The sequence below is a fragment of the Akkermansiaceae bacterium genome (assembly GCA_024233115.1).
Taxonomy (GTDB): Bacteria; Verrucomicrobiota; Verrucomicrobiia; order Verrucomicrobiales; family Akkermansiaceae; genus Oceaniferula.
The window spans coordinates 115344-230686 of sequence record JACKQB010000007.1; the positions used below are offsets into that span (position 1 = coordinate 115344).

92 protein-coding genes and 1 tRNA gene (2 of these 93 cut by a window edge) are annotated in these 115343 nt (G+C 56.2%); 45 read left to right on the forward strand and 48 right to left on the reverse strand.

Features of this window, described 5'->3' with window-relative positions:
* On the reverse strand, nt 1–719 hold the 5' portion of the coding sequence (locus tag H7A51_18115) for a hypothetical protein (protein MCP5538133.1). 490 nt of this gene lie to the left of the window's left edge; the window shows 719 of its 1209 coding nt (coding positions 1–719); it begins with the start codon at nt 717–719; the stop codon falls past the left edge of the window.
* Nucleotides 720–1031: 312 nt separating this feature from the next.
* Between H7A51_18115 and asnS the strand changes: the two genes are divergently transcribed.
* The 5 genes from asnS to H7A51_18140 all read left to right on the forward strand — a co-directional run bounded on the left by asnS (nt 1032) and on the right by H7A51_18140 (nt 5795).
* Complete coding sequence (asnS, locus tag H7A51_18120) at nt 1032–2411, forward strand: asparagine--tRNA ligase (protein ID MCP5538134.1); 1380 nt, start codon at nt 1032–1034, stop codon at nt 2409–2411.
* Between the two features lie 135 nt (nt 2412–2546).
* The gene (locus H7A51_18125; protein ID MCP5538135.1) at nt 2547–2762 is read left to right on the forward strand and encodes a hypothetical protein; all 216 of its coding nucleotides are present in this window, start codon (nt 2547–2549) and stop codon (nt 2760–2762) included.
* Nucleotides 2759–3325 (forward strand): hypothetical protein, encoded by a 567-nt coding sequence (locus H7A51_18130; protein MCP5538136.1) that lies wholly within the window; start codon nt 2759–2761, stop codon nt 3323–3325. The genes H7A51_18125 and H7A51_18130 overlap by 4 nt, the downstream gene beginning before the upstream one ends.
* Nucleotides 3326–3704: 379 nt before the next feature.
* Nucleotides 3705–4901 carry a trans-2-enoyl-CoA reductase family protein gene (locus tag H7A51_18135; protein MCP5538137.1) on the forward strand — a complete coding sequence of 399 codons (1197 nt, stop codon included), beginning with the start codon at nt 3705–3707 and terminating at the stop codon, nt 4899–4901.
* 147 nt (nt 4902–5048) lie between these two features.
* On the forward strand, nt 5049–5795 hold the full coding sequence (locus H7A51_18140) for a TlyA family RNA methyltransferase (protein ID MCP5538138.1): 747 nt from the start codon (nt 5049–5051) through the stop codon (nt 5793–5795).
* A gap of 12 nt (nt 5796–5807) precedes the next feature.
* Here the strand turns inward: H7A51_18140 and maf are convergent, their stop codons facing one another.
* A complete protein-coding gene (gene maf, locus H7A51_18145; GenBank protein ID MCP5538139.1) occupies nt 5808–6374 on the reverse strand; it encodes a septum formation protein Maf in 567 nt (188 codons plus the stop codon).
* Between the two features lie 183 nt (nt 6375–6557).
* Entirely contained in the window at nt 6558–7175 is a 618-nt protein-coding gene (gene lexA, locus H7A51_18150; protein MCP5538140.1) for a repressor LexA, read from the reverse strand.
* Nucleotides 7176–7365: 190 nt separating this feature from the next.
* Here lexA and H7A51_18155 point away from each other — a divergent pair, with 190 nt between their 5' ends.
* Nucleotides 7366–7848 carry a cyclic nucleotide-binding domain-containing protein gene (locus H7A51_18155; GenBank protein ID MCP5538141.1) on the forward strand — a complete coding sequence of 161 codons (483 nt, stop codon included), beginning with the start codon at nt 7366–7368 and terminating at the stop codon, nt 7846–7848.
* Nucleotides 7849–7899: 51 nt separating this feature from the next.
* Nucleotides 7900–8298, forward strand: coding sequence for a DUF3307 domain-containing protein (locus H7A51_18160; protein ID MCP5538142.1), 399 nt, complete (start codon nt 7900–7902; stop codon nt 8296–8298).
* Between the two features lie 70 nt (nt 8299–8368).
* Here the strand turns inward: H7A51_18160 and H7A51_18165 are convergent, their stop codons facing one another.
* From H7A51_18165 to gap, 3 genes are all read right to left on the reverse strand, one after another.
* A complete protein-coding gene (locus H7A51_18165) occupies nt 8369–9148 on the reverse strand; it encodes a triose-phosphate isomerase (GenBank protein ID MCP5538143.1) in 780 nt (259 codons plus the stop codon).
* A 68-nt stretch (nt 9149–9216) separates the two neighbouring features.
* Nucleotides 9217–10410 carry a phosphoglycerate kinase gene (locus H7A51_18170; protein MCP5538144.1) on the reverse strand — a complete coding sequence of 398 codons (1194 nt, stop codon included), beginning with the start codon at nt 10408–10410 and terminating at the stop codon, nt 9217–9219.
* A 78-nt stretch (nt 10411–10488) separates the two neighbouring features.
* Nucleotides 10489–11493, reverse strand: a complete 1005-nt coding sequence (gene gap / locus H7A51_18175; GenBank protein ID MCP5538145.1) for a type I glyceraldehyde-3-phosphate dehydrogenase — start codon at nt 11491–11493, stop codon at nt 10489–10491.
* Between the two features lie 287 nt (nt 11494–11780).
* Between gap and H7A51_18180 the strand changes: the two genes are divergently transcribed.
* The 3 genes from H7A51_18180 to H7A51_18190 all read left to right on the forward strand — a co-directional run bounded on the left by H7A51_18180 (nt 11781) and on the right by H7A51_18190 (nt 15528).
* Nucleotides 11781–13493, forward strand: coding sequence for a DEAD/DEAH box helicase (locus H7A51_18180; GenBank protein ID MCP5538146.1), 1713 nt, complete (start codon nt 11781–11783; stop codon nt 13491–13493).
* Nucleotides 13494–13520: 27 nt separating this feature from the next.
* The gene (locus H7A51_18185) at nt 13521–13856 is read left to right on the forward strand and encodes a DUF2288 domain-containing protein (protein ID MCP5538147.1); all 336 of its coding nucleotides are present in this window, start codon (nt 13521–13523) and stop codon (nt 13854–13856) included.
* Nucleotides 13857–14040: 184 nt separating this feature from the next.
* Nucleotides 14041–15528, forward strand: a complete 1488-nt coding sequence (locus H7A51_18190) for a pyruvate carboxylase subunit B (GenBank protein MCP5538148.1) — start codon at nt 14041–14043, stop codon at nt 15526–15528.
* Nucleotides 15529–15556: 28 nt separating this feature from the next.
* Here H7A51_18190 and H7A51_18195 read toward each other — a convergent pair whose 3' ends face one another.
* The 6 genes from H7A51_18195 to H7A51_18220 form a co-directional block, all read right to left on the reverse strand.
* Complete coding sequence (locus H7A51_18195; GenBank protein ID MCP5538149.1) at nt 15557–15775, reverse strand: hypothetical protein; 219 nt, start codon at nt 15773–15775, stop codon at nt 15557–15559.
* A gap of 105 nt (nt 15776–15880) precedes the next feature.
* The gene (purH, locus tag H7A51_18200; protein ID MCP5538150.1) at nt 15881–17425 is read right to left on the reverse strand and encodes a bifunctional phosphoribosylaminoimidazolecarboxamide formyltransferase/IMP cyclohydrolase; all 1545 of its coding nucleotides are present in this window, start codon (nt 17423–17425) and stop codon (nt 15881–15883) included.
* A gap of 183 nt (nt 17426–17608) precedes the next feature.
* Complete coding sequence (locus H7A51_18205; GenBank protein ID MCP5538151.1) at nt 17609–18529, reverse strand: metal ABC transporter permease; 921 nt, start codon at nt 18527–18529, stop codon at nt 17609–17611.
* Nucleotides 18526–19821, reverse strand: coding sequence for a metal ABC transporter permease (locus H7A51_18210; protein MCP5538152.1), 1296 nt, complete (start codon nt 19819–19821; stop codon nt 18526–18528). The genes H7A51_18205 and H7A51_18210 overlap by 4 nt, the downstream gene beginning before the upstream one ends.
* 48 nt (nt 19822–19869) lie before the next feature.
* Nucleotides 19870–20634 (reverse strand): metal ABC transporter ATP-binding protein, encoded by a 765-nt coding sequence (locus H7A51_18215; protein MCP5538153.1) that lies wholly within the window; start codon nt 20632–20634, stop codon nt 19870–19872.
* A 13-nt stretch (nt 20635–20647) separates the two neighbouring features.
* Complete coding sequence (locus tag H7A51_18220) at nt 20648–21616, reverse strand: zinc ABC transporter substrate-binding protein (protein MCP5538154.1); 969 nt, start codon at nt 21614–21616, stop codon at nt 20648–20650.
* 136 nt (nt 21617–21752) lie between these two features.
* Here H7A51_18220 and H7A51_18225 point away from each other — a divergent pair, with 136 nt between their 5' ends.
* On the forward strand, nt 21753–23456 hold the full coding sequence (locus tag H7A51_18225) for an arylsulfatase (protein MCP5538155.1): 1704 nt from the start codon (nt 21753–21755) through the stop codon (nt 23454–23456).
* Between the two features lie 108 nt (nt 23457–23564).
* Nucleotides 23565–25526 (forward strand): FHA domain-containing protein, encoded by a 1962-nt coding sequence (locus H7A51_18230; GenBank protein MCP5538156.1) that lies wholly within the window; start codon nt 23565–23567, stop codon nt 25524–25526.
* A gap of 24 nt (nt 25527–25550) precedes the next feature.
* On the opposite strand, the gene H7A51_18235 is transcribed toward H7A51_18230, so the two are convergent.
* The 8 genes from H7A51_18235 to H7A51_18270 form a co-directional block, all read right to left on the reverse strand.
* Complete coding sequence (locus H7A51_18235; GenBank protein MCP5538157.1) at nt 25551–26294, reverse strand: SGNH/GDSL hydrolase family protein; 744 nt, start codon at nt 26292–26294, stop codon at nt 25551–25553.
* Between the two features lie 36 nt (nt 26295–26330).
* On the reverse strand, nt 26331–28805 hold the full coding sequence (locus H7A51_18240) for a glycoside hydrolase family 95 protein (protein MCP5538158.1): 2475 nt from the start codon (nt 28803–28805) through the stop codon (nt 26331–26333).
* 59 nt (nt 28806–28864) lie between these two features.
* Nucleotides 28865–29920 carry a family 43 glycosylhydrolase gene (locus tag H7A51_18245; GenBank protein ID MCP5538159.1) on the reverse strand — a complete coding sequence of 352 codons (1056 nt, stop codon included), beginning with the start codon at nt 29918–29920 and terminating at the stop codon, nt 28865–28867.
* Nucleotides 29917–31530, reverse strand: coding sequence for an arylsulfatase (locus tag H7A51_18250; GenBank protein ID MCP5538160.1), 1614 nt, complete (start codon nt 31528–31530; stop codon nt 29917–29919). The genes H7A51_18245 and H7A51_18250 overlap by 4 nt, the downstream gene beginning before the upstream one ends.
* A gap of 21 nt (nt 31531–31551) precedes the next feature.
* The gene (locus tag H7A51_18255; GenBank protein ID MCP5538161.1) at nt 31552–33420 is read right to left on the reverse strand and encodes a glycoside hydrolase family 97 catalytic domain-containing protein; all 1869 of its coding nucleotides are present in this window, start codon (nt 33418–33420) and stop codon (nt 31552–31554) included.
* A gap of 226 nt (nt 33421–33646) precedes the next feature.
* Nucleotides 33647–37069 (reverse strand): hypothetical protein, encoded by a 3423-nt coding sequence (locus H7A51_18260; GenBank protein ID MCP5538162.1) that lies wholly within the window; start codon nt 37067–37069, stop codon nt 33647–33649.
* Nucleotides 37070–37175: 106 nt separating this feature from the next.
* Nucleotides 37176–37928: a hypothetical protein gene (locus tag H7A51_18265; GenBank protein ID MCP5538163.1), complete on the reverse strand. Its 753-nt coding sequence runs from the start codon at nt 37926–37928 to the stop codon at nt 37176–37178.
* Nucleotides 37929–37998: 70 nt separating this feature from the next.
* Nucleotides 37999–41340 carry a hypothetical protein gene (locus tag H7A51_18270; GenBank protein ID MCP5538164.1) on the reverse strand — a complete coding sequence of 1114 codons (3342 nt, stop codon included), beginning with the start codon at nt 41338–41340 and terminating at the stop codon, nt 37999–38001.
* A 426-nt stretch (nt 41341–41766) separates the two neighbouring features.
* Here H7A51_18270 and H7A51_18275 point away from each other — a divergent pair, with 426 nt between their 5' ends.
* The 4 genes from H7A51_18275 (at nt 41767) to H7A51_18290 (ending at nt 47130) form a co-directional block, all read left to right on the forward strand.
* On the forward strand, nt 41767–42477 hold the full coding sequence (locus H7A51_18275; protein MCP5538165.1) for a PEP-CTERM sorting domain-containing protein: 711 nt from the start codon (nt 41767–41769) through the stop codon (nt 42475–42477).
* A gap of 248 nt (nt 42478–42725) precedes the next feature.
* Complete coding sequence (locus tag H7A51_18280; GenBank protein ID MCP5538166.1) at nt 42726–44936, forward strand: hypothetical protein; 2211 nt, start codon at nt 42726–42728, stop codon at nt 44934–44936.
* Nucleotides 44914–46392, forward strand: coding sequence for a hypothetical protein (locus H7A51_18285; protein ID MCP5538167.1), 1479 nt, complete (start codon nt 44914–44916; stop codon nt 46390–46392). Before H7A51_18280 ends, H7A51_18285 begins: the two co-directional genes overlap by 23 nt.
* A gap of 3 nt (nt 46393–46395) precedes the next feature.
* On the forward strand, nt 46396–47130 hold the full coding sequence (locus H7A51_18290) for a hypothetical protein (GenBank protein ID MCP5538168.1): 735 nt from the start codon (nt 46396–46398) through the stop codon (nt 47128–47130).
* Between the two features lie 24 nt (nt 47131–47154).
* On the opposite strand, the gene H7A51_18295 is transcribed toward H7A51_18290, so the two are convergent.
* From H7A51_18295 to H7A51_18305, 3 genes are read right to left on the reverse strand one after another with little or no spacing between them, the layout of a single operon-like run.
* Nucleotides 47155–48405: a hypothetical protein gene (locus tag H7A51_18295; protein ID MCP5538169.1), complete on the reverse strand. Its 1251-nt coding sequence runs from the start codon at nt 48403–48405 to the stop codon at nt 47155–47157.
* 32 nt (nt 48406–48437) lie between these two features.
* On the reverse strand, nt 48438–49418 hold the full coding sequence (locus H7A51_18300) for a family 43 glycosylhydrolase (protein ID MCP5538170.1): 981 nt from the start codon (nt 49416–49418) through the stop codon (nt 48438–48440).
* A gap of 35 nt (nt 49419–49453) precedes the next feature.
* Entirely contained in the window at nt 49454–52102 is a 2649-nt protein-coding gene (locus H7A51_18305; GenBank protein MCP5538171.1) for a hypothetical protein, read from the reverse strand.
* A gap of 187 nt (nt 52103–52289) precedes the next feature.
* On the opposite strand from H7A51_18305, the gene H7A51_18310 reads away from it, so the two are divergent.
* Both H7A51_18310 and H7A51_18315 read left to right on the forward strand, forming a co-directional pair.
* Nucleotides 52290–52952: a response regulator transcription factor gene (locus H7A51_18310; GenBank protein MCP5538172.1), complete on the forward strand. Its 663-nt coding sequence runs from the start codon at nt 52290–52292 to the stop codon at nt 52950–52952.
* A 4-nt stretch (nt 52953–52956) separates the two neighbouring features.
* Nucleotides 52957–54960, forward strand: a complete 2004-nt coding sequence (locus H7A51_18315; GenBank protein MCP5538173.1) for an ATP-binding protein — start codon at nt 52957–52959, stop codon at nt 54958–54960.
* A gap of 211 nt (nt 54961–55171) precedes the next feature.
* On the opposite strand, the gene H7A51_18320 is transcribed toward H7A51_18315, so the two are convergent.
* Nucleotides 55172–55257: transfer RNA gene (locus tag H7A51_18320), tRNA-Leu, on the reverse strand.
* Nucleotides 55258–55309: 52 nt separating this feature from the next.
* Complete coding sequence (locus tag H7A51_18325) at nt 55310–56863, reverse strand: hypothetical protein (protein ID MCP5538174.1); 1554 nt, start codon at nt 56861–56863, stop codon at nt 55310–55312.
* A gap of 140 nt (nt 56864–57003) precedes the next feature.
* Here H7A51_18325 and H7A51_18330 point away from each other — a divergent pair, with 140 nt between their 5' ends.
* Together H7A51_18330 and H7A51_18335 are read left to right on the forward strand one after the other, a co-directional pair.
* Nucleotides 57004–57702 (forward strand): hypothetical protein, encoded by a 699-nt coding sequence (locus tag H7A51_18330; protein ID MCP5538175.1) that lies wholly within the window; start codon nt 57004–57006, stop codon nt 57700–57702.
* A gap of 157 nt (nt 57703–57859) precedes the next feature.
* On the forward strand, nt 57860–58909 hold the full coding sequence (locus tag H7A51_18335) for an Mrp/NBP35 family ATP-binding protein (GenBank protein ID MCP5538176.1): 1050 nt from the start codon (nt 57860–57862) through the stop codon (nt 58907–58909).
* A 597-nt stretch (nt 58910–59506) separates the two neighbouring features.
* On the opposite strand, the gene H7A51_18340 is transcribed toward H7A51_18335, so the two are convergent.
* From H7A51_18340 to H7A51_18350, 3 genes are all read right to left on the reverse strand, one after another.
* On the reverse strand, nt 59507–60199 hold the full coding sequence (locus tag H7A51_18340) for a PEP-CTERM sorting domain-containing protein (GenBank protein ID MCP5538177.1): 693 nt from the start codon (nt 60197–60199) through the stop codon (nt 59507–59509).
* An 82-nt stretch (nt 60200–60281) separates the two neighbouring features.
* Nucleotides 60282–60995, reverse strand: coding sequence for a PEP-CTERM sorting domain-containing protein (locus H7A51_18345; GenBank protein MCP5538178.1), 714 nt, complete (start codon nt 60993–60995; stop codon nt 60282–60284).
* Between the two features lie 466 nt (nt 60996–61461).
* Nucleotides 61462–63321 (reverse strand): carbon starvation protein A, encoded by a 1860-nt coding sequence (locus H7A51_18350; protein ID MCP5538179.1) that lies wholly within the window; start codon nt 63319–63321, stop codon nt 61462–61464.
* Between the two features lie 89 nt (nt 63322–63410).
* On the opposite strand from H7A51_18350, the gene H7A51_18355 reads away from it, so the two are divergent.
* Nucleotides 63411–63944: a DUF4190 domain-containing protein gene (locus tag H7A51_18355; GenBank protein MCP5538180.1), complete on the forward strand. Its 534-nt coding sequence runs from the start codon at nt 63411–63413 to the stop codon at nt 63942–63944.
* Nucleotides 63941–64360: a DUF2752 domain-containing protein gene (locus H7A51_18360; protein MCP5538181.1), complete on the forward strand. Its 420-nt coding sequence runs from the start codon at nt 63941–63943 to the stop codon at nt 64358–64360. Before H7A51_18355 ends, H7A51_18360 begins: the two co-directional genes overlap by 4 nt.
* A gap of 109 nt (nt 64361–64469) precedes the next feature.
* Here H7A51_18360 and H7A51_18365 read toward each other — a convergent pair whose 3' ends face one another.
* Nucleotides 64470–65642, reverse strand: a complete 1173-nt coding sequence (locus H7A51_18365) for a class I SAM-dependent rRNA methyltransferase (GenBank protein ID MCP5538182.1) — start codon at nt 65640–65642, stop codon at nt 64470–64472.
* An 80-nt stretch (nt 65643–65722) separates the two neighbouring features.
* Nucleotides 65723–66454 (reverse strand): hypothetical protein, encoded by a 732-nt coding sequence (locus H7A51_18370; protein ID MCP5538183.1) that lies wholly within the window; start codon nt 66452–66454, stop codon nt 65723–65725.
* 291 nt (nt 66455–66745) lie between these two features.
* Here H7A51_18370 and H7A51_18375 point away from each other — a divergent pair, with 291 nt between their 5' ends.
* Both H7A51_18375 and polA read left to right on the forward strand, forming a co-directional pair.
* Complete coding sequence (locus H7A51_18375) at nt 66746–67177, forward strand: hypothetical protein (protein ID MCP5538184.1); 432 nt, start codon at nt 66746–66748, stop codon at nt 67175–67177.
* 124 nt (nt 67178–67301) lie between these two features.
* Nucleotides 67302–70145, forward strand: coding sequence for a DNA polymerase I (gene polA, locus H7A51_18380; protein ID MCP5538185.1), 2844 nt, complete (start codon nt 67302–67304; stop codon nt 70143–70145).
* An 83-nt stretch (nt 70146–70228) separates the two neighbouring features.
* Here polA and H7A51_18385 read toward each other — a convergent pair whose 3' ends face one another.
* From H7A51_18385 to H7A51_18410, 6 genes are all read right to left on the reverse strand, one after another.
* Complete coding sequence (locus tag H7A51_18385; protein ID MCP5538186.1) at nt 70229–70966, reverse strand: segregation/condensation protein A; 738 nt, start codon at nt 70964–70966, stop codon at nt 70229–70231.
* An 84-nt stretch (nt 70967–71050) separates the two neighbouring features.
* Nucleotides 71051–71311 (reverse strand): hypothetical protein, encoded by a 261-nt coding sequence (locus tag H7A51_18390; protein MCP5538187.1) that lies wholly within the window; start codon nt 71309–71311, stop codon nt 71051–71053.
* Between the two features lie 28 nt (nt 71312–71339).
* Nucleotides 71340–71492, reverse strand: coding sequence for a hypothetical protein (locus H7A51_18395; protein MCP5538188.1), 153 nt, complete (start codon nt 71490–71492; stop codon nt 71340–71342).
* Complete coding sequence (locus tag H7A51_18400; GenBank protein ID MCP5538189.1) at nt 71479–72297, reverse strand: hypothetical protein; 819 nt, start codon at nt 72295–72297, stop codon at nt 71479–71481. Before H7A51_18400 ends, H7A51_18395 begins: the two co-directional genes overlap by 14 nt.
* A gap of 18 nt (nt 72298–72315) precedes the next feature.
* A complete protein-coding gene (locus H7A51_18405) occupies nt 72316–73002 on the reverse strand; it encodes a hypothetical protein (protein MCP5538190.1) in 687 nt (228 codons plus the stop codon).
* Nucleotides 73003–73082: 80 nt separating this feature from the next.
* Nucleotides 73083–75557 (reverse strand): U32 family peptidase, encoded by a 2475-nt coding sequence (locus H7A51_18410; GenBank protein ID MCP5538191.1) that lies wholly within the window; start codon nt 75555–75557, stop codon nt 73083–73085.
* A gap of 137 nt (nt 75558–75694) precedes the next feature.
* Here H7A51_18410 and H7A51_18415 point away from each other — a divergent pair, with 137 nt between their 5' ends.
* Nucleotides 75695–76816 carry a DNA alkylation repair protein gene (locus tag H7A51_18415; protein MCP5538192.1) on the forward strand — a complete coding sequence of 374 codons (1122 nt, stop codon included), beginning with the start codon at nt 75695–75697 and terminating at the stop codon, nt 76814–76816.
* A gap of 72 nt (nt 76817–76888) precedes the next feature.
* Complete coding sequence (lipA, locus tag H7A51_18420; protein MCP5538193.1) at nt 76889–77833, forward strand: lipoyl synthase; 945 nt, start codon at nt 76889–76891, stop codon at nt 77831–77833.
* An 81-nt stretch (nt 77834–77914) separates the two neighbouring features.
* On the opposite strand, the gene H7A51_18425 is transcribed toward lipA, so the two are convergent.
* Complete coding sequence (locus H7A51_18425; GenBank protein ID MCP5538194.1) at nt 77915–79312, reverse strand: hypothetical protein; 1398 nt, start codon at nt 79310–79312, stop codon at nt 77915–77917.
* Nucleotides 79313–79469: 157 nt separating this feature from the next.
* Here H7A51_18425 and H7A51_18430 point away from each other — a divergent pair, with 157 nt between their 5' ends.
* Nucleotides 79470–80369, forward strand: a complete 900-nt coding sequence (locus tag H7A51_18430; GenBank protein MCP5538195.1) for a TIM barrel protein — start codon at nt 79470–79472, stop codon at nt 80367–80369.
* Between the two features lie 86 nt (nt 80370–80455).
* Here the strand turns inward: H7A51_18430 and H7A51_18435 are convergent, their stop codons facing one another.
* The 3 genes from H7A51_18435 to H7A51_18445 form a co-directional block, all read right to left on the reverse strand.
* Nucleotides 80456–80944 carry a hypothetical protein gene (locus H7A51_18435; GenBank protein MCP5538196.1) on the reverse strand — a complete coding sequence of 163 codons (489 nt, stop codon included), beginning with the start codon at nt 80942–80944 and terminating at the stop codon, nt 80456–80458.
* Nucleotides 80923–82254 carry a hypothetical protein gene (locus H7A51_18440; protein MCP5538197.1) on the reverse strand — a complete coding sequence of 444 codons (1332 nt, stop codon included), beginning with the start codon at nt 82252–82254 and terminating at the stop codon, nt 80923–80925. Before H7A51_18440 ends, H7A51_18435 begins: the two co-directional genes overlap by 22 nt.
* A gap of 152 nt (nt 82255–82406) precedes the next feature.
* Entirely contained in the window at nt 82407–83000 is a 594-nt protein-coding gene (locus tag H7A51_18445; GenBank protein ID MCP5538198.1) for a redoxin family protein, read from the reverse strand.
* A gap of 198 nt (nt 83001–83198) precedes the next feature.
* On the opposite strand from H7A51_18445, the gene H7A51_18450 reads away from it, so the two are divergent.
* From H7A51_18450 to H7A51_18485, 8 genes are all read left to right on the forward strand, one after another.
* Nucleotides 83199–84194 carry a cytochrome-c peroxidase gene (locus H7A51_18450; GenBank protein MCP5538199.1) on the forward strand — a complete coding sequence of 332 codons (996 nt, stop codon included), beginning with the start codon at nt 83199–83201 and terminating at the stop codon, nt 84192–84194.
* Between the two features lie 72 nt (nt 84195–84266).
* Nucleotides 84267–85781 carry a lysine--tRNA ligase gene (gene lysS / locus H7A51_18455; GenBank protein ID MCP5538200.1) on the forward strand — a complete coding sequence of 505 codons (1515 nt, stop codon included), beginning with the start codon at nt 84267–84269 and terminating at the stop codon, nt 85779–85781.
* Nucleotides 85782–85838: 57 nt separating this feature from the next.
* Nucleotides 85839–86060, forward strand: coding sequence for a hypothetical protein (locus tag H7A51_18460; protein ID MCP5538201.1), 222 nt, complete (start codon nt 85839–85841; stop codon nt 86058–86060).
* On the forward strand, nt 86014–86457 hold the full coding sequence (locus tag H7A51_18465) for a hypothetical protein (protein ID MCP5538202.1): 444 nt from the start codon (nt 86014–86016) through the stop codon (nt 86455–86457). The genes H7A51_18460 and H7A51_18465 overlap by 47 nt, the downstream gene beginning before the upstream one ends.
* A gap of 134 nt (nt 86458–86591) precedes the next feature.
* The gene (locus H7A51_18470; GenBank protein ID MCP5538203.1) at nt 86592–87218 is read left to right on the forward strand and encodes a peroxiredoxin; all 627 of its coding nucleotides are present in this window, start codon (nt 86592–86594) and stop codon (nt 87216–87218) included.
* Between the two features lie 242 nt (nt 87219–87460).
* The gene (locus tag H7A51_18475; GenBank protein ID MCP5538204.1) at nt 87461–88669 is read left to right on the forward strand and encodes a hypothetical protein; all 1209 of its coding nucleotides are present in this window, start codon (nt 87461–87463) and stop codon (nt 88667–88669) included.
* Nucleotides 88670–88705: 36 nt separating this feature from the next.
* On the forward strand, nt 88706–89482 hold the full coding sequence (locus H7A51_18480; GenBank protein MCP5538205.1) for a DUF1080 domain-containing protein: 777 nt from the start codon (nt 88706–88708) through the stop codon (nt 89480–89482).
* A 180-nt stretch (nt 89483–89662) separates the two neighbouring features.
* Entirely contained in the window at nt 89663–92560 is a 2898-nt protein-coding gene (locus H7A51_18485; protein MCP5538206.1) for a DUF2339 domain-containing protein, read from the forward strand.
* Here H7A51_18485 and H7A51_18490 read toward each other — a convergent pair.
* Nucleotides 92557–93054 carry a DcrB-related protein gene (locus H7A51_18490; protein ID MCP5538207.1) on the reverse strand — a complete coding sequence of 166 codons (498 nt, stop codon included), beginning with the start codon at nt 93052–93054 and terminating at the stop codon, nt 92557–92559. The two genes, H7A51_18485 and H7A51_18490, sit on opposite strands and share 4 nt — an antisense overlap.
* Nucleotides 93055–93399: 345 nt before the next feature.
* On the opposite strand from H7A51_18490, the gene deoC reads away from it, so the two are divergent.
* From deoC to H7A51_18515, 5 genes are all read left to right on the forward strand, one after another.
* Nucleotides 93400–94326: a deoxyribose-phosphate aldolase gene (deoC, locus tag H7A51_18495; GenBank protein MCP5538208.1), complete on the forward strand. Its 927-nt coding sequence runs from the start codon at nt 93400–93402 to the stop codon at nt 94324–94326.
* A 47-nt stretch (nt 94327–94373) separates the two neighbouring features.
* On the forward strand, nt 94374–95849 hold the full coding sequence (locus H7A51_18500) for an aldehyde dehydrogenase family protein (GenBank protein ID MCP5538209.1): 1476 nt from the start codon (nt 94374–94376) through the stop codon (nt 95847–95849).
* 122 nt (nt 95850–95971) lie between these two features.
* Nucleotides 95972–96847 (forward strand): aldehyde dehydrogenase family protein, encoded by an 876-nt coding sequence (locus tag H7A51_18505; GenBank protein MCP5538210.1) that lies wholly within the window; start codon nt 95972–95974, stop codon nt 96845–96847.
* A 101-nt stretch (nt 96848–96948) separates the two neighbouring features.
* The gene (locus tag H7A51_18510; protein ID MCP5538211.1) at nt 96949–97653 is read left to right on the forward strand and encodes a PEP-CTERM sorting domain-containing protein; all 705 of its coding nucleotides are present in this window, start codon (nt 96949–96951) and stop codon (nt 97651–97653) included.
* A 79-nt stretch (nt 97654–97732) separates the two neighbouring features.
* Nucleotides 97733–98668, forward strand: a complete 936-nt coding sequence (locus H7A51_18515; protein ID MCP5538212.1) for a dihydrodipicolinate synthase family protein — start codon at nt 97733–97735, stop codon at nt 98666–98668.
* A gap of 61 nt (nt 98669–98729) precedes the next feature.
* Here H7A51_18515 and H7A51_18520 read toward each other — a convergent pair whose 3' ends face one another.
* Both H7A51_18520 and H7A51_18525 read right to left on the reverse strand, forming a co-directional pair.
* Nucleotides 98730–100289, reverse strand: a complete 1560-nt coding sequence (locus tag H7A51_18520) for an aldehyde dehydrogenase (NADP(+)) (protein MCP5538213.1) — start codon at nt 100287–100289, stop codon at nt 98730–98732.
* On the reverse strand, nt 100286–101281 hold the full coding sequence (locus H7A51_18525) for a proline racemase family protein (protein MCP5538214.1): 996 nt from the start codon (nt 101279–101281) through the stop codon (nt 100286–100288). Before H7A51_18525 ends, H7A51_18520 begins: the two co-directional genes overlap by 4 nt.
* A gap of 71 nt (nt 101282–101352) precedes the next feature.
* Between H7A51_18525 and H7A51_18530 the strand changes: the two genes are divergently transcribed.
* Nucleotides 101353–102099 (forward strand): AraC family transcriptional regulator, encoded by a 747-nt coding sequence (locus H7A51_18530; GenBank protein ID MCP5538215.1) that lies wholly within the window; start codon nt 101353–101355, stop codon nt 102097–102099.
* Nucleotides 102100–102242: 143 nt separating this feature from the next.
* On the opposite strand, the gene H7A51_18535 is transcribed toward H7A51_18530, so the two are convergent.
* Together H7A51_18535 and H7A51_18540 are read right to left on the reverse strand one after the other, a co-directional pair.
* A complete protein-coding gene (locus H7A51_18535; protein ID MCP5538216.1) occupies nt 102243–103616 on the reverse strand; it encodes an FAD-dependent oxidoreductase in 1374 nt (457 codons plus the stop codon).
* A complete protein-coding gene (locus H7A51_18540) occupies nt 103585–105231 on the reverse strand; it encodes a C39 family peptidase (protein MCP5538217.1) in 1647 nt (548 codons plus the stop codon). Before H7A51_18540 ends, H7A51_18535 begins: the two co-directional genes overlap by 32 nt.
* A gap of 154 nt (nt 105232–105385) precedes the next feature.
* Here H7A51_18540 and H7A51_18545 point away from each other — a divergent pair, with 154 nt between their 5' ends.
* Nucleotides 105386–105766 (forward strand): FHA domain-containing protein, encoded by a 381-nt coding sequence (locus H7A51_18545; protein MCP5538218.1) that lies wholly within the window; start codon nt 105386–105388, stop codon nt 105764–105766.
* Between the two features lie 108 nt (nt 105767–105874).
* Nucleotides 105875–107173, forward strand: a complete 1299-nt coding sequence (gene hisD / locus H7A51_18550; protein ID MCP5538219.1) for a histidinol dehydrogenase — start codon at nt 105875–105877, stop codon at nt 107171–107173.
* Nucleotides 107174–107313: 140 nt separating this feature from the next.
* Here hisD and H7A51_18555 read toward each other — a convergent pair whose 3' ends face one another.
* The gene (locus H7A51_18555; protein MCP5538220.1) at nt 107314–108552 is read right to left on the reverse strand and encodes a hypothetical protein; all 1239 of its coding nucleotides are present in this window, start codon (nt 108550–108552) and stop codon (nt 107314–107316) included.
* Nucleotides 108553–108578: 26 nt separating this feature from the next.
* Entirely contained in the window at nt 108579–109580 is a 1002-nt protein-coding gene (locus H7A51_18560; GenBank protein ID MCP5538221.1) for a hypothetical protein, read from the reverse strand.
* Nucleotides 109581–109725: 145 nt separating this feature from the next.
* On the opposite strand from H7A51_18560, the gene H7A51_18565 reads away from it, so the two are divergent.
* Both H7A51_18565 and H7A51_18570 read left to right on the forward strand, forming a co-directional pair.
* Nucleotides 109726–112599 carry a PSD1 domain-containing protein gene (locus H7A51_18565; GenBank protein ID MCP5538222.1) on the forward strand — a complete coding sequence of 958 codons (2874 nt, stop codon included), beginning with the start codon at nt 109726–109728 and terminating at the stop codon, nt 112597–112599.
* On the forward strand, nt 112596–114056 hold the full coding sequence (locus H7A51_18570) for a DUF1501 domain-containing protein (protein MCP5538223.1): 1461 nt from the start codon (nt 112596–112598) through the stop codon (nt 114054–114056). The genes H7A51_18565 and H7A51_18570 overlap by 4 nt, the downstream gene beginning before the upstream one ends.
* A gap of 23 nt (nt 114057–114079) precedes the next feature.
* Here H7A51_18570 and H7A51_18575 read toward each other — a convergent pair whose 3' ends face one another.
* Nucleotides 114080–115343, reverse strand: the 3' portion of a protein-coding gene (locus tag H7A51_18575) for a sulfatase (protein ID MCP5538224.1). Its footprint extends 200 nt past the window's final position; 1264 of the gene's 1464 nt are visible here — the last part of the coding sequence; its start codon lies beyond the right edge, outside the window — the gene reads right to left on this strand; it ends in the stop codon at nt 114080–114082.

Here is a 115343-nt window from a genome sequence, read left to right on the forward strand (position 1 = left end):
GCCGTCTTCGGGCGATAGCTCTTGTCGACGAAGTAGGTGCGCCAAAGGTGCGACGGGCGGCCCTGGTAGTAGAACAGCGCACGGTTCTCGTCAGCCATCAGGACCTGCGTCTGGTTGGGGAAGTTCGGGTCGTAGACGTAGATCCTTAGGTCGGAGGTCCGTCCGCTTCCTTGGTCGTATCCGATGGCGAGGATCTGGTGGTCTCCGCGCCCGTGACCTTTGATGCCGAGAGGCGCCGGCTGTCCGCCATCGATCATGGCACGCAGGTTGGCCAGCTCGGTGGTAAGGCCCCAGCGGAAGAACTCTCGGTCGCGGGCACCACCGGGGTTGATACCGACCTCCGCCCACTTGGTAAGGTTCGGTCCGAGCGAGTCCATCTGCCGTCCGTAGATATAGCTTTGCAGAGTCGTGCGGTTCGCGGGTTTGAAGTCCTGGCGGGGGATCGAGCGCGCGCGGTCGTGGTAGTAGTCGAGCGCGGCATAGACCATGCCGCCACAAAGACCTCCGGTGCGCAAGTCGATCTCCTTCACTGCGTCGTTATTGAAGCTGTTGGAGAAGTTGAAACCGTGCTTGCCGGGGTCGAAGCCGGTTACTTTTTTGGCGGCCGATGCGCCGCCGACGGGCAGCAGGAGCAGGCCAAGGGCGAGGCAAGTGGTAAGACTGCCGGCGCATCGCCGGATGCGGGTTGTGGATGGGGGGGTGTCAAGGGTCGTTTTCATCGTTTTATTTGGGGTTGTGTTTTTAATGTCGTGATCGCGGGGGGGGCCGCGCACCACAACACCGACGGACCGAAATGCGCACTATGCAGCAGCGGCAAGAAATTTGCTTTTATGAGGTGAGACGGGAAGCCATTCCCCGGGACTTTTGGGAATAGACGTCGTGGTAGCGGACTGTTTGATGGCCTCCTTCCATGCCAGTCGCTGAGCGAACGCCCACCACTTCGTCATGAATAGCACGTGGAAATCAACACCGCACTTCCCTCCACTCACTTGGCTCTTGATTCCTCGCGCCCTGAGATTAAAAACCCCTCCATGCGAACGCTAATCAAACATGCCCTGCAGAGTGAGGGCCCCATGGACACCATTACCATCAATGGCTGGGTCCGGACCCGCCGCGACTCGAAGGAATTCTCGTTTCTGGAAATGAACGACGGCACCTGCCTGGCCAACATCCAGTGCGTGGCCGATGCCGGGATTCCGGGCTACGATGATGTGGTAAAAATGACCACCGGCTCGGCTGTCGGCATCACCGGCAAGCTGATCGAATCCCCTGGCAAAGGGCAGAAGTGGGAAATCCACGCCACCAGCATCGAACTCATTGGCGAAGCACCCGCCGATTACCCGCTGCAGAAAAAAGGCCACACCCCGGAGTTTTTGCGCTCCATCGGACACCTTCGCCCGCGTGCGAATCTCTACGGTGCCGTGTTCCGTATGCGCTCGCGTATGTCCCGCGCGATCCATCGCTTCTTTGACGAAAGGGACTTTAATTACGTACATACCCCTATCATCACAGACTCCGACTGTGAAGGTGCCGGTGAAATGTTCCGGGTCACCACCCTTGATCCCACCTCCACTGAAAAACAAGGTTTCGAAAATGATTTCTTTGAAAAGCCTACCTACCTCACCGTCAGTGGACAGTTGGAAGGGGAGGCGTTTGCCACCGCTCTATCTAACATCTACACCTTCGGCCCGACCTTCCGCGCTGAAAACTCCAACACATCCCGCCATGCCTCCGAGTTCTGGATGGTAGAGCCCGAGATGGCCTTCTGCGACCTCGATGGCAACATGGATCTTGCCGAGGACTTTGTCAAATACCTGGTCGATGATGCACTCAATCACAGTGAGGGCGACCTGGATATCTTCGCACGCTTTGTCGATAAAGACCTGCTTGACCGGCTCAAGTTTGTCTCCGAAAAACCCTTCCATCGCGTCTCCTACACCGAGGCCGTTGAGATCCTCCATAGTTCAGGCAAGAAATTCGACTATCCGGTCAAGTGGGGTGTCAACCTTCAGTCGGAACACGAGCGCTACCTCACCGAGGAGCATTTTAAAAGCCCGGTCACCGTCTACAATTACCCCAAGAGCGTCAAACCCTTCTACATGCGGACCAACGAACCCGACGACCAGGGGCGCGAGACCGTCACCGCCATGGACGTGCTGGTCCCCGGTATTGGCGAAATCATCGGTGGTGCCCAGCGTGAAGAAAGGCTCGATGTCCTGCAGGCTAACATGAAGGCCCACCATCTCAGCGAAGACGACTACTGGTGGTATCTCGACCTGCGGAAATACGGCACCTGCCCACACGCCGGCTTCGGTCTGGGCTTCGAACGCATGCTGATGTTTGTCACCGGCATGAAAAACATCCGCGACGTCATCCCCTTTGCCCGCACTCCGGGCTCTTGCGAGTTTTAGGCCGAAAAATCAATTCGCCTCCTCGGGCGGCATCAGCTATCGTAAGGTTCTCTCATGGCAACCTAGATATCCAACACCGAAGCTACCCAAAAAGCTGACCTCAAACACCTCCAAGACGCGATCTATCGCGACAAGGTGATGCGCGCCCGTGCCATGACGCCAGAGCAGCGCTTGGAGGAGTGTTTCCTGCTTTCCGATGAAGCTTTACAGCAAAGCTTGGCCGGTGCCATGTGGCAGCTCGGCACCGAGGATGTCGAGGAAGGCTGGCTTGAAGTGAAACGCCGTATGGACCGACTCGATAGCCTCCGTGACCGCCATTTTTACAGCACCAACATGGAACGCAGCGTATGACTATTTTTGATCTGGCCAAGCTATCCGTTCGGGCCTGCGAGCATGCAGGCATCGAGTACATGCTGACGGGTGCTTTTGCCACCGGTTGCTACACCATTCCCCGCTCCACACGTGACGTTAACTTTGTCCTCAATTACCAAATCCCTACTGAGTTGGATGACGTCATTGCAGGCTTCGGTGACGCTGTGAAATTCGGTGACCAAGTCCAGTTCGATACCATTATTTGGGGGAAACGCCACATCGGACAAACTCTAACAACTCCGTATTTGAAAGTTGAACTATTCGAGTTGTTTGATGCCCCCTTTGTAAAAGAACAGTTCTCCCGCCGCGTTCACATGACCGTGGTCAGCCTGGACGTAGATACCTACGTGCCCACTGCCGAGGATGTCATCGTCCAGAAGCTACGCTGGGCACGCGACAAAGACCTCATGGACGCCACCGACCTCCTCGCCGTGCAATCGCCGGAAAACCTCGACGTGGAATACATCCGCCGCTGGTGCCGTGAGCACGGCAGTGAAGACCGACTCAACACCCTGCTCGAAGAAGTCGCTGACATTGACTAAGCAATCCTAAAAAACTCGACCCGTTCTGTCTAAAAACCGCAGCCGCCGACTCGCCTTCCTCGTCGCTTTCCTGGACGACCAAGAAGTCCGCACCGTCTCCAACAAATCCAAACGATGGGATGGCCCCCACGCAGGTTTTCATTTCAACCCCCTCTCGGTGCAAAATTTCGCAGCCATGAAGATCGCGGCTCTTCTCAAAATCCCAGGAGAAGCCCCGACCGAATTCTGGGAAGCCAAGCAATGGTCCGCCTACCGCGCCCATGTCATTCAGGCTCTAGAAAAAGAAAAACTGCCCAATTTCTAAGCAAATAATCCTGTTCATCCCGGCAATCCCGTCTAAAAAATACCTAGCCACCCGCCAATACTCACTATTTTCCCCATGATTGTAGAACCAAAAATTCGAGGCTTCATCTGCACCACCGCGCACCCAGACGGTTGTGCGGCACACGTCCAAGAGCAAATTGACTTTGTCAAATCTCAGCCGAAGATCGAAAACGGCCCGAAAAACGTACTCGTGATCGGCGCATCCGCTGGATATGGCCTCGCCTCGCGGATCGTGCCCGCATTTGCGTCAGGAGCTAACACCCTCGGGATTTTCTTCGAAAAACCAGGTAGCGAAAGCAAAACAGCCTCGGCCGGCTGGTACAACTCCGCCGCTTTTGAACAAGCCGCCCAAGCCGAAGGCCTGTTCGCCAAGTCACTCAACGGCGATGCCTTTTCCCATGAGCTGAAGCAACAGACGATCGAGATGATCAAAAACGAGATGGGTGGAAAAATCGACCTCGTTGTCTATTCACTCGCCTCTCCCCGCCGCACCGATCCGGATACCGGGGAAATCTACAAATCCGTGCTCAAAACCACCGGGGGTGACTTTACCAACAAAACGCTCAAAACCGACACTGGAGAAATCGACGAAGTCACCATCGGTGCCGCCACCGAAGAGGAAATCGCACATACCATCAAGGTGATGGGCGGTGAGGACTGGGAACTCTGGATAAACGCCCTGGCCGACGCGGATTTACTGGCCCAAGGCGTGAAAACGGTCGCCTACTCCTACATCGGACCCGAGCTCACCTGGCCGATTTACACCGATGGCACCATCGGTGGAGCCAAAAAGGATTTGGAACGCGCCTCTAACGCGATCAATACCAAACTGCGCGAAACTCTCGGTGGCAGTTCCTACGTTTCCGTCAACAAGGCTCTCGTCACCCAGGCCTCCTCGGCGATCCCCGTGGTGCCGCTTTACATCTCCATTCTCTACAAGGAAATGAAGGCCAAAGGCCTGCACGAAGGATGTATCGAACAGGTCCAACGTCTGATGGCCGACCGGCTCTACGCTGACGAAACCGCGGTCGATGAAAATGGTCGCATCCGGGTCGACGACTGGGAAATGCGTGACGACATCCAGCAGGCGGTTTCCAAATCTTGGGCGATCGTTTCGAATGAAAACTTCAGCGAACTCGCCGACTACGAAGGCTATCAAGAGGAATTCCTGAAACTGTTCGGTTTTGGACTCGCCGGAGTTGATTACGATGCCGATACCGACACAGCAACCGCTCCACCGTCGCTGGCATAGGCTTTGGAGTGCGGCGAGGGATCGCCGCTTTTGAGCAACCAGACGATGCCACTCAAAGGTAAACGCGCTTGCGACTCAATCCATCGCCGGGCACCATTCTGCTAGAGCCATTCCAAAGCGGCGATCCCTCGCCGCACTCCTAAAACCATGCCCGCCAAGGAACGTGCCGATGCCCTGTTAGTCGCTCGCGGTCTCTGTGACTCACGCGAGCAGGCGAAACGGCTGATTCTCGCCGGCGAAGTGTTGTCGGGCACGACGGTGGTGGCGAAGCCAAGCACTAAAATCCCGACCGATGCCGAACTCACGGTCAAAGAAAAACCCAGGTATGTCGGTCGTGGCGGGTTGAAGATGGAGGGTGCACTGGATGCCTTTCAGATCGATCCCACCGGTATGACCTGCCTTGATGTTGGCGCCTCCACCGGCGGCTTCACCGACTGCTTGTTACAGCGCGGTGCCGTTAAAGTCCATGCCGTTGATGTGGGGACCAATCAGCTGGTGTGGAAACTACGCAGCGACCCCAGGGTGGTTGTGAAGGAAAAATTCAACGCCCGCTACATGACCCCGGAGGATATCGGCGAGGGGATCGATCTTGCGGTGACGGATGTCTCATTCATCTCACTAACAAAAATCCTTCCACCGATGTTTGCAACTTTGAAGCATGACGGGCAAATCGTCTGCCTGATCAAACCCCAGTTCGAGCTGGACCGTGCAGACATCGGCAAGGGGGGCATCGTCAGAGACCCGGATCTTCACCAGCGGGCGGTGGATAAAATCCACCGCTTTGTCACCGCCGAACTAGGCCATACCTGGATCAAGTGCATTGACTCGCCGATCAAGGGAACCGATGGGAACCGCGAGTTTCTGGCCTGGCTGCGCCTCTCCCGGGATTCATAGGACTTATACATCCTACGGGTCTTCTGTTTGGGCGAGCTGTTCCAGTAGTTGTGTGATCGGCAGGCCTACTACGTTATTGTAGTCGCCTTTCACCTCTTTGATGATCATGTCGCCGTGTTCCTGGACGGCGTAAGAGCCGGCTTTGTCCATGACGTGGACCTTGCCCATGTAGTTGTCGATGACCTCCGGTGTCAGTTTTTTAAATACAACCTCGGTGATGGTGTGGAAACACCGGGTGTTTTCGCCGTGGGCGATACAGACCCCGGTGCATACCTGATGGCCCCTACCCGAAAGCCGGGTGAGCATTTCGCGGGCTTCGGTTTCGGTCCGGGGTTTACCCAGCGGAGTTTGATCGATGTAAACCAGGGTGTCGGCGCCGATGACTTTGGCATCGGGGTAGTGCTTGGAAACAGCCAGCGCCTTGAGTCGGGCATTGGCCTCGCAGAGCAGATGCAGCGGCATGTCCACATCGTGAAGCTCCTCAGCAGGCGAGGGAATCACTTCAAATTCCAATCCAGCCGCCACAAGCATGTCACAGCGGCGCGGAGATCCGGAGGCGAGGATTAATTTAAGTTTCATCGTACACATTTCAAACACCGAGGGCACTTGTGTCGGTCGTTTTGGTGTGCGGCGAGGTATCTCCGCTTTCGACCTGTCATTGATGTTCATTCCGCCCGGGAAACGTAATTCGCCACAGCACGCTCCTTTGGCAATCCGGGCGCAAGGTCGCGCCAAAGCGGCGATCGCTCGCCGCACTCCATACTACGCGGCGGATCTGAGTAGGGCGACGAGCACGCCTTGGATGATGAGCTCGCGGGCCGGGATGAGGTCGGGGTAGTTTTCGTTTTCGGCGTGGAGGTAGGGTTTGCCGTTTTCGACGACGTAGCGCTTGAGGGTCGTCTCGCCGTCGATGAGGGCGGCAACGATGTCGCCTTTGCGCGGCTCGCGGAACTCCAGCACCACGGTGTCGCCATCGCAGATGTGGGCATCGATCATGGAGTCGCCACGGACTTTGAGGGCGAAGGTGCGGGCGTTGGCACGCAGGCCAAGAGAGCTGACGTCAATGGAGAGACAGCCCTCTTTTTCCGAATCGACATCCTGGGCCATACCGGCGGCGATGCTGCCGTAGATCGGGATATCGACAATTTCCTCGCGTTCCATTTCCTCGGGGAAGCCGATTCCACATGCCTTGTTGGCTTTGCGGACGATGACGCCTTTTCTTTCCAGGGCGCGGAGGTGACTCATGGCCGCGGTCTGGCTGGCGAAATCGAAGTGGCGTTGAATATCGCGTGTGGACGGCATGAATCCTTCCTGACGCTGGGTTTCCTTGAGGTAGTCGAGGACTTCCTGCTGGCGTTTGGTAAGTTGAATGTTGGACATGGCTTTTTAATGGATGAATGAATAAATGGATGAGTGGCTAAATGGGCGAATTGTTGAATACTTGAACAGTGTTTGCGAGAACATACCCATATGAACACCTTTTTGCAAGGGTAAAATGTCGGGAGCGAATTTGCTTCCCCTGACCCGTTCGCTTGCGTGAATATGACTCCACAACAAACGTCATCACATTATGAGCCAAGAATTCAACTCACCCCATCTCCCGGCCACGGGGCTTGTCGCCGGACTCGAAGAAGAAGACCGCCTGCTGCTCAGCGGCTACGGGGATTTTCTCCCGGTGCAGGAAGGCCAGCTCCTGATCGAGGAGGGTCAGGACCAGGATGCCCTCTACTTCGTTATTTCCGGTGTGCTCCACGTCCATACGGATAAAGACAACAAGCGGACTTTGATTGCGCGTGTGCAGGCAGGTGAAAGTCTGGGGGAAATCAATATCTTCGATCCTGGTACAGCCAGCGCATCCGTGACCGCCAAATCCTTTTCCCAAGTCTGGAAAGCCACCCGCGAAGACATCGAAGCGTTTATGACCGCTTACCCCGAACCGGGCAACCGACTGCTATCAGCGCTCGTCGCCGAAATGAGCCGGCGTATCCGGCACATGAACGACAAGCTTGTCGCCGTGGAGGCTGAGGCCGCCTATCAGAATTTCTGGGGATAATACATTTCCGTCAGCGCCGTGCCTTGTAACCTGATGTTTATTTCCTCCATGATGGATGCTCTAGCAGTGGACCCCGGCTCGGTACAGGGTGTTGTTTTCATTTTTCTGGCCCTGGCGATCGGGCATGCCCTGGCCGACTTTCCGCTGCAAGGGGCGTTTCTCGCGGAGGCGAAAAACCGACACGGCAATGTCTCGCATTACTTTGAGAAAGAGGCACCCGCCGGCTTGTGGATTCATGCCCTGACGGCGCACGCGCTAGTCCACGCCGGGGCGGTCTGGCTGATTACCGGCTCCGCGGTCCTGGCGGTGATCGAGCTGTTCATTCACTGGATCATCGACTACGCCAAATGCGAAGGCTGGACCGGATTCAACACCGACCAGATCCTGCACTACGTCTGTAAACTCATCTATGCGATGATGATTTACCTGGGGGTGGGCTGGATTTACTAACAAGACAAAAAGCAGGAGCCCCGGATGGAGGCTCCTGCTTTGGTTGAATCACGGTGTTAAAGTTTAAAACCTACCCGGCAGCGATTGCCGCACGGATGAGGTCGAGGAAGCTTTGGGCCTCCAGGCTGGCACCTCCGACGAGGCCGCCATCGATATCGGGCTGGGCGAGAAGCTCGCCGGCATTGTCTGCCTTCATGCTGCCGCCGTATTGGATGCGGATCTTGTCTGCGACTTCAGCCGTGTAGAGGTCGGCAATCACGGAGCGGACAAAGGCGTGGGCATCCTGTGCCTGTTCCACGGTGGCTACCACGCCGGTGCCGATGGCCCAGACGGGCTCGTAGGCAACAACGATTTCCTTCATGTCCTTCTCATCGATACCGGCAAGGCCTCCTGTGATCTGGGTGCGGAGCACGTCTTCAAGTTTTCCAGCTTCACGTTCTGCCAGCGTCTCGCCGATGCAGAAGATCGGCTTGAGGTTGGCAGAGAGTGCTTTTTGGATCTTGGCGTTGATGATGGCATCCGTCTCGCCGTAGAGGGTGCGTCGCTCGGAGTGGCCGAGGATGACATAGCGGACGTAGAGCTCCTTGAGCATCATGGCGCTGACTTCGCCGGTGAACGCACCGGAATCCTGGTCGGACATGTTCTGGGCTGCGAGCGAGACGGCCGAGCTGGAACTCAGCGAGCCCATGGCGGCGGGTATGGAAACGAAGGGAGGGGCGATGACGACATCCACTTGGGAGGTGATGCCATCCAGCTTTCCTGGTTGGCCGATGAAGGCGTTCAGGAAGTCCTCGGTTTCATGAGGTCCTTTGTTCATTTTCCAGTTAGCTGCGATAATTGGTTTGCGCATGATTTGAGTGATCGGTTAATGGTTATTGGTTATTTGAAAACAGAAACGTGTGCGTCCCCGGGGGACGGTTATATATCTGTGAGGGCGGCTACGCCGGGGAGTTCTTTGCCTTCGAGAAGCTCGAGGGATGCACCGCCGCCGGTTGAAATGAAGGAGACTTTGTCGCCGAGGCCGTATTTTTTCACAGCCGTGACCGAATCGCCGCCGCCGACGATGGAGAGGGCGTCGCTTAGGGCCACTGCTTCAGCCAGTGATTTGGTTCCGGCTTCAAAGGACGCCATTTCGAACACCCCCATGGGGCCGTTCCAGACGATGGTTTTCGCCTTCATCGCCTCATCACAAAATTCAGCGATCGCGGCATCACCGATGTCGAGTCCCATCCAGCCGTCGGGGATACCGTCGCCGGTGGAGGATACCACCTTGGTTTCCACACCGTCTTTGAATTCCCGGGCGACACGGTTGTCGGCGGGTAGAAGGAAGCGGGTGTTCTTTTCCTCGGCGAGCCTGAGGATGTCGAGAGCCAGGTCAAGTTTATCGGCTTCCACCAAAGAATCGCCGATCGGGTGTCCCTGTGCCTTGCGGAAGGTGTAAGCCATGGCACCACCAATGATGAAGGTGTCGGCTTTTTCGAGAAGTGCGGTGATGACCTCGATCTTATCGCTGACCTTGGCTCCCCCCATGATGACCAGGAAAGGTCTTTCGGGAGTTGCGAGTTTGTCGCAGAGGAATTCAAGCTCGCGCTCGATGAGAAATCCCATGGCGCTCTGGGAAACGTGATGGGTCACCCCTTCGGTGGAGGCGTGCGCACGGTGGGCGGAACCAAAGGCGTCGTTGACAAAAATTTCCGCGCCACCGGCAAGGATGCGTGCAAAGACGGCGTCGTTGGTTTTTTCCTCGGCGTGAAAGCGGGTGTTTTCCAGGAGAATCACTTCACCGGGCTTGAGGGCCACGCGGGCGGCTTCGGTATCTGTGCCTACACAGCTGTCGGCAAAGGTCACTTCTTTTCCTAACAACTCAGCCAAACGCAGTGCTGCGGGGCGGAGGGAGAACTGCGGGTCAGGCTCACCTTTGGGGCGTCCGAGGTGGGAGCAGAGGGTCAGCTTGGCACCACCGTCGAGGAGATGCTTGATGCTGGGCAGGGCGGCCACGATGCGGGTGTCATCGGTGATTTCGCCTTCGGCATTGAGGGGGACGTTAAAATCGACACGCATCAGGACGGACTTACCGTTGACGTCGAGGTCGCGAATACTTAGTTTGGCCATTGATTTGTCAGGTTGGGAAGGATTGAGAAAAAGGCGGGGAAAGTCGCCCTCCCCCGCCTTGGTTTAAATTATCGTCGATTAGAGGCCGGCACCGAGCATGGCCATACCGTCCGCAGCGCGGCAGGAGTAACCCCACTCGTTGTCATACCATGAGCAGACTTTGACGAAGTTGCCTTCGAGCACCATGGTGATGCTGGCGTCGAGGATCGAGCTGTGTGGGTTGCTGACGATGTCCTGAAGAACCAATGGATCTTCGGAATACTCGAGAACCCCCTTCATCGGACCATCAGCAGCGGCCTTGAAGGCTGCGTTGACTTCCTCGGCGGTGGTGTTGGTCTTGAGGATGGCGGTAAAGTCAGTGAGTGAGCCGGTGGGAGTAGGCACGCGGAAGGCGCCGCCGTTCAGCTTGCCCTTCATCTCAGGGATGACCTCGCCGATCGCGCGGGCAGCTCCTGTGGAGGACGGCACGATGTTGACAGCTGCGGAGCGGGCACGACGAAGGTCGCCGTGTGGTGCGTCGAGCAGGTTCTGGTCGCCCGTGTAACTGTGAATGGTGCTCATGAAGCCTTTTTCAATCCCCCAGCTGTCGTTAAGCACTTTGACAAGGGGTGCGAGGCAGTTGGTGGTGCATGATGCATTGGAAACGATGTGGTGTTTTGCCGCATCGTAGAGGCCGTCGTTGATACCGATACACATGGTGAGATCAGGATCTGAAGCAGGTGCGGAGATAAGCACTTTCTTGGCTCCGGCCTGGATGTGCTTGGATGCACCTTCGCGGGAACAGAAGAAGCCGGTAGACTCGAGAACGACGTCTACGTTGAGCTCTGCCCATGGGAGGGCTGCGGGGTCACGCTCAGCGGTGGCGTGAATCTTATGGCCGTCAACGACGATCGACTCATCATCATAGGTCACGCTGTAGGAAACACGACCCTGTGAGGAGTCATACTTCAGCAAGTGTGCCAGAGTCTTGTTATCGGTGAGGTCGTTAATTGCGACGACATTTTCAAGTTCGCCTCTCTCTACAAGGGCGCGCAGTACGTTGCGGCCGATGCGTCCAAATCCATTAATTGCGTAATTAGCCATGGTGTTATCCTTTTTGATTATCAGGGTTGAGCCGAGCCACAGGGGCGGCGCGGGGGCGGAGATTATGGTTGCCAATTTCCACACGTCAACACCTGCGTGGATCATTTATTGACGTAAATGCCGCATATCTTGAGGGGGAAATGACGGCATCACCCGGTCGATCAACTGTTTTTTAAGTTGCTTATCTGGAAAACCACGCCTAAGGCTCGCCCCCACCGCCCAGGCTAGTCATCGTGAGAGTTACGTGATATTGAGCCCAAGCGGACATATCACCAACTATCCATACCATGACTGACGTACCCTTTTCCTCCCTCGGCCTCTGTGATGAGCTGCTTGAGGCTATCCACGACCAGGGCTTTGAAAGCCCATCACCTATCCAGGCCCTCGCTATCCCGCCCATATTGGAGGGAAAGGATATCGTAGGCCTCTCTGAAACAGGCTCGGGAAAAACCGCCGCGTTCACGCTGCCGGCGCTGCAGATGATCGACACCCAGGCCGATGTCGCCCAGGTGCTCATCCTGTCGCCGACCCGTGAACTCTGTGTCCAGGTCTGTGAAGAGGTTCATCGACTCGGAAGCCATATCAAGGGGCTGCGCGCGGTTCCGGTGTATGGCGGCACTCCCATCGACCGCCAGATCAACCAGCTTCAGCGCGGTGCCCATATTATCGTGGGAACCCCTGGCCGACTGCTTGACCACCTGCGCCGGAAAACACTGAAGCCCGCCACCATCAAGCTGGCCATCCTCGACGAGGCTGACCGCATGCTCGATATGGGATTCCGTGAAGACATGGAGGATTTGCTCGGCGCGATGCAGACCGACCACCAGACGCTCTTTTTCTCTGCCACCATGAACAAACAGGTGCAGAAGCTGATCCAGAAATTCGGCAACAACCCGGAAGAGATCTCGATCCACGGGGAAACCAAAACCGTCTCCACCGTCACCCAGACGTATTACGAGGTGCGCAGTCGATCCAAAGTCGAGGTGCTCACCCGCTTGCTCGATATGGACAACCCGCGGCTGGCGGTCATTTTCTGTAATACCAAGCGCAGTGTCGACGAGTGCACGGACGCACTGACCGCACGAGGTTATGCGGCTGACAAACTTCACGGCGACATCGGCCAGCAAGCGCGCGAGCGCACCACCAAACGGTTCCGCGAAGGAAAGTTCGACCTGCTCGTGGCCACCGACGTCGCGGCACGTGGTCTGGACATTGATGATGTGGAGGCTGTCTTCAACTACGACATTCCCCAGGACCCGGAAGACTATGTGCACCGGATTGGCCGGACTGGCCGCGCCGGCCGCGAAGGTCGCGCGGTGAGTTTTGTTTTTGGTCGGGATATCTACCGCCTGCAAAGCATCGAGCGCTACACCAAACAGCATATCCAACGCGCCAAGATCCCGACCCAGGAAGAGGTCGAAGGGGTCAGGGCCGACCAGCTCTTTGATCTGGTGCAAGGCCGCCTGGAAAAAGAAGCCAACCACGGTTTCCGCCATTACATCGACCGTTTGCTCGACCAAGGCCACACAGCCACCGACATTGCAGCGACCCTATTTGAGCTGCTGCGCGAATCCCTCGGCCGGGAAGGTGAGGAAATCATCGAAGACCGCCCAGATTACAAACCTGAAAAGGACCGCGGCGCACGCCGTAGTCGGGAAAAGGGGGAGGATCGCGACAACCGCAGGGGAAAACGCAGCGACCGGGGAGGCGAACGTGACGGAAAACGTGGCGCCCGTGGGGGTGAGCACAAAAAAGAGGCCGGTATGGCCACGCTCTTTGTCAGCCTTGGCAAGGCAGCCGGCGTGCGTCCGAGCGACTTGTTAGGCATGTTCTACCGCGAGGGAAAAATCCCCGACAACTCGGTGGGGCGCATCCAGCTCTTTGATCGACACTCGCTGGTGGATGTGGACGAGAAAGTCGCCGCCAAGCTCTGTGCCAATCTCTCCGATTCCAAATTGCGCAATCAACGCTTCCGCATCGGCCCTGATCGTATGGGGTAGCAGATCATTGAAAATGGACAGTGGACCATGAACAACGAAGAGATGAAATACGGTGTTATCGGTGACGATACCCTGACCACTCCGGAGAAACTGGAAAAATACACGGGGGTGGTCGACTGGGAATACCTCAAACCACACTTTGAGTCGGGTGCCCTGATCTACGTCGACCCCTGCCTGGGTATCACCGACGTCGGTCAAGCACTGGCCGATGACGCCAAGGACCGCATCGAAGCCTGGCTGAAATCGGGTGACCTGGTCAAACCCTCCGAACTTCATGCCCAGTGGTGGCAGGAGAACCCGCAGGAGTTTACCGCATTGGTGGTGTCGCCGTTTGTGCTGATGCAGCCGGTGGGGTCGATATAAACTCCATGTTTTAATCTCCAAATACCAAGTGTGAGCGCCGAGGCTGGCCTTCGCATGTCACTGTTACCGATCCGATTATCTTCAAATATCAGCACGATTTGATATTTGATAGTCTTGACCTGCATTACTCATTAGTGAATTGTGAGTATTTTACTACGCACCTCCAACTACCCCCGATCAATCCATGAAAAACGAACCTGTTATTTTCAACAATACTGTCCTGCGTGACGGTCACCAGTCACTTGCCGCGACCCGGATGAAAACCGAGCAGATGCTTGCTGCCTGTCCCATCCTCGACAGCATGGGTTATGGGTCATTGGAAACCTGGGGTGGTGCCACCATTGATGCCGGACTTCGTTTCCTCAATGAATTTCCCTTTGACCGGCTGGACGCGCTCAAGGCCGCCTGCCCGAAGACGCCACACATGATGTTGTTGCGAGGCCAGAACATCGTGCAGTATGCCCACTTTCCCAACGACATCGTGGAGGCCTTCATCCACTGCTCGGCCAAACACGGCATGGATATCTTCCGCATCTTTGACGCCCTCAATGACCCTCGCAACATGGAGTGTGCCATCAAGGCCGCCAAGGCTGCGGGGAAACAGGCGCATGGCGTCATCTGCTACACCACCAGCCCGGTGCACACGGTCAAGAAATTTGTCAAAATGGGAATTGAGTTAGAGAAAATGGGGGCGGACGCCATCGTGCTCAAAGACATGGCGGGATTGATCCCGCCGGAAGCCACCAAATCCATCATCTCCGGCCTCAAGAAAACCATCAGCATTCCTGTCTGGTTTCACACCCATGAGACCGCGGGTCTCGGCTCCGCCAGCTACCTCACCGCGATCGATGCGGGTGTGGATGCCGTCGATGTCTCCATCGCTCCGTTTGCCAATGGCACGGGCCAGCCGGACGCCTTGAGAATGCTCGCCATGCTCGACGGCCATCCACGGAAGCCGGATCTGGACACCGATCAACTCGAACAGCTTCGCCAGATTTTCACTCCCGTTTACGAGGAATTGTCCGCGTTCACCAGCCATAAAAACGAGATCGTCGACAGCGACACCCTCCGCTACCAGGTCCCCGGCGGCATGCTCAGCAACTTCCGCAACCAGCTCAAGGAGCAGGGTATGGAAGATAAATTCGAGGACGTCTTTGCGGAAATTCCCGTCGTCCGCGAAGCTCTCGGCTGGATCCCACTGGTCACACCCACTTCTCAAATTGTCGGTGTGCAGGCCATGCTCAACGTCAAGTTCGGTCGGTGGAAAAACTTCTCACCGCAAGCCATGGACATCGCCCTGGGATACTACGGCCAGACCCCGGCACCCGTTGACCCCGAAGTCCAGAAACTCGCTGCCAAACAAGCCAAGAAAGATCCGATCACCTGTCGGCCAGCCGACCTGAAAGAGCCCGGTATGGATGCGCTCCGTAAAGAGCTTGGGGAAAAAGGCCTCCCGACTGACGACGAACACTGTGTCATTTATGCCATGTTCCCGATGCAACTGGAGGAATACTATAAAAAGAAAAATGCACCTGCACCGGAGCCGGCCCCTGTTGTTGAAGAGCCCGCCGCTCCCGCCAACCAGGTTGGTACCGGTACGGGAAAAACACAAAAGCTCAACCTGACGGTGAATGGTAAAACCCACCATGTGTTAGTGGAGGAAATCTCGTAAACCAGGCTCCCGGCTTGCTGACACCCATCTAGCCCCGGAGCGCCAACCAAAACAGCAGCAGGAGAAATCCGAGCACAAGGACGGTAACAAAGGCATAGATCGCGTATTTCATGCCACTGTCATCCACCCTGATGTGATCACTTCTACCGTGCATGTGCTGCTCGATACGATCCTCACGGGAGCGGTTGGCGCGGACCACCGTCTTGAGCTGTCCGTCTTTCCCGATGACCAGTTTCTTGCGCGCCATGGGACAGTTTCCCACTATTACCCGGCCGGTGGCAAGAACGGGATTGCATTTTCTTCGGTCTGACCACGACCACCCCACGACGGCCGCAGCCCGCGGGGAATTGGCCTAGTGCCTGAAGTGGCGGTGCCCTGTGAACACCATCGCGATACCGGCTGCGTCGGCTGCGGCGATCACTTCCTCGTCGCGGATCGAGCCACCGGGCTGGATACAGGCGGTGGCGCCGGCTTCGACAGCGGCTTGAAGGCCATCGGCAAAAGGCAACATTGCGTCGGATGCCATGATGCTGCCTTTGAGGGAAAGACCGGCTTCGTTGGCTTTCCAGACAGCGATGCGTGAGGAATCCACCCGGCTCATCTGGCCGGCGCCGATACCGAGGGTGCGATCCACGCCCGAGTAGACGATTGCATTGGATTTGACATGCTTGACCACACGCCAGCCAAACCGCATGGCACGGATTTCGTCTTCCGTCGGGGGACGTTTGGTCACCACCTTGCCCTCGATGTTGTCGAGACCAAGCGTCGTGTGATCACGCCCCATCACCATCAAGCCGCCCGGAGCGGAGCGGATGACAGGGTCTTTTCTGACTGCCTCCCATGCCTCGGCATTGAGTTTGATTAGACGCAGGTTTTTCTTTTTCTGAAGAATCGCCCGGGCTTCCGGCTCGAAGTCGGGCGCGATGATGACATCGGTAAAGATGGAGGAAATAATCCGCGCGAGCCCCTCGGTGAGAGGTCGGTTGACCACGATCACACCGCCAAAGGGCGCCTGGGTATCTGTCTCGTATGCCAGCTGCCACGCCTTGCGCAAATCATCATCGTGCTGGCCAAGGCCACACGGGTTGGTGTGCTTGAGGATCCCCACGGTCGGGCGCACAAAGTCGGTAATCAGGTCGGATGCCGCTTCAATATCCAGTATATTGGTGTAGCTCAGCTCCTTGCCCTGGAGCTGGGTGAAGACGTCGGAGAAGTTGCCGTAAAGTGCGGTGGGCTGGTGCGGATTATCACCGTAGCGCAGCTGACGGTCCAGAGGCAGGCTGATGGTGAAATGGGAGCGAGTCCCCTCGCCCGACTGTGAGAGGTAGTTGGTAATCGCGGTATCGTAGGTCGAGGTCCGGAGGAATACCTTCACCGCAAGTTCCTCGCGGAGTTTGAAGGAGGTGTCACCGTCGTGCTCGTCCATTTCGGCGAGGATGCGGTCGTAGTCGGACGGACAGGTGGCCACCGTGACGGATTTGTAATTTTTTGCCGCGCTACGCAGCATCGATGGACCGCCGATATCGATGTTTTCAATCGCCTCTTCCAAGGTAACCCCCGGTTTGGCGATGGTTTCCTCAAAGGGGTAGAGGTTGACGACCACAAGATCGATCGGCGGGATATCGTTGTCCCTGGCCTGCTTCAGATGCTCCTTGTCCTCACGCTTGTGCAGAAGGCCTCCGTGCACCTTGGGATGGAGGGTTTTGACCCGCCCCTCGAAGAGTTCAGGGGCACCGGTGAACTCGGATACATCAATCACAGTGAGTCCGGCTTCACGCAGGATCTTGGAGGTGCCACCGGTGGAGAGGAGTTCGACACCATGTTTTTCCAGACCCTTGGCAAAGTCGATCAGGCCGGATTTATCGGATACGGAGAGGAGTGCGCGTTGAATAGCCATAATGAAAGGAACCGCAGGAACGGTGCCCCCCCCGCTTAGCTGCTTGTGCGGTGCTGGGCAAGCGGAATGTGCATCATCCTGGCCCCAAGGTGGCTCTGGAGGAATTTCCCGGCCCCGGCGGGAATCCGGGGCGCTTGGCACGCGGATGCATGCCGATTTTCAGCCCGTCCTGAAACAGAAACCTTAATCCGGATGCCCGACGTCCTCTTTAAGCCATTTCCACATGACACCATCCACGGGTCCCAGCAACCATGCCATCACGAGCAAAACCCCTCCTGTCACCACCACCGAGGCAGCCATGTTGGTGTTGAACCAGACGTGGATGTAGAGGCCACCCACCGCTGACAACAAGGCATGCACAGCGGCGAGTCCGAGCATCACCTTGAGTCGATGGGTACAAAGATAGGCAGCGGAGCCAGGGAGAATGAGTAACGCTATCACCAGGATCGCCCCGACCGCTTGGAATGCTGCCACCACGATAAAGGAAACGGTAAACATCATCCCGTAGTGGATCACCGCTGGCCGGTATCCATACGATGCCGCCAAATCCGAGTCAAAGGAGCTCAACATCATCACGCGATAGAACAGCACCATCAACACCATCGTCAATCCTGCCACACCTGCCATGATCATAACGGGCGTCGGAACCATCAAGCCCAGCAGCGGCACGCTGTCACCCTCGAGCAACAGCCCCAGACGACCGTGCAGCACACACTCAAGATCGAGGTCGACATTTTTCCCCAGCAACATCTCCATCAATACAACCCCCAGGGCAAACAAGGCCGTAAAGGAAATCCCGGTTGCCGCATCCTGTTTCACCCGTGTCCACTTGTGAATGAGTTCGATCAACACGGTCGATGCCAAGCCCGCCAAACCCGCCCCGACAATCAACCATGGAGAGGCGAGGTCTCCGGTGATATAAAAAGCAATCACCACACCGGGAAACACACTGTGGCTAATGGCGTCCCCCGTTAGTGCCATCCGGCGCAGAATCAGGAACGAGCCCATTTGTGAACACGGCAGTGCCACCAGAAAGGCCATCAGGATCAGCCAGAAGGCACCGATACCGAGAGCGTCCCAGGGCAATAAAAGGTTCTCCATCATAGCGGTTGACCTAGCAGGTGCGTGGGTTTGGGAATCGGCTTGCCATGTGGATCAAGCTCTGGGAAATCAAGATCCTGTTCGAGCTGGCGAACCATGTTAGGCCCCAGAATGTGCTCGATCTTCTCCGCATCCTCATGGACATGGTCCTCGGCATAATCAGCCTCATTGGTGAGATAGAGCTCCCAGAGCCGGTGATTACGGACAAGCTCCATGGCGCGTTTCCAACCGGTGTTCGTAAGGTGGAGCGACACCTTGTCTTCGGACAGTTCAATAAACCCATGTTTCAACAAAGAATCACAGCGCGTCCGGATCATTTCCTCGGTCTGCCTTCTTTTCTGCGCCAGCATAATGATACTCACTTCTTCGTGGACAAAGCCCTCGGATTCTAAAATCTGATAGATTGCCTTAAGGGTATTCTCACGCATCACCATCCGGCGGCGTTTGCTGATGCGAAAAACCTTCGACAACACACCGTGGCGCGGGGCTATCAAATAGACCACCGCGAACACAAACGTCGCCGACAAAGTGATCACCGGTCCCGTAGGCATCCCGTTCACCGAGGCTGAGATCAAGGCTCCCACGATTCCTGAAATCACACCAAAGGCAACGGAAAGCACCAGCATCCGGCCAAAACGGTCGGTCAACAGGTATGCCGCCGCCGCCGGTGTAATCAGCATGGCTGAAACCAACACCACCCCGACAGCTTGGAGCGCCACCACAACGGAAAACGTCAGCAGAAAATAGAACACCCCGTTGAGTGCCTTCACAGGGTATCCAAGGCCTCGGGAAAACCCCTCGTCAAAACTCATCACTAAAAAGGGACGCTTGAGGAAAAAGACAGTGACCACCAGCATCACGGTGGTCAGCATCATCATCCGGAGATCACTCGCGTCGATCGACCCTACGTTACCAAAAAGAAAATTCATCACCCCCACGGTGTCCTGCTGATTGCGTGTTTGCCACATGATGCCGAAGGCAAAAAACGTCGCGAGAACAATCCCCAAGGCGGCATCGGATTTGAGGCGGGTGGTCGCCACCAGCGTGCGGACAATCCCCGCTCCGACCAGTCCAGCGGCGGCGGCAAACAGAAAGATGATCGCGGGGTTCCGCCCCGGGCTGTAGATCAACCCGGCCACCACACCTGGCAACACGGCATGTGATACGGCATCCCCCATGAGAGCGACGCGGCGCAGCACCACAAAGCATCCTAACAGACCACACCCCGCCCCCAGCAGGATCGCCGCCATCAATGCCTTCCCCGCTCCGCTTGCCGGAATCAGTAAATCAACCATGGAACCTGCCAACATCATCACTTGATCACCTCTTGCCAACGTTCAAAGTCACAACTTCGCAGCCCGGTCCGCCACTTCACTGAGGATGGTCAGTCGCCCCCCGTAGGTTTTTTGAAGCAATTCACGGGTGTAAACATGCTCTGTTTTGCCAAAAGCGACGAGTCGCATGTTGAGTAACAACAAGCGGTCAAAATACTCACTCGCCGATTGCAAATCGTGATGCACGACGAGCACGGTCTTGCCACGCTCCCGCATCTCCTTGAGCAAGGTGACAATCGCCGCTTCGGTCGCCGCATCCACACCGACAAATGGCTCGTCCATGAGGTAGAGGTCACTGTCCTGGGCCAGGGCGCGGGCGAGGAACACGCGCTGCTGCTGCCCGCCACTGAGGTTGCCAATCTGGCGGTTCGAGTAGGGCAGCATACCGACCTTTTCCAGCGCGTCTGCCGCCCGTCTTTTTTCCTCCCTGCCCGGACTGCGGAACAAGCCGAGTCGTCCGTATGTCCCCATCAACGCCACATCCATGACCGTGACAGGAAAGTCCCAATCGACACTCTCCCGCTGCGGCACGTAGCCGACCCGGTGTAGGTTTTCTTTAACTGATTTGCCAAACACCTTCACCCAGCCTCCGGATGAGGGGACGACACCCATGATCGACTTGATCAGTGTGGATTTACCTGCACCGTTAGGCCCGACAACACCAACCAGGCTACCCACGGGAACCGCAACATCGATTCCGTAAAGCACCGGACGCTTATGATACGTCACCGTCAGGTCGTGGGTTTCCAATGCAGGTTGCGTGTTATTATCCATATCCATTGATCCATTATTTCAGCCCATCGACAATGGTATTCACGTTATGCTTGATCATGCCGATGTAGCTTCCCTTGTCGTATGTCTCACCATGCAGTGTCACCTTGTCACCAGGTTCACCCATGGCGTCGGAAAAGAGTTCCTGTTCACTGACAGTGACTCCGGCTTCAGCTGCCACGGCCTTGATCCCCTTGGCATTGACACTGGACTCTGGAAAAATCATCTTGAGCTTGCGGTCCTTGATAAACTGCACCAGTTCCGCACGGTCCTTCAGGCCGGACTCGGAATTCGTCGATATCCCCTGCAAGCCTCTCACTTCAAAACCATACGCTTTGCCAAAGTAGAAAAAGGCATCGTGACTCGTGACCAACACACGCTGGTCCTCGGGCACCTCGGCCACGCGTTTCTGTACCCATGCATGCAAGGCCATCAGTTCGTCGTAATACATTTCAGCACGCATTTCATACTCGTCCGCCCCCTCAGGGTCGGCTTTGGACAAGGCCTCGACAACCACATCCATACATTCCGACCAAATTTCAGGATTGCCCCAGAGATGCGGATCAAAATAGCCTTGGAACTGCTCTTGCGGTTTTAATAATTGAGCGTCATCAATGGCATCGGTAATCGCGTAAACCCCGCCCTTGCCCTCAGCCCGTTTTTCTAACACATCCTGCATCTTGCCCTCCAGGTGATGGCCGCTGTAAAAAATCAAATGCGCTTTTTGCAAGGCCGCCGTATCCTTGAAACTCACCTGGTAACTGTGCGGGTCGACTCCCGCCCCCATCAAACCCTGCACCGATACCCGCTCACCACCGATGATTTTCACCATGTCGGTGACCATCGTGGTGGTCGTGACAACCCGCAACAATGCCTCATCCGGTGAACCGTCGGTGACACTCTCCTGCTCCTTTTTCAACATCATCACCAGCCCTCCAATCAGGACTCCCACTACCAGGAATACAACAGTGATCTTCTTTGCCATGGCTGTCACATACCTCCAGGACGAAACACTGTCAACCTGTAATTAGCTTAGGCTAATTTTTGTTTTCCAGGCTTATTTTTAGCGGGGGAATGTTTATGGTTGGAAAGAGCACCCCAATTATTCCAGTATGGCACCCATGCCCCAGAAGACTCTCAGCCGCATCCTTTCACTGGCCTTGGTCCTACCAGTACCGTTGCTTGCCAAAGACCAGCCCAACATCATCGTGATCTTATCCGACGACATGGGCTACTCGGATATCGGCTGCTACGGCGGTGAGATCAAGACCCCCAATCTCGACCAACTGGCCCACAACGGGCTGCGGTTCACCCAGTTCTATAACACAGGTCGTTGCTGCCCTACCCGGGCTTCGTTGCTGACGGGTCTCTACCCCCATCAGGCGGGGGTAGGGCACATGATGGACGACTACGGCCTGCCCCAATACCAGGGGAACCTCAACAAACAATGCCTCACTTTGGCGGAAGTGCTGAAATCGGCCGGATACCGGTGTTACATGACCGGCAAGTGGCATGTCACCCGGCACGTTGACTCCGATTCCCCCAAGCACAACTGGCCCTTGCAACGCGGCTTCGACAAGTTTTACGGTACGATTCATGGCGCCGGCTCATTTTTTGACCCCAACTCGCTCACCCGGGGGAACAAGAGGATCACCCCCCTGAACGATCCCGAATACAGCCCCAAGGGCACCTGGTATTACACCGATGCCATTTCCGACAATGCCTGTCGCTACATCCGCGATCACGTCAAGCAGCACCCCGACCAGCCCTTCTTCAGCTACGTCGCCTACACCGCAGCCCACTGGCCGATGCATGCGCTGCCCAGGGACATCGCCAAGTATAAGGGCAAATACGACGATGGATACCTCCCTGTCTACCAGGCACGGATCAAAAAGATGCAACAACTCGGCTTGATCGATCCATCGTGGCGTATCCCGTCACCCGTAGGCAAGTGGGAAAAAGTCGACAACAAAGCCTGGGAGTCCGCCTGTATGGAGGTTTATGCGGCAATGGTCGACAACATGGACCAGGGGATCGGTCGCATCATAGCCACACTCGAGGCAACCGGCCGACTCGACAATACGCTCATCCTCTTCATGCAGGACAATGGCGGGTGCGCGGAGACCTACGGCCGATTCCAGCGTCAGGGGCCTCTGGAGCGCCCCGACAAACCCACCCTGCCCCCCATGCCCCGGGACGAGGTGCAGACAGAGATGATCCCCAAACAATCGCGCGATGGCTATCCGCTCAGACGCGGCAAAGGGGTTATGCCCGGACCGCCGGAAACCGCCATCGGATACGGCAGGAACTGGGCCAACGTTTCCAACACCCCGTTCCGCGAATACAAACACTACGTACACGAGGGCGGTATCTCCACACCCCTGATCGCCCATTGGCCCAAGGGGATCAGCAAGACGAACAGCTGGTCACAGCAACCGTCCCACCTGGTCGATATCATGGCCACCTGCATCGATCTCTCAGGTGCCAGCTACCCGAAAGACAAAACTCCCGTCGAAGGCGTTTCCCTGTCGCCCGTTTTCAACAACCAACCCATCCACCGCGGCAAACCCATCTACTGGGAGCACGAGGGCAACCGTGCCGTCCGCGACGGGAAATGGAAGCTGGTCGCCAAGGGCACCCGGGGGAAATGGGAGCTCTACAACATCCACGAGGATCGCACGGAGCAGAACAACCTCATCGCCGCCCACCCGGAAGTCGCCAAGCGGATGATGGCCCGGTATGACCAATGGGCCAGGGAGCGCGGTGTCGTCCCCTTCGGCTCCTGGAAAAAACACAAGGGAGCCAAAAAGAAACCCGTGCACTAGACCCGTGCACGGGGTGAACCCACCGGATTTCCCGCGCATCCCATCGAGCGAATTAATTCGGATTCTGCCTGTAAGTAATGCCACAAGGTCTTCGTATTTTATGCGATTATGCCAAAAGTCACCATCACACTCCCCGGAGAAGCCCCCCAGCCCTACCTACTGAAGTCGGGCCGGAATGACATCACCACCATAGGCCGGGGCAGCGGTAATGACATCACCATCCCCTGCCCCTCGGTGTCCACCCGGCACTGTCAGATTGAACAATCCAAGGAGGGTTACATCCTCCGCGACAACGGCTCGACCAACGGCCTCAAACGCGACGGGTATCGTATGGATATCATCAACCTGAGGGACAACATGGAGGTCCTCATCGGTGACATCCCCATGGTATTCACCCACACAGAGGAGGAAACGGAGGGAAAAGAACCCGCTCCCGGCAAGCCATCTTCAGATAACGTGAAAAATGCCGACACCCCCGATCCCCAACAAACCTCCACACCCCGTCTGCAGAAAAAATGCTTCCGGGCAGTACTGCTCCTCGGCCTGCTGGCCATGGCCGGTGTCGCCGTCATGCCGTGGCTCGGCCAAGTCGGTATGGCCAACGAGGCAGCCACCACCAGCATCGGCAAATGGATCGGCTTCCTCGGTGAGTTCCACCCGCTTTTCCTGCACCTTCCCATCGGGGTGGTGATGCTCGTGCTCGTCATGGAGGCATTCCGCGTCCTGACCTTCGGAAAATACCAGCCCAGAACGACGATGGGGCTCTTTTTCGGCTCAGCCACAGGCATTTTTGCCGTCGTTTTTGGCTACTGCCTCTATCTCACGGGTGATTTTTCCGGAGAACTCATCGAGGATCACAAGCGTGACGGCATCATCTTCACCATCCTGCTCATCGCCACCTTCCTGATCAAGTATGCCGCCGATATCAAGTTCATGAGCAAGCTGTCGAAGCCATGTTATGTCATCGGACTGATCGCCACCACCGCCACCATGATGAGCGCCGGCCACCACGGTGGAGAAATCACCCACGGCGACCCACTCGACAAAGCGCCTTGGAAACAGGACGACGGCACCAGCCAGGTGGTCAGCGCCGACCCCGTCGTCTACACCGATATCATCCACCCCATCCTTGAAGCCAAATGCATCAGCTGCCACGGTCCCAAGAAACAGAAAAGCGGACTGCGTATGGATACCTACGCAGGCATGGTCGATGGCGGTGAGGAAACCGACTGCCTGGTGCCCGGGGACCTCGAAGCCAGCGCGATGATCTCCTACCTTCACCTGCCGCTTGAAGACGATCTCCGCATGCCTCCAGAGGGGAAAAAACAACTCACCAAGGAGGAAATCCAAATCCTCGAGTGGTGGGTAAAATCAGGCGCGCCAGAACATGCCAGACGCAGCGAATTGGAAGTCCCCCCCGCCATTGCCGCCGCCCTCAATACCCTTAAATCCCCCGAGCAAATTGCCCGTGAACAAGCCGCCAAGACAGAGGCGGCGCAAAAGCAAAAGGCAGCCATGGAGGCCAGGCGTGCCCGACTCGCCACCGCCCTCGACTCGGTGAACAAAACCTTTCCGGGCGCGCTCAACTACATCTCGCAGGAGAGCACTTCGCTGTCGTTTTCAGCCGTCAGCTATCGCAAGCAGTTTAACAACGACAGCCTGGCGGCACTCAAAGACGCCTCGGCCGACATCACCGATCTCGACCTCAGCGCCACCACCATCACCGATGATGCCGCCGCCATGCTTGAGTCCTTTGTTTCCCTCAAGTCGCTCAAGCTCAACCAGACGGCGATCACCGATGCCGCGCTGCCCGGCATCCGGAAGTTGAACCAACTCAAGGTGCTCAACCTTCACAGCACGGCGGTCACTGACGAGGGTATCCAACTTCTCCACGGCATGAGTTCACTCAAAAAAGTCTACCTGTGGGATACCAAGGTGACTGAAGCAGGTGCCAAGGCCCTCGAAAAAGCCCTCACCGATGCCCATGCCAAGGCACAGGATGGGCTGAAGGATGAAGTCCGTGACGCGGACGCCCCCAAGGTGGTCCTCGGTGCTGCCGGGGAAAAATAACAATAACGCTCGCCTCCTTTTGCTTTATCCCTGCGTGTTCAGAGCAGATCGTATCTCACGAGCCACCTTTTCCGCCAGGTAGGCGGACCCTTCCGCTGTGAAATGGACGTTACCCTTCCCGTTTTTGATAGCGGGCAACTTCAATAGCGCGTGTGCATGAAGGTCATTGATCGCTATTCCATTTTTCTGCATGATTTCCCGGGCAATTGCATTGTACTTCACTTCATCCCCCACTTTGCGCCCAGCCTCAAATTCCGGAACGGGGGTCGTGGTACACCAAATCAGCTTGGCATTTGTCTTTTTCAGGCGCGCAACAATCTTTTCCATACTCGCTCTGTATGCTTCCGGGGTGGCGGTTAGTTTCCCATTCACCTTGTCCCGGTGCCCCTGGGTCTTCGCCTTGGGATTCCTGTAACAAATATCCCACAACCCCCAGTTAAAATGGATGATGTCCCACTTGCGATTCCCTAACCATTGATCAATGTTCCTGGCTCCATGTGCTGCGAATTTGCCATTGGTTGGAATCCGGAACACATCGGCTTTCCCCTTTAACAACTTCCGGACATCAACCGTGTAAGCAATCGATATCGAATCGCCGATCAACAGGACGTTGGGCAAGTCGGTGTCCCTGGGGTTTTTAAAAGCATTTGAGTATTCCTTGCCGGTGTACAGCTCGTCCTTGCTTTCCAGGCCCTCGGCTCCATGCGCCATCGACCCAATCATTAAAATGAGGACGCCGCACAGTGTGTTTTGAATTACTTTGACCATGATGTTGTTTGTTGTGCAATTTCCTTGGCACCTCGCTTAGAGCTTCGGCTGATGGACCTCCCCCATTTTGAGCGTGACCAGTTTACTCAATTGATGGTTGGCATAGATACGGAACGAGCCGTCACGCGTGGCGCGGACCGTGGCCGCGACGAGCTTGCCGCCCCGCCATTCGATATCGACTTCAAACCCGCCGCGTGCACGCAACCCCCTCACCTTGCCGTCGGGCCATGCCGATGGCAGCGCGGGAAGCAAATGGAGGATGTAAGGGGCGTCAGCCAATTCGGCCGGGGGCACAACAGGGATGAAGTTCTTCGGGTTCGCGGGATCGCTCTGGTAAGCTGCGAAGGCGGCTTCACCGATGGTACCCGCTGTGTTGTCGATACTCCGCAGATGACTTTGCAGAAGCATCTCACAGACACCGGCAGGGCCACCGAAGTTGCCGTCGATCTGGAACGGCGGATGAAAATCAAAGAGGTTCGCATAGGCTCGTTTGACGTTCAGAAAACGGTAGAACCAGTGCGCTTTGTCACCATTGTGCAGACGGGCCCAGAAGCAGGTCTTCCAGCCGGTGCTCCAGCCGGTGGACTCGTCACCGCGATGTTTCATCGTGACCAGCGCGGCAGCAGAAAGCTCCCGGGTTGTCAGGGGGGAAATATCCCGACCCGGGTGCAGGGCGATCAGGTGGGAAATGTGACGGTGGGTGTCTTTGGGTTCATCCCAGTCCTCCGGCCATTCCTGCACCTGTCCGTGCTGGCCGATCTTCTGCGGACAGAGCCGGGGAATCATTTCCTCCAGCGTCTTGCGGAAGCCGGCATCGACCTTGAGTTTGCGACTGGCTTCGATGCAGTCTGTAAAGAGATTCAAGACCAGTTGCTGGTCCCATGAGGCACCGTAACATTGTTTATTGAGTTTCCCATGCTGCTTGGACAAATAGGTATTCTCAGGCGACCACGTCGGGTAAACAACCAGTGTGCCATCTTTCCAAGGGGCGAGGAAACCGACAAAAAACTCCGCAGCGCCTTTGATGACCGGGTAGATTTCCTTCAGGTACTGGGGGTCCTGGTTAAAGGCGTAGTGGTCGTAGAGGTTCTGCGACAACCAATGTCCGGCTTGCTGCACGCGCCGCCCTGTGTTGTAGGGGCCGGCCACTCCGTAGATGTTGCTGTTGAGTGCGGCCGCCCAGCCCTTGTCAACGCCGTAGTTCTCACTGGCGACATACTTGCCGGATTCAGCGATGACTTTCAGGTATTCCACATAGGGGGAAAAGGAATCCGGCAGGTTGGCGGGATCGACCATCCAGTAGTTCATCGCCAGGTTGATGTCGAAATGGTAATCGGAATTCCACGCGGGCTTGCTGTGCGGGTTCCACAGGCCTTGCAGGTTGGACGGCACCGGCGCGGTGCGCGAGCAGCCCAACTGCAGGTAACGCGCGTAGTTGAAATACAGCAGGTCGAGTTCGACACTACCTCCTTGTTTAAGCAACTGGTCCGTCGGTAGCCCAGATGGCTTGCAATCGATATCCAATGTCATCCGCTGCGCCTGCGCCTGGTAGTCGGCGAGGTGTGCCTGCTTGGCAGCAGCGTACCCCACAGCCACCAGCTTATTCATGGTGGCCGCCGTATCCGCCTTGTAGTCGCGACCTTTGAAGGTCGGAAAAACCGGCAGATAGTCGGTGTAGCCCGTCAGGTAGATCGTGACCGAGCTGGCGCCGGAAACCTCCAATGTGCCATCGACCGTCGCCGTTAGTTTCCCCCCCTCCGCCACCACCTGGATGAGCTGGGAAAAACCCGCCATATCGTTGGCCAGCTTCACCTCTGCCAACAGGGTGAGCCGATTCCCCTCTGCTTTCAGGGTCCTGGTTTTGTGCCGGGTCGTCGTCGCTATCTCCAGCTCGAGCTTGGCGTTTTCCGCGGTGTAGTGCATCACCATCGCATCGTGCGGATGACTGATAAAATACTCGCGGGTGTAGTTCGCCTTGCCGATGGAGTAACTCACCTTGCCGAGTGCTGATTTGAGATCCAGCTCGCGACGGTAGTTAGAAACTTTTTTCGGGTTGTGCCCGGTATCGATCCGCACCTCGGTAAAGGTCGAGTAATTTCCCAACCTGGTTTTCGTATTACAGAGGTGCTCGTTGGCCATCCACTCCATACCGCCTTTCTGGGTGCCGTATTTACCTTCCCGGTAGACCTTGCGCACTTTTTCAAGATCCTTGCCGGCACCTGGCTTGGAGCCGGACTGGGCGACGGGATCGAGTCCGCGGCTGGCATTCGCCCACTGGGTGATTTCGTTGACCACGATCAATTCACGGTCGATACCGCCGCTGAACATCGCGCCCAAGCGACCGTTTCCCATCGGCAGGGCATTGGCGATAAACTTTTTCTCTGCCTTTCTTGCCACTGACTTCTCTCCCGCAATGGCAGGCGTGTTGTAATGGAGGATGTGCTGGGCACAGAGGGACGGGGGGGCCAGCATCACAGCGGCGGCGATGACCAGATTACAATTTTTATTCATGGGTCAATGGGTTGGGTTGAATGGGATGATATCCTACGAGATCAACTTCGTGCAACAGACTAAAACTCTGCATGGCCAGGACGATGCCGAAAATATTTGTGTGTGGTTTTTTGGGGGGGCCAATGCGCGGGCTGGGGGGGGTATTTGGCGCCTTGCAGCTCGAAGCGCTCGATACAGGGCAAGCCCCTGCCTTTGCCAATGTGCACACCCCACTCGATGCGTTTGCCTTTGCCGCTTCCGGTAAAGGCTTCGGGTCGATAGGCACCTGCCGCATGCGGCACATTTTTTACGTTGTGGGTCTTTTTAAAATGAACGCCATCGTCGGAGTAAACGAGTGAACGCACCCACTCTTTCGGACCAACAGATCCGATCAAGGCGGCGACTCCGTCACCTTCGGGCCAGACCAGCACCTCATGGTTACCCGGGATGACGGGATTGGACGGGTGCTTGACGTAGGGGCCCTCCGGTTTGTCTGCAACGGCCAGACCGAGTTGGGTTTGGGTTGATTTTTTCCCAAGCTGCCGCCCTTTGTAATATAACCAGTATTTACCATCGCGGGTGATCAGGCAGGCGTCATCGATCAAATGGCTGTCAAAATCCCTGGGGTTGTCGCTGTTTTTCAAAATCGGATTGGAGGCCAGTTTCCGCCACGGACCATCGGGTGAATCCGACACCGCCATGCCGATTTTTGAATCGGGCTTCACTTTCATGTGGGCGGAGATCCCGGTGAAAAGGAGATAGTATTTCCCTGCTGCCACCAAAATGTTAGGTGTGAATACACTCGCTTCGTCGAATGAGCCGGAGCCCGGCTTGCCTTTGCCCACAGCCATCCCCTTTTCAGTCCACTTGCGACCATCCGGAGACGTCGCATACCAGACAGTAGCGTCATAACCGCTGCTTTTCGGGCCTTTGGAATACCAGACATAATAGAGGTCGCCGACCTTGATGATATCGCTGGGATCGCGGCGCATCACGCCCTTTTCCGGTCCAATACCTTGCGCTTCGGAATAAACCACAACCACCTCACCACAACCACCCTCCTCGGCATCGGCCGCTTGGACCAAACAGGGGGCGACACAGGTGAGTGCCAGACATGCTGTTAGAATGGCGGTCATCGCTGTTTCTGGTTTTTACGCTTTCTTGGTGCCGGGCGCTTTCCAGCTCCTGGATTTGGCCGATAGGTCTTCAGCAATGCCGCCATTTCTTTTACGACTTCGGGGTATTGCGTGTAGACGTTTTGTGTTTGGCAGAGGTCATTTTCCAAATCGTAGAGTTGACCCTGCGGCGCGTCTTTCCTGATCCTGCCATTTTCGATATCGCTATTTTTTCCACCTATGAATGCGACCGCCGGCGCGCCCCCCCAGGCGTGTTGGTTTGGCTTGGAACCGCTGAATCCACCACTACCCTTACCAGGGATATACATCCACTTGCCTTTGCGGATGGATAGTAGCTTTTCACTTTTGGGCGCGATAAGCAGGTGCGAGCGTAGTTGCTTGGCAGGATTCTCCAGTAACGCGGGCAGTACATTGACGCTGTCTTTATTTTTCAGGCTGTTCGGATCCTGACCGGTCAGAGCCATGAAACTGGCAAGCATATCAACATTACAGATTAACTGGCCGGAATTGCTACCGGCCTCGATCTTGCCAGGCCAGCGTGCGATGAACGGCACGCGGTGCCCGCCCTCCCAGGCACCGAATTTAAAGCCTAGCAGCTCGCCATTCATCTTGTGCCCCGCCTTCACCGCATTGCGGCCGCCCAGGTTCAACATACCACCATTATCACTGGTGAAAATGACCAGTGTATTGTCGCTTAAACCATTTTTTTCCAGGCACTGCATGACCTCGCCGACCATCCAGTCGAGTTCATGGATATAGTCGCCGTAGAGTCCAGCCTGGCTACTGCCTTTAAAGCGTGGCGCAGGGGTAAACGGATGGTGAATGTTAGTGGTCGCGAAATAGAGGAAGAACGGATGATCTTTGTTTTCGGTGATCCAGCTGACCGCTTTTTCCACCATCAAGGTTCCGGTTTTCTCATCGTCGTAGATGGCATGTGCCTTTTTTGCACCACCAAAATTGTTAGGCGACTTGACGGAGGCTTCCTCAGGAAAAGTCGGCGTGGCTGTAGCTGGCTTGCCACCTGGAATGAGGGGGTCTTTCGGGTCGTAGCCTACGATGGTATCGTTCTCCACATAGACATAGGGGCTGCCACTATTCACTAACGGAACCCCCCAATAATAATCAAAGCCAACGTCTTGCGGACCAGGGCGCAGGGGCACACTCCAGTCGTTTTGCCCCACACCAAAACCCAGGTGCCATTTCCCCAGGGCCGCCGTTTTGTAGCCTTTGTTTTTGAACACCTTCCCGATGGTCAGGGTCTCGGTATCGATGATCAGCCCGGAGGCTGGGGAAAGCGGCCCCCATACCCCCTTGCCACCATACGCCCGGACGGGATACTCGCCGGTGAGCAATGCATAGCGCGATGGCGTGCACACGGCGGATGCCGAATGGGCATCGGAAAACTTGCGGCCCTCTTTCGCCAGGCTGTCGATGTTCGGGGTCCGCACCTTGGTCGCGCCATAACAACTGAGGTCGCCATAACCAAGGTCATCGGCAAAAATAAAAACCACGTTCGGCGGTGCTGACGATTCCGCATAAAGCATGGATTGGCTTCCTTCGATCACCAGGCAGGCGATCGTCATCCAGATAAGACAGGGTGGGTATTTCATAAATAATGAATGTGCGTTAGCTCACTTGACAGGTCGCAGGATCATTGCATGGCCGCCGCCTGAGGCCATCTGAGCGGCAATCACATCACCTTGTTTCACGGTCTTTTTACTGATCACATAAACCTCGGGGTTCTTCACTCCGTGCGCACCAGGTGCATCCTGATAGATGGTCGCCTCGTAGTTCTTTTCCGGCTCAAGAAAATCCAATGCGATGTCCAGCGACTTCGCCTTCTGGTCATTTACGGAACCAACAAACCACGTATCACCGGAACGTCGGACGACCGTGATGTATTCGCCCATCTCCGCATGCGGCACACGGGTTTCATCCCATGTGGCCGGCATGGCTTTCAAGAAGCCAAACAGGTCGGCTTTTTTAAGATATTCTTCCGGTGCGTCGGGGAATGTGACCAGACCGGTGTAAACCACCAGGCATCGCGCCACTTCACTGACCACCGTGGAAATATAGCTGTTCTTTTTCTTCGGCCCCTTCTTACGCTCACCCGCGTTGATGCTCTTGATTCCGAAGTTGCCGTTCGCCTGATCCATCGGGCCGACCAGTGCGTTGACCATTGCCATTTTCAGGAAGGCCTCCGGTGTATAGGCGCGTCGACCATCCTGCTGGGCATGGCAATACTCGCGGGAAATCAGGTTAGGCATGGTGCGCTCGACTCCGGTCATCGGGCACGGACCGTCATGGAAATTAACCAGCATTTTATGTTTCGCTGCATTTTGAATGGCATCCCGGGTGAATGCCGCCTGATTCCCATGGAAACCGTATTTCATCGCCGTCGCGCCGTAACCGGCATAATGGTTGAACAGCGGCTCGTTGGGAACATCACCCTTCTTGCGATCGTAGTAGAGGCAGATTTTGACACCCTTCTGTTTGGCATAGGCCATGACTTTTTCGATATCGACTTCGGGCACAGGGGTCATTTTCTCGGCGCTTGCCTTGTTGTACCAGTGGTCGTCAATGGTCAGGTATTCCATACCCTGCTCGGCGCAGAAATCGATCTGTCGAAGATAGCTGCGGGTATCGATATCATATTTGAAGTCGCCATTGTCATAGCCATGGATACGCCAGTCCCAAATTCCCTTGCCGGGTTTGACCCAGCTTGCATCTTCGAGGGCACAAGGTGCCGCCAGGCTCAAGGCAACGGTATTAACCATCAAATCCGCATGTGTGTTACCCACGAGAATGACGCGCCAGGGAGTTAGATGCCCCGCGCCGACTGAGGTAACAGGACGAGAGCTGGTCATCACCTGCCCCTTGGCACCGGGATTCACACCCATGCTTTCAAATCCTGCCGCCGAGTAGAGATCCGATTCCAGCAGTGCCAGCACGCCTCCCTTTTTGCCGTCCGAAACCAGCGGCACTTTAAAACCCTTTCTCCCGGTCAGCTTGATCGGCCCGCTCACCCCACTCTCACCGGCGGCGCAGTAGTGCTGCATCCCGCGGTCCGCCAATTGATAGCCCATGGAAAAAGCCATCTTCTCGCCCTTCGATTCCCCCGACATCACAAAGCGTAGGCCGATACCCGTATTGTGGACACGACAGAGCAAGGTCACCGGGGTTTTACCAGCCATCAGTGATATTGACAGCTCGCGGTAATGATCGCGGATCTTGCTGAACTGGCCCCAGGTAGGCGACCAGGTGGAGTCGTTCTCGCGGACCCCGTGCTTGAGCACCGACATCCCGGCTCCCTTGAAAATCTCTATCGAAGATGGCGACACCAAAAGATCTTCGCCTTTCTTAACGGCGTAGGAAAGCGCACCGCTTTTTTCTTCAATGGAAACCGACAGTTGCCCGTCGGGCGACTGTACCACCATGGGGGCAGCGACCAGAGGCATCACCGACGATATACACGCCAATATAGTTATTATCTTGTTCATCGATTTTTTATGTTTGTGAGGCAGGAAGCAATGCTCACATCGCAACCCACGACCCTACATTATCCACAAATTCCAGAATCTGCATATACCCTAAAAAGGGGGTTTTTGCAGATTGCCACGGAGAGTGGCACAGTGGACCCACCGGCCCTCTTTTATCGATGTTTGACACCACGGGCTAACCTGTTAGGTCGATGGCAGGCATATGGTCACCGGCTGTCAGCCTGGATCATTGTCGCCACTCGAAGGCGACCACCCGGAACCGGCGGCCGAACTGCGCGCCGAGCGAGCCGTCCGACGGGGTATCCGTGGCGGCGGTTTCCCCGCCGACCCACTCCGGCTCGCGCTGCACCGTGGCGACGCACCTTGCGGTGGCGACCACCTTGCCGTCGGCGTCCTTCGCCTCACCGTAGCCGTGGACGGTGAAGGTGTCCGAGCGAGGCCGGAGCATCGGGCCGATTTTCTCGAGGATCTTCATCTGGTTGATGGACATCGGGGTGCCATAGCTCCGCGCCATGGCCAGAGCCTCCTTGTACACCCCGCCGTTGACATCGGTATTATAGACCTCCGAGTCCGGCAGATCCCGGGGGTCCACCCAGGTGTCGCGCGAGAGCCCGGCATTGAGGTCCGTCGTTTCATCACCCTCGATGGCCGCCTGCAGCCCACCTCTGTTAGAAACCTGCTCCGCGGTCAAGCCGGGGCGCAGGTGGTCCTGCGGCCGCAGGCTGCGGTTGGCGAATGCCGCATACGAGGGAAACGGCCCGCGCAGCTTGACCTGCCCGACGATGCGCTCCGCCAGTCCGTCCAGCTCCTCCTCCGTGAGGCTGCGGGCGTCGCCACTGTAATTGGTGGCGGTGGTATGGTTTGAGGCCGGATCAAGCGGTGCGAATGGGGTTGTGGCCACGCCCCGGGTGGTGTAGCCCGGTCCGTTGTCACTGCCGCCTGCTTTCCCGGCGAGGCCGACGGTCGAGGCCAGCACCGCTTTCCAGGCGGCTTTCGAAGTGGAGTTCACGTTGAAGCCGCCGTTGAGCAAGACATGCGACATACCGTCGCTGGCGCGCTCCACCAGGTCGGCCTGGTTGAACTTCTCACGGTGCGCGGAATCAATGAAACTCAGGTTGGAGTTATAAAACTTCGTGAATTCACTCCCGGCGGCATCGCTGCCGCTCAGGTAATAGCTGTCCCAGAGGAAGTTGTTATAGAGGAAGGCGCTGTCCATGCGGTAGGCCATGCCGGCGGTCTTGTCCTCCACCATGTCGCGGTCAATATTCCACTCACCGTGTTTGGTGGTGTTGGCGCGGATGGCACCCGCCGGGTGGTGCGGCGGACGAATGGAGGTGCCCACCGCGAACGTGGGTTCAAGGTCATCACCCGTGTTGCGGTATTCATAGGACTTTCGATAGCTGCCTGATTGCAGGTATCCGCGACCGAGGGAGGCGTGGGAGAAAGCCGCCAGTGAAAGCATCGGCTCGCCGGGGCGGCGGATGTGGAAGAGTTTCTCCTCCTCCACACCCGCAGTGGTGTCGGAGGGGCCGACGTACGCGTAGTGCGGGCCGCTTGAATCACTGGCATTGACGATGTCCGGTTTGACATAAGAGGTCACGTCCGAGCCGGCCACAAAGGTGCCGGTGATGAACTGCGGCGGCGTTTCACAGGTGGTGCCCACGTGGGCAAAACCATGCCCGCGGATGTTGTAATGCCCCAGTCGGTTCGCCGGATAGACGTTGGCCGCGCTTTCCTCGGACAACAATTCCGACAACTGGTTATGCATGGTTTTGCGCACCAGCACACCACCCCAGCGCGGGCTGTCGCCGATCAACGGAGCCGCCGGTGGTCGCACCTGGGGGACAAACTCACCGCTTGCACCGGCGCCATCGTCCAAATCCCATCTCAACTTCTCCAGGTGAAAGCCGATATGATCGGAATACATGCGGGTTCCACCGCCGTAGTTATTGTTGATGCGCTTGTGGAAACTGATGTTGATTGCGGGAGGGTCCACGAACCTCACCCTGGCACCCCTGTTAGAAAGACCAAAACCATCCTGCCAGACGGGCACCAGTTCCTGGGCCTTTGTCTGGCTGTAGGAGATGTGTTCTGCTGGAGTCGTCAAGATCATCGCCTTGCCGGCCGGAATTTCGATGTCTTTGGTTGAAAGCAACTGCACCTTGCCAAATTGCATTTCTGGCGGCGTGTAACCCGGGGGCTGTGGATTACCGGCGTTATCGACCCATTGGTAAGTGCCGTTTAAGGAGTAATCGAACTCCAACTCCGCCCAGCCGGCACTGGCGTTTGCATTTGCTGCCAGGCGAATCCAAAAGGGCCTCACCACCATCGGCACATCGTAGGGGTTCCAGAGGGTCACCATTGGAAACAGATGGAAGGTCACGTAATATTGATCATTTCCGATATCCTCGTAGGAGACATCAAAAAAATACTGCACCCGGGTGATCACCGGTATGAACTCGTTAAGGGCGCTGCCGTCCCTGACATTGGACGTCCTCCATCGGCGCACCAGCAGCGGGGTGACGCCATCATTTTCAAGGTTGGCATAATCCCAAAGAACCCCCCATGGCGCGCCGCCCGGTCGCAGCGAGAAATAAAGTCCATACGTATCCCCGTCAGGTGTGATTCCCTGCTGCGGAAACACCAGCTCCGTGGGAAATAATTTCGTGCCGTAGAGTGCATCCAGCTCGAGGCGTGGCATCTGGAAGGCGCTGGTGAGGTCCCTTTGAAAACCACCTCGCTTGGTGTCGGTCAGCAGACTGCGTGACGAGGTGGTCAGGTCGTTGCCAAAACCTTTTAGGGCGGCAGCCATCGCCGCCAGGTCAGCACCGGCGAGCTCGCTTGTCTCCACACTCACCACCCTGCCCCAGGTGGCGGCCGCTCCGTCCTGCGGCAGTTTTTTCAATCCGTCCGCGGATGCCGGGGTGGTGCCGCCCGGGATCCAGTCCGCCCGCAAGCGGTGACCCATCAGGCCGGCCGCGAGTTTCTCCGTATCCTCCGTGCTGCCTTCGAACGGGTGGGTGAGGTCGAGCCGCGCCTTCACCCCCTCGTCCTCGACCCAGTATGCGTAGGCTCCGTTGCCGCTGGCGACCCTCGGCACACGGACCGTCTGCTCGACTCCGTCCGAACCGAATCTTCCCATCACCACCGCGTCAGAGGGTGGTGTGCTCGCCGGGGTGAAGTAGTCAGCCGGGTAGTCGTTGGCCTCGTCCACCGCGTGCATCTCGTTGCCCGAAACCAGATAGACCCCCTTTTTGGAAACCCGGCGCAGGGCGAGGTCCCGGCCCAGGGCGTCGCCCTCGGGTACGGCCAGGGTCGGCCAGACACCGGTCAGCCAGCCGTTCGGCAATGGCGTGCCGCTTGCGTCAGGCGCACCGGTGATGGCGCCCCGGGCGGTGACCGACTGGTCGGGCCCGGCGTGTTTCTGCAGTTCACCGATGGCGATCATCACCGCCAGACGGGCGTTGGCGCGGGCCTCCATCCGGGCGTCCCCTACCCGGCTTGCACGCATTGACAAGGTGCTTAAACTCAGCATCGCCAGCGCGATCATCACCAGCAGGGTCATCACGCTGACGGTGGCGATCAGTGCAAACCCCCGACGCTGGGTTGGACAGGCACTGCAACAAGGTGCTGGATGGACCATTAACATCTTCCTATCAGGGTTCACATTGGATACACACAAGTCAACACGGCTTTCTCCGTCATCCATATTTGAACACCAGCTTGTGACCTGTTGCCATCCCCGGTGGACTCCGTCACTCGGATTTTTCCGTTCTGTTGAGCATGGGCGGCAGTAGGGTGAAACCGACGCGCCCTTTTTCACCGATCTGATAGATGACGCCGATGTTTTTGATATCGTAGCGGACCGCCATGCGGGTTTTCACCCCCCCCTTTTTCCATGACGCGTCGAGACGCTCGTAGACGGCGATGGGCATCTGATAGTCGGTAAACCGGGACACGTCAAAGGTATGTGAACCCCTGTCTTTGAGTGCCTTTTTTTGCGTGCCAATCTGCACACCCACAACTTTGCCGGACATATTGTAAACGTTCAGCTCCCCGTTTTTCACTCCCCGTTCACCGCCGTAGGGAAGAGGCACGATCTGGTATTTTTTTCCCTTTGGAATAAACAGGAGCACATACTGGCCACGACCGGCAGGCAGGATCACATCCCCCACGTGCCGGTCATCCTGGGCGCTGTGAAAACGCAGCGTTTTCAAACCCTTGTAGTTGAACGGACGCGAGTATGCCCCCACTTTCAAATTCGCCGGCACCTCGGACTTCTTGTCCCCGCTGATAATATAAAGCGCGCTGAGGTCGATGCCGTCCTTGTTTCCAGGATCACCCCCGTCGCCATCCAGGATCACGCTCCGCTTCATCGCCCACATGAACAGGCGCAGACTCGCACTCACCTCGGGTTTGTCCTCCCCTCCCTGGCCAAAGGCGGTGATCGGTACAATCATCATCGTAACAATGAATAGGGCGACGGTGCGGAATGAACGGGATGTCATGGGTTAATTTGTTAGGGGAATGGCGGATACGGCATCATCGGCGAATGCACCGTCGGTTGTCAAATCTAGATCATTTTCTCCACTCGAAAGCCACCACCCGGAACCGGCGGCCAAACGTCGCGGCCGTTGTGCCATCAGCCGGAACATCCGTGGCGGCTGTTTCCCCGCCGACCCACTCCGGCACGCGCTGCACCGTGGCGACGCATTTTGCGGTGGCGACCACCTTGCCATCGGCATCCTTCGCCTCACCGTAGCCGTGGATGGTGAAGGTGTCCGAGCGAGGCCTGAGCATCGGCCCGACTTTCGCGAGGATATTCATCTGGTCGAGAGACATTGGAGCGCCATAGGTCAGTGCCATTTCAAGTGCCTCCTTGTAAACCCCGCCATTGAGGTTGGTCTGATAGACATTCGAAGCCGGTAAATCCCGGGGGGCAATCCACGCATCACGCGAGAGCGCGGCATTGAGATCCGTCGATTCATCACCCTCGATGGCCGCCTGCAAGGCACCCCTGTTAGAAACCTGATCAGCGGCCAAGTTCGGGCGCAGGTGGTCCTGCGGCCGCAGGCTGCGATTGACGAATGCCGCATACGAGGGAAACGGCCCGCGCAGTTTGACCTGCCCGACGATGCGCTCCGCCAGTCCGTCCAGCTCCTCCTCCGTGAGGCTGCGGGCATCACCGGTGTAGTTCACGGAGGATGTGTGGTTTGCCCCCGGGTTGAGGTGCTCGAACCGGGTTTCGGCCATGCCCCGGGAGGTGTAGCCCGGCCCGTCGGCGCTGCTACCGGCATTACCGGCGAGTCCAACGGTCGAGGCCAGCAATGCTTTCCAGGCGGCTTTCGAGGTGGAGTTCACGTTGAAGCCGCCGTTGAGCATGACATGCGACAAACCGTCGTTAGATCGCTCCACCAGGTCGGCCTGTTTGAATTTCTCGCGGCCCGCGGAATTGATGAAACTGAGGTTGGAGTTATGGAACTGCGCGAATCCACTTCCGGCGGCATCGCTGCCGCTCAGGTAATAGCTGTCCCAGAGGAAGTTGTTATAGAGGAAGGCGCTGTCCATGCGGTAGGCCATCCCGGCGGTCTCATCGTCCACCATACTTCTATTGATCCCCCACTCACCCCATCTATTGTCCAGGCAAGTGTTGGCACGGATGGCACCCGCCGGGTGGTGCGGCGGACGAAGTGAGGTGCCCACTGGAAATGTTGCCTCAAGATCATCCCCTGTATTGCGACCTTCATAGGATTTTCCACCACCTGATTGCAAATACCCGCGACCGAGGGCGGCGTGTGAAAACTCAGCCAGGGCAAGCAATGGCTCACCAGGGCGGCGGATGTGGAAGATTTTCTCCTCCGGCGAGCCCGAAGTGCTGTCGGAGGGGTCGACATACGCGTAGTGCGGGCCCTGCGTATCACTGGCATTGACGATGTCCGGTTTTACATACGAGGTTACATCCGAGCCGGCCACAAAGGTGCCGGTGATGAACTGCGGCGGCGTGCCCACGGCATTCCCCACGTAGGCGAAGCCATGCCCGCGGATGTTGTAATGCCCCAGTCGGTTGGCCGGGTAGGCATTGCCTGTACTTTGCCCGACCAATACCGACATTTGGTTCTCAACGGTTTTGCGCACCAGCACGCCACCCCAGCGCGGGCTGTTGCCAACGAGCGGTGCCTCCGGGGGTCTCACCTGGGGGACAAACTCCCAACTTGTGCCATTCCGGCCATCCAAATCCCAGTTCAAACCCTCCAGGTGAAAGCCAAGGGTGCCCGAATACATGCGGGAGCCTCCCCCGTAATCGTTAGAGGCGAGCGCGTGGCGGGTGACCTCAATCCCGGGAGGATCCACAAACCTAACCTTGGCTCCCTGGTTAGAAAGACCAAAGCCATCCTGCCAAACCGGCACCAGATCATGGGACACAGCGTCACTATAAGCGATGTGTTCTGCAGGGGTTGTCAAAATCATCGCCTTGCCGGCCGGGATTTCGATGTCTTTGGTTGAACGGAAACTCACCGCGCCAAAGCGCATCTCAGGCGGGGTGTACGCCGGGTCCTGTGGATTGCCAGCGTTATCGACCCACTGGTAGGTGCCGTCCAGTTTGTAATCGAATTCCAGATTTTTCCATGCGGCACTGGCGTTTCTGTTAGCCGCCAGGGAAATAGTAAAAGGCTTCACCAACATCGGCACATCGTGCGGGTTCCACAGGGTGACCATGGGAAACAGGTGGAAGACGACATAGTACTGGTCATCCCCGGCGGCCTCGTAGGAGACATCGAAGAAATACTGCACCCGGTTGATCACCGGCATGAACTCGTTGATGGCGCTGCCGTCCCTGACATTGGACGTGCTCCAGTGACGCATCTCCAGCGGAGTGTTGCCATTGCTTTCGAGATTAGCGTAATCCCACAGAAGCACCCATGGCGCGCCGCCCGGCCGCAGCGAGAAATCACGTCCAACTGTCTCCCCGTCATCCGCCGTTCCCTGCTGGGGGAACACCAGCTCCGTGGGAAACAACTCTGAGCCAGAGAGACCAATAACCTGGCTGCGTGACATCTGGAAGGCGCTGGTGAGGTCCTTTTGAAAACCGCCGCGTTTGGTGTCGGTCAGCAGACTGCGTGACGAGGTGCTCAGGTCGTTGCCAAAACCTTTTAGGGCGGCAGCCATCGCCGCCGGGTCAGCACCGGCGAGCTCGCTTGTCTCCACACTCACCACCCTGCCCCAGGTGGCGGCCGCTCCGTCCTGCGGCAGATTTTTCAATCCGTCCGCGGATGCCGGGGTGGTGCCGCCCGGGATCCAGTCCGCCCGCAAGCGGTGACCCATCAGGCCGGCCGCGAGTTTCTCCGTATCCTCCGTGCTGCCTTCGAACGGGTGGGTGAGGTCGAGCCGCGCCTTCACCCCCTCGTCCTCGACCCAGTATGCGTAGGCTCCGTTGCCGCTGGCGACCCTCGGCACACGGACCGTCTGCTCGACTCCGTCCGTACCGAATCTTCCCATCACCACCGCGTCAGAGGGGGGGGAGCTCGCCGGGGTGAAGTAGCCGGCCGGGTAGTCGTCGCCCTCCTCCACCACGTGCATCTCGTTGCCCGAAACCAGATAGACCCCCTTTTTGGAAACCCGGCGCAGGGCGAGGTCCCGGCCCAGGGCGTCGCCCTCGGGTACGGCCAGGGTCGGCCAGACACCGGTCAGCCAGCCGTTCGGCAATGGCGTGCCGCTTGCGTCAGGCGCACCGGTGATGGCGCCCCGGGCGGTGACCGACTGGTCGGGCCCGGCGTGTTTCTGCAGTTCACCGATGGCGATCATCACCGCCAGACGGGCGTTGGCGCGGGCCTCCATCTGTGCAGATTGCGATGACTTGCCGCGGACTTCCATCGTGCCCAGGCTCAGCATTGCCAGCGCGATCATCAGCAGCAGGGTCATCACGCTGATGGAAGCGATCAGTGCAAACCCCCGCCTGGGCGTGGAAAATATACTGCAAACAGGTGCTGGATGGACCATTAACATCTTTCTATCAGTGTTCACATTGAATACACACAAGTCAACATGGTTTTCGTGCGTGTCCATATTTGAACACCTGCTTTACCCCCTCAATATCAACGACCTGGCCTACCCTACCCCGCTGGGACAAATCGACAAGTATTTGAGACAGACAAATGCATCCTGTTACACTACAAGACAGGATGTAATGATACCCAATGGATGATAATACCGTCCCGTACCCGCAGCATCGCGCTGCTTCATCGAGGCGGCAATGATAGAGAGCGCACGTGCGCCAATGCCAACTGAGGATCAGAACAAGCAACGTTAACCCCCATCAACAACAAACACATACCAACAAAAGCCATTATGAAAAAAACAATCCAAACAGCCCCCCTCGGTCTGCTGCTCGGCCTTGGCCTCGTCATGCAGGCCTCCGCCGCCATCACCTATGTGGATGTCGATCCCACAAACGGCGGCAACACAACGCTGACCACTGGCGGTGCCATCACGCTCGGCGGCAACAGCGGCACGGACAACAACTGGCGCAACCGCACAGACGCTGGCCTCCTCAGCAACGTGCTCGAAGCCAGCACCGGCAGCGCCAGCAACACAGAGAACGTGCCCATCCTCCGCACCACGATCAGCGGACTCACCGATGGCCAGACCTACCAGATCTACGGATACTGGCACAGCAGTTCCGCATGGGACGTCCGCCTCGGGCTTGCCGAAGGCTCCCTGACGCCCTACGGCGGCACCTCTGGAAACCCCGGCACCGCCATAGCCAATCCTAACACCTACTTTGCCAACGGTGGAGCGCTCGGACTGCCAACTTCCTACGCCACCCTGCGGGAAAGCTACCTCGGCACCGCCACAGCCACAGGCGGGGGCATCATCTACGCCTTTGTCGATGACATTCCCAACGGTGAAACCGGTGCCGGCACCAATGGCTCCAGCGGACAAGGCCGCACCTTCTTCGACGGCTTCGGCTATCAGCTCGTCCCCGAGCCGAGCACCGTCTCCATGGGGGCCGTCGCCCTGCTTGCGCTGGCCACACGCCGCCGCAGGAACGCCAGCTAAACCAACGGCGCAAGCCGTAGAACATCTATCCACAAACGCCTTTTACGCCCATGTAAAAGGCGTTTTTGCGTTTGGGGAAACGGGGTGAGTTTGGGGGAAAGAGGGCGCGGGCTGTCGAAGGGGGCGGGCTGTCGATTTAAGATAATCTTGAGGATAATATACCCTTTTTAGGGGATTTACTGCTGGATAGGGGGTATGTATATTAGCAATGCATCATGCTGCATCTTATCCTTTGAGTATCATCAATCATGAAACCAAACTTCCGCAAAGAGCCCACCGTATCATCTGACGTGTTGTGCTGCCGTGATGGATTCGCGTTGATCGCGACCATTAGCGTGATGGTCTTGCTGGTGATGATCGCGCTGGCGATGTTAAGTCTATCCACCATCGAACTAAGAAACTCCCGGCATGATGATGCGATGAACGCGGCCCGCGCGAACGCCCGCATGGGATTGATGATAGCGATCGGGGAGCTGCAAAAATCCACAGGACCCGACCAGCGGATTACCGCGACTGCCGAAGTTCTGTCGGAAAGCACAAGCGTATCAGACGGACGTGCCCACTGGGTGGGCGTATGGGACACATCCGGCTATGCCCCGTCATCCCCTGACCAAAGGTCTTTTGTAAAATGGTTGGTCTCCTCTCCAGATGCCGGCATGAGCTCCACGCTTGGCTCGGTATCGGCAAGCACCACTGCCGATGACCTTCTTATTTTTGAAGGCGAGGATGATGTATCCTCGGTGAGGGTTCCCAAGGTAAGTGTCAACGAAGGCTCCTATGCTTACTGGGTGGAGGACGAGGGGGTGAAAGCTGATTTGGCATGGAATGAAGGTGAGTTTAACCGAGACCAGCGCAAGCAAGCCGCCCGACTGGCCGCCGCACCTGGCGTGGACTATGAGGTTTTCCAAGGCCCCTTCAGCGGCAAAGTATCTTATCCGATCCAGTATGGCGGGGGCAATGCCTGGCTCGATCATATCGACAAAGCCATCAGCACAGCGGACCTACCACTGGTGGTGGGGGATACAACACACCGGAGTGATTGGCTGAGAAGCCGTCGTCACGACATGACCATCGGCAGCCGGGGGGTGATGGCGGATGTGAAAAAAGGAGGTCTACGCCGCGACCTGAGCCTGGCCTTCGAGATGGACGGTGAAGCGAACCTGAGCTGGAACGGCTCCGCCTATGCCAACCCGCCAACCAAATTCAACCGGCAATGGGGTGAGTTTGTTGGCGAGACCCCGGGAAGCGATGCCCAGACGGGGATACAAAGCGTCGGCGGCCTGACGGCCAGGTATATCTACGGCGATACAAGCTCCTCCGGCCAACCCTTCTCGGGTGATATTCAGGACAGCTCGGCGATCATCCGGGGACCGACATGGTGGACCCTGAGGGACTACGCGAATTCCTACAAAAGGCTGACCGGCACCCCCGGCAACTACCAGATATCAAGCCGCGCAACCTTCCCGAACGGGAGCGAACCGAGTGGCCCCTACACCGTCCTGCCGATAGCCGGGAACGTTGCCGGAAACCTGCTCTGGGACCAGGTTTACCACAAAAACAAATTTTATCTGGAGAGGCCGTTTGAAGCAAACTACGCCCCGGTGATGCTGGGATACACTTCCCTGCTCAGCGTGCTTTCCACTCCCGATAGTGCTCCTGGCGAGGAAAAGCTCGCACTGGGGATCGACCCCATCTTTTTCCTATGGAACCCGTATAACCACCGCTTGAAAGCCGAGCGGTACATCATCACGTTCAGAGCCGCGTTACCGGGGCAGATCAGGATATGGCTGGACGGAAGCCCCAGACCCGCAGCCGATGTCCAGGACTACATCGCCCGCGCAGCCGGCTATGGCAACCTGAACGTGGGCAGCTGGCTCAGCTATTCCATCACCAACGTGGACCTGGCGCCCGGCGAGGTAAAGGTCTATTCCCCGCCAACCGATCCCAGCCTTGTATCCCCCGGCTCCAGGCATCCCTACAACACCGATGCCTTTCCCGGTGCCAGTCTGGATGCCGGCAGCGGGGCGCTGATCACGAAGTTCCCCCCCTCATGGAGTGAGATCAAAGTGTCCGACTTTTCATCCATCCGCGTAGCCTTCGCAATGACAGGAGCGACTCCGGAAAATTTCGTGGGAACCCACTTGCAAGACCCGGCCACCAAGAATGCAGCCCTGAAAAACATATCGAACTTCGGCCCCACCCTACGAAGCTGCTTCCCTTATTTCACCTATTCTGATGAGATGGCAAGGGTCGACAAGTTTGAACCCGCGAAGGTGATGAACCAGGTCACCATGGCTGAGGCGGCAGGGCCGTATACGAGCGCGTCCATCGCTGGCAGCAAACAGTTCTGCGGTGTCTTTTCCCTGCTGGCGTCACCGGCGAATTTCTCGGGCGGGAACGCAACCCCCCCTGGAAATCTTCGCGCAGTTCAATCCCATGGCACAGGGCGCAAGCGGTAACACCGGGGTCCGGGCCGGCTCCTGGAACCAGGAAATTGTCTCGATCAACAGGGACTTTGCCAGCAACCATGCGGCGGCCCTGGAGACAAGCGGTGTCATTCTCCCGGCACTTCAGCCGGAAAACGGGTTTTGGGGAGCCAATTATGGTAATCCTGACGGTGTCTCGGGCTCTTCAGCGATACCGATGGTCGACATCCCTACCGGACCGATCTTTTCACTGGCCCAGTTCGCACACGCCAATCTTTCCGTCCGGGCCGACGAGCCCATGTGTGCTGCGGGTAATTCGCTTGCCAGCCCGTTCATCGACCCGGTTTCCCCCTACGGCCCCCTGCCCGAACGCTTTAATGAAGGCGGGGACACCGGTTCGTCGAGCTCGATTACCGTCTCCGACACATCATGGCTGATTAACGACGCCCTGTTCGATCGTTATTACCTGTCCGGCCTTGCCCCGGAGTTCACCCTGACCGGCAGTTACTCCCCGACCGGAACCCTCAAGGAAACCCTGGAAAAATTCTTTGAAGTCAAGGGAGCCGACTACCGCCAGGCACAGGCCAACCCGGTGCTGCAGCCGTATTTACCGGAGGGCGAATCCGCCCCGGATGCCGTTGATGCCCTCGTTGCGGAGGATGGCTATCGGAAAATGGGAGCCTACAGCCTGATTGCCGGTAGCTTTAATGTCAATTCCACCTCGGTGAGAGCCTGGACGGCCTTGCTCCGTGCCAACCGTGGGCTGGCGGTAACTTATGCGCAGGGGGGAAACGACTCCGGCTCTGCGGGAACCAGTCCATATCCACGAGGCACCTCCCCGGCATCCAGTAAACAAGCGGAGCAATACTGGTCCGGGCTTTCGCGTTTGAGTAATGCGCAGATCGACGACCTGGCGGAAGAGATTGTCAAGCAGGTGAAATTGCGCGGTCCGTTCATGAGCCTGGCCGATTTCGTCAACCACCGCGTTGGCAAACCCAGGAAGGATGCGACCCATTACATGGGCGCGCTGCAGGCAGCCATCGAGGATTCCGGAATCAACTCACAGGTGCACGCAGGCGCCGGCGGAAGTACGGTCAATTATGCGACAAGCAACCTGAGAGGTAGTTTTTCAAACCCGATGCCTGGCAACCGCCCGACCACCACAGGTATCGTCACCGACATCACCCAGGCCGACCTGCTGCAGCCGCTTGCGCCCCGGTTGAGTGCGCGCTCCGACACATTCCGCATCCGCGCCTATGGCGAAGTCAGGTCGGCTGACGGCACCAGCATCGTGGCCCAGGCGATGTGCGAGGCCGTGGTGCAGCGTATTCCGGAGTATCTGGACACAGCGAACGACCCGGATAACAATGAGCCGTGGGACGAGGTCGCCGACCCCAGCGGTGCATCCACCTTGAACCCTTTGAACCAGAAGTTTGGCCGTCGTTTTAAACTCATTCAATTCCGCTGGCTGGCTCAGAACGAAATCTAGACTATGAAAAAACCACACCTCCCCCCCCTCGTCCCGCCGTCCGCGCTCGCGACCATCGCGGTGCTGGCCTTTGCCTGTTTTTCACTTGCCGCCGTAAAGGCCGCAGAGAACGACCCGACCTTTTCGTGTGTGAGCTGGGGCAAGCTGCCCTATACAGATATCTACTTCTCCAACGGAGGGGAAATGGAGCGCATAGAAATGACACCTGGCCGTCGCTCCGAACTCTACTCGATGCAACGTTCCGAAACCTTTGCCGTCTACATCAAAAAGGACAAGCCGAACGGAAAACCAGGGTGGCAACTGGTCGGCAAAACCACCTTCCCGCAGAATGCCAAACGCATGCTGTTCCTGATAGCCAAAGGGGCCCCAAAAGGGAATAAAAAGGAGGGGTTGCCATTATCGGTGTTAGGTATCGAGGACTCTCTGGACACCTTTCCAGCGGGTACTTTTTGTTTTGCCAATTTTACCAGAACGGTGCTCAACGTCAGCTTTGGCGATGTGTCCGAACGCCTGTCGCCCAGGGAAATCAGGGTGTTCAACGCAAAAATGGCAGACAAGGGAGGACTGATGTCGCTTGTGATCCGGGACAAAAAAGGAACCCCTGTTTTTGCCCGCCGCCTATTCGGCCAGCCCCGGTCCCGCGAGCTGGTCTTCATTGTTTCCCCGAAAAAAGCCGAAGGGAAGCTGAAGACCATCATCATTGCTGAAATCGTCAACGTGACGCCAGCCAACAACTAACGGGCGTCATCCCCCAGGCAATTTCTAAAACGCCTTTTTGATGGTCTCGAGGTTCACGCCCAGCAGGCGGAGTGAAATGGCGTCGAGCTCTGCTTCCGGCCCCTGAATGTGGAATGTGCGCTGCACGTGTTTCATGGCCTCCCCCGGTTTGAGTGCGGCGGCGGGTGATGAGGTTTCCAACTCATAGAACGGCCCGAGTGGTGCCGCTCCCGGCTCTGGCGATCCGTCGTTGTAGGAATTGATGACATCGCCCACGTAGGGGTGCTCCTGCATTTCCCACATGGAATTGACAAATCCGTTAGGCGCGTCCTGCACATTGTAGGTCACGATGTTAAGCACCTTGCCAGCCGCATCATAACTGCCGGCGATCCCTTTCGAGCGCTGCGGGCTGATCCCGATCTTGCCACGCCGTGTGCCGTCGCCTTTAAAAAACAGGATGTCGTCTTTGACTTGCAGGTATTCCGCAGGCACCTTGCCGAAGTAGCTGTCGTTGACCTTCGCCCCCAGCTCGTCTTCACTGCCGGCTTTGAAGGGGATGACCACCGTTGTCGTGGGTGACGGGTTGTACATGCCGAGCATCCAGATAGAGAGCAGACCGGTCTCGGGCTTCCAGGCTTCCTCCCCCTTGTTAGTGATCCGGTTGTCCGTTTCATAACCGACCATGCGAATGTCATCACCGAGCTCCACGTTGAGCATTTTGGCAGCGTCCTCTTTACCCAGAACGGTGACTGTGCGCTGGATACCTATTTTAAACCGGGTGCCGCTGAAATTGGTTAGATCCGCGCTGTGCTCGAACGTGGCCGAGTCCTCGGTCTGCCTGACCATTTTAAAGGCCTCGGTGTCGATGACGGCGGGCGTTTTCCAGTCGGAAAATTCAAACTTAGCCCCCGGCTTGAAATACAAGGCATACTGCCCGCCCTCCGGCCCGAGCCAGAAGCGTTCTTCACCGCCAAAGATATAGATATGCGACTCCAGCTTCCCCTTGGCCTCCTCCTCGGAGAGTATCCCCCTTTCGATGACGGGACGGTTGATCCAGCCGAAGCTCGGCCCGGAGTCGTGGTCGTAGGTGCTGGTCATCACCCGCCCCTGCCAGGCCGGTGCCACCGCCACGGCAGAGTCACCCTTTTTCAGGACAAGCAGGTCGGTATGCTTTTTCATAAAGGCGGCGTCATCCGCAAAAGCACCCGTTCCGGTAGTCGTGGTTTTCTCCTGGCAGCCGCTCTGCGCCAGTATGGCAGGCAGGGCAAACAGTGCGAATAGATTTCGGGTTTTCATCGGTTAGTTGGTTGGTTGGTTGGTTGGCTTGGTTATTCGTTGGGGACGAGGCGGCAATCAAAACGGTGGATGAATGGAAGGTAGCCTTTGGCCCTGCCGATCTCAACCCCCCATTGGGGCAGATCGCCCGAACCACTCCCGGTAAACGCCTCGGGACGGTAGGCGCCGCCGGCCCACGGGCCATTTTCAACTTCGTGGGTTTTGGTAAAATGAATCCCGTCCTCCGCATACTGGACGGTGTTGGTAATTTCCTCCGGACCGGTGGTTCCAATCATCGCCGCCACACCTTTGCCCTGGGGCCAGACCAGCACCTCATGGTTACCGGGGATAACCGGGTTTGCCTCATGCTTGATGTACGGGCCTTGGGGCTTGTGCGCGATAGCCACCCCCATTTGCGTTTGGCCAGGGCCTTTTCCCAACTGCCGTCCTTTGTAATAGCACCAGTACTTGCCATCCCTAACAATCAGACAAGCATCATCAATGAGATGACTATCAAAGTCCTCCTTGTTTCTACTGTTTGTGATCACCGGGTTGGCGGTACCACGCTGCCATGGACCGTCGGGAGAGTCCGACGACGCAATACCAATTTTTGAATCCGGGTTGTAGCCCTTGCCGTATTTTTTGGAAACCCCCGTGTAAAACAGCCAGTACCGTCCCTCGGCAACCAGGATGTTCGGTGTGAACACACTTTCCCCTTCCCAGGTTCCAGGTTTCCCTTTTGCGAGCGCCATGCCCTTTTCCGTCCACTGATGCCCGTCCGGCGAGGTGGCATACCAAATGGTCGCATCGTATCCGGGAGAGATCGCCCCCTTCGAGTACCAGACGTAGAAAAGATCGCCCACCTTGATCACATCGCTCGGATCGCGGCGCATGACACCCTTTTCCTTGCCGATACCGGTGAGTTCGGAATGGGTGACCGTGACGGTGGCTTTTTTGGCTGTTTGCGCAGGGGCAGCGCCCGCCTGCGCGACGAATGCGCCCATAACCATTATTAAACAATACAATTTCTTCATCTCTTTATTTTATGATATTTTCCCAGGTGGTCTTTTTACTTAAGTTGAATGAGCAGGCGGTCATTTGCATTGAGTGTAACCGGCTCGGAAAGGCCAATCGAAGCCCCGCCTTTATTTGATTCAAGGTTTGCCGCCAGCGTTTTACCGTTGAGCGTGACTTGCGCATGGGTCGACTGCTCCTTTTTAGGTGTTAGACGAATGGTTTGAAGCCTCAGCGATCCATATTTCAGATTGAACTCCACCTTCATTTCTTTGTTACCCAGAGTCTGGCTGTATGTCCCCCACCCTTTCGCTGCCGTAAATGGAACACGGAAATTGTCGGGGTGCACCAACGGGTTGAACCCGATCATTCCCTCCGGGCCGTTGTATGCAAAGCCACTGATCGCAATCAGGCTCCCGTACGAAGCCATAGCCCGCGCATAGAAATCAGAAAACTCGATTTCGTTATACGGATTACGTTTTGCTGGGGCATAGCGATCGTGCACCGTGCGCATAACGGCCAGTCCCTTCAGCAGCAGATCCGGATCACCGGTCCCGATCATGTGCGCTGCAAGCTGATGTTCAAAGCCCGTCATCACTTCATTGAAATAACCAAAGGTCCAAAACTCGCGCTGTTTCGCGGTAATGCCGCCATTGGGCCAGGAACACATAATGACTCCACCGTCGCCTTTCCAGGCATAGAAACGTCCCTTGCGAAACACCTCGCGGAAGGGTCCGACATCGGTCAGGTAGTTGTATTTCCAAACCGCATTCAATGCAGAGTGGACATGCTCCTGGTTATAGAGCGGGCCTAGCCCAACCTGATCGGCCCAGAACTGTCCATAGACCTGGTCAATATAAACGCCAGGCCCTACCCCGATGGCATCCGCATGTTTCGGATCTTCGATCTGTACATAATATTCACCGTTGTAGAGCTTCTCGATGTTTTTGCTGCCCATCGCGAAGGTATCACGGCAGAGCTTGGCAAAATCCTTATCACCTGCATTGAGCGCCATTTCTTCAGACGCACGCAGTGCTGCTAGATAGAGCGAACAGAGGACGTGCACTTTGCCATACCACTCGGCATCGAGTGTGTTGTGCTGCTCGCCGTCGAGCAGTCCGTCGTAGGCATCGTCGTTTTTATCAAACTCGATCAGGTAGAGCATCGCCTTTTTGATGCTCGGCCAATTGCGTTTTAGAAACGCCGAATCCGCCGACACCAAATGCCCACGATAGGAACGTAGAACGGTGCCGCACTGACCATCGATTGCGACCTGCGCATTGTTGCTTGGGCGGAAGGGAACTCCACCATCAGGCAACTGGCTGTTGCGGCCTTCACCAAAGTCGGTCTTCTCACGCAGGTTCTGCTCCAAGGATGGAAACAAACGCCCCATTGCCTGCGCGTAGGCCCAGACGTGCGTGCAGGTGCCAGGTCCTGCACCAATGCCCTCCGTGGCCCAGAATCGATCACCCGCAAACTTTACGTTCGCCGTCTGCAGTGTGCTGGCCGGCGCCATGGCACGATCCATAAACCACTGCGGCAAGGTCGAATCATTCCAGGTATCGACCCAGCGCTGGGTATCGGCAGAGAGACGCTGGAAGTTTTTGACCACATACTCACTCACGGCCTGGGCGCTCGCAAATTTCGGCGCATACGCATTAAGACCGAAATGCCACGAAATCAAAAAGGTGAACTCCTTGGTCTCCCCTGCGGCCAAGGTAAACGAAGCGTTCAATCCGGGCGTGCCGTCATGATCGACCTGTTTGGCTTTTCCCAAATAGGTCAATGCCATCGACCCCTTGGTCTGGACCGTTGGTTTTCGCCCTTTCCCTTTTTGTGGTAACTGCATCGAGTAAACCAAGCTGGTGGCGTCTTTCTGGGCCACTCGTCCGGGCTTCCCTCCAAGAGCTTTCGTATACTTCGGATACCCCATCCACCCCTGCAGATCGAAGCTTACCGGCTTCGTTGACCGGTTCTTGATGCGATAGCTGCGTACGGTGACAGGTAGCTTTGAGTCTTCCACGTTCAACGGAATAAAGGGAGAATAGGCACTCAAGGTCACCTCGAGCGGCGAATGTGAATCTTGATAGCTCACTTCACCGATGGGCCATCGGCCTTTGAACTCGACCGTTTCCCAATCCTTCTCGCCCAAAACCCGGACCACACCATCCGCAAACTTAATGGCAAAGCCTTGAGCCAGTGGCGCAGGAAATTTTTCAATCGTCGGCGGATTCATAAAGTTCGCGCCGTCTAACACTCGAATGGTCTTTCTCAATCCGTTTTTAAAACCGATATAGCCCTCCGGCAATTCCACGTCCTGCTTGACAACACCCGTCGAAGAATCGCTGAAGATATTCCATGAATAAAGCTGTCCCGCGCCATCCATCACCAGAGTGCCGCAGGCAATGCCCCCTACCGGCATACCGATGTATTTGAGGGTGTCATCCTTTTTACTCCCCGTAATTGCAGCATCGAGTGCATGCCCACGCTCGGTCAGCGAGGCCAACCAATCGGCATCCAGGTCCTTCCCGGCCGGAATCATTTTTCGGTATAGTTTGCCCGTGTCCCCAGGTTTATTATCATCAACTGCCGCAATCGTTGGACGGGCTCCGGTATCCTTGAGAGGAACGACCCCAGCCTGCGTGGTTGCAGAAGCCAACCAACAAACAAATGTTAATCCGGCGATTTGAAGGAGGGGTTTCATTGATCTGTCTTTTGCTGTTTCGTTGTTTATCAGATGAGGAACGGTCTCAATGAGTCGCAAACTAAACCTACAGACTCCGCAGTATTCCGTAAATACCCAGAAAAGGGTATATTAAGCATGAAATTTAAGCCTGGAATTCATAGCTTGACCGGAAAAATCTGTCTCTTAAGTTAGTGTATCACTACCCATGCCTCCCAAACAACACACCAATGAGCCGATCGATGTTTGCATCGTGGAGGATCACATCGACTATCGCACCATCCTGAGCGATGCCATGGCGTCCACGGACCGGCTACGCTGCCAGGCCGCCTTTTCCAATGTCGAGGACATCCTCGATCATCTCAAGGAAACCAGACAAAGCCCGGACATCATCATCCTTGATCTGGGACTACCCGGCATGGATGGGATTGATGCCATTCCCCTGCTGCGCGCGGCAGCCCCCAAAACCCAGATCCTCGTGCTGACGGTATTCGATAACAAAACCCGGGTCTTCCAAGCCTTGGGAGCCGGGGCATCCGGTTACCTGATCAAGTCCGACGATCTGGATGTCACCATCCAGGGAATTGAGGATGCCTACCATGGGATCGCACCGCTGAGCGCCGAGATCGCGCAGATGGTTTTTGCCACCTTCTCAAAGTTCAAACCCGCGGCAGCATCAGAGCAATTGTCCTCACGCGAGATCGCTGTCCTCACAGAAATGGAAAAAGGAGCCAGCCGACAATATGCCGCCGATGCGCTCGGAATCAGTATCCATACCATCAGCACCCACATCAAGTCGATCTACCGCAAGCTCCAGGTTCACAATGTCTCCGGAGCGGTAAGCAAAGCCATTGAGAAGGGTTTAATCTAGCATCGTGAAACGAACCGGCATCCGTATCCTCTTTCTCTTTCTTTGCTCGATCCTGCAGGCGGCAGGAGATACCTGGGAGCACTCCACCGCACTCCGGTTCAGTCAGGACTACCGGGAAATCGACGCCCGCCTCAAGGCGATCACCAGGGAGCTGCAACTCCTCCCCTCCCCCTATCAAGGTGTGCCCACCGCCACCGGGGGATACCTTTCCCACTGGCTCGATACGGCGGAAGACCGTGTCATTCTCAGCTTCAAGTGGCACCAGCCACATCCGGTCAATTCCGTCGCGCTGCTGCCGCTTCGGCTCTATCTCGGGGACAAGGGGAAAGTCACCGAAAATGCCTACTGGCCTGGACAAATCGAGATCAAGGCTAACATCAATGGGGAATTGGTGACGCTTGCCCGGGTTACGGACACACAAACAACGATCCGGCGCTCGCTCCCGGAATTGATTGAGTTTGACACCGTGGCGACGGACAACATCAAGATCGTCTGCACCAATCTCACCAAAGAGACCGCCACTCCCCACTATGGCGCAGGGTTTGCCGAAATCTTCATTTTCTCGGACCAGTCCAATATCGCGCCCCGCGCCACCGTCTGGGGGTCAAAAGGTCGAGAGGACATGGTCATTTTCTCCCTCGATTACCTTACCAACGGCCAAACACCACTGGGTTTACCCGAAATCGGACCGGAAACCCCCAAGGGGCTCGGCCTCTATTACGGCCCCGGCAAACATAGCCTCATTCATCCCTATGTCTGCGAAATCACCTTTGACCAGGATACACTGGTGGACGCGGTCCGCCTCGATCCGGCGATCATCCACAAACCCGGGCAATCGTTCCCCGTCAGGTTCGCCATTGAACTGCTCGACCCAAACGGTCAGGTCATCCAGGCGTCAAACGCATACAAAAACACCGCCTACACCAACCCTGGTTTGAACCCCGCCATCTTCCACTTCAAGGAATCGAAGATACGAGGTGTCCGCCTTACCATCTACGAGGCGGCCAATCTCGGTAACAGACAGAATATCATCATCCAACTCAGTGAGATCACGCCGATGCTGCACGGTGTGCCCATTCTTGTTCCCGCGACATTCCAGAACTCGACATTAACCCCCAAACGGAAGAGCCAGAAATTCGAACCCTCCGACGACCAACTGTTCTGGACCCTCGCATCGGTTTATGACGGCATGACTCAAACCGGAAAAGTAATCTCCCACCACCAGTGGATCACAGGATTGGCCATGCGGCAAAAACTGCTAGAGGAACAGGCATCACTGAAGGACCGGCAAACAGCCATCCTCGCAACCACCCGGGCCACAACACTGTGGAGTTCATCCCTGTTGACCTCAGCCCTGATCCTACTCGCCATATTCATCAGCATCCGAAGCCGCAGGCGGGCACAACTCGAAATCCAGAAAATACGGGAACGTATCGCCAGCGACCTCCACGATGAAACAGGCAGCAATCTCGCCGCCATCGTCCTCCATGCCGGGCAACTGCGGGCGAAAAGCAACAAGCCGGACGAACACAAAAGCCTCAATGCCATCCTCCGGCTCAGCAAGGAAAGTGTCTTCGGCCTGCGCGAGGTCCTGCACACCACCGCGCCACGGGTCGGACGCGCCCAGAACGTCCTCGCCTATATGCGCGAACTGGCGGAACTCGTCCTGGCGGATCAAAAATTCACCTTCGACAGCTCCGGCTTCACCAACACCGAGGACTGCCTGAGCGCACAAATACGCAAGGACCTGATCCTCTTCTACAAAGAGGCCCTCAGCAATTGCCAGAAACATGCGCAGTGCAATGAGGTGAAAATCACCCTGTCTAACAATACCCGCCAATTGACTTTAAGCATTGAGGATGACGGAATAGGGATGACCCCCGCGCAGTTAGCCAGGCCCCGCGCCCTCCGCACACTCAAACAAAGGGCGAACAGATTGGACGGGGTTCTCAAAATCGACTCCCAACCCGGTAAAGGGCTGAAGCTCATTCTCCAGGCGCGCCTGTAAAACACAACGGATTCTCCGGCAGGCCTTCTCCCATCGTTTCACTCCTCGCCACAAGTCGCGCGTGTTTACCTGGTACGCTGTTCCTTTGCTGCTTTCTCCCCCCCTCTTCAGCGAACCCATGTGCACCTAACAAAAACATCGCACGCACGCCAAAACAACAAAGACCGCAGCAAAAACCGCTGCAACCCTTGTAAAACCTTGTATTACCAAGTACCGCCAGCCGGGATCGAACCGGCACGAATGTTACCATTCAACGGATTTTAAATCCGTCGCGTCTACCAATTCCGCCATGGCGGCGTACTTGGAATCACCTCGCCGACCCGCAGGCCAGCCGAGCAAGGCGTGCAGACTATTGACGCTTTTTGATTTCGTCAATGGCAGCTTGCAGCGATTTTTTCCTGTGTTCGTCCAGGTCTGGCATGATGCCCTCGAGGAATTCGATACCCGCCTCGGTTCCCACCTTGCCGATGATATCCGAAGCCGCGGTCACGTGGGCCACGTCCATCTCCTTGACCTTGGGCAGGAGCAGCACCTCCGCCCCACTGCCGAGTTGAAGCAGGACATCCGACCACTTGACGGGGTCTTTATGCCAGAGCTCCATGAGGATGGTGTCAGCACCGTCAACCTGATGGGCAATCAGCAACTCCATCGAGGTCTTGGATACCTTGCCCTGGAGGTGGAGTTCTTTCACCGCCTCCAGCACAATCGGGCCCGCACCTGAATCAGGCAGCGCCCATACCTTCAGCGCGTTGATGATTTCCAACTGCAAGTCGGCTTTACTCAGGGGCAGCATCTTGAGTAACTCCTGCGTGATGTCGTCCCTGAGTGCCCGGGGCTTCGCTCCGGCCAGGCGCTTCACCGCATCCATTTGCTCCCTCGGGTCAAAACTTTTCAACGCCTTCAGGTTCTGTGCCTCAAAATCAAGGCTTTCCGAGTCGAGCACCTTATACTTGTCGAGTGAAGCAATCTTGGCCGTTTCCACCGCGATATCGATAATCCGCAGCTCTTTGTCGATTTTCTCAATACGTCCGAATTTTGTGCATAGGGCGGCGATTTCATCGATCGTCATTTTCTGTTCCACCAGTAAAACCAACCCGTCCTCTCCGGATTCACCACGTCGATAGAGCGTTTCCCGACTCACCTTGTCGGTCGCTTCATAGAGAAACGAAGCAATTTTTTCCCGGACCGTCTCGCTGGCGCTCCGGATGAAAATACCTACCACCGACTCCTTGGGATGCTTGGCAATAGCGTCACTGACCGGCTCATAGCCTATTTCAAACAAGTAGTCGTCCTTTATCCTGGTCGCCTGCGCGGATGTGTTGTCCTCACCGCCTCCATCAATCAGGACGATCGGCTCCGTGGAAGCACTGGTCGGATTGCCTGGAAACAAGACGGGTAGAGCCAGTAGGATCGCCGCAAATACCAAGGTCAGCAACACACCAAGCTTTCTATTGTGTGCGGTCCCATAGATCACAAGCAAACCTCCCACCAAGGCCGAAAACCCGCATAGAATAAAGCGGTTCATGGTTTCCATATCCCGCATCGCCCCCTCCTTGCCTCCCGCAAGAAGGAACACAATGATGATCAACGACATCAGGGCGATACCCGACATCATCGCCACAGTACGGCGCGGCCGCGGTGGACCTACCTGGTCGAAATTAACATTCGGCTGGTAGTGGGCCTGGGCGAATTCAACATTGGCGGCACCTTCGTGCGCACTCCTTCCAAACCGCTCAAGATGTGAATCCCGCTTCTCGCCAGGGTAGAATTTTTCCTTCTCTTTGACCACCTCGTCCATAGACACCTTGAACCTACCGTCGCAGGAACCACATTCCACGGTCTTGCCGAGGAAATCCTCGGTCACATCAAATCTCTGGCTACATTCGGGGCATTGAATCCTCATAATCTTGACTGGTTATACGTCTCACCTCTTGGAGTATGCGCAAAGCCTATCCGTTCACCTTTATTTTGGCCACTAAGAAAAAAGCATTTATGCACTCACCCGCGCTTGCCCATCTCGTCAGGCTCGGGTAGAAGCATCCCATGCTTGCTGAAATTGAGTCCCTGCTGGTCCTACAGGACCGCGACCAACGCCTCCTCGCTTTAGAAAAAGACATGAAACGCATTCCTGCCGACAAGGAACGCGCCAAGGAACGCCTCGCCAACGATCTCGCCGCCGTCGCCAACGCCAAAAAGGCCGTCCAGGAGAACGAAGTGGCCATTAAAAATACCGAACTCGATATCGGAACACGCAAAAACACACTCGACCGTCTCAAGGTCCAGCAATATGAGACCAAGAAAAACGAAGAGTTCACGGCCCTCGAAAATGAGATCAAGCGCTACAACGACGATGTCGACCAGCTTGAAACCACCGAACTCGAACTGATGGAGAAGGCCGACAGCCTGCGGGACTCACTCAAAAAAGCAGAGGCCGCCCTGGCTCTCACCCAGGGTATGGTCGATGAGGAAATCGCCCAGCTCGATACCCGGGCCACGGAAGTGCACAAGCAATTTGAAGCAGTCAAAGCCGAGCGCTCGACGCTGGCCTCGGCTATCGATGAAGACCTGCTCTCACTCTATGACCGACTGATGACATCCAAAGGCGGCGACGCCATCGTGTCGGCCGAGAACAAGCAATGCCACGGCTGCCACATGAAACTCGTCCCCGCCACCATGATCAAAGTACAGGCCGAAAAGGAAATCGCCCAGTGCGAAAACTGCGGCCGCATCCTCCACCTTTGATTAAACTCTAAGTTCTGAACTCCAGATACCAGAGCCAGCACGACGTATTCAAACGCTGGACGACTCTCCCTCGTTGCAGCACCCTTACCCCCCACGCAGCCTTTCCCATATCCATCACATTGGTATTAGGAGTTTAGAATTTAAAACTTAAAGCAACATGACACCCGACACTATCCGCGAACTCCTCAAACAAGTCCCCTACCCCGGGTTCTCACGTGACATTGTCTCCTTTGGACTGGTCAAGGATGTGCAGTTTGAAAATGGCGTCGTTACCGTCAACATCAGCGTTGAGACCAACGATCCCACGGTTCCCGAGCAGATTTTCAACAACTGCCACGCCATCCTCGATCCACTGCCCGGGGTCAAGCATGCCAAGGTCGAGCTCGATGTCCAGGCACCCGCCACCCAGGCAGGGGCACCCGGCGGCGGCGCTACCAAAAACACCATCCCGGGCGTTAACAACGTCATCGCCGTGGCATCGGGAAAGGGCGGCGTCGGAAAATCCACCGTCGCGTCCAACCTGGCCGTCGCCCTGGCCAACGCAGGACACAAGGTGGGGCTCTGCGACTGTGACCTGTACGGCCCGTCCATCGCACACATGTTTGGCAGCCGGGAACGCCCCCTTGCCACCGAGGACAATCAAATCATCCCCATCCCCGCACACGGTGTCAAACTGATGTCGATGGGCTTCCTGCTGGAAGAGGCCTCGCCGGTCATCGTCCGCGGCCCGCTCGCCACCCGCTATACCCAGCAGTTCCTCCAAAACGTCGAATGGGGTGAGCTTGATTTCCTGATTCTCGATCTCCCCCCCGGCACCGGCGACATCCAGCTCACCATCGTGCAAACCATCGCTCTGACAGGAGCACTGGTCGTCACCACACCCCAGGAGGTCGCCCTGATCGACGCCCGCAAGGCGATCTCGATGTTTGACAAGGTCAACGTGCCCATTCTCGGCCTGATCGAAAACATGGCATGGTTCGAGTGCGACCATGGCAGCCGTTACCCGATCTTCGGCGAAGGTGGCGGTGCCAGGGAGGCGGACAAACTCAAGATCCCGCTGTTAGGACAAATCCCGATCAACATACCGACCCGTGCACAGGGAGACTCCGGCAGCCCCGTGGCACTGATGAATCCTGCGGAGAACCCCGCCAGCGCCGCATTCGCCGACCTGGCAACGGCGGTCTCGTTATCAGCCGTCCCCGAGTAACCGACTGCGCCCGCAAGGTTGCCCGGGAGGGTGCCGGAATGCATCGCGCAGGCGGTGGGGATGCACAGGGTTCTTGTCTGCTTCTGTTTCGTTGTCAGCCATACTTGGTGTTCATTGGCTCCATTGGGTTCGAGCCTTCAGACGGACCGACGCGACCCACTATGCTCTCGACTGACTTCTGTCGCCTCTTCTCCTTACCTCTCGATGAGTCGCTTCGCTGACAAGACAACAAACCTCCCCGGGTAATGCACACTGGCCTCCGCATTTATCCCTGCCGCATATGCGCCAACACCTTTTTGGCAGATAGTGGACTTCGAAGATTCCGGGCTTCTCATCCGGTGTAGTCGCCTCCTTTGTGGTATTTGTTCATCAGAGCAGTGTTTTGCTTCCAGCTTCCTCCAGCCAAAAGACCTCACGGTCTTAGTCTTGCTGTCTGCCAGCGCTTCTCTCGCTGCCGAGTCCGCAGGGGACTTGCCCCCCCCAAGCCAGTGCGCCCTGCCGGGCGCACCAAAAAAACCGCAGCCTCCACGGGGGAGACTGCGGTAGAGTGTGCGATTGTGACACATGAAGCGTCACGCAAGGGGGAGACTGGATCGGCTAGCGCTTGCGACGGATGAGCAAAGCCAGTCCAGCAAGACCCATCAGGGCTGCGGATGACGGCTCGGGAACACATGTGCTGGTGCCGATGAGTCGGAAGTTGTCCAGTGCGATACGGGCATTCGAAGCATAGCTCGTGTCCGTTACGAAAATGGCGAACTTGTAGTTGTCGGCGCTACCAGCACTGCTGTCGATTCCAAGGCTGCTCACATTGAATGTTGTATCCGATGAAGAAGTCCATGGGTTGCTTGATGTGCCGCTGGCGAAGTTCTTTACGAACTGGCCAGGGGCAGTGATCTCGGTGCCGTTCTTCCAAATGCGGAGAGCCACCTGGTTAATCGCAGAGGATTCACCGTAGTTACCTACGTCAAAATTGACATAGTTGACCTGGGACACAGCGTTGTTGGCAAAATCAACGCCAAAGATAACGCAGTCGTTGGCGCTCCAACTGCCAAAGCAGTTGGCTCCGTAGGCGGAATTATCTTCGCTGTCCTTTGTGCTCCAGCTATAGGTGAGGCCTTCAGGATAAACGTTTTTAGGCGTGATGCAGTCGATGCCGTTATCTTCGGGTTGAAGAGAAGCGGAACCACCGACACCGTCTTTAAAGTCCCAGTGGGCAAGAACGCCGTTCTGTGCAAATGCTGGAACCACAAATGCTGCAGATGCAGCGATTAATAGTATTGTATTTTTCATGTTGTATGGGTTGGGGGGATGGAAGGATGGATTGTCTTGGAGGGATGCCCACAACGCTCGATGAGAGCTGCAGGCTGGATAATCAACGCTTGCGACGGACCAGCAAAGCCAGGCTGGCGAGTCCCATCAGGGCTGCGGATGATGGCTCGGGAACACAATCGACTTTGCCGACAGCGCGAAAGTTATCGAGAGCGATACGACCGGAGGAACTCGACGCTCCCGTGGTGTAAATACGGAACTCGAAGGTATCTTCGCTGCCATGCGCACTCGTCAGGTTGAAACTGCTGACGTCCAGGTTCTGGTCGGCGCTGGCCGACCACGGCTGCCCACTACTGTTAGATGTCGCAACTGCGGTAATCGCTTTCCATGCGTTATCGACGTAACCGAGGGAGGTTCCGTTTTTATAGACCCGGACAGCATAATAATCCGGATCATAATATTTCCCATAGTTGGCGATATCGAAGTTGATCTTACTTACGCCACCCGCCGCTTCATTTGAGAATGTCACAGCAAAGGCAACGTAGTCACCGGTTGCCCCACCGTCCCAGGATCCGAAGCAGTTCGCTCCGTATTTTGAGCCGTCTTCACTGTCAGCTGTTGACCAGCTGTAGTTGAGACCATACTTGGTTATATTGTGTGGCTTGACACAATCGATTCCATTGTCTTCCGGCGCGAAGGTCGCCGATCCGGTGGCTCCGTCGACAAAATCCCAGTGGGCGAGCACGCCACTGGTCTGAGCGAAGGTAGGAACAGCAAACGAAATACTCGCCGCGATTATTAGTGTTCTTGTTTTCATGTTCATTCGGGTTGGGGTTATTGGTTTCTGGTTTCGGGGTTATCCAGACATTGTCATTCCGCCCTGCCGAAACAGGTTGGAAGCGTGTCCGGTGCGACACACAACCCAAGCATTACAACCCCCCTTCCTCTACCAATGCAAACAAGACTAACAAACCAAACTAACGAAACCTGTTATTCCCAACAAAACAGGATATAATGTTTCCTTAACTATCTATATTTCCCAAGAAATCTATTCTTCTAGAAATAACCCTCAAACCCGTATAAAGAGGGGGAATCCGCCGCAGCATTATAAAAAACATACGCGTGAACAAATGTTTAACCTAACATTTTTTATCTAGCATGTTTAATAGTTAACCTAACATGAACACCATACACTCGGAATAATCAATACAGGCTACGCAAAATACAAGAATGGCCCGTTTGAACCGATTCCGAGAAAGCGGGACACTAGTGGATCGAACCAGTTAGAGCGCAGCAGCCCTTGATTTCCTCCAGGCCACGATGGCTTCGATGACCATCCATGCTTCGAGCAAAAGCGCCGTGAAACCGATGGCGACCAGCAGCCAGCTGCCCTGCTCGATCCAGCTATGGGATGATCCGATCGCCTGGCCGAAAATCTGGTATGCCATTGCCCATGCCGGCAGCACCAGCATGAAAAACGCGGGGATGACAACAAACCACACCGGCATACGCTGACGCCTCATCCAGAAAATGATAACCAGGAACGCGAGCCCGCCCAGTAGCTGGTTGGTGGCGCCAAAAAGAGGCCAGAGGATCAGCCCACCGGTTCCTGGAGGTTTTCCTTCGGCCGCAGGCAGTGATGCCATCCACCACGCCACGGCAATCGCAAACAACGTGGCGCCATGCTTATTGACCAACCAGCTCAGCGGATTGGCGGTGAGGGGGATTTTCGACTCCGGGGCCGGGGAGTCATCACCCTCATCCCCGGATTGGGGGCGGATCAGGCAGGCGGCTAACTCCTGAACCACATAGCGTTGTAACCGGCATGCCGTATCCAGCGTCGTCGCGGCAAAGGATGCCACAAACACACCCATCAATGCCGTGGCAAAGCCAGCGGATATACCCAGGGCTTTGAGAAAATTGGCGGCTCCGTCAACAAAGGCACCCACCTTGGCGCCCAGACCACTCATGCTGGTCCACCCCGTGTAGCGTGCATCCCAGGCATCCGGACCTAACAAAATGCCCCCTGCCCCGTCGCTCACACCGAGGCCAAGCCCGGCCACGCAGGCCAGGATCACGAGCACGGCGAGAAAACCCTCGGTGAGCATGGACCCGTAGCCAACAAACCTGGCATCCGTTTCACAACGCAGCTGTTTGGATGAGGTGCCCGAGGAAACCAGGCAGTGGAAACCCGACACCGCACCACAGGCGATGGTGATGAAGAGAAATGGGAAAATCATCGGCAGCTGCTTGGCCTCGAGGGATGTTTCCAGCATCGGCGCGGCGATTTCCAGGGCCGGGCGCACACCATCGACAGGTGCGCCATTAAACAAACCCGCCACAACCAGACCGATCATGATCAGGCCCAGGGCGCTGAGCAGCTGGAGTGAGTTGATGTAGTCGCGGGGCTGGAGCAATGTCCACACTGGCAAAACCGACGCGATGTACGAGTAGACCAGCAACACGCTGACCCAGTGCATCAGCGGCCAGTCTTTGAGGTAGTCATTCATCTGGCCCAGCCAGCCCACATTGCCGAACAGGACCGAAAGATACATCAGCACCAGCGCGACCACCGAGGCGATCATGATATTGCCCCCCTTGCGGTGGATCAACAACCCGATCAACAAAGCCAGGGGAATCTGGACCAGACAGGGGGCGATCGACTGGGGATAGGCTTTGAAAACGGCGGCTATCACCAGCCCGAAAATCGCCAGCACAATGGTCAGCGCCAGAAAGAGGATCAGTAAAAACAAAACCCGGACACGAGGTGATATCACCCGCCCGGCGATGTCACCAACGGTGTGCCCCTTGTTGCGCATCGACACAATAAGGGCTCCAAAATCATGCACTGCCCCAATGAAAATCGACCCCAACAGCACCCAGAGCAAGGCCGGCACCCATCCCCACATCACCGCCAGGGCCGGCCCGACAATCGGCCCCGTGCCGGCAATCGAGGTGAAGTGGTGGCCAAACACCACCCCCTTGGACGTCGGCACATAATCATTGCCGTCCTCGAGCTCCAGCGAGGGCACCTTGGCATCGGCATCGAGTTTGAAAATTTTCCGCGCAAGCCACTTGCCATACGTGTTGTAGGCGATGATGTAGAGGATGCATGCCCCGAGAGCGATTGCCAGTGTTGTCATACTCCGCCAGTAAGTATTTTCCAACTACAGAATACAACATCAAATTCAGCATTGCATGACGCAAGACTTTCAGAGATGCTGACGCCGCTATGGCAGACTGGTTTTACGGTAAAGACAACGCACAACATGGTCCGGTTTCCGATTTGGAAATCCGCAACCTCATTTCAACAGGTCAAATCACCCAGGAGACCATCATCTGGCGTGAGGGGATGGCCGACTGGATACCACTGAAAGACGTACCCGATTTCAAGGTTTCCCAAGGCACCAGTCAAGGCACCCCGGGTGCAGCCACACCTTACGCCACGCCCCAGACCTACGCCGGCCAGCAACCTTATGGTGTCGGCATGCCTACGGACGGCCTGGCGATCGCGAGTCTGGTCTGTGGTATCCTGGCGATTGTTAGCTGCTATGTTTGGGGGCTGTTTGGTATCCCTGCGGTGATTTGTGGACACATGTCACTGAAGAAGATCAACAACAGCCACACCCCGGTCCAAGGCAAGGGCATGGCCATTGCCGGGCTGGTGACAGGCTACATCGGCATTGCCCTCCAGCTGTTCATGATCGTCGCCATCGTTTTCGCAATAGCCACCAGCTCGTCAACGTCGTCACCCTATTCTCCGTGAAAAAACGCCCACTCTGGCCACTGATCCCCCCTGGGGTCGTGGTCGGGATGATGTATCTGTTTGTTGCCGTCGTGCAAAGACTGGCCCGGGACGACCGCCACTCGGTGGCGGGTTGTAAAATCAAACAATGGACGGGTATGTTCTGCCCGGGTTGTGGCGGCACCCGTTGCGCCGAGGAAATCACCCTGGGAAATTGGGTGAGTGCGATGGGATACAACCCCTTGCTGATGACGGGTTTCATCCTCTTCCTCACCGTATCACTTTATCTGATCGTCCGTATCACAATCCTCGGAAACACTACTCCCGGGATACCTAACATACGCGGACGCTGGATCTGGCTCGGCATTGCGGGCATTGCCCTCTTTACCATCCTGCGCAACATCCCCAGCCACCCGTTCACCCTGCTGGCCCCGTGAGAGGGGGCGTGAAAAGGGAGCGTGGGCATCCTGCCGGCATCTGCCTATCGCGCGCAGCATCAAGCCAGGTATGACACACGACATGAAGCCGCAGCTTGCCCCCCACTCCCTAACGTGATGGCACCAGCTGAAGCACAAAGCCCTTCAGATACTCGGTTTCAGGAATAGCGGGCAGCACCGGATGGTCGAGCCGCTGACCATGGCTCGCAATCATCCGCAAGGTTCTTTTGGCATCCACCGAGGCCGATACGATATTCTGCAAAAACAACTCACGGGTCGCGTGATGCGAGCAACAATAAGTGGCCAGAATCCCCTCGTGATCGAGCAGTTTGATTCCGCGCAGGTGGATCTCCTTGTAGCCACGCATCGCATTCATCAGGCTCTTTTTGTTTTTTGTAAACGAAGGAGGGTCCAGAATCACCATGTCGTACTGCTCTTCGCAGTGTTTGAGAAAATCAAAGGCATTATGCTGCACGGCATGGATCTCCACACCATTCAGCTCTGCATTGCGCAGGGTCGCTTCAATGGCAGGGCCGGAGGAATCCACCGCGGTCACACTCGCAGCACCGGCTTTCGCACACGCCAGGGCAAAACCACCCTGGTTACAAAAACAATCCAACACACGCTTCCCTTTCGCCAGCTTCGCAAGCTCACGATGGGCGTCCAACTGGTCGAGATACAGTCCGGTCTTCTGGCCATCCAGCAGGTCGATTTCAAATTTCACACCACCTTCAACGGTCGGGGCCTCGACAATAAAAGGCCCCGGCCTCTCACCATGCAGCATGGTGATTTCCTCCTCGATCCCCTCCGCCGCAAGCATCGGCGAATCATTGCGCAGAATGATCGAATCGGGATTCAAAACATCCTTCAACGCCTGGACGATGAGTTCACGGTTCAGATACATCGCCAGAGTCAGGGTTTGTAACACAAGGTGGTCGCCATACCGGTCGACAATCACTCCGGGAAGGCCATCCGACTCACTCCAGACCAGACGGGCCAATCGTATATCAATCCCGGATCGCTCACGCATTTCCAGCGCTTGCCCGATACGGCGCCCAAAAAACTCCTGGTCGAGTTTCTGTTTCCTGCGGGAAATCCTCCGCGCCACAATCTGCGAATCAGGGTTGTAAATGGCCGTTCCCAGCGGCCGGTCACGGAAGTCCTTCATGGTAATCACATCCCCGGGCTTCGGCTCCCCGAAGAGTTTTTGAATCTCCGAGGCATAGACCCAGTCGTGTCCGTGAAAAATGCGTGAGCGTGGTTTGATGATGATTCCTGCCATGGCGGAGACCGTTGAAGCAGGAACCCTGCTACAATGGGAGACAAATCTGCTCAAAGATCAACTATCCCCACCCCCCGCCGTCAACGACGCCTTCTCGATAACATCAATACAGCGCACAGGCTGAGCAAGCTCATGCTCGACGATTCAGGCACCGTCACCACAGTCAGGTGGTCTAGCGGCACCTGGTCCCCATCGCCTCCAATATTGGTAAAGACAACCGAACGGATGTCGTTGGCGTCGCTGATAAGCCCCATAAAGTAGAGCCTGTTTTGCTGTAAATTCAACTGCGCCGCAGTTACCGAACCTAGCGAACTTCCTGTCGCATTCGGACCGTCGAATGCTTCGATTGTCAGAGTATTCAAAGGCCGGCTCGTCGGAGTAAACATGTCGATCGTCATGAGACCAAAGCCTGTCACCGCAGCATCAAAAGTAACCGTCAACGTTCCTGGTGCCCCCCCCACGGGCGGGTTAGCTCCCAGTATATTTGAGATGCCATGTGTCCCCTCACCGCTGCTTGAGGGACTGCCGCTGCCAGGATTGCCCGGACCCGCTGAATTCACGACTTCCTGATAGTACCCCGTACCGGCCAGCGTCATACCCGGAAAATTTGTCGGATTCAGTGCCCCGACGGCGTGATCGTCAAAGTCTTGCACAGTCACTACGGAACCAGCCAAGCCAGTCGCCACCGCCAGCCAGTCGGTCGAATTACTCGTCGGATTGCTGACAAACCCCGTGAGCGCGGCACTCGCCGAAACCGAAGACATCACAATAGCCAAACCGGCCACTTTCGCAAAATCATGGATTGTTTTCATTGTTGGATGCGTTGTTGTTGTTGTTAACACGATTCGATGAAGAAAAGCGATTGCCCGCATAGAATCGGAGCCATCGTAAAACGCAAAAGCACTGCGAATCAATATTTTAATTCATTGTATTTCAAACACTTACACAAACAGGCAAACAAACATTTTTTAAAACGCTCACAATAAGGTTGGTTTACGCAACCATGCGTCGGGTCAAATCTGCTAGCCATTTACAAAACCAAAATAGCCTGCGACGCATTGACAGAGCGTGCTGCAAATGGCAGGTTGCCCCTATCTCGATTGATGCCCGACCACCGACAACAAGACCCGAACTACGCCATTGCACGTATCGACCTCCCCGATGCCTGCACCCACGGCTTCCAGGTCAGGCTTCAACGTCGGGGGATTAAATACGGCAAGTTTTTCGCCGACGGCGTCCACGGCCACCCGCAACGGGCACTTCAGGCGGCCCGGCAGTGGCGTGATGCCCTGCTGGAGGAACTGGCCGACCGTGCACGCGTCTGCGAGCGGTCCCAGCGTAACAGCTCGGGTGTGGTCGGGGTCTCCAAGATCACCGTGATCGCATCCAACGGCAATAGCTACCAATTCTGGCAAGCCACCTGGTCGCCCGCACCGGGGCAGCGGCGTTGTGTCAAATTCTCGATCAAACGCTACGGCGACCGTGAAGCCTTCCAGCTCGCCGTCGAGGCGAGAACGGAGGGGATCCAGCCTTGAGATAGACAGCCCACAGGTCAAAAGGTGAGTAAGCGGCGAAACAACCCACCCACCCCGTGCGTTTCCTACCACTTTTCCCTTTGTGCTTCCCTCTTCAAACTGAACACTCCAAACTCCCGACGCAATGCACAACCTTTTTCTCCTCGATGGCATGGCACTCGTTTACCGGGCGCACTTTGCCTTCTTCCGCAACCCCATTATCACCAGTACCGGACTGAATACTTCGGCCATTTACGGATTCACCAACACATTGTTAGATATCATTGAAAACCAGGGAGCCAGCCACGTGGGCGTCGCTTTTGATACCCAGGAGCCGACACCACGGCACATGCTCTACCCTGAATACAAAGCACAGCGAGAGGCGATGCCCGAGGAGCTGGCACTGGCCATCCCCTACGTCAAAAAACTATGTCTGGCGATGGGCATTCCCGTGTTGGAGCTCGATGGCTATGAAGCTGACGACATCATTGGCACCATCGCGCACCGGGCAGACCAAAAAGGCGGCATCCACACCTACATGGTGACTCCCGACAAGGATTTCGCCCAGCTGGTCAGTCCGACCACGACGATGTGGAAACCCGGTCGAAGCGGCGGCAACCACGAGCTCCTGGACGTATCCGCGATCCGGGCTCAATGGAACGTGCAGCACCCGAGGCAGGTCATCGATATCCTCGGTCTGTGGGGTGACGCCTCGGACAATATCCCGGGGGTGCCGGGCATCGGGGAAAAGACAGCGAAAAAACTCATCGCTGAGTTCGGCTCGATGGAAAACATTCTCGCATCAACCAGCCAGCTAAAAGGCAAACAAAAGGAAAACCTCGAAAACTTTGCCGACCAGGCATTGCTTTCCAAACAGCTTGCTACCATCATTCTCGATGTTCCGATTGACGTGACCTGGGACGACCTCTGCATTGGTGGTCGCGATGACGAAGCCACCCAGGCCTTGCTCACCGAGCTTGAGTTCAACTCGCTGGGAAAACGCATCTACGGCGAAGACTTTGTGGCTGGCCGGGGCCACCAGGCCGACGTGGCGGAGACCTCCGGTCACCCCGCCTCAGAACCAATGCCAACGCAAACATCCCTCAGGACCATCGCCGATGTCGACCACAGCTACCACCTGATCGATACCGTCAATGGCCTCCATGACCTGGTCAAAAAACTCTCACTCGCCGACCGCTTCTGTTTTGACCTCGAAACCACCTCTCTCGACCCCCGCAGCTGTGACATCCTTGGTATCGCCTTTGCCATCAAAGCCCACGAGGCATACTTCGTTCACACCGGAGCCGGAAGCCACCTCACCACCCGGATGGCACTCGATAAACTGGGCGTCATCTTCCACTCGAAGCTGGAGAAAATCGGCCACAACCTGAAGTTCGATCTCTCGGTGCTGCGCGCCCACGACTACCAGGTCAGCGGCCCGTTCTTCGACACCATGCTCGTCCACACCATCGTCACCCCCGAGCAACGACACAGCATGGACATCGTTTCCGAAGCTCTGTTAGGATACACCCCCGTCAAACTGAAAGACCTCGCCGAAAAGATGGTTGAACCCGAAAACGACCTTTTTGGTCTCTCTGAGGAGGAAACCGTACCCGCTGCAAAGAAGGGCAGGAAAAAGGACATCAACATGTCGCTGATCCCGGTGGCCGATCTGGCGGAATATGCGGCAGAGGACGCGGATGTCACTTGGCAGCTTGCCGACAAGCTCCGGCCCCTGCTCGACGCATGCGGCCAGCTCGACATCTACCAGGAAATCGAAGCCCCGCTGCTCCCTGTCCTGGTCGCGATGGAAAACGAGGGGATTTCGCTCGATGTCCGGGCACTCAAGGACATTGGCGACGGGCTGGCAACACGTATCTCCACCCTCTCGGAGAAAATCACCGAAGCCGCAGGCCACGCATTCAACCTGAACTCCCCCAAGCAGTTAGGCGAGATTCTCTTTGGTGAAATGGAGCTGGTTGAAAAACCGAAAAAAACCAAAACCGGCCAGTTCAAGACCGATGAGCAAACGCTCTCGGCATTAGCACCAAAACACCCGATTGTTGCTGACATCCTCGACTACCGCGAGGCCACCAAACTGAAGTCGACCTACGTCGACGCGCTGCCCACCCACGTTTCCAAGCGCACCGGACGGGTGCACACACATTTCCACCAGCTGTTGGCATCCACCGGTCGACTGGCCTCCAGTGATCCCAATTTGCAAAACATCCCGGTGCGCTCGGCTGCCGGGCGTGAAATCCGCAAGGCCTTTGTGCCGCGTGATCAATACCACACCCTGCTCGCAGCCGACTACTCCCAGGTAGAACTCCGCGTCATGGCAGCGCTTTCAGGTGACGAGGCGATGATCCAGGCCATCAAGGACGATCTCGACATCCACGCCGCCACCGCAGCCCGCGTCTACAGTGTCCACCTCGATGAGGTCACCGCCGAGATGCGTCGCAATGCCAAGATGGTCAACTTCGGTATCATCTACGGCATCTCCGCCTTCGGGCTGTCACAGCGGCTCGGAATCGGACGCAGTGAGGCGGCGGAAATCATCGAGACCTACTTCCAACAATACCCTGGTATCAAGGACTACATGGACCGCACCATCGGGACCGCCACCGCGAACGGCTACGTCCGGACCCTCAGTGGCAGGAAGTGCTGGATCAGGAACATCGATTCCAAAAACGCCACCGTCCGCAACGGGGCCGAGCGCGCCGCCATCAATGCCCCGGTCCAGGGCAGCGCCGCCGATATGATCAAATTCGCCATGATCAAGGTGGGTCGCCTACTGGAAAAGGAAGACGCAAAAACCCGAATGCTCCTCCAGGTGCATGACGAACTGCTCTTTGACCTCCACCTCAGCGAACAGGAATCCCTGGTACCCAAAATCGTTGCCACCATGGAAAACGCCATGGTCATCCCGCATGACATCCATTGCAAGGTGGACATCGGCACCGGAGCCAACTGGCTGGAAGCACATTAATGTGGCGGCTAATGTGGCGGCGGTTTGCAACCGCCTCGTCCCTATTTACCCATAGACTTGGCGGTTGCAAACCGCCGTCACCCCTACGTCACCTCCTTGCGCTGCACCTCGATTTCACCGAGGATCGTATCCTGCCTGATACGGAACTGGTTCATCTTCATCAGCTCTAACACAGCGAGGAATGTAACAATCACTTCCGCCTTCGAGGTGGCCGCCAGAAAGAGTGCAGTAAACTTGATACTGGCCCCAGGTGCCATCGCGCCGAGAAGGTATTCGATTTTATCCGAAACCGTAAAACGGTCGTCGACAATGTCACCGAGGTCCGTCGATTCCTCAAAGCGTTTCAGCACATTCTGGAACGCCCTGATCAGGTCGAAAATATTGACATCCGGCAGCGGTTCATCGGCATCCTCGACAGGGGGAGCCGTCTTCTCCGGCATGTGGGCAAAGAAATTCTCCTGCTCGGTCTCCTTGCGCGACAGGAAACCTGCGGCGTCTTTGAATTTTTTATACTCGATCAGCTGGCGGATCAGTTCCCAGCGGGGGTCATCCTCCTCGATATCCTCCTCGGGAGGCATCACCGACTTCGGCAGCAGGGTGCGGCTCTTGATATACATCAGATTGGCCGCCATCACGATAAACTCCGACGCCAGGTCGATGTTGAGCATCTTGAAGGTGTCGATGTATGTGAGATACTGCTTGGTGATCCGCTCAATGGAAATCGTATGGATATCTACCTCGTCCTTTTTGATCAGGTAAAGGAGCAGATCCAGGGGACCCTCGAAAATATCGAGTCTGACTTTGTAATCGGTGGTTTCCACGTGGGGGAGATCGATAGGTTATCCCGCCCCCTCAGGCGAGGAAAAATTTACCCTCCAGGCAGTAAACCCCGTCAAATCGCCCTATTAACGGCAACCGCGGTAGCCACCGTAATACCCGCCATAGTGGCCGCTACGCCGGTAATGGCCACTATGATGATGACCGTTGTTGTGACCCGCCGCATAAGCCACGGCACCAAGAGCCAGCGCCCCCACCGCCACTGCGCCAGGGTCAACGGTTTGTATCGGCCTTCCGTATGAATCATACGAGGTCACGCAGTTCGAAAAGAGCAGCGCCGAAGCAATGCCGGCCACGGTGAGCTTGATCCATGATTTTCTGTGTTCCATGCCCTAATAGACGGAGGTTTGGGCTGCTTTATTCACAAAATTTGACAGGATTTTTCTGAATGGCCACATCACCAGCCGCCGCATCGTCGCAACAACAAAAAGTAGGACGAGTTTCCAACTTGTCGGCAACCCAAGCGACGCCTTTTTCGAGAAAAATGGCAGCCAAATCATCCGCGAGCATGACGTTTCTTTCTCCTTCGGATGAACACAAACACAATGCCCACAACCAAAAAGCCAATCATCAATCGGGCTGCCATAGAAGGTTGCAGCGGCTTACCCCAAGGACGTGGATGCACAAGATTCGCAACGTCAAACCCCTCCTCGCCCCAAACCGTATCAGCACCACCATCAAACAAGGTTTTCCCCATTCCTATCTTGGCTTTGCACGTGTCTTTGTTGATCAGTAGTTGTTTGACCGCGCCGTCAATACGCAGCACAACGGCTTTATGGTCGTAAGGCTTGGGGTCAAACTGGACACCCTCCCCCGACATGGGGGCGAGCAGGACCGGGCGGCCTGAGTTATCCGAGGTCGATTGGTTTTTCACGTAAGAAAACCCACATTCCCCCGCCTCAAGAATCCGGCTGCGCGAAGAAATATCGTCATCAGCTTTCCGGCCTGGGTCCTTTTCCCACGGAGCGACAAATATTTGCTCCGATTTCGTATAGCCACCAGCAATGAACTGGCCCATGTAGTCGTTCGAATACTCGCCCTTGCAGGTTCTCAGGTCAACTATGGGTTCGCCTCCCATTCCTGTATGCAAAATGGCTGTCGCATCGCCAGGAAACTCGCCGTAGTCCTGATCGAATTCAATGAGAAGATAGAAAACCTGCTTGGCATTACTGGTAGTGGAAGTCATCGCAGCTTTTTTATGCGATTTCATTACCACCGGAGTAGTCACGAAGGCCAGCGCGAGCACCAGCAACACACCTAATACAACCATGCCATAAGTTATACGTGGTTTCAGTTTCGGATCTTGTTCTTCCATGGTTTTATGGGTTGATGTTTATTTGGGGAAAACGAGATGACTTCGGTCAAATGCGTTTGGAAAAATTGGTTTGCCGTCGTCATAGGTAGCGATGCCTGTTTTGGGATCCACTTTCACAAATCGCGCCAGTCCGTCAGCCCTGAGCACGATGCCTTTTCCGTTGTAACACTCGGGATCAAAGCTGAGACCATTCCTATTCATATTCGCCAGTAGAATGGGTCCCCCTGCCGTTGTCGCTGACTGGTTCTTTACGTAGGAAAACCCGCACTCACCAGCTTCAAGAACCTTCGACCACGAAGAGACATCATAATCTGGCCGCTTATTTACCGTAGCACCACCACGGGCATAAAACAGCTCCTCGGACTTGGTATAACCTCCCGCGATCAGCTGCCCCAGGTAGTCGTTAGAGAATTCACCCTTAAACGAATGATCGTTGTATGAAACATCACCATCGGGATCGTCTTTATGCACCTCGGCCGTTTCATCACTAGGAAAACTACCGTAATCCTGATCGAACTCTATCAAGAGATAGTAGATTTGTTTTGCATTACTCAATTCGCTACTACCGTGATGAGGCCCCTTCGTTTTCATCACGACGGGCAAAGCAATAACGACTAACACAACAAGCACCACCCCAACCAAGCCTCCCATCAACCAGGGATTACCACGCTTTTGTTCTGAATTCACCTTTTCCATGGTCACCATGATTCACAGAAGTATGAAATAATGATGAAGCCAGGGTGAAAAAACGGTGAATTGATCCAATCATCCACTTTTTCATGGCTTCATGACTTCACTTCCAACGTCCCTTCGGTAACGCCGAGTTTTTCCATCACATCCAGATCCTGCCAGAGGTGGCTGCCGGAGGTTTCGCCTGATAGAAGTTGCTGATAGGCTTTCAGCGTTTCACCCGTTGCCGTTGCATCTTCATCGAGAAGGTCAATGCGGAACCTCCTCAAGCCGGTGCCACGCATTTGTTGGTAAAAGCGGGCACCTGTCTGGGCCCGACCATTAAACAGGGTGTTCCGACAGCCCACATCCGCCTTCAGGGTGTGCAGCTGCCCTACGCGATCCTTCATCTGCACGTGATGTTTTTCACACGGCTTACCACAATCCAGGATACTCGTCCCCTCACTCATAAAGGAGCAAAACACACAGTGCTCCATATGAAACATCGGCATGTGCTGGTGAAGTGTCAGCTCAAACCAATCGGTCGGCGCAGCTAACAGAAGGTCGAGAACCTGCCGGATATTCAAATCATAGGAAACCGTCAGATGATCCAGCCCACCTTCCTCGCTAAGGATCTTCGCCGTCAGCGGGTTGGCACAATTCAGGGAAAAATCACCGGTTTTGTACAGGTCGGCCCGATCTTTAAAGTAAGCGACCCCACCCAGGTTACGGATCAGCACCCCATCGGGCTCGGCGCGCTCGACGACTTTAAAAAAACCGGCTTCACCCGGTTTCTGTATCCGCGGGGTGGCGAGGTGAATGCGGGCACCCTTGGACTGCCTGACCAATGCCACCGCCTCCTTGCCTCGGCGGATATCTTCGAAGTCGACATAGATGTTAGTAATGCCGACATCGAGCGCGGCCTCAACCTGCTCCATCGACCGGCATAAGGCAGAGAGCTCACGATGGTGTGACTCGTCTGTTTTCCGGGTCGGCAGGAGGTCTTTGAGACTGACTTGGGTTGATGCGGGCGGGACACCCAGGTTCGCTTGAGCGGGCTCTTGGTCCATGGCCTCGACGAGTGCCCGGCGGAGTCGGTTCACCGCCGAAACCGGCATCATCACAGCACCGACGAGTTCGTTGGTGACCGTACCCAGTTTCCACGCCGTGCCACCTAAGCGACCTAACTGTTGTTCAAGAAACTCCGTGGTAAATGGTCGGCTCTGGGCCGCCTCGAGCGTTTCAGAAGAGGTTACTGACACCTTGCCACAACGAAGGACCATGGCTTGCCCGGCCTCGCCTGCCACGGTGATATTGAGGGTGTCCCGGATGGGTTCGAGCCTGGCGTTTTTCCAGCTTGCCTTAAGGGCCTTGTTGAGTTTGGGATCGTCTGTCTTCCAGATTTTCAACCCGTCTTTGATCCCCTCTTTGATTTTATTCCAATCGAGTCCACTCTGCTCGCGGTGAAACAGGAGCCGGTTTCCCTGCACCTCCCAGATCCGGGCACCCTGCTCATCATCGCGGTTCTCGCCGGCATCAAATACAACCCCATCACCCGCTTTCATGGGAATCCCGGTCGCTAGTTTCACTTCCACCCAGCCGCGCTCACAAGCAGTGACCTCGCCGACGTAGACGCCCCGTTTTTTACCAAACCTACCATGCGTCAGGCGCGGGTGGTTGGTCCCTTCCAGCCAGCCGGTCGAGAGCCCACGGGAAAAGGTCATCTCCATGCTGTAGCGGTCCTCCCTGGTAATGGGGCTTTCCTTCCCGGCCACAGCGGCATCAATCGCCTTGCGATACACCCTGGTAATGGCAGCCACGTATTCTGGCGACTTCAATCGACCCTCGATTTTATAGGAAACAACCCCCTGCCTGACAAGATCAGGAATCAAATCGACTGCGGCGAGATCCTGGGGACTGAGCAGATAACGCACCTCCTCCAGGTCACGCTCTTCACCATCGATTACCAGCGTATAAGGCATCCTGCACGCCTGCGCGCACTCGCCCCGGTTGGCCGACCTTTGCCCGAGACTCTCACTTGTTAGACACTGACCTGAGTAGGCGACACAAAGTGCCCCGTGCACAAACACCTCCAGGGCCACACTCTCGGTCGGTTTGAATTTCCCGATTTCCTGCAGTGAAAGCTCCCGTGCGAGCACGGCGCGGTCGAGCTGATAGAGCTGATCCGCAAACTGCAATCCTTCGGGCGAAGTAATCGTCATCTGGGTGGACGCGTGGATCTCAAGATTCGGCGCCACATGCCGCGCCAACCTCGCCAAGCCAAGATCCTGCACAATGATGGCATCGACACCACATTGATCGAGTAATCGTAGCTGCGCCTCGGCCGACTCCATCTCACCGGTAAAAATCAGCGTATTCATGGTGACAAAACCACGCACACCATGGGCGTGGAGGAACTCCATCAACTCCGGCAGGTCGTCATCGGTGAAGTTGTCGGCACGAAGCCGGGCATTGAATTTCGGCAGGCCAAAAAAAATCGCGTCCGCCCCATTGGCCACCGCCGCGCGGGCACAATCCCAGTTTCCCGCTGGAGAAAGAAGTTCAGGTGAGCGATCAGTGGTGCCGGACATCAGGCATAGCCTTACTGAACCTGACCGACATTGTCCACTCACGAAAAATGAGAATCTCTCCACGGCGGAGGAAATCCCCTTGCCCTATGCGCCAAAATACTTTGCCATAGCCCCGCCAGTCTGATCCTGCTGAGAAAATGACAGATACCCCACTGATGAAAGATGGCCTGGGCGAGGCCGCGGTAGAACGTATCATCGATGCGCTTCAGGCTGCCGGTGCCGGGTTCTCCCGCGATAGCTTTCTCAGGGATGCCCTGTCGGTCCTGGAAAACCTCGAACTCAAGGACCGCGTTCGCCACATCATCACCGTGATGGGTGTCCATCTGCCCGCTTCATTTCCCGAAACAGCAGCTATCCTGGGCGAAATCCGCGACCACTGGCCAGAGACTGACGCCAGGGACAAACGCCAGATCTTCGCCGCCTGGCCAATCGTCGACTACGTCGCTGCCCACGGCCTCAACCACCCACAGATCGCGCTACCGCTGCTGCGCTATCTCACCCCCATGTTTTCCGCCGAGTTTGCCATCAGGGCATTCCTCGAAGTCCATCCGGAGCAAACCTACAGCCAGATGCTGCTCTGGTGCCTGGACAGCAATGCACACGTGCGTAGACTGGCGTCCGAGGGGATTCGACCACGCCTGCCCTGGGGCAAACAACTTCCTCAATACATCGACAACCCAAAACCGGTCATTTCCCTGCTGGAAAACCTCAAGGATGACCCCTCCGACTACGTCAGGCGATCCGTCGCTAACAACCTCAATGATGTCTCCAAAGACCACCCGGATCTTGTCATTGAAACGTGCCGACGCTGGCAGGCCGACAAGGTTTCCGCCCGGCAATGGATCATCCGTCACGCCACCCGCACGATGGTCAAGGACGGATACCGCGATGTTTTCCCGCTGCTGGGCTACACCCGCAGGCCCAAGCTGGACATCCGCCACCCGGAACTCTCCACCACCCACCTTTTGCTTGGTGACGCACTCGGTATTTCCACGCGGATCACGTCGACCTCCACCGACAAACAATACGTGGTCATCGACTACGCCGTGCACTACATGAAATCCAGCGGAAAGACTGCCTCCAAGGTCTTCAAGTGGAAAAACCTCCGTCTCAAGCCCGGACAGTCCGTGACGCTGGAAAAATCCCACCCGTTCAAAAAAATCACCACCCGCCGTCACTACCCGGGCGGACACAAAATCGAGATTCTGGTCAACGGCAGACACGCCGCAGAAACCCCTTTCGAGCTGCACATCCCCTAATGCTTGAAACTTCAAACTTCAAACTTGAAACTTCAAACTTGAAACTTGAAACTTGAGGGCTAAAAGCCCCCCATGAACTGCCACGGCCCACGGATGAATATGGACCCCTCTCTCCACACCGAGCGCAAGCCCGACTGGATCAAGGTGCGCCTCCCCAACGATCCTAAATTCTGGTCGACCAAATCCATGGTCACTGACTTGAACCTCGTTACCGTCTGTGAGGAAGCCCAGTGCCCGAACCGCTGGGAATGCTGGAGCCACGGCACCGCCACCTTTATGATCGCCGGTGAGAAATGCACCCGTGCTTGCGGATTCTGTGCGGTCAAGACCGCCCGCCCTGACCCGCTGGAAGCCGACGAACCCCAGCGTGTCGCCGAAGCCTGCAAACGCATGAATTTGCAGCATGTGGTGATCACCGCAGTCGCCCGTGACGACCTGCGCGATGGAGGGGCCGAGCACTTCAAGTTCGTCATCGAAGCCGTCCGCGCCGCAAACCCCGGTATCATTATCGAGGTCCTGACACCCGACTTCAACGACAAGGACTTCGCACTCGAGCTCTGCATGAGTGGTCGACCCCATATTTTCAACCACAACATCGAAACGGTCGAGCGCCTGACCGCGCTTGTCCGGAGTCGGGCCAAGTACCAACGCTCACTCACCGTGCTGAAAAAAGCCAAGGCGATCGCCGGGGGTAAAGTGGTGACCAAAAGCGGCCTGATGCTCGGACTCGGTGAGAAAGAGGTAGAGGTTCTCCAGGCGATGGATGACCTGCGCACCCACGATGTCACCGTGCTGACCCTGGGTCAGTACCTCCGTCCATCCCCGCGCCACCTGCCTGTGGTCGATTACGTCAAGCCGGAGAAATTTGCCGAATACAAGCAGATCGCCCTCGCCAAAGGCTTCCGCCACGTCGCCAGTGGTCCACTTGTCCGCAGCTCCTACCACGCCGCTGATTTCCGTCCCGAGCTCGACCTCATCGACGACATTGAAAAAGAAGCCGCCGCCGCACAGGCCTGATTTCGAAGTCATCCAGAGGCGTAAAAAAAGCGTGTGCCCGCCATGGACACACGCTTTGAAAATGATCGGCTGGGATTTGGATTAACGTCCGCCGCCGCGACCGCCGCGACCGCCACGGTCACCACGACCAAACCCGCCTTCGGAGAACTGTTTAATCCGGTCCTTGGATTCCTGGCTGAGGGCCTCTGTGGTTTCGAGATACTTGGTAGCAGCCTCCTTGTCCTGGCGCATCCATCCCACAGCGGTCATGCCAATGGCACGGCTACGGTCCCTTTCGTCGCTGATGGTTTCAGCGAGTTTCAGGTTCTGCTGGATGTCTCCACCCTGGTTGGACATGACGTAGGACGAAACCGCTTCATCACGCACCGCACCAGCGGGTTGTTTGTTGACAAACTCCAGGGCAGCGGCTGGGTCCTGACCCACCCATGATGAAACCACCCGGCCAATGCTTTCGCTCTGGGCCTCTTCAGTCCCGTTGGCCATCACCCAGGCAGCGGCGGCGGCGGGGTCTTCCCGACTCCACTCACGGGCGATGTCTTCCATGGCATTGGTGCGTGCATCCCCCTCCGGAATGGAGGTAATCTGGCCAGCGGCGGCTTTGGGATCGGAATCGGCCAGTCCACGAAGGGCACGGGCAGTGGCATCGGCTTGTTGGTCGGCAGGAAGGCCGGCAATCCACGATTTGGCTGCCGCCCAGTCCTTCGCACCCCACTCACGGGCGATGGTATTCTGAGCATCCCTGCGGGCCTCTTCATCCGTGATGGTTGAAAGCATACCAGCGGCTTTGCTCGGATCTTCCTTGGCGGCCTGTTCGAAAATCCCACTGATGGCATCCCTTTGGTCGCGACCTGTCAGGGTCTGCGCCCAAGCCATGGCTCCGGCGGAATCCTGGCGCGCCCACTCGGTGGCGATCACACCCGCGGTAGAACCGCCGCGACCTCCCCGGCCTCCCATCATTCCACCCATGCGGAATTCATTCGGGTTATCGGTGAAGTACTTGGCTGCATCCTGGGGATACTTGGCTGCCCAGCTCTGCATCACGGTGCCTTTGACAAACATGCCGGCCATTCCCATGGTCTTGGTGTATGCCATCGCAGCAGTCGGGTCTTCCTCACCCCAACGGGCAAAGAGCAGATAACCCACCATGATCCGCTCGCTCCATGGGAGGTCTTCGAGTTTTTTGGCCTCCTCTTCGAATTGTGACGGGTCGAGACCAGCGTAATAGTCCATCAGCGCCTGGAGGCGGGCATTCTGACCGGGAAGGGCCATCGCTTCGGCCGCACTTTTCACACGGCTCCCGCGGCTTACGGTACCCCCTGAAGAGGAAGAGGACGGTCCACCGGCTCGACGCGCCGTGCGGGCATCTGCGGGGATATCCTGATCGGAGTCAGGGGCGGGGGCGGCGTTTTTGCCGGCAATAAAGCCAGCGGCACCACCGATGACGAGGGCCGCGATTGGCCCGAGAACGGTTGCTTTCATAATATCAGTATGGTTGGTGTGTTGTAATTGGATGTATGCAACCAAGGAAGCGACACAAAGTTGCAAAATAGTTGAATTTTCAAAACCGGCTCAAAACTTGCCAGGCCCGGGTAATTCAACCTTCCATTTCCAGGCATATCCATTATGCCTACCGACGATGATCAACCACTCCGTTTCCCGTTGGTGCTTCGGCTCCACCCCGCTTGATTCACTCTGTGAGAAGTGCCACCAGCTAGGCATTTCAGCCCTTGACCTGCTGACACTCGACGAGATACCAGTGGTGCAAAACCTAGGCATCGAGTGCTCGATCACTGCGGCCCATCCCGACGCTGACGGTATCGGGGACATTGAGAAGGGCTTTAACAACCCCGCCTACCACCCTGCGCTGCACGCGATCTACCGAAAACTGATTCCCGCCGCCGCAAATCTCGGCGTGCAACAGGTGATCTGTTTTTCAGGAAACCGGGAAGGTGTCTCCGATGACCTGGGCATGGCCCATTGTGCCGCCGGCCTCGCTCCCTTGATCCCCCTGGCCGGGCAACACGGCGTCACCCTGGTCATGGAGCTGCTCAACTCCAAGGTGGACCACCCCGATTATCAATGTGACCACACCGCCTGGGGAGTCGCCCTTTGCCAAATGATGGACTCCGCTCATTTCAAGCTGCTCTATGACATCTATCACATGCAGATCATGGAGGGCGATGTGATCCGCACAATCCGGGAAAACCACAGGTACATCTCCCACTATCACACCGCGGGTGTACCCGGCAGGCACGAGTTTGATGAACGCCAGGAATTGAATTACCCGGCGATCACCCGCGCCATCGCCGCAACCGGATTTGATGGCTACATCGGCCAGGAATACGTGCCCACCACCGATGATCCCTTCGTGTTCCTCCCCCGCGCACTTGAGCTGTGTTCGGGCTACCCCCCCCCCCGCCACCGTTATGGCCCAGGCGGCGACTCCCTGTGGCCGCATCACCAGACACCGTGCCTCAAAAATTACGACGAACACGGCCGAATGTTCCACAGTTCGTGCCACCATAAAGTACGATGACAATGTGGAAACATTGCTAAAAGTTGAGACAAATCCCCCGATGACAATTTGGAAATCTAGTACGATGACAAATCAGCCGTTAACACCTATTTTCCCGGACTGGCCCCTCTCTTACATTTTAGAGGCTCTATTATCTTTACAAGCTCTCGATTTGGATTCTCTCCAACGTATTTATAATCGTCATACAAAACACCATCGCCGTAGAAGAGCAACACAACCGAACGTCGCCCCATATACAATTTTTCGATAAAGAAAAAATCGTTCGGACTGGGTCCTTCATCATAATATCCATACTCCTTCCTTTTTGCATCCAAGCGTCTTGGTGACTCTACAATTCTAGTTAGAATATTTCGAATCCTGCGGTGCTGATTCGGAGTTAAATTTATATCGACCTTGGGTATGTAGCTCTCAACTCCGTAATTACTTCTACCAATAAAGTAAACCGCATCCGAACGGTTCAATGCTTTGCTTGGTTTTTCAGTTGGCGAGCAAGAAAGTAACATTCCCGCCATAACTAAAGGCATTAGAACACAAAACGCTCTAATAAATTTTATTAGTGTCTCAGAGATGCGCATTTCTGGTAAAGTTCGTCGAAATTCTGATCAAATTCAGCAACGGTACAACGGTCCTTCACTGACCACCCAACCCCTTTTTTCTTATACTCTCCTTTGACACAAGCCTTGTGCCCTTCTGTGCCAATAGCAAACTTAGCACATTGCGCGTCTGCTTTTGAGTAAGCTTCAATTTCATGGCAAAGTGCAGTCCTACAATCCGTGTCTTGATCTGCTTTCCCGCTGCAATACTGCAAGGCATGAATCAACTCGTGGTGTAACACCTCTTCTAGGGTTCTACCGTTTCGCTTGAGATTGTTATAGCATATTTCAATAACACCATTCTTCTTTCTGCTTATCCTGCTACCCGAGAAAGTTCCACTGTTTCTATTATCGCAACAATTGCAATATATCAGAGGTGCTTTACATCTTTTCCTCCTCATGCTAACTAGAACCCCCTTTATCTTCGGACTTTCCAAACTTTTGTCTATCTTATCATGACAGTCTCCCTCCTCCTCATCTGTTAGTCTTTCATTACCCAATAGATCGGAGTTATTTACGCCATCATTTCCCACAAACCCATACAGATTGTTGCCACCATCTTCCTCAATCGGATCTCTGGATGGCCAGCGGCCTGTAACCGGATCATAGTATCTGTAACCGTAGTAGTAGAGGCCGGTTTCTGCGTCCAGGTATTTGGTGCTGAACTTGAAGCGGTTCCATCCAAGCCAGTCACTGTTACCACCCTCGGATTCTACCTGACCGAAGGGGTGGTACTTATACCATGTAAGCATGGCTCCCGTATCCGAAGTCGTGCCCATGGTATTCCCATTGGCATCCGGATGCACGTGGGCGACCTGGGCTGTCCCACCCCCTGCGGCAAAACGCTCGATCATTAGAAGGCCGCCTACTGTGCCAGCTCCCTCCAAGCTTCCTGTGAGATCGGCTCCCCATGTGTAACGAAGGAATTCCGTCTCTACTCCGGATGCGTTTTTCTTTTGCTCGCTGATCATCAGCCAGCCGCTCCATGAGTAGCGGTGGGTAACACCCGTGGTGGTGTTTTTCCTCTGCACCATTCTGCCCAAAGCATCGTGGATGTATTCGATGTTTCCATTGGCTCGCATGCGGTCCTTCCGATCCCACGTCAAGCTGCGGCCGCGTAGGGAAGTCGTGTTGCCGTTGGAATCATATGACGGCTGATCACCTGTGATCATCGTATATGCGTTTGTATTGCTAGAAGTGTAGTTGACCGTTCCCAGAGCAGGAGTAACTGCGCTGAGGCGGTTACCTGAATCATTGAAGTTAAACTGGTGGGTGGGATTGGTGGTAGGCACGGCTGTTGCAGGGTTCCCTGTTGTCAGGAACTTAGCATGGGTAAGCTGGCCGAGCGAGTCATAATCATAGGCCTGCCCCCCCGCAAATAATGGGGTGGAGATCAAATTCCGCAGCGCACGACGAGGATACCTTGCCGTTCAACCTCCTGACTTTACGCCATAAAAATCCTTTTCTCCCTCCATTTCTGGTAGAAAAAAATAACCACAAAACACACCGCCACCGCGATCAGGACACCGTATTTACTCAGCCAGCTGCCGGCCTGGAAGGGTTTTCCGGTATCGACCATGGAAAAATCACGCATCCGGGCCACCACCGCCTCGACCCCCGAGGGACCGGTGCCGTGTGATACCACTTCTCCAGTCTGACGCTCCACCAACACCATGTGCGGAATGCCATTGGCCGCATATTTTTCCACCAACCCGGTCGATCTGAATACCACCGCCGGCCAGTGCATCTGGTATTTTTTCATGTAGGCAATCATTTTCTCCTCTGATTCATCACTACCGACCAACACGATTTCCACCGGCATCCCCTTCTGGTTGAGCATGCGCTGGTATTCCTCGACCAGCGGCGGGGTCGTTTTCCGGCATGGCGGGCACCAGGAAGCCGAGTAATAGAAGGCAACGTGCGTGGTATCGGCTTTGAGATGAAACGGCACAGGCTCCCCGTGTTCGAGCCGATACAGCGGCACCTCATCCAGCGCCCCGGCATGGAGTGGGCCTGCAACCAAAAGGAGAACGATCAAGCATCGGGAAATCATGCCCCAAAGTCGCCGCAGAACCCGGAAATGCAACCTAACAAATCAAGCGTTTGATCTATGATTAACACCCGGAAATAACACAGTAAACTTGTTATCGTGCCGATTTTTTGTATTGAACAGGCAATGGCAAAGGCAATTTCCGCACAGTTTTTCGCCGTTTGAATTGATCCATCCATGATCCTTATGAAAAAACATACCACCATCACCCACCTGAGCCTGTTAGTCGCTCTCAGCATGGCAGGCAACGCATCCGCGCAAGAGCCGCTCCAACCCGTCCAACCGGCAAAAAACATCAACCAACCCCGGGCCGAGCTGGGTAAGAAATTGTTTTTCGATCCGCGGCTTTCCAAGTCAGGGTTTATCTCCTGCAACTCCTGCCACAACCTCAGCATGGGGGGCTCGGACAACCTGACCAGCTCCATCGGCCACAACTGGCAGCAAGGTCCGATCAACTCACCCACGGTGCTCAACTCCAGCCTGAACTTTGTCCAGTTCTGGGACGGCCGCGCAGCGAACCTCAAGGAACAGGCCGGAGGTCCGATCGCCAACCCCGGTGAAATGGCATCCACCCATACGCTGGCCATTGACATCCTTAATTCCATCCCCGCTTACGTCAAAGAATTCAACCAGGTGTTCGGTGAGAAAAAAATCACCATCGATCACGTGACGGATGCCATTGCCGAGTTTGAAAAAACCCTGGTCACCCCGAACTCACGTTTCGACCAGTGGCTGAAGGGCAACAAGGACGCCATCAGCGAGCAAGAACTCAACGGCTACAAGTTGTTTAAAAGCAACGGATGCGTTGCCTGCCACAACGGCGAGGCTGTCGGCGGCACCATGTACCAGAAAATGGGGCTGATCAAACCTTACCCCACCAGTAACCCGTCCAAAGGCCGATACGAGGTGACCAAAAATGACGCCGACCTCAACATGTTCAAGGTGCCGACACTGCGGAACGTGGAACTGACCTACCCCTATTTTCACGACGGAGGAGCAAAAACGCTCGAACAAGCCGTCAAAATCATGGGTGATGTCCAATTTGGCAAAAAACTCACCGATGCCGAAGTCGCCGACATCGTCGCATTCCTGAAAACGCTCACCGGCGAGCAGCCGTCGTTCACACTCCCCATCCTGCCACCTTCCAATCCAAACACCCCAGCCCCCAAGCCCTTCGAATAGTTTACAACAGCATCACTCCTGCCAAGTCGGCGGTTGACTAATGGCCATAGACTCCCCTATCTTCCGCGCCCCATGAGCGACCAGTCAGCCATTCCAGAAACACCGCAGTCCACCGACCTGTCCTCCATCGCCTCGGCGACGGGGGAAGCCGATCTCATCGCCGTAAGACGCGAGAAGCTCGCTAAACTCCGTGAACTCGGAATCGACCCCTTCGGCGGGAAATTCGACACCACCACCACTCCGGGAAGACTCAAGGCTGACTTCGCCGACAACCAGCCAGTCACCATCGCCGGCCGCCTGCTCGCCATCCGCGACATGGGTAAATCCGTCTTTGCCACCGTCGGTGATGCCGAGGGCCGCATCCAGATCTACCTCAACCAAAAAGGGGTCAGCGAGACTGATTGGGCCGCTTACAAGCTGCTCGATATGGGCGACTGGATCGGCGTCGAAGGCGAAACCTTCACCACCGGAAAAGGCGAGCCGTCGGTGAAGGTGGAAAAACTTACGGTGCTCAGCAAGTCGCTGCGCCCGATGCCCGACAAGTGGCACGGCGTCGCCGACCGCGAAACCAAGTACCGCAAGCGCCACCTCGACCTGATGTCCAACGAGGCATCCGCCGAGGTCTTCATCACCCGGTCAAAAATGATCGCCGAGATCCGCAGCTTCCTGCACGACCGCGGCTACCTTGAGGTCGAGACCCCGATGCTGCAAAGCGTCGCCGGCGGTGCCGCCGCCCGCCCCTTCGAGACCTACCACAACGCCCTCGGCATGGACCTCACCCTGCGCATCGCACCGGAGCTTTTCCTCAAGCGGCTGCTGGTCGGCGGTTTCACCAAGGTATTCGAACTCAACCGCAACTTCCGCAACGAGGGCATCTCCCGTCGGCACAACCCGGAGTTCACCATGCTCGAGGCGTATTGCGCGTTTGGCGACTTCGAGACGATGGCGGACATGGTCGAGGAAATGACCTGCCACCTGGCGGAAAAATTCTGCGGCGGCCTGCAGATCGAGCACAAGGACGAGGAAGGCAACACCCTGCGCACCATCAACCTGCAGCGCCCGTGGAAACGCGCCAATTACCACGACCTGATCAAGGAGGTCGCCGGTGACGACTTCTTCGACATCACCCCGGAGGCCCGGCGCGCGAAATGCGACGAGCTCGGCGTGCAGATCTCCGAAAACATGGAGGACTATGAGGTGGTCCAGCAGGTGTTTGAGAAAAAAGTCGAGGAGCACACCTTCGACCCCTGTTTCGTCACCCGCGTCGCCTCCGAGCTCATCCCGCTCGCCAAGGTCACCCCCGGCGGCAAAACCGTCGAGGTTTACGAACTCATCATCAACGGGCAGGAAATCTCCCCCGGCTACTCCGAACTCAACGACCCCGACGTCCAGCGCCAACGCCTCGAGCACCAGGCGGGCGGCGAGGAGGAGCAGGAAATCGACCACGACTTCATCGAGACCCTCGAGAACGGCATGCCCCCCGCCGGCGGCATCGGCATCGGCATCGACCGCCTGATCATGATGCTCACCGGCGCCCCGACCATCCGCGATGTCGTCCTTTTTCCGCTTTTGAAAAAGAAAGACTAAACGAACCGTCTAAAAAGCCGCTTTCCCCTGCCTCATCCTCTGTTATAGTGCTTCATCATGAGCGAAGTCAAAAAAGACCGATCCCACTGGGTGGTTAAAAAATGCTCCTCATTTGATGAGATGAGAGCGTTCCGCATTCAGCAATGGCAGAATGTCACTGGTGCCGAACGCCGCCAAGCGGCTTGGGAACTGGTCTATGACTACTGGGTTGGCATGAAAAAAATGCACCCCGATGAACTCCGACTTCAAAGAACTGTTACAAAGCTTGCAAAAATTTGAGGTCCGCTACCTCATCGCTGGCGGGTATGCGGTCATTCACCACGCCCAGCCGCGATACACCAAAGACATCGATATTTGGTTGGAGCCTACTCAAGAAAATGCATCCCTACTGATGAGGGTTTTCTTGGACTTTGGCATCCCACTCATTGGAGTAACTCAAGACGACTTTGCCCAGCCGCGCACCCAGTTCAGCATCGGCGTTAAACCTTGCCAGATCGTTTTCCTGACCACTATTCCCGGACTTGATTTCGCTCCATGCTGGGAAAAAAAGGTCGTCTGCCAACAGAACGGTTTCGATATCCACTACCTCGGCAAAGAAGACCTGATCAAAGCCAAACAAACCGCTGGGCGCCCGCAAGACCTCGCCGACATCGACGAACTCAAGCGCGCAGAATAGTCCACAACACAGGTTTGCAAGCCGGTTGCCACAAAAAATCGCTTGCACCCCTACCCTGCTGCGCTACACATCCCGCATCCGCAGGATGAAAGCATCCTATTTCACTATTCAATATTCCAACTTCACTATTCAACATGTCCGTACTCGTAGGAAAACAAGCACCGTCCTTTAACGCCAAAGCCGTTAAAGGGGAAAACATCATCGAAAACTTCAGCCTCGACCAATACCTAGGTGAGAAATACGTCGTCCTCTTCTTCTACCCGAAGGACTTCACCTTCGTCTGCCCGACCGAGCTTCATCGCTTCCAGGACGAGATCGCTGAGTTTGAAAAACGCAACGTCCAAGTGGTCGGTTGCTCGACCGACACCGAATTCTCTCACTGGGCATGGCTCCAGACACCTAAAAACAAAGGTGGTATCCAGGGTGTCAACTACCCGATCGTAGCCGACACCAACAAAACCATCTCCGAGGACTACGACGTGCTCGCCGGTGAGTTTGTCAGCGACGAGGACGGCAACCCCGTCGTGCTCGGTGAACTGGTCGCCTACCGTGGCCTCTTCCTCATCGACAAAGACGGCATCGTCCAGCACCAGGTCGTCAACAACATGCCGTTGGGTCGCTCCATCAAGGAATGCCTCCGCGTCATCGACGCCCTCCAGCACTTCGAGCAGCACGGCGAAGTCTGCCCGATGGACTGGCAAAAAGGCGACGACGCCATGACCGCCAGCCACGAAGGGGTTAGCGGCTATCTTTCCAAGTGATCTGCCGAGGGCAGATGGGTATCCGTTATTGAGTTATCGGTTATCAGAAAAAATCACCCAAGCCCGCCACTCACCCGAGTGCGCGGGCTTTTTTATTTTCAGAAACACCAAACATCATTTACGATCGGTAGTTTTAACCCTTGGCACTGACACCCCCTCGTATAAAATACTGATACACATCAGAAAGACTCTCTGAGAAAATGATATCCAGATCTCCAGTATGGCAATAGCCCACAACAACCATGAAAAAGCATAGAATTTCAAGTTTCCTCCTCATTGCCTTACTCTTGCCGGCATGGGCTGGGGAAGCTTGCGCTAAAGAATCAAAAAAGGAAGACGCAAAAAAAACCGGATACCCGGCATTCAGTTGGGACCGGATTCCGCTCTACATGCATATCCGCAAGGCAACATCCTACACCGACAAGGAGATTGCCTATATCGCGAAGTTTCCGCTGATCACCTTTGAAAAGGCGAACGGGCACACCTCTCACGGCACGATCGAAAAAGGAACCCTCGTATCAGCCCGCGCGGTGAAGAAAATCAACCCCAATGCCACCATCCTTTATTACCGCAACGTCATCGTCCACTACGGGGGCTACGGTGCCAATGAAACCCTCAAAAAAATCCCCCATGCATTCCTGGAGAACCAAAAAGGAGATAACAAACTCGTACGGTCGAGCGTGCAGGCTTACGACTTGTCGAATCCTGACTTGCGCAAGTGGTGGGTCGACGCCTGTAGCAGCATGACCCAAGACCCGGTGATCGACGGGGTCTTTCTCGACGGCAACATCAAGGCACTGGAGCCTGGTTACCTCAAACGTGACATCGGCGCCAAAAAGAAACAGGAGGTCACGGACGGCTACCATCTGATGATGAAACAAACGCGCGCCGCCATTGGCCCGGACAAACTCATGGTGGCCAACATTCTCCGGGCACGTTTCAACCATGCAGGGCTGGAGTATCTGGGTTATTTCGATGGCTCCTACCTGGAGGGATTCCAACACAGCATTGGCTCCACGAGCTACGAAGACTATGTCGCCAAGGGCATCGACGCCATCCAACAAGCTGCCAGCCAGGGCAAGATCATTGCGTTTACCAGCGGCCTCACCCCACCCAGAAACACCAGCAAAATGGGTATCGACGAAGCCCACGCCTCGGTCGAGTCCTATGAACAGGCCCAGGCGGCACTCGTCTACCCCCTGGCTATTTTCCTCATCGCCGCAGGCGAGCACAGCTACTTCCGTGCACACGAAGGCTATGCCGCGGACAAAAAAGGTCATTGGATGCGCTGGTTTCCTGAATACGACAGACCCCTCGGCCCCCCCCTCGGCCCGGCAAAGAAAAACGGTTACCAATACACCCGCCAATTCAAACACGCCACCGTGTTACTCGATATCAAAAAACGTTCCGCCGATATCAAGTGGCTAACACCCCCTCCCGGCAAACCATAAACAACCACCGACCACCGACTACTAAAAACTCCCCCCATGTCCCCCATCCATCAACTACTCGCCCTCTCCACCTTCGCCATTTCCAGTCTCTCAGCTGAAGAAGGATTTGTCCCCCTCTTTAACGGCGAGAACCTACAAGGTTGGACCGCTGCCCGCAGCAAAGGCAAGGGCGATACGGGTGCCTTTTCAGTGAATCAAAAAGAGAAGGCCATCCACGTCTACGCAGGGAGGGAAGCGGGCACCGAACAAACCACTGATTGCCTCAACACCGATGCCACATTCAGCCACTACATCCTCAAACTCGAATACAAGTGGCTTGGCAAGCGCTTCGCACCGCGCACCGATTGGGACCGCGACGCAGGCCTGCTTTTCCACGCCCACGGCAACCTCAGGAAAGTCTGGCCACACAGCTTCGAAATGCAAATCGGCGAGTCCCCAGGCGACAAAAAGGGGAATCGCCGCTTCCATGCCGGCGACCTGTTTGTCATTGGTAAACACCTCCGCTGCAAAACCCTCCGAAAAAATGGTTACTATGATCCAGATGGCAGACCCGTCACAGGCGGTGCCGTGCCCACCAAACTCGGTGCCGAAAAACCCAAGGGCGAGTGGAACGAAATGGAAATCCGCATCCTCGGCTCTCAAAAGGCCACCTTCATCCTCAACGGCCAGGTCGTGCTCGAGCTGACCGATATCGAGCAAAAAAACAAAGACGGCCAATACGTTCCACTCGAAAAAGGCCACATCGGCCTGCAAGCCGAATGGGCCGAGCTGCTCTACCGGAACATCCGGATCAAGAAACTTGATAGGAAGTAGCATGTAACGAGTTGTCAGCAGGTCAGAGGGAAGCATGCGGATATGGAAGGCTTGCCTGGTGTGACTTATCCGGAACACCCCGAAAGAAAGTGATCGAACAAGACGCTTCATCATTCCTCTCAATACTCCCCCATTGAAAATCGATGGGCTATTTCTGAGGGATCATGATAGCTTCGCACCATGGAGGACAACTTACGTGCCAGGCTTGATGCCCTTTTGCGGAAACAGGAGGAAATGCAGCAGTATCTGCATCAGTTAGGGGAGGAGTGCAAACAGATCGACCAACAACTGCGGAAGCTCCCGACAGCTTCCGAGAAGGCACCTCATGACCTGCGCAATCTCCCGAATGCGATTGCCGGGGAGAGCCACAAAATCGAGTCCTCCAGACCCACGGCAACACCTCCTCCCATCCCGCCTCAGCTGAAGGTCATTGTGGCAACGAATCCAAGTAAAGCGACGTCGACCGACCCGAAACAAGACCAGCCCGGCCCCGCCGTGTCCGATTTACCAACGGCGTTTTCCTCAGCCACCATGAGCGCGGTGGTGCCTCCCCAAGAAAAAAAGCCGCCGGTCAAAACAGCCACCGTCAACACCGGCGACTGGGAACTCAATTTCGGCAAAGTCTGGCTGGTCAGGATCGGGATTCTATTTCTCCTGACGGGCCTCATTTTCCTCAGCACCTACGCTTATAAAAACTGGCTGTTCCATGCCGGCCCGGGGGCGAAGGTGGCGTTTTTCATGACCGTGTCCCTGACCCTAACAGGCACCGGCATGTGGCTGGACAAGTGGAAGGAGAAGTTCCGCCAGTACGGTCGGGTGCTGGCATCCGGCGGGCTTGCCGCAGGCTATTACACGATCTACGCCTGCCACTTCGTGCCGTCGTTGCAACTGGTCGACAGCACCATCCTGGCAGGCGTCCTGCTGACGCTTTGGGCGGGACTCATCCTGGCGTATGCGGTTTGGAAAAAATCGCGTGTGGTGGCGGTGATGGCGATAGGCCTGGCCTTCTACGGCACGATCGTCAACCCGTCTGGCTGGCTTTCGCTTTTCTCCGCCCTACTGCTGTCGAGTGCCGGTATGTGGTTGATGGTCAGGTTCCGCTGGATAACGATCGGACTTGGCACGGTGTTGGCCGCCTATGTCTCACACGCATTCTGGCTTGGATTCTACCCGCAGGCGGTCGAGTCCACCGTGCGTTTCACCTATTTGGCGTCCTACTGGTTGCTGTTTACCGCGGCCCTCACCGTCCCCAGGGCGCGCAAGATGCCGGAGCAGATCCAGCGTGCCTTTTGCGCCATCAACAATGGTGCCGCATGGTGCCTGACGGTGTTCCTCGTACCTGACATGATTCCCCATACGGAAATCGGGTGGATCTCCATCGGCGTGGGAGCCTTGTGGATTGCCATCGCTTTGATCTCCCGCACCGACAAGGTGTGGGACAAGTCGCTGGCGCTGGTCTATGGCTATCAAGGCCTCCTCATTGCCAGTTTGGGGGTATTGTTAGAAGCCACCGGATACACCCGTTTCCTGGTGATGGCGGTGGAGGCGTGCATCCTTCTGGCAGGAGCGCGATACTTCGGAGGCTGGCTGGCCCGTATGGTCGCTGCCGGTGCCTACCTCTGCGCCATGATCACCGCGCTGCCGGAGTTGAATGGTGGAGCATTCGCGCCTTGGCCAAGCTACGCGGCTTTGGCTCTTGTCTCCGCTGTGTTCACCGCCCTTGTGCGTCGCGATGGCGTATCGATGGCTGATGAACGTGGAAGCCAGGCTGATTATGTGCCACTTTTCCCCGCCGCCCTCACATGGCTGGTGGCCGGGCTGGGGGTGTTCCAGCAATGGTCTTATGCCTCAGGGGTCAACGGACTGATGCTGACCGCCACCCTGCTGATGCTCGCCTATTTCCTGATCAAACACCCACGCTGGAAGGCATGGACGGGCGACGTGGCCATGATCGGAACCATCCCTGTCTTTGCCGGCATTTGGTGGTATCTCAGTGGCTACACGACGCTGACTATCACGCAATCATTGATTCCATGGTCTGTCGTTGGCATCTACTGGTACATCAGCCCCAGGCTACCCCAGGCATGGGAGGATAATGCAGGCAGCCATACCACCTCTAACAACCTATCCCTTGAGTGGCTCACCAGTATCCTGTTCTGGATTGTCACCGCAGCCACCCTGACACACCACATTGAGGAATCCGCCCACTGGATGATCCTTGGCGGGGTGATTGCTGTCGCCGGACATGCTGCGGCCCAATACTTACGCCGACCCAGCATCGGTGCACCCGCCCTGTTTTTCCATATCGGGGCATTGATCGCTGTCGTTGCCAGAGGCAACTACGAACCCGCCCTCGGATGGATGCCTGCGGTGATGCTGCTCATCCATCTGGCGCTTACAGACAGGTTCTGGGATATGTTTGAAAAGAGAGTGATGCGGGCTCTTCTGGCCCTGGGTGTCGTCATTGCAACCGGCACTCACGCCGTTCAGGAATTCGATCGGCCCGACCTCACCCTAACGGCCTTGGGGTTGAGTTTGCTGGTCTGGGCCTATCGCCGAAACGATACCGGCTTTGCCATAACGGGGGGGGCTTTTCCGATTGTTATCGCCTGTGTCAACGCCATAGCCAGCCACAACGACCAGGACTGGCCCCGTTACCTTCCCAGCCTCTGCGCCCTGGTCATGCATGGCCTGTTGTGGTTGGACACCCAGGCGGATGAAACCAAGCTGGCCAACTGGAAACCCGTCCGTGTTATCTTACTCGTCGCGGGATTAGCCTCCCTCTTGTATGCCTCCACGGCACATGTCCAGGCCAGCTTCGAGGGTGCTGGGGTTGCCATCTGCTGGGCACTGTTAGCCACAGCACTGTTCTGCGCAGGTCTCACCATGCGCTGTCGGCCATACCGCCTGATCGGCCTGTGGTTGTTAGCGGCTGCCGTGCTTCACGTCGTGTGTATCGATGTGATGAAGCTGGATACGCTCGGCCGCATCCTCAGTTTCATCAGCCTGGGTCTTGTCCTGCTGGGACTCGGGTTTCTTTACAACAAATTCCAGGAAACCATCAAAAAGTTCATCTAGCGGGATTCTTCGAACGACTGGATCACCTTCATGCAGTCGTTCCTGGATTTTTCCGATGCCGAGGCTGGCAGGGTGGCCTGCATGATGAAGACGCGGTCGACGCCATCGACAGCAACCAGAAAGAAGTCAAGCTTATGCTCACCCGCCTTCACAAAGACGCGGGCGAACTGGGCTTGTTTTCCATCGACAGCTCCCTCGGTCATCTTGGGCTCCTCCAGAACCGTCATGCCTTGCTTAAAGCCATCAATCATCGATTTCAGGGTCGCCTTGAGATCGGCCTTGGCATTTTCCGGCAGTTCCAGCTTGGCGATGGCAAAAGAGGCATCACCAGCTTCGGTTTCACGATAAACAAGGGCGTCTTTTCGTGGGTTGGCGGATTTTTTCCAACCTTCCGGGAACTCGACGGAATACTTGGTATCAAAAGTCACCTTCTCGGCGGAAACCAGACCAACCACTGTTAGCATGACCGTGAGAAAACAATAGAACGGCTTCATAGTTCCCGGAATGTAACATATCGGCGGCATCTGACAACCACACTCTGACTGAAATTGAGAGCCCCCCGTTATCAGAGCTACGACAACGTCCCCCACAAACGACTGATCCAGGTGAGATTCTTGTCGATGGCAGCCACTCTGACTGGAGCTCCGTCATTTACGCTTGCTGATACCCCTTACGTGGAGTGCGCAACGACCTGATGGCTGGCGGACTATCTGGAAACTAGAACCTGTTGGCCAACCAATCTGCTGCCTACAGTGACCATTTTCCTATTTCCTTTAAGATCAAACCAGCTAAGGATAACGACCCCGACTTCTTTGTACCCTTGTTTCCATCACCTCATCATGAAGCCCCACACAAGCGCATCTCCAGTGCGATATGATTACTCCAGTTCTCCTCCCGTCGATCACGTCGGTATTGCCGAGCGCGCCGCGCGCTTCACCACACGCAGTATCAAAAACAACACCAAGCGTGAAGGCTTGGATCTGGTGTTGAACATGATCGACCTCACCACCCTGGAAGGAGCCGACACACCGAACAAGGTGCGCCAGCTTTGTTACAAGGCGGAACATCTGCACGATTCAATCCCCGGCCTCCCGACCACCGCGGCCGTATGCGTCTATCCCACTTTCGTAAAAACCGCCCGCGCAGCCCTCGGTGACAAGTCCCCCGTCAAGGTCGCGTCCGTCGCCACTGCGTTCCCATCCGGGCACGCCACGCTGAATCAAAAACTCGACGAAACCCAGTTCGCGGTCAGTGAAGGTGCGGATGAGGTGGATATGGTAATCTCACGGGGACGGTTTTTGTCGGGCGACTACAACTACGTTTTCGATGAAATCGCCGCCGTCAAGGACGCCTGTGGCCAAGCACGGCTCAAGGTGATCCTCGAAACCGGCGAGCTTGCCACCCTGGATAATGTGCGCCGGGCCAGTGACATCGCCATCCACGCGGGCGCTGATTTCATTAAAACATCCACCGGAAAGATTGCCTCAGCCGCCACCATTCCGGTCACTCTCGTGATGCTGTTAGCGATCCGCGACCACTACTTCAAGACCGGTCAAATGGTCGGCATGAAACCGGCCGGTGGTATTTCCACATCAAAACTAGCCCTTCACTACCTGGTGATGGTGCAAGAGACCCTCGGCCCCAAGTGGCTCGATAACCAGTGGTTCCGATTCGGCGCCAGTAGCCTCGCCAACGACGTTCTGATGCAGGTGGCCAAACTCGAAACCAGTCGTTACCAGGCTCCACAATATTTTTCCAAAGACTAGCTTGCTTTAAGTTCTAAGTTTTAAATTCCAAATACCAAATTTATCCGATGCCTAGAAAAACCAAATCAACATCCAATGACTGGACGAATATCACGTATTCGCCGGCCCCCGAATCCGCCTCGCAAGTGCAGATCGCTAAACGCTACGACCACTTCATCGGCGGCAAGTGGGTGGCTCCTGCACAAAAGAAATACTTCGCCACCACCAACCCTGCGACCGGGAAAAAACTCTCCGAGGTGGCGGAAGGTAGCCAAGAGGATGTCGATGCTGCCGTCAAGGCGGCCCGTGCCGCCTACAACGGTCCATGGGGGAAAATGAACGGACGTGAAAGAGGGAAATACATCTACCGCATCGCCCGGCTGATCCAGGAGCGCGCCCGTGAGTTTGCCATCATTGAAACCCTCGATGGCGGCAAACCGATCCGCGAGTCACGCGACATCGACATCCCGCTGGCGGCGAATCACTTTTTCTACTACGCGGGATGGGCCGATAAGTTAGAATTCGCTTTTCCTAACCAGAAAACCTCATCTCTCGGAGTGGCAGGCCAGGTCATCCCGTGGAACTTTCCCTTCCTGATGGCCGCTTGGAAAATCGCGCCCGCGCTCGCGACCGGAAACACCGTCGTACTCAAGCCTGCGGAAACGACTCCCCTGACGGTACTCAAACTCGCCCAAGTCATCGCCGACTCCGGACTGCCCGATGGCGTGGTTAACATCGTCACCGGTGCAGGCGAAACCGGAGCCGCGCTCGTCAATCACCCTGACATCGACAAGGTTGCCTTCACCGGCTCCACCGGGGTGGGCAAGCTGATCCAGAAATCCATCGCTGGAACCGATAAAAAGGTCACGCTCGAACTTGGAGGCAAGGCGGCCAACATCATCCTTGAGGATGCGCCTATCGACCAAGCGGTCGAGGGTGTCGTCAATGGCATCTATTTCAACCAAGGCCACGTTTGCTGCGCAGGCTCACGTCTTTTCGTACAGGAAAACATCTACGAGGAAGTCATGTGGAAACTGAAGCGCCGCATGGACACACTGATCGTTGGCGATCCACTTGATAAAAATACCGACATAGGCGCGATCAACTCGAGGCAGCAGTTGGCGACCATCAAGAGCTTCATCAAAACCGGCCTTAAGGATGGCGGCGATATGTATCAACCTAGCTGCGATCTTCCAAGCAAAGGATACTGGTGCCCCCCCACTGTGTTTACCAACGTTGCCCAATCGTCCCGTATCGTTCAGGAGGAAATCTTCGGTCCTGTGCTCGCGGTGCAAACCTTCCGCACCGTTCCCGAGGTGATCGAAAAAGCCAACAACACTCCGTATGGTCTCTCCGCTGGTGTCTGGTGCGATAAAGGTGCCCGGCTTTTCCAGATCACAGGCGCACTCGATGCCGGTGTCGTCTGGGGCAACACCTTTAACAAATTCGACCCCACCTCACCCTTCGGAGGCTTCAAGGAAAGCGGATACGGTCGCGAAGGTGGCCTGCACGGACTCGGTGCCTACCTTAATTTAGAATACTAACAAAGCAGGGCGAGTTTCCAACTTGCCGACAACCCAAGGAATATCCACTCCAAACCTAACAAATTCACAAATCCTGCCGACAAGTTACAAACTTGCCTACTTTACACAAACCAACCCATCCCATGGAAAGAATCGAAGTTTTGAAAACATACAAACTCTACATCGGCGGACAGTTCCCCCGCACGGAGTCCGGCCGCTATTACACTCCCGCTGGAAAAAACGGCAAAGCTCTCGGCAACATCTGTCTCAGCTCGCGCAAGGATTTCCGCAACGCTGTCGTGGCCGCGCGAACGGCACTCGGCGGCTGGAAAAAACGTGATGCGTTTAACCGCAGCCAGATCCTCTACCGCATCGGAGAGATGTTAGAAGGTCGCCGCGCCCAGTTTGAAGATGAACTCATGCTGCAAGGAGCCACCGCAGCTGCTGCCCGCAAAGAAGTTGAAACCGCCATCGACCAGTGCATTTATTACGCTGGTTGGTGCGACAAGTATCAGCAGACGTTTTCATCGGTGAATCCGGTCGCCAGTCCCCACTTTAACTTCTCCGTGTACGAGCCCGTAGGTGTCGTCGCGGCCATCGCTCCGGAAAAGTCATCCCTCGCAGGCCTGCTCGGCACCATCCTACCCATCATCGCAGGAGGTAACAGCTGCGTAGCGATTGCATCCGAAAGCAAACCGCTCTGCGCCATCACCCTCGCCGAGGCACTCGCCACATCGGATCTGCCAGGTGGTGTCGTCAACATCATCACCGGAAACCGCGCAGAACTTCTCCCCCACATCGGCACTCACATGGATGTCAATGCGGTCGTGGCTTCCGATCTATCAGACGGCGATAAAACCAGCCTCCGCACCGATGCCACCCACAACCTGAAACGCATCATCCTCCGCAAGGACGATCCCGCCAAAAGCGAATCCCCCTACCCCATTCTTTCCACCCAGGAAATCAAAACCACCTGGCACCCGATTGAATCAAGCATCACCGGGGTAGCCGGATACTAGCGTTGCTTGTTCGGGTCATGAAGTTACGCCCACTCCCATTAAATTTAGATCAATTGATATTCTCCTTGCCTTAGTTAAAGGATTTGATAGATTTCGACACTATGCAAGCCCCCTTACCTTTGCATGTCGGTCTTGTGATGGCATGTACCCTCAACCTTGTTTCCGCCCAGTCCATTGATTGGACCGACTGGACTTCTGTCAATGGCACAAACGACGTCGCGACAGGCTCCCTGTTAATTGATGGAACCATCAATGCCACGGTATCCGTCAGTGGATGTGTCGCTGGCACGGTCATCGACGGCACCAGCACGGCGTTCAGCAATGCGGCGCTTTTTTCTCCTGCCTTGGTAACGAGTGACACACTCCGTTCCGACCATAATGGCTCCATACCAGCCATGGGTGATTTTGTGATCACCTTCAGCAGTGCTATCACCAATCCGTTTTTCCACCTGAAGGAAAACCATCACGGTTTCCAAGCCTTTGACCACACCACGGGCACTCCCATCGCCACGGAAATCGTATCGGGAAACCTGGTCCACACACCTGGCGACAATACAACCCTGGGGGCCGACACATGGACAGGAGGCTTTATGCTGATCGGCTCGGATACCAATAACTTCGGAACCACCGCCGACGGCTCGTTTTACTTACTCGGCACCTACACTCAGATCCGGATTCGATCCATCAACGAGGATATTGTTTTCTATCAAATTGGTGATGATGATCATGTAGCACCCGTTCCCGAGCCTAGCACCCTGTGGCTTGGAATGCTCGGCTTCTTCTTTTTGCTACGCAGACGAAAGTAGCCTGGCGCCAGTTGGCTTTATCCAAAAAACCAGCCCCTGCCGCTGAATCTGCCTAGACGCGGCTGCTATACTGCCTGGCATGAGCAACATTTTCTCAGGTACCATACCCGCACTGATGACCCCTTGTGATGCCGGGGGAAATCCGGATTTCAACACACTGGTCGAAACCGCACAGGGGCTGGTCGACGCCGGCATGGACTCGGTGGTTTACTGCGGCTCGATGGGCGACTGGCCATTACTGACCGACCAGCAACGTCAGACCGGTGTCAAGGCACTGGTCGACGCCGGAATCAAGGTGATTGTCGGCACCGGAGCGCAGAACACCAGGATTGCCGAGGAACACGCCGCCCACGCGCGGGAAGTAGGAGCCCACGGGCTGATGGTCATCCCGCGTGTGCTGTCACGCGGACTCTCCCCGGCTGCGCAATACAACCACTTCACCGCCATCCTTGAAGCTGGTGGCCCGGACCTGCCCGCCGTGATTTACAACTCCCCTTATTACGGCTTTGCCACCAGGGCTGACCTCTTTTTTAAACTGCATGACAAGTATCCTCAACTGATCGGATTCAAGGAGTTCGGTGGTGCGGCGGATCTAACCTACGCGGCGGAAAACATCACCACCGGTAACGACAAGCTCACTCTCATGGTGGGGGTGGACACCCAGGCATACCATGGATTTGTCAACTGTGGTGCCGGAGGGGCGATCACCGGTGTCGGTAATGCCCTGCCCAAAGAAGTCCTTCATCTGGTCGACCTCTGCCAGCGCGCCGCCAAAGGTGACGCCCAGGCCCGCGTCCATGCCCTGGAGCTCAGTGAGGCGATGCAGGTGCTCTCCACCTTCGACGAAGGTCCCGATCTCGTTCTCTATTACAAACACCTTATGGTGCTCGAAGGACACGACGCCTACAGATACCAGATCTACGCCGACGATCAGCTGAGCCCGCCGCAAAAGGCGCACCTGGAGTCGCAGCACTTCCTGTTCCGCAACTGGTGGGCGTCCTGGGAAGGAAGGTAGGGCGAGTTTCCAACTTGCCGACAGCCCAAGGACAGATCAGCCGACAACTTACCAAGTTGTCCTACACCTCACTGCGCCGTATTCCAAGTGGGTTACCCTCCTTGAGTGCATCCGGCAGCAGTACATCCGGGCAATCCTGGTAGCAGACGGGACGCGTGAAACGGTAGATTGCCATGGTGCCTACGGAGCTGCTTCGTCCATCGGATGTCGCGGGATACGGGCCGCCGTGAACCATGCTGGCACAAACTTCGACCCCGGTGGGGAAGCCGTTAAAGACAAGTCGGCCGGCGCGGTCCTCCATCAGTTTGGCGAGGCCTCCTTGCAGGGCAAGTTCACCATCGGTGCCATGCACACTCGCTGTGAGCTGGCCACCGAGAGCGCCAAACAATGCAGCTAATTCGTCATCGCTGGTATAGGTGACAATCAATGTGGCCGGTCCAAAGACTTCTTCGGTAAGGTCACCGGCGGCAAGGAAATCAACGGCACTGGTCTGGAATACGGTTGGCACTGCCTGGTTGCCATGCTCTCCGCAATGGCCTTCCGCCAGCGTTTGCACCCGGGGATGGTTTTTAAGCTGGTCGAGCCCTGCACCATATGCCTGGCAAATACCGGAGTTCAGCATGCTGGCACCCGTGCTGTTAGTCACGAGTTCGGCGAGTTTACCTATGACCCGGCCAACCACATCGGCATGGATAAACACCAGACCCGGGTTGGTGCAGAACTGCCCGACACCGAGGGTGAGCGAAGCAAACAATCCTTCGGCAAGCGCCTCGCCTTTTTCAATCGCAATTTCCGGAAGGATGACCACCGGATTGATGGCGCTCATTTCGGCATAGACCGGTATCGGCTCCGGGCGCGCGGCGGCGAGATCCATCAGCGCACGCCCCCCAGCGTATGACCCGGTAAAGCCAACGGCCTTGATCGCAGGATGTTTGACCAGCGCCTGGCCAATGGTCCGGCCGCCTCCGTAGACAAGAGAGAAAACCCCCTCGGGAAGTCCACAACCAGCCACCGCTTGCTGGATGGCGAGACCGACAATCTCTGCCGTGCCACTGTGTGACGAGTGGGCTTTGACGATGACCGGACAACCCGCCGCAAGTGCCGAGGCGGTGTCACCCCCTGCGGTGGAGAATGCCAGCGGAAAGTTAGACGCGGCAAAAACAGCCACCGGCCCGAGTGGACGCAGCATGCTGCGGGTATCAACTTTCGGCAGAGGTTGGCGGTCGGGCTGGGCCCGGTCAATACGGGCATCCACCCATGAGCCCTCTTCGACAAGATTGGCGAACATCCGTAACTGACCACAGGTGCGCCCTGCCTCGCCCCGGACCCGCATTTCCGGCAAACCTGTCTCGAGTGGCATACGCTCGACGAGATCCTCAATGGATGCCTCGATATTGTCCGCAATGGCGCGGAGAAACCCCGCCTTTTCAGCTCCGGAGGTATCGCGGTAGCTAACAAAGGCTGCCGCAGCGAGGTCAACCGCCTGCTCAAGCTCGTCGTTCGTGGCCGCTACGTAATCAGGTGCAAGCACTTCGTTTGTTACTGGGTTGATACTATTACCTGCCGGCTCCTTGCCTTGGCCGCGGCGACTGCCGATGATGGATGTTCCTTTGAGTGTCATAATGATTTTGAGTTTAATTGGGAGATGCCGTGTTTAAACGGATCTTCCTCTTGAAGGATGAGCGATGCCTCACTATTAACGTAAGCCGAGCCGGTAATGAAGGGAATAACGCGATCATTTTCGAGCGGCTCTACACGCCCATCAAATACCGTGTTGAGGATACTGGCCTGTCGCCAGACTTCACCTTGCTTGATTTTTCCATCGGCGTAGAGGCAAGCCAGCTTTGCACTCGTACCCGTGCCGCAGGGAGACCGGTCGTATTCAAGCCCCGGACAGAGCACGAAACTACGGCTATCCGAGACACCGGGGGTAGGAGTTCCAAAAATCTCCACATGGTCGATTTCCATGCCATCAGCCCCTGTAATCCCCTGACCCGCCAGGGCTTGGACAATGGCTGATGAAAAACGGGTGAGCTCCGGGATATTTCCGGGAATGACCTCCAGGCCGGTTCCGGTGTTGTTGACATCAACCAGGAAAAACCAGTTTCCACCCCATGCGATGTCACCGACAATTTCGCCAAACCCGGGCACAGCCACCGTGACATTGGCCCTGAACCGGTAACTCGGGACATTGGCTACGGTGACCGAACCATCTTCGTGTAGCTCGGCAACAACTTCACCCACGGGGGTTTCGATGCGGTGTTTACCCGTGGAAATTTTCCCCAGGTGCGCCAGGGTCACAGTAAGTCCTATGGTGCCATGGATACAACCGTTGAGGTAGCCTACGTTATTAAAAAAGATCACGCCCGCCACGCAGTCCGGGTTCACCGGCTGGCAGAGCAGGGCACCTACCATCGCGGAATGACCGCGCGGCTCGTTGATGCAGGCCGAGCGGATCCAATCGTATTTCTCGCGCAGCCATTCCCGACGTGCCATCAGGCTTCCCGAATCCAGCCCCCCCACCCCCTGCGGCAGGTCCACTATCACGCGGGTAGGTTCGCCGCCGGTATGGGAGTCGACGACTTTCAGATGCAGGTGTCCGGAGTTGCTCATTGATGTATTTTACTATAGCATTTCGGTCTTGTTGGAATCCATAGGTTCCGCCATCGAATCTGCACACAACCATGAGTACAGCCAGAGATATCCGTGAAGCATTTCTTGAGCGACTTGATAAACCTGTGCTTACTGAGGAGTTGTTTGACCAAGTGCCGGATATTGCCTTTTTTATCAAAGACCATCTAGGGCGGTATGTCGCCGCCAATAAAACGCTGGTTGCACGTTCCGGGGCACCCAGCAAGGACGCCTTGATCGGCAAAACCGCTGACGAGTTATTTCCCGGACCATTGGGAACAGCCTTTGCCGAGCAGGACCAGCAGGTTTTAAAAACCGCATTACGCATCGTCGGCCAACTTGAGCTCCACATCCACCCTAACAAACACGAAGGCTGGTGCATCACCTACAAGGAACCTATTTTTGACGCCCGGAAACGCATCGTGGGAATCTCCGGTATCTCCCAGGATATCCGGTCGGCAGCGCAAGGGGGCGAAAACCTGACATCCATCGCCAGGGTGCTCAAACACATCCGTGAAAACGTGGACCAACCACTCAGGCTACCGGAACTTGCGGAAATGGCTGGTCTCTCGGTCTATCAACTCGATCAACGTATCCGCGCACTCTATCAGGTATCGGCCGGCCAGTGCATCACCCGCGCGAGAATCGAAGCGGCATGCCACATGTTGAATACCACCGGAAAATCCATTGCCAACATCGCGCTGGAATGTGGCTACTCGGACCAATCCGCCTTTACCCGACAGTTCAAGCAGACCACGGGACTCACCCCCAAGGCGTATCGGGACAGGAGGACTCTTTGAAACGCATGGAAACTGATGGATGATGATGGATGATTGTCGAATAACGATTTTTGAAGGCTGAAGTATTTGGCTAAGCTTACTTCGCCTTTGAAAAATCATCACTCATCAACCGCCAATCAGTATTTCTCAATTTTCGAAACGTGTTAAGCAAACCGCAGCGGTTCTAACCGCCTAATATCCAAACAAGGCTCTCCAGCTCCGAGTAGTTCAGAGACAAGCCGACCAGTCACCGGCCCCATACTCAGCCCCATCATCGAGTGACCGGTGGCGACGGTCAGGTTGGAGAATCCCGAAATCCTGCCCACATAAGGCAGCCCATCAGGTGAACAAGGCCGGAGGCCCGCCCATGGCTCGACCCCGGTAAAATCCTCATCTCGATACGAAGGGAAATATTTCCGGACCGAACGAATAATTCCATGCACACGGCGCGCATTGATAGAAAGATCGTTGCCACAGATTTCCATGGTTCCGGCAAAACGCAGCTTCCCATGCATGGGAGTCACCGCCACCTTGGCTTCGGCCAGGATTGCACACAACCCAGGAAGCTCGCGGGGACGTTCAATGGTTAGGGAATACCCCTTGCCCGCCTGCATCGGGATACGCAGACCTATCGTCTTCATCAGATCGCTGGTCCATGCGCCACAGGCTAACACAATTTGTTGACCGGGTGGTGTCCTGACCCCTTCCAGCGACACCATGCCGCCCCCTTCTTTTCGCAGTCCGGTGACCACGGCATCTTCGACAAACTCAGCACCCATCTCGATCACCCTGCGGCGCAGACCCTGGACAAATTCCGCCGGGTCCAGGTGGCAATCCTGTTTGAACCAGACACCACCCTTGACATCCATCTCCATGGCGCTGTCAAGTTCGCGCAATCTTGTCGGATCGCAAACCTCGGCTTCGAGGCCGAGCGCGTTGGCCATTGCCGCCACCTCGGCTTCCTCGTGCAGCCCTTTGTCGGTGTTACACAGCATCAGCAACCCGCGTTCTGTTAGCTCCACACCGGTTTCTCGCGCCAATTCAACAAAGAGTCGCCGGCTTTCCAAATTCAGGTCGCGCAGAAGCTCCCGACTGGCCATGACGTGTTTCTGCGTAGCGTGATTCATAAACAACCTACACCAACGTATGAGATCAACATTCGCGCGCGGGCGGATGTAAAACGGGCCTTCGGGGTTCGCCAACCACTTCAACCCCTTGGCAACGATGCCGGGTGCCGCAAGCGGGATAAAGTGGCTTGGAACGATCATACCGGCGTTTCCGAAGGAACAGCCGTCATTGGTCGGACCAGCACGGTCAATCAGCGTCACGGGTCGTCCAGCCTTGAGACAATGGTACGCCGAACACAAACCGATTATTCCGGCACCCACAATGATCACCCTGTCTGCATCGTATTGCACGGACTCAACATAGCACCATGGTCTAGTGAGTATTCCCAGTTTTCGCCCAGGTATCGGCACAGATTTTTTACCCCCCCTTACACGGCTACTACCTGGTGGGCGGCAGGGCGAGCAGGGCATTCGACATGCAGAATGCATCCGCCACGGGCATGCGTTTTTTGCCGTGGCCCGCGCCCCAAGAATCGGTGTAGATGATTTCCTTGGTTTTGTTGTTATAACCAATGATCAGGCGCATGTGACCTCCAAAACTCTGGGGGAGATTCCCCTCTTTAAACATACCCAACTGCAAACACCAACCAACGGGCAGCCCCTGGTCGATGTATTCCTGGATCTTCGATTGGAAACGTGAGAAACTCGATTTACTGGTCATCACCTCACGGTAGCTTGCCGGATCGCAGCGGCGGAAGAACTGATCCATACTGACGACTCCTTTTTCATAATCGCAGGGAAACTCGGTTTTGCCCTTTTTCTTGGCGATCCTGTTATAGCTTTTAACATCGCGGGCAAACTCTTTGAGGCCCAGGTTGTAGTTGCGGATCATGCGATCATAGTCCTGGTTGCTGGCGTCATCCGTGGGCATTTTATCCGCAAGCCCCTTGGGATACTCATAGAGTACCAGCACACGGGAGTGCACGTGTCGGGTCACCTTCTTCAGGGCGGCTACCATTTCCCCCAATGTCGTTCCGCTGCTAGGTCCGGTCCCGGCAATCTGCGCCAGCTCGTGCTGGTCAATTTCGAGTCCATAATATTGATAGACACGCGCAGCCGAGGCCACAGCACAGTATCCTTTCCGGCCCTGGTCAACCATCGGCACCCCCTGGATGAAAACATCACCCGTGTCCTTGTTCTTCATGACATGGTCCGTCAGCGACGAGCGGTTGGCCATGCCCTCGGACTCCGCGTCCTTTGACTTCATCCGGATACGCAGGAAATCAGGCGTTTTGCCGTCCGAACTGAAACTCTTCTCAAGCAAAATCGCCGACTCCTCCCATTTCCACAAACGTCGTTCCACCTTGACCGCACCGGTCTTGCTTTCATCGCTGGGCGTCACACCGGTCTTTTCGTTCAGGCTGGTGAGCAAGCCGTCAAAGGTCTTGTTGAATGCCGAGACACTCATATTGCCGTTGTCGCCACGGTTGAACATGGAAATTGAAATCCGGGAGATCAAGCCATTCTCTGAGCGCACGATGACCTCGCCTGCCGTTTTACCAAAGACGGTAAACCCCTTCCCCTCGGCACGCAGGTCATTTTTAGCTGCCGACATGTAAACAAAGCCGTTTTTCTTGTATTTGTCGACAAAGTCAGAGGTCGTCATTTTCCAGATGTCCTTGTTCAGCACCAGCTCCTCCAGCTTCAGGGGCTTGGATTGGTCCAACAGCTTCTGCAACCGTTTCCTCTTCTCCTCGGCGGATTCTTTTTTCCCCCGTTTTTTACCCGGCTTCTTACCCGGGGGTTTTTCGGGCTTTTTATCTTCGGCTTTCTCCTTGTCGCCAGAGCCTTGGGTCTCCACCCAAAGTTTGAGATAATTTCGGTCTGCATCCGACAGCTTGGCAATGGGCACTAGGTAAATTTTCCCACCCTCATCGAGTTTCAACTCCACCTCACCGCCTTTGACACTGACGACACTGGCATCGATTTTGCGACCCTGGTTGTCGGTGAATGTCCTTGCATCAAGGGATACTCCGGAGAGACAAAGGACTAACAATAAACCGATTCGATGACTAAAGATTTTCATGGGGACGATGGGATCATCAACAACAAAACCGCAATGGTTAAGAAGTCGATAGCACGATATGATAGATTAACGACAAGAATGGCATGATTTGTTTGCTAAAATAGGGTTCATTTTTCGTATGATGTGTGAGATTATCCCAACAACCCACAACACCATGCCACGAATCAACATCACCGAACCCGGAAAAGACAGCCAAGCCTATCGTTTCGACCTCAAGCGCATGCAGGTCAAGATAGGTCGCAGCAGTGATAACGACATCGTCATTTCCCACCGTTCAGTCTCAAAATCCCACTGCCTGGTCGAGCGCCGCAAAGGGGGGTATATGATCTTCGACAACGGATCGACCAATGGTATCAAGTACAAGGAAGAGCGCCGGAGCAATCTGGCTCTGACCAATGGCATGAAGCTCGAAATCGGTGACGTGCCTGTCGAATTCACCCTCACCGAGGAGGAATGCGACTACTTGACCGAGGAGCGGTTCAAAGAGCGCAAGAAAAAGGAAGCCGAGGAAGAATCCAGCGATGCCGGGGAGTAATCCCCCACAAATAACCCATACCTGATAACGGATAACTATCCGCCTCCGGCAGCCCCCACTCAAACCCCGCGCTTGCAGAAAGCGCGCTGAGCATGTATGCGCCACGGCATGAAAGTCCTGAGCCACAAGGATGCTGCCTACGCACGCTTCGTCAAAAAACTCGACCGCCGCGCCACCCCCGGTGCTGCCGGTAAAAAAGTCGAGGAGATCGTCGCCGCCATCATCGCCGATGTGCAGAAGCGGGGAAACACCGCGGTTTTTGAATACACCCGGAAGTTCGATGGCCTGAAACTCACCTCCAAGTCATTGTTTGTCTCGCAAGCGGAAATCGATGAAGCCTACGCACTGGTCGATGACGGGGTGAAAAAAGCCGTCGCCATCAGCAAGCGCAACATCCACTCGTTTGCCAAACGCAGCATGCGCAAGGACTGGAAGGCGAAAAACCCCGAAGGCGTCGAAGTCGGTGAGCGGTTCACCCCCTACGACCGCGTCGGTGTCTATGTTCCTGGTGGCAAAGCCCCCCTGGTTTCCTCAGCCCTGATGACCGCCGCCTTTGGCCAGGCCGCTGGAGTCCCTGAAATCCTCGCCGCCACTCCCGCCGGAGCCGATGGAAAAATCAACCCGTCCCTGCTCTACGCCCTTGTCGAGAGTGGAGCCACGGAGATCATCAAGGTCGGTGGCGCCCAAGGCATCGCGGCCATGGCGCTGGGCACCAAATCCATCGCCCCCGTGGAAAAAATATTCGGACCCGGCAACGTCTTTGTGGTCGAAGCCAAACGCCAGCTGGTCGGAGCTGTCAGCATCGACCTCCTGCCCGGACCGAGTGAGGTCCTGATCGTCGCCGACAAGTCGGCCAACCCGGCATTCATCGCCGCCGATATGCTCGCCCAGGCTGAACACGCGGGCGACAGCGTGGTCGGGTTTGCCACCGACTCGAAACAGTTGTTAGGCCAGGTGCAAAAGGAGATCGAAAAACAAGCGCCCACGCTCTCACGTGAAAAATACATCCGTGAGGTGCTGAAAAAAGGCACCTTCTGCCTGCTCACCAAGACCTTGCAGGAGGCGGTGGATATTTGTAATGCCTTTGCACCCGAGCACTTGTCGCTCGTGGTCGAGGACGAGGACGCATGGTTAGGAAAAATCCGCACCGCAGGAGCCATCTACGTAGGCGCGCTGTCTGCCGTCGCCGTCGGTGACTTCGTCGCCGGCCCCAGCCACACCCTTCCTACCGGCGGCTCGGGGAAATCCTTCTCCGGCCTGCGCGCCGACCAGTTCCAACGCCGCGCCAGCATCGTGCGCATGGATATGAAAGCGGTCAAAAAATCCCTCCCGACGGTCGAAACCTTCGCCCGGGTCGAAGGCCTCGACGCCCACGCCAAGTCGGTGAGTATCCGGGTGGATCGTTAGGCCCTGTCATTCACTCTTTAGCAAAGAAGGAGGGGAGCTGGATCCGGAGGGAGTGAAACACACCACCGTGCCCGGCATCGCGGCGTAGCTAGCGGGTGCGAGCACGGCTTAAGGCGCGACGGGAAAAACCTCCGTGTCTTTTATTCGCCCTTGATTTCCAAAAACCAGTTGAAGGTCGCCAGTTGGGCCGGCAGGATGGCACTCTCATGATTGAGTCCTGGCAAGGGGATGTATTGTACGAGGTCGGGCGACACACCCAGTTTAATAAAGTCCTTATGCATTTTCTCCGAGACCCCCTTGGCAATGAAGTTGTCATCCAGACCATGGAATAATTTGGTGGGTGTCTTCGTCTTCCAGGCCGTCACGCTGTTAGCCGCCATAAGTTTGGCGAGCGCGGCATATTTGGGACCGGTCTTGTGATTGGCAAAATAGTCGGGACTGACGAATTCCTTGATTTTTGTCGTCAACTGCGCGTTGATCTGGCCGCCGGTCCTGGTTCCGTCAAACAATCCGCCCACCCTTGATGCAAAAGGCTCCTTGAATAGATCCTTCGCCACCACTTTAAGTTCGCCCGCCTTGCTGAAACCGCTGAATATGTAGCCCAAGTAGTAAGGCATGGGATAACTCTCCAGATTCAGAATATACTCGTTCATGTAATTGAGGTCATAGGGGCCGGCACCGCAGGAGCTTGCTTTCAGATTGAACTCCTTTGCCAGATTTTCTTCCATTTCCCGTTGCACTTGTAAGCTCGCCCAGGCACCCTGGGAGTAGCCGTTGAGGTAAATATCACGGCTCATTGCAATCTTGCGTTTTCCAGCCAAATGATTTGTTACCAGTTCCCTGGCCGCCCTGTTCATATCGACCACCGATCTAACGGTTGACTTCCGGTGCAGGTAGGGATGGAACATGTCACTCGCCTTGCCGAACCCGAGGTAATCGGGCATGACCATGACAAAACCCGTGGAGGCCATAAATTCGACGAGCACAAACAAGCGATTGTTAGGATCTACGGACGGTGCGCCACGGTGCAGGGTATTGGTCCCATTCTGGAAACTAAACAACGGAAACCGACCGTCTCCGACTGGCACGCAAACCAAGCCCGACGCCGCTCTCTTTTTGCCCTGGAAAGTGGTGGAATACGCGACTTGATAAACTTCTATCCCGTGCTGTGCCTTGTCCTTGGCCGCCTTTAACTGGGGAAAAATCATGGACATCTGGGTCAGGGTCATGGTGATTTCCTCCTTGGTGTAGGATTTGACCAGTTCGTAGGAGCTAAGGTATTCGTCTCTGCCGGTGTTTTGCTCGCTGCGGAGAGAGCCGCAGAAGGTGCAGGCGAACGATGCCATCAGGGCTGCGGTTTTCACGGTTTGTGCTTTCATAACGATAAAATTGGAAACATCCCGCCCTAGCGCCCTGCCTCGACCTCGACACCATCCATCCCCTGGATCATCATATTGAACATGCCGCCCTGGCTTTCGAGGCTTTTGCGGTATTGCTGTTGCTGGGTTTCATTGAGAATGGGGGCAAGACGATCCACTTTTTCATCGATCTGCTTCCGTCGGGTCTCCTTCAGTCTCTGAATGATTGCAGCCCGGTCAGCCGGCGCGTTTTCCCCCTCGACGTGAAGGTTCATCACGCTCCCCATATCCATGTCGCCAAAATCCATCTCGATCCCCATACCGGACATCATGGAGCGGGTCACGTAGTCGGCATCGCTTTGTGTGGCGAGACTCTTTTCGGCATCCTCCATCAGCACATTGTAGACTTTCTGTTTCTGGTCTTCGGACAGGTCGAGGGCTTGCTGGAGCTTGGCGAGGTCCTTCATGGCACGCGCTTCGACGACGTTGTTTTTCTGGCGCTCCTGCATGGCCTCGAGTCCATCCATTTGCTCGGCGGAGAGAAGGTTTTTCATGGCGTCATTCAGTCCGTCACCGCGCAGGGCGGCGGCCATTTCCTTCATCTTCTGCGGGTCAGCCAAGGCTGCCATACCATCGCCAAATTCAATTTTCTCCATCTGTGCGGCATAAAAGGCGCGCAGGGCTTGTTCCTGTTCGGCATTCAATCCGAGTTCCTTGACCATGGCGGCGATCAGCATATCATTTTTATCGGCGATGCGCTTGCGTGCCAATTCGTTTTGCTTGCGCTGGGAATCCTCGATCCTTTTTTTCATCTCCGGGTCCATTTCCTCCCCGGCCTTTACCGTTTTTACGGTGACCCCGCTACGCCGGGCGGCCTTGGGGGTATCTGTTTCTGATAAACCCTGCGGGATGAAAGGACTGGCACTCCTTGATGCCGGCCGCGAGGCGGTTTCGGTCTCTTCCGGAGCCAATGCTTCAGGCTTTGCCAACCATCCGGCGGCAAATCCGAGCGCGATACAGACGAGTGCGAGAATGAGGGAGTTTTTCATGGCAGGCTTTGGTAATTCAGGGTTTGTGTCAGAATTACTAGCGATCACAACCCTACGGTTTGTTTTTTAAGCAAGAATCCAGGGGAAATTCATGTATTCTACCAATCTCCCAAGCACCGGGGAAAATTGCATTTTACGACCCACCATGATCCACCTGCGCGCCACCGGCTCCTGCCTCGTTATCCTGGCCCACCTGTCCATGCCGGCCAGTGCCGGGGACAGGATCTCGTTTAACAAACACATACGGCCGATCTTCATCGCCAAGTGCACCAAATGCCACGGGGGCGCCAAGGCCGACGGTGATCTGTCGCTGATCTACCGCGCCGAGGTGCTGGGAAAAGGGAAGTCGGGAAAAACCATCATCGTTCCCGGCAAACCGGATCAGTCCGAGTTGTTCCGGCGTATCACCACGGAGGATATCGACGAAAAAATGCCTCTCCAGGAGGGCGAGCATGCGGATGAACCGCTCGATGTGCAACAAATCGGACTGGTCAGAAAATGGATCGAGCAGGGCGCTGAGTGGGAGGAACATTGGGCCTACATCAAACCTCAACAACAAGCCCTCCCCCGGCTCAAGAACCCCTCCTGGGTCAACACCCCGATGGATCACTTCGTGCTCGCCCGTTTGGAAAAAAACAACCTTGGCCCTACTGCACCAGCCGATCGTGCCCAGTGGCTGCGCCGCGCATCTCTCGACCTGACAGGCATGCCACCGGGCAAAGCCGAGTTGGATGCTTTTCTTGCCGATCGGTCCCCGGATGCTTACGAAAAAGAAGTCACCCGACTACTCGCCTCCCCGCACTTTGGAGAACGCTGGGCATCCGTCTGGATGGATCTCGCCCGTTACTCCGATACCATGGGCTATGAAAAAGACCCGCACCGCAACATCTGGCCATACCGCGACTACTTGATCCAGTCATTCAACCAGGACAAACCCTACGACCTGTTCATCCGCGAACAACTCGCCGGGGATCTCTTCGCCAAACCCACCAGCGAAACACTGACTGCCACCGCATTCCACCGGAATACCCAGACAAACACTGAGGGCGGCACCGACGATGAGGAGTTTCGCGTCGCAGCCGTCATCGACCGGGTCAACACCACATGGACCGCCACCCAGGGCCTGACATTCGGTTGTATCCAATGCCACGCCCACCCCTATGAACCGATCCCACACTCGGATTACTATCGGTTTTACGCCTTTTTCAACTCCACCGAAGACGCTGACCTCGATAACGACACCCCCCATTTCAAGGTTGCCAGCCAACCTGCACAAAGGCAGCTGGCGGCTGGGCTTCACCAGAAACTCCCCGCACTACGGCGTGCCATCAACGAACCGGGGCGTCAATTGTTGCTCGCCAGCAAGAGCTGGCAGCCACTCAATTATGCGGCGACAAAGACAAGCCATGGAAAACTCACCGCCTACCCGGGTGGAGAACTTCGCGCGACCGGAACCTTCCCTGTCAATACGCGCTACGACCTCACCGCCACCTCCCCGGACTTCACGGCAATCAGGGTGACGATTACTCCCGAGGCAGAAAACCCGGCCGAACTTCCCGAGCGTGGCTCGGTGTTGTCGACGCTCTCCTTGCACCGAGTCAAAGCGGATGGCTCCAAGGAAAAAATCCAGCTTGCCTACGTCTTTGCCGATCAGATTTCAGGCCCTTACGACCCCGTTGCATCGTTGGAAAATGGCAGGGATGGATTTGGCGCTTACCCGAAGCTCTTTGGTAAACGTCAGGCGGTATTTGTCACTGCGGCTCCTGTGACATTCGGCAGGGATGAAAAGCTGGAAATCACGATGCACAGCCGTGCCAGCACCACTGGCGATCAAGCCTGTACGGTCAGACGCTTCACTCTCGATACATCCGCTGACAAGGCATGGACCGAACTCCTTCAGAATCCGGCTCACACTCAAAATGTGCAGGCTTACAATCAGGCCCGGCACCAGTATCACCAGATCCAGGGAACCAACATTCCTGTTATCCGGGAAAGGTCAATCCATGCCAAACGTGAGACCCGCCTGTTCATCGGCGGCCTCTGGCTCAACAAAGGGGAGGTCCAGCAAGCGGGGGTGCCTAAGCTGCTCAATGGATACCAGAACAAGGTTGATACCCGCTTGGAAATGGCCCAGTGGCTCACCTCTCCGGAAAATCCGCTTACCGCACGGGTGATGGCGAACCGACTGTTCGCCGAGATGTTTGGTCGGGGAATCGTCGAGACCCTGGGTGACTTCGGCTCCACCGGAACCGCGCCTAACAACCTCCCCCTACTCGACCACCTCGCGGTCGCATTCCAAACCACACACCAGTGGTCGGTGAAGTCATTACTACGCGAAATGGTGCTTAGCGCAAGCTACCGCCAGGATCATAAAACAACCCCGGAGATGGCTGAAGCTGACCCCGGAAACCGTCTCCTTGCCCGCGGTCCAAGAAATCGACTCAATGCCGAGATGCTGCGCGACCACGCCTTGAAAGTCTCAGGTTTACTCACTCCCAAGATAAGTGGTCCGTCGGTGATGCCACCCCAACCGGCTGGGGTCTGGCAAACGATTTACAGTGGTGCCCAGTGGAAGGATGCCACTGGGCCCGACCGCTATCGGCGCGCACTTTACACCTACTGGAAGCGCACCAGCCCGTATCCGTCGATGATTACCTTCGATACCCCGTCGCGCGATCTGTGTAACGCCCAGCGCATCCCGACCAATACCCCGCTGCACGCGTTGACCACGCTGAATGACCCGGTTTATCTCGAATGCTCACGCGCCTTTGGCAAACGTATGGCGGCTGAATCCGCTGGTGATGTTCGCCAACAAATCGCATACGGATACCTCCTTGCCACCCAGCAGAAACCGGGCGAGTCGACTGTCCGGCTACTAACAGACCTCTATCAAAAACTACTGACCGACTACCAGGCCAACCCGGAGAACTGCAAGGCGGTTGCCGGCACCCCTCGGGAGGCTGCGATGACGGTGCTGGCCAATACCATTTTCAACCTCGACGCCGCCCTGACAAAATGAACGTATTCGAACAACTGCAGCACGACTACCTCGCGCACCAGTCGCGCCGCCAATTCCTGTCCAAATGTGTCGCCGGCGTTGGCTCGGCCTGGCTCACCTCGATGGCGGGCAAAACCCTCGGCGCCACTGCGCATGAACGCGGCGGCCCCATCTCCCATCTCGCGCCAAAGGCAAAACGTGTGATTTTCCTGCACATGGCCGGAGCACCATCCCAGTTGGAGCTGTTTGATCACAAGCCGGCACTTGCCAGGCTCAACGGCAAACCGACTCCCGCCGAGTATCTGGAAGGACAGCGTTTTGCCTTTATTCAAGGAGTTCCCACCTTGCTGAACTCCATTTTCCCCTTCCACCAGGCCGGTGAGTCGGGGCAGTGGATTTCTGACCGGCTACCCCATTTTGAGAAAGTCATCGACGATGTTTGTCTGATCAAGTCGATGCACACCGACCAGTTCAACCACGCTCCTGCGCAGTTGCTGCTGCATACGGGGAATGCCAACCTGGGAAACCCGTCGATCGGCTCCTGGGTGACCTATGGCCTCGGCAGTGAAAATGAAAACCTTCCCGGATATATCTCCTTGGTGTCAGGCGGCAAGGCGCCATCAGCCGGCAAGTCCGTCTGGGGTTCAGGCTTCCTGCCATCCGTCTACCAGGGTGTGCAGTGTCGCTCCAAAGGCGATCCCGTGCTTTACCTCTCGAACCCCAAAGGTGTCTCGCGTGACATGCGGCGGGCCGCGGTTGATACCATCACTAAAATCAACCAACAGGCATACGCCGAGACACATGATCCTGAGACACTGACCCGTATTTCCCAATATGAAATGGCTTTCCGCATGCAGATCCACGCCCATGAAGCCTTCGATCTCAAGGACGAGCCCAAACACATGCACGAACTTTACGGCACCCAACCCGGTCAGGAGTCGTTTGCTAACAACTGCCTGCTGGCACGCCGACTCGCCGAGCGTGGTGTGCGCTACATCCAGTTGTTTGACTGGGGCTGGGACTCCCATGGCGCCTCCGGCACAGAGGCACTGAACACGGGTTTCGTCCAGAAGTGCCGCAGCATGGACAAACCATTGGCCGCCTTGATCACCGACCTGAAACAACGCGGCCTGTTCGAAGACACTCTGCTCGTCTGGGGCGGTGAGTTCGGTCGCACCCCCATGCGCGAAAACCGGGGTGGACGTGAAATGAAACTGATTGGTCGTGACCACAATCCGGGGGCCTTCACCATGTGGATGGCCGGTGCCGGTGTCAAAGCGGGTATGAGCTATGGCGAAACCGACCCCATCGGTTACAAAGCGGTGAAGAACCCTGTTTCCACCCAGGACCTCCAGGCAACCATCCTGCATCTGTTAGGTCTCAAACACAACAAACTCACCTACCCGTTCCAGGGGTTGGACCAGACACTGCCCGGCGTCACCAAACCCGCGCGGGTGATCAAGGACATCTTGTCATAACAGGGTGCCCCCTGCTGTTTCGCCTACTTATTCCTGCGCTTGCCCGGCTTCTTTTTCTGCCCGCCCTGATAGGCTTTGTAGCCGTAGGACTCATAGACATCACCTTTCCCGGACATCCGCAGGTCACCCGATTCTGTTAGCTCCGCCATGAGCTGGGCGCGTAGTTTTTCCAAGGTTGCGGCGTATTCGGGATCGCCGGCCAGATTGTGCATCTGGTGCGGGTCTTTGCTGATGGCGTAAAGTTCATCCTGGGGACGTTTGGCAAAGCTGAGTTGGTAGAATTTACGGCCTGCGGGATCGTCCTTGCGTTTGAGGATTTCGTTTTTAGTGGGCCCGTCATCACAGTCGGCCCAGTTCCCCCGCCGCGGACTCTTGGGCGCGCCTGCGGGCCAAAGATCGGGGAAAAAGTTGTGGATGTAGAGAAAGTCCCTGGTACGGATGGCACGGCACGCAGCGGTGACACCCGCCTCTTCCTGGCAATCCGTGTGACGTTCCTTGCCGTATATCACGTGATCACGGGTGCTTTCAATGAAGCCGTTTTTATCCGACATGAGCAGGGGCAGCAGGCTCTTGCCACTCATGTTAGAAGGCACCCCGGCACCTGCCACCGCGAGAAAAGTAGGGGCGAAATCGACAAAGCTCACAAAGTCATCGACCACGCGGCCAGGCTTCACCTTGTCCCCCCACATGATGGCCAGGGGGACACGGGCCCCGTAGTCGTAGAGGTTGCATTTCCCCCTCGGAAAAGGCCAGCCGTGATCGCCGGTGATCACCACCAGTGTGTTGGCCAGTTCACCGGTTTTTTCCAATCGATCGAGCAGTGCGCCTACTTCGCGGTCGAACCGCTGCACTTCGAAATAGTAATCGCAGATGTCACTGCGTACGGTTTCGTTGTCGGGATAGTAGGGTGGCACCTGGACGCCCTCGGGTTTCATACCGCTGGCCACGCCGGAGCCGGCATCGTAGTCGCGATGGGGATCGGAGGTCCCGAACCAAAAGCAGAAGGGTTTTCCAGGAGGACGTTTGGCAAAAAACTCATTGATGGAGTTCACTTTATTCCCGGCCACGGGAGCCGGCAGGTCTTTGCCGGGGCCAAATGCCTTGCGGTAAGACGCCACGTAATAACCGTGCTTTTCCAGCAACCTCGGGAAAGTGGCCACCCCCTGCGGGAACTCACTCCAGAGGTTGGCACCCGGGCCGAGTCGCCAGTGGTACTGGCCGGTCAGAGCCGCATTACGTGACGGCGTGCAGGAGGGAGAGGATACAAATGCGTGGTTAAACAACACA

What these genes read in the sequence shown, in the direction of transcription:
- asnS (MCP5538134.1), top strand. Translation starts at nt 1,032, where the DNA reads ATGCGAACGCTAATCAAACATGCCCTGCAGAGTGAGGGCCCCATGGAC.
- H7A51_18130 (MCP5538136.1), top strand. Translation starts at nt 2,759, where the DNA reads ATGACTATTTTTGATCTGGCCAAGCTATCCGTTCGGGCCTGCGAGCAT.
- H7A51_18135 (MCP5538137.1), top strand. Translation starts at nt 3,705, where the DNA reads ATGATTGTAGAACCAAAAATTCGAGGCTTCATCTGCACCACCGCGCAC.
- H7A51_18140 (MCP5538138.1), top strand. Translation starts at nt 5,049, where the DNA reads ATGCCCGCCAAGGAACGTGCCGATGCCCTGTTAGTCGCTCGCGGTCTC.
- maf (MCP5538139.1), bottom strand. Translation starts at nt 6,374, where the DNA reads ATGAAACTTAAATTAATCCTCGCCTCCGGATCTCCGCGCCGCTGTGAC.
- lexA (MCP5538140.1), bottom strand. Translation starts at nt 7,175, where the DNA reads ATGTCCAACATTCAACTTACCAAACGCCAGCAGGAAGTCCTCGACTAC.
- H7A51_18155 (MCP5538141.1), top strand. Translation starts at nt 7,366, where the DNA reads ATGAGCCAAGAATTCAACTCACCCCATCTCCCGGCCACGGGGCTTGTC.
- H7A51_18160 (MCP5538142.1), top strand. Translation starts at nt 7,900, where the DNA reads ATGGATGCTCTAGCAGTGGACCCCGGCTCGGTACAGGGTGTTGTTTTC.
- H7A51_18165 (MCP5538143.1), bottom strand. Translation starts at nt 9,148, where the DNA reads ATGCGCAAACCAATTATCGCAGCTAACTGGAAAATGAACAAAGGACCT.
- H7A51_18170 (MCP5538144.1), bottom strand. Translation starts at nt 10,410, where the DNA reads ATGGCCAAACTAAGTATTCGCGACCTCGACGTCAACGGTAAGTCCGTC.
- gap (MCP5538145.1), bottom strand. Translation starts at nt 11,493, where the DNA reads ATGGCTAATTACGCAATTAATGGATTTGGACGCATCGGCCGCAACGTA.
- H7A51_18180 (MCP5538146.1), top strand. Translation starts at nt 11,781, where the DNA reads ATGACTGACGTACCCTTTTCCTCCCTCGGCCTCTGTGATGAGCTGCTT.
- H7A51_18185 (MCP5538147.1), top strand. Translation starts at nt 13,521, where the DNA reads ATGAACAACGAAGAGATGAAATACGGTGTTATCGGTGACGATACCCTG.
- H7A51_18190 (MCP5538148.1), top strand. Translation starts at nt 14,041, where the DNA reads ATGAAAAACGAACCTGTTATTTTCAACAATACTGTCCTGCGTGACGGT.
- H7A51_18195 (MCP5538149.1), bottom strand. Translation starts at nt 15,775, where the DNA reads ATGGCGCGCAAGAAACTGGTCATCGGGAAAGACGGACAGCTCAAGACG.
- purH (MCP5538150.1), bottom strand. Translation starts at nt 17,425, where the DNA reads ATGGCTATTCAACGCGCACTCCTCTCCGTATCCGATAAATCCGGCCTG.
- H7A51_18205 (MCP5538151.1), bottom strand. Translation starts at nt 18,529, where the DNA reads ATGATGGAGAACCTTTTATTGCCCTGGGACGCTCTCGGTATCGGTGCC.
- H7A51_18210 (MCP5538152.1), bottom strand. Translation starts at nt 19,821, where the DNA reads ATGGTTGATTTACTGATTCCGGCAAGCGGAGCGGGGAAGGCATTGATG.
- H7A51_18215 (MCP5538153.1), bottom strand. Translation starts at nt 20,634, where the DNA reads ATGGATAATAACACGCAACCTGCATTGGAAACCCACGACCTGACGGTG.
- H7A51_18220 (MCP5538154.1), bottom strand. Translation starts at nt 21,616, where the DNA reads ATGGCAAAGAAGATCACTGTTGTATTCCTGGTAGTGGGAGTCCTGATT.
- H7A51_18225 (MCP5538155.1), top strand. Translation starts at nt 21,753, where the DNA reads ATGCCCCAGAAGACTCTCAGCCGCATCCTTTCACTGGCCTTGGTCCTA.
- H7A51_18230 (MCP5538156.1), top strand. Translation starts at nt 23,565, where the DNA reads ATGCCAAAAGTCACCATCACACTCCCCGGAGAAGCCCCCCAGCCCTAC.
- H7A51_18235 (MCP5538157.1), bottom strand. Translation starts at nt 26,294, where the DNA reads ATGGTCAAAGTAATTCAAAACACACTGTGCGGCGTCCTCATTTTAATG.
- H7A51_18240 (MCP5538158.1), bottom strand. Translation starts at nt 28,805, where the DNA reads ATGAATAAAAATTGTAATCTGGTCATCGCCGCCGCTGTGATGCTGGCC.
- H7A51_18245 (MCP5538159.1), bottom strand. Translation starts at nt 29,920, where the DNA reads ATGACCGCCATTCTAACAGCATGTCTGGCACTCACCTGTGTCGCCCCC.
- H7A51_18250 (MCP5538160.1), bottom strand. Translation starts at nt 31,530, where the DNA reads ATGAAATACCCACCCTGTCTTATCTGGATGACGATCGCCTGCCTGGTG.
- H7A51_18255 (MCP5538161.1), bottom strand. Translation starts at nt 33,420, where the DNA reads ATGAACAAGATAATAACTATATTGGCGTGTATATCGTCGGTGATGCCT.
- H7A51_18260 (MCP5538162.1), bottom strand. Translation starts at nt 37,069, where the DNA reads ATGTTAATGGTCCATCCAGCACCTTGTTGCAGTGCCTGTCCAACCCAG.
- H7A51_18265 (MCP5538163.1), bottom strand. Translation starts at nt 37,928, where the DNA reads ATGACATCCCGTTCATTCCGCACCGTCGCCCTATTCATTGTTACGATG.
- H7A51_18270 (MCP5538164.1), bottom strand. Translation starts at nt 41,340, where the DNA reads ATGACCCTGCTGCTGATGATCGCGCTGGCAATGCTGAGCCTGGGCACG.
- H7A51_18275 (MCP5538165.1), top strand. Translation starts at nt 41,767, where the DNA reads ATGAAAAAAACAATCCAAACAGCCCCCCTCGGTCTGCTGCTCGGCCTT.
- H7A51_18280 (MCP5538166.1), top strand. Translation starts at nt 42,726, where the DNA reads ATGAAACCAAACTTCCGCAAAGAGCCCACCGTATCATCTGACGTGTTG.
- H7A51_18285 (MCP5538167.1), top strand. Translation starts at nt 44,914, where the DNA reads ATGGCACAGGGCGCAAGCGGTAACACCGGGGTCCGGGCCGGCTCCTGG.
- H7A51_18290 (MCP5538168.1), top strand. Translation starts at nt 46,396, where the DNA reads ATGAAAAAACCACACCTCCCCCCCCTCGTCCCGCCGTCCGCGCTCGCG.
- H7A51_18295 (MCP5538169.1), bottom strand. Translation starts at nt 48,405, where the DNA reads ATGAAAACCCGAAATCTATTCGCACTGTTTGCCCTGCCTGCCATACTG.
- H7A51_18300 (MCP5538170.1), bottom strand. Translation starts at nt 49,418, where the DNA reads ATGAAGAAATTGTATTGTTTAATAATGGTTATGGGCGCATTCGTCGCG.
- H7A51_18305 (MCP5538171.1), bottom strand. Translation starts at nt 52,102, where the DNA reads ATGAAACCCCTCCTTCAAATCGCCGGATTAACATTTGTTTGTTGGTTG.
- H7A51_18310 (MCP5538172.1), top strand. Translation starts at nt 52,290, where the DNA reads ATGCCTCCCAAACAACACACCAATGAGCCGATCGATGTTTGCATCGTG.
- H7A51_18325 (MCP5538174.1), bottom strand. Translation starts at nt 56,863, where the DNA reads ATGAGGATTCAATGCCCCGAATGTAGCCAGAGATTTGATGTGACCGAG.
- H7A51_18330 (MCP5538175.1), top strand. Translation starts at nt 57,004, where the DNA reads ATGCTTGCTGAAATTGAGTCCCTGCTGGTCCTACAGGACCGCGACCAA.
- H7A51_18335 (MCP5538176.1), top strand. Translation starts at nt 57,860, where the DNA reads ATGACACCCGACACTATCCGCGAACTCCTCAAACAAGTCCCCTACCCC.
- H7A51_18340 (MCP5538177.1), bottom strand. Translation starts at nt 60,199, where the DNA reads ATGAAAAATACAATACTATTAATCGCTGCATCTGCAGCATTTGTGGTT.
- H7A51_18345 (MCP5538178.1), bottom strand. Translation starts at nt 60,995, where the DNA reads ATGAAAACAAGAACACTAATAATCGCGGCGAGTATTTCGTTTGCTGTT.
- H7A51_18350 (MCP5538179.1), bottom strand. Translation starts at nt 63,321, where the DNA reads ATGACAACACTGGCAATCGCTCTCGGGGCATGCATCCTCTACATCATC.
- H7A51_18355 (MCP5538180.1), top strand. Translation starts at nt 63,411, where the DNA reads ATGGCAGACTGGTTTTACGGTAAAGACAACGCACAACATGGTCCGGTT.
- H7A51_18365 (MCP5538182.1), bottom strand. Translation starts at nt 65,642, where the DNA reads ATGGCAGGAATCATCATCAAACCACGCTCACGCATTTTTCACGGACAC.
- H7A51_18370 (MCP5538183.1), bottom strand. Translation starts at nt 66,454, where the DNA reads ATGAAAACAATCCATGATTTTGCGAAAGTGGCCGGTTTGGCTATTGTG.
- H7A51_18375 (MCP5538184.1), top strand. Translation starts at nt 66,746, where the DNA reads ATGCCCGACCACCGACAACAAGACCCGAACTACGCCATTGCACGTATC.
- polA (MCP5538185.1), top strand. Translation starts at nt 67,302, where the DNA reads ATGCACAACCTTTTTCTCCTCGATGGCATGGCACTCGTTTACCGGGCG.
- H7A51_18390 (MCP5538187.1), bottom strand. Translation starts at nt 71,311, where the DNA reads ATGGAACACAGAAAATCATGGATCAAGCTCACCGTGGCCGGCATTGCT.
- H7A51_18395 (MCP5538188.1), bottom strand. Translation starts at nt 71,492, where the DNA reads ATGCTCGCGGATGATTTGGCTGCCATTTTTCTCGAAAAAGGCGTCGCT.
- H7A51_18400 (MCP5538189.1), bottom strand. Translation starts at nt 72,297, where the DNA reads ATGGAAGAACAAGATCCGAAACTGAAACCACGTATAACTTATGGCATG.
- H7A51_18405 (MCP5538190.1), bottom strand. Translation starts at nt 73,002, where the DNA reads ATGGTGACCATGGAAAAGGTGAATTCAGAACAAAAGCGTGGTAATCCC.
- H7A51_18410 (MCP5538191.1), bottom strand. Translation starts at nt 75,557, where the DNA reads ATGTCCGGCACCACTGATCGCTCACCTGAACTTCTTTCTCCAGCGGGA.
- H7A51_18415 (MCP5538192.1), top strand. Translation starts at nt 75,695, where the DNA reads ATGACAGATACCCCACTGATGAAAGATGGCCTGGGCGAGGCCGCGGTA.
- lipA (MCP5538193.1), top strand. Translation starts at nt 76,889, where the DNA reads ATGAACTGCCACGGCCCACGGATGAATATGGACCCCTCTCTCCACACC.
- H7A51_18425 (MCP5538194.1), bottom strand. Translation starts at nt 79,312, where the DNA reads ATGAAAGCAACCGTTCTCGGGCCAATCGCGGCCCTCGTCATCGGTGGT.
- H7A51_18430 (MCP5538195.1), top strand. Translation starts at nt 79,470, where the DNA reads ATGATCAACCACTCCGTTTCCCGTTGGTGCTTCGGCTCCACCCCGCTT.
- H7A51_18435 (MCP5538196.1), bottom strand. Translation starts at nt 80,944, where the DNA reads ATGCGCATCTCTGAGACACTAATAAAATTTATTAGAGCGTTTTGTGTT.
- H7A51_18450 (MCP5538199.1), top strand. Translation starts at nt 83,199, where the DNA reads ATGAAAAAACATACCACCATCACCCACCTGAGCCTGTTAGTCGCTCTC.
- lysS (MCP5538200.1), top strand. Translation starts at nt 84,267, where the DNA reads ATGAGCGACCAGTCAGCCATTCCAGAAACACCGCAGTCCACCGACCTG.
- H7A51_18460 (MCP5538201.1), top strand. Translation starts at nt 85,839, where the DNA reads ATGAGCGAAGTCAAAAAAGACCGATCCCACTGGGTGGTTAAAAAATGC.
- H7A51_18465 (MCP5538202.1), top strand. Translation starts at nt 86,014, where the DNA reads ATGAACTCCGACTTCAAAGAACTGTTACAAAGCTTGCAAAAATTTGAG.
- H7A51_18470 (MCP5538203.1), top strand. Translation starts at nt 86,592, where the DNA reads ATGTCCGTACTCGTAGGAAAACAAGCACCGTCCTTTAACGCCAAAGCC.
- H7A51_18475 (MCP5538204.1), top strand. Translation starts at nt 87,461, where the DNA reads ATGAAAAAGCATAGAATTTCAAGTTTCCTCCTCATTGCCTTACTCTTG.
- H7A51_18480 (MCP5538205.1), top strand. Translation starts at nt 88,706, where the DNA reads ATGTCCCCCATCCATCAACTACTCGCCCTCTCCACCTTCGCCATTTCC.
- H7A51_18485 (MCP5538206.1), top strand. Translation starts at nt 89,663, where the DNA reads ATGGAGGACAACTTACGTGCCAGGCTTGATGCCCTTTTGCGGAAACAG.
- H7A51_18490 (MCP5538207.1), bottom strand. Translation starts at nt 93,054, where the DNA reads ATGAAGCCGTTCTATTGTTTTCTCACGGTCATGCTAACAGTGGTTGGT.
- deoC (MCP5538208.1), top strand. Translation starts at nt 93,400, where the DNA reads ATGAAGCCCCACACAAGCGCATCTCCAGTGCGATATGATTACTCCAGT.
- H7A51_18500 (MCP5538209.1), top strand. Translation starts at nt 94,374, where the DNA reads ATGCCTAGAAAAACCAAATCAACATCCAATGACTGGACGAATATCACG.
- H7A51_18505 (MCP5538210.1), top strand. Translation starts at nt 95,972, where the DNA reads ATGGAAAGAATCGAAGTTTTGAAAACATACAAACTCTACATCGGCGGA.
- H7A51_18510 (MCP5538211.1), top strand. Translation starts at nt 96,949, where the DNA reads ATGCAAGCCCCCTTACCTTTGCATGTCGGTCTTGTGATGGCATGTACC.
- H7A51_18515 (MCP5538212.1), top strand. Translation starts at nt 97,733, where the DNA reads ATGAGCAACATTTTCTCAGGTACCATACCCGCACTGATGACCCCTTGT.
- H7A51_18520 (MCP5538213.1), bottom strand. Translation starts at nt 100,289, where the DNA reads ATGACACTCAAAGGAACATCCATCATCGGCAGTCGCCGCGGCCAAGGC.
- H7A51_18525 (MCP5538214.1), bottom strand. Translation starts at nt 101,281, where the DNA reads ATGAGCAACTCCGGACACCTGCATCTGAAAGTCGTCGACTCCCATACC.
- H7A51_18530 (MCP5538215.1), top strand. Translation starts at nt 101,353, where the DNA reads ATGAGTACAGCCAGAGATATCCGTGAAGCATTTCTTGAGCGACTTGAT.
- H7A51_18535 (MCP5538216.1), bottom strand. Translation starts at nt 103,616, where the DNA reads ATGCCCTGCTCGCCCTGCCGCCCACCAGGTAGTAGCCGTGTAAGGGGG.
- H7A51_18540 (MCP5538217.1), bottom strand. Translation starts at nt 105,231, where the DNA reads ATGAAAATCTTTAGTCATCGAATCGGTTTATTGTTAGTCCTTTGTCTC.
- H7A51_18545 (MCP5538218.1), top strand. Translation starts at nt 105,386, where the DNA reads ATGCCACGAATCAACATCACCGAACCCGGAAAAGACAGCCAAGCCTAT.
- hisD (MCP5538219.1), top strand. Translation starts at nt 105,875, where the DNA reads ATGAAAGTCCTGAGCCACAAGGATGCTGCCTACGCACGCTTCGTCAAA.
- H7A51_18555 (MCP5538220.1), bottom strand. Translation starts at nt 108,552, where the DNA reads ATGAAAGCACAAACCGTGAAAACCGCAGCCCTGATGGCATCGTTCGCC.
- H7A51_18560 (MCP5538221.1), bottom strand. Translation starts at nt 109,580, where the DNA reads ATGAAAAACTCCCTCATTCTCGCACTCGTCTGTATCGCGCTCGGATTT.
- H7A51_18565 (MCP5538222.1), top strand. Translation starts at nt 109,726, where the DNA reads ATGATCCACCTGCGCGCCACCGGCTCCTGCCTCGTTATCCTGGCCCAC.
- H7A51_18570 (MCP5538223.1), top strand. Translation starts at nt 112,596, where the DNA reads ATGAACGTATTCGAACAACTGCAGCACGACTACCTCGCGCACCAGTCG.